The organism is Collinsella bouchesdurhonensis, from assembly GCF_900155365.1.
Lineage (GTDB): Bacteria > Actinomycetota > Coriobacteriia > Coriobacteriales > Coriobacteriaceae > Collinsella > Collinsella bouchesdurhonensis.
In genome coordinates this window covers 173,015-288,357 of record NZ_LT699739.1, presented here as the reverse complement: position 1 = coordinate 288,357, position 115,343 = coordinate 173,015, and the positions used below count along the sequence as shown (strand labels likewise).

Here is a 115,343-nt window from a genome sequence, read left to right as displayed (position 1 = left end):
CGGTGCCGTTGTTTCCATTCTCGGCGTATTTGGAGACCTCATCGAATCGCGCATTAAACGCGGCGTGGGCGTAAAGGACTCCGGAAATCTTATCCCCGGTCATGGCGGAATGCTCGATCGCTCCGATTCCCTTATTTTCGGGTGCATCACGGCCTACTTGCTCCTTGTCGCCGGGGGAGTATTGTAATGGCGATGCCACGCTCTGCTCAAGATGCCGAACGAAAACGCATTGTCATACTGGGCTGCACAGGGTCTATCGGACGGCAGACGCTTGATGTTTGCCGGCAGCATGCAGATAAACTTGAAGTCGTAGCACTTTCTGCTCATAGCAACACCAAAGAGCTCGTTGCGGCTGCTCGTGAGTTTGGTGTCAAACGCATAGCCGTAACCGACCCTCAAAGCGTTCACGACCCTATACTTGAAGATCTTCCGCGGGATGTGCGGCTCTATACGGGCGCTCGTTCTGCAGTGGACATCTGCCTTTTCGACGATGTTGACGAGGTCCTCGTTGCAATTGTTGGCGTAGCCGGCCTTTCGGCTAGCGCTGCAGTTTTAGCGTGCGGAAAACAGCTGGCTCTTGCAAACAAAGAATCGCTCGTTGTCGGAGGCGATCTTTTGATGCCCATGGCGCGACCGGGCATGCTGCTTCCCGTCGATTCCGAACACGCTGCGATCTTCCAGTGCTATCAGGGAGAAAATCCCAAGGAAGCACACTGCATCTGGCTTACCTGCTCCGGCGGTCCCTTTTTTGGAAAGAGCCGCTCGGAGCTTTCGCACGTTACGGTAAAGCAGGCTCTCGCTCATCCGGCATGGAACATGGGCGCTAAGATTTCCATCGATTCCGCAACGCTCATGAACAAGGGCCTTGAGCGAATCGAAGCCCTTCACCTTTTCCATGTCGACATAGACTTCGTCAACGTCGTGATTCACCGCGAAGCAAAAATCCACTCGATGGTCGAATACGTTGACGGTTCGGTTATAGCGCACCTTGGTGCGTCCGACATGCGTATTCCCATTCAATATGCGCTCTCATATCCTGCTCGTTGGGAAAGCCCATCTCCGCGCCTCGACTTTAGGCAACTTGCATCTCTTTCCTTTGGGGAGCCCGACACCGATACATTCAGGTGCCTCAAGCTTGCTGATATTGCGGGACGTGAAGGCGGAACGCTTCCTTGCGTACTCAATGCCGCAAACGAGGTTGCCGTCGATGCTTTTCTTCATAATCGATGCTCGTTCACTGATATCGATGCCATCGTAGAATATGCGATGGACCAACATGACAACAGCCCTGTGTACTCGCTCGATCAGCTTTCGGATACCGATGCTTGGGCGCGCACCCAAGCACGTTGTGCGCTCGACCGTATTTCGCGTTGATAATCGGAGCCTTCATGTCAAATCTCCCGTCATTTATTGCCCCAATCTTTTGGGGCCTGTTACTCCTATCGGTTCTCGTGTTCATCCATGAGGGAGGACATTTTCTTGCTGCGCGTGCGTGCGGCGTTAGAGTGAGCGAATTCTTTCTTGGCCTTCCTTGTCGCTTTCGTTTGGCGCACCGCTCGCGTCGTTGCGGAACACTTTTTGGCATCACGCCTCTTCTTATAGGAGGGTATGCTGCCATCTGCGGCATGGAGCATGACGACTCGCCTTGCGCTCCAAGTGTTTTAAGTGAAATCAACCGTTGCGGACAAGCCTCAATTCAAGAAATTGCCGAGGCCCTCGATATTGATTCTGAGGAGGCCCTCAATGCCTGCATCATGCTTATGGGCTGGGGGTCCATTGCTCCAGTTTACGCAGAAGGCGACGGTCGTTCTCGCGCCTATTATCCAGAAACCTATGCCACGGTGTCTCGTGACCGCATGGGCAACACCGTTTTGGACGGAAGGGCATTTGACAAAGACCACGCAACGACTGAGGGAGAACCCTGGTCGGGCGACATCGACGGCCAAGAGCTCTTTAAACAAGAGAAAAGCCGCACCTATGATGGCGTCTCGTTTCCTCGCAGAGCCTTCATTCTTTTAGCGGGAATCCTTGTAAATATCATTGCAGGAATGTTGCTGCTCATGAGCGTTTACTCGCTTATCGGATTCACGGTACCTCAGGATATCAATCGCATCGGAGAGGTCGTCGAAAGCTCTCCTGCAGCAGAAGCGGGGATTGTTGCTGGCGATCGCATCATGCAAATCGATTCTGTCAACGTGGATACCTGGACAGACCTCGTCACCTGTTTGCAGGAACATGAGCAAAACGATTCAAAATCTTCCATTTCCATCGTTTATGAACATAAGGGGAAGCGGCATACGGCCGATGTGATGCTCGACAACGGAAAGCTCGGCATCTATGCTGCTACCGAGCATATCAAGTTCAATATCATCGACTCGGCCCGGCTCTCGCTCGCATATGTCGCTCAAACCGCAGCCGGTGTCGCTCAGCTTCTGATTCCGACAAAAACAATGCAGGTGCTCGATCAGTCGACGTCAATTGTCGGCATCTCAATCATGTCTGCTCAAGCCGCAGCGGCAGGTCTTGCCACGTTCTTGACGTTTTCCGGCTTGATTTCCCTCTCCCTTGGCTTGATGAACCTACTTCCTATTCCGCCGCTCGATGGTGGAAAACTCGTTATAGAGATTGTTCAGCGCATCAGGTGCAAGGAAGTTTCGGTTCGTGTCCAGACGATTGTCTCCTATGGGGGCATAGCTGTGTTCGCCTTGCTATTCATTTACATGCTGCGAGCCGATATCCTTCGATTCTTCTAAGGAGCACATATGGCTGATTCTATTCCACGCAACTTGACGCGCCCTGTGCACGTAGGCAACGTCACCATAGGCGGGGGAGCGCCCGTCGTTGTTCAATCCATGACCTGTACCCCTACGGTTGACTTGGGTGCCACCCTGGAACAAGTCACTAAACTCGCCGAGGCGGGGTGCGATGTAGTGCGCGTTTCGGTCCCAACCAAAGAGGCGCTGGGGAGCTTTCGCGATATCTGTAGAGAGAGTCCCGTTCCAATCGTGGCCGACATTCATTTTGATTATCGCCTTGCCTTTGGGGCGCTCGATGCGGGCGCTGCAAAACTGCGAATCAATCCCGGCAATATCGGTTCCTGGGAGAAAGTCGATGCAATTATCGACAAAGCGGGATCGATGGGCGCGGCGATTCGTATCGGCGTAAATGCCGGTTCTATCGAAAAGGATCTTTTGGAGCGTACCGACCTTACACAAAGCGAAAAACTGGTCTCCTCGGCGATGCGATTCGTCGAGCATTTTGAATCGCGTGGATTCGAAAACATCGTTCTCTCCGCTAAGGCCCACAGCGTGAACACAACGATAGATACCTATCGCAAGCTGTCGCACGAACTGCCTCAGATCCCCCTTCATCTAGGAGTAACGGAGGCAGGCGGCATACGTCAGGGAACTATTAAAAGTTCCATTGCGCTAGGCACTCTACTTGCCGAAGGCATAGGCGACACCATGCGCGTCTCCCTTACAGCAGATCCCATTGAGGAGGTTCCTGTCGCATGGGGTATCCTTTCGGCCCTTGGTTTGCGCCGCCGTGGTCCCGAGATGATTTCGTGTCCCACCTGTGCTCGCTGCCAGGTCAATCTCATCGACATCGCAAGCGAGGTCGAACGTCGCTTGTCTTCCTGTGCAAAACCCGTTTCGGTGGCGGTCATGGGATGCGCCGTCAACGGGCCGGGCGAAGCCAGCGATGCCGACGTGGGTGTGGCGTGCGGCAAAGGATGCGCCCTTTTGTTCAAGCAGGGCGAGATTATCCGCAAAATTCCCGAAGATGCCATCGTCGATGAACTATTGAATGAAATCTCTAAGCTGTAATACCCTGTGCGGTATGATTAGTTGTTAACTTAACCTATTAGTTTGAGGAGTTCCCGTGGCCACCACTAAGCGCGCGATGAAAATGTCCAGGCTTTACGCACCTACGCTCAAGGAAGACCCTGCGGAGGCCGAGCTTGCAAGCCATCGTCTGCTTCTTCGTGCCGGCATGATTCGCAAGGAAGCAGCCGGTCTTTACACCTATCTTCCCCTTGCCTGGCGAGCTATTCGTAAAATCGAGGACATCGTTCGCGACGAGATGGACAGCCATGATGCTCAGGAGCTCATGATGCCTATCATGGTCGACGCTGAGTTCTGGCGTGAAAGTGGTCGAATTGACGCTTACGGAAAGGAGCTCGTGCGCTTTGATGACCGTCACGGCCGTGAGTTCGTCCTTGGACCCACGCACGAGGAGACGATCACTGCGCTTGTCCGCAACGAGCTGCGCAGCTATAAGCAGCTTCCCGTCAACCTCTATCACATTCAAGATAAATTCCGCGATGAGTTCCGCCCCCGCTATGGCCTTATGCGCGGACGCGAATTCATCATGAAGGATGCCTATTCCTTCTCCGCAACGCAAGAAAGCCTGCAAGAAGAATACGACAAGATGAAGGAGGCGTACGCCAACATCTGCGTACGCTGCGGCGTCCACGCCCTTCCCGTCGTTGCCGACTCGGGAGAAATTGGCGGTGACACCTCGGTCGAATTCATGGCACTCGCCGATGCGGGCGAGGCAAGTCTCGTCTACTGCGATGACTGCGGATTTGCTGCCGATGATGAAGCGGCAAGCACCAAGGTCTCTGTCACAGAGGGCCCTGGCAACGGAACGCTCGAGAAGGTCGAGACCCCGGGCCTCGGAACTATCGAAGCTGTTGCCGAGTTCTTTGGCTTCCCCAAAAACGGCACGCGTAAATCTCTTGCTCTTATTGACTCTGAAGGCAAGCCCGTCGTCGCAATCGTCCCCGGTGACCATGAGCTCAATGAATGCAAAGCCGAGCATGTCTTTGGCAAGGGCTATCGCATGATGACCGATGAGGAACTCGAGAAATTTGGTCTTTTCAAGGGCTTTATCGGTCCGGTACATCTCCCCGCGGGCATCAAGCTCGTCTGCGATTCCAGCCTTAAAGAATCCAAGAGCTGGGCTTGTGGCGCCAATGAGGTTGATTACCACTTTACGGGTGCATGTCCCGACCGTGACTTCAAGGTGGACGAGTGGGCAGACCTTGTTACCGTTCTCGCTGGCGACCCATGTCCGCATTGCGGAAAGCCCCTCTCTGCCGCTCGCGGTATCGAGGTTTCTCAGGTGTTCCAACTTGGAACCAAGTATTCCGAGGCTATGGGTGCCACCTTTATGGACGAGGACGGAAAGGAAAAGCCGCTCATCATGGGTTGCTACGGCGTAGGCGTTTCCCGCACGCTTGCGGCCATTGTCGAGCAGCACAATGATGAGAACGGCATTATCTGGCCTGTCTCTGTTGCCCCCTATGAGGTTTCCGTTATCCCTCTCGATCCCAAGAAAGAGGATTGCGCCAAAGCAACCGACAGGCTCGTTCAAGAGCTGCTCGACGCCGGCCTGGACGTCGTTGTCGACGATCGCGATGAGCGTCCCGGGTTCAAATTTGCCGACAACGACCTCATGGGCTTCCCGTATCAGATCGTTATTGGCAAGCGTGGCCTTAAGAACGGCACCTTCGAGCTAAAAGATCGTGCAACGGGGGAGCGCGAGGATATTTCTATCGATGAAGCCGCCACAATTGTGGCAGCGCGCGTTCGCGAGGCAAAGCAGGCGCTCTCTTAGTCTGGAGCTAGACATGAACGAATTTGACGGTATTTCACCTATTCAAAACAGCGCCATGGAGGGCAAGCCCATCTCCATACGCTTATACAATTTCATCATCGCTGCCTTGATCTTCATTGGTTTTTGCGTCATGGGAGCGGGCTGCTATATCACCCGCGACATTCATTTTCTCATGTATTTGAGCTCGCATGCCTTTTCGGTCATGGGCATCACTTTCCTTGGCACGATTGGTGGCTTGATTTTGATGAGTGTGGCACAGAGTCGGCAAAGTGTTCCTATGTCGCTCGGTGGCTTTATTCTCTTCATTACGACGTTTGGATTTATTTCCTCGATTGGGGTTATGGCAGCCGATTTGCCCGCGATCAACACCGCTTTCACGGCAACAGCGGCCATTACCGTCATTTTCGGAGCACTCGGCGTTCTCTTCCCGCGCTTCTTCGCAAAGATCTCGGGAGTTCTTTGTGGAGCTCTTCTGGCTGTAGTCCTGGTCGAGATCGTTTTGATGTTTATGGGAATCGACCAGACCGCAACTGATTACGTCATTGTGGCACTTTTTGCCTGCTTTATCGGGTGGGACACGTACTGTGCCACGCAAGTGCCGCCCACAGTCCCAAATGCCGTACTTATGGCAAGCAACCTATTTGTCGACATCATGAATGTCTTCCTGCGTATCCTGAGCATCATCAATCGATCGAACAATTAGATGCTAGATAATTCGAAAATGGTTAAAAGTTTTTCTTGCATCATTGTCTCGGTTCTCGTATAGTTATTTCCGCACCGATTGGGGGCGTAGCTCAGCTGGGAGAGCGCTTGACTGGCAGTCAAGAGGTCAGGGGTTCGATTCCCCTCGTCTCCACCACTTGCACTTTACAGCCTTTGGGAAACCAAAGGCTGTTTTGCTATACGGGCTCTTGGCGCAACGGTTAGCGCAGGGGACTCATAATCCCTGGGTTCTGGGTTCGAATCCCGGAGGGCCCACCAGGAAAACAGCAGGCCAGACCATGTGTCTGGCCTTTTGCATAAAGAAGGGCCATCCCGCTATGCCCCACTGGGCACAGCGATACGTGGCACGATATCTCGCCTAAATGAGTCAACCGGATCCAAAGTTTTTAAAAAAGTGTTGGACAAAGCGAGCTGTCATGGTATTATCAATTTCGCTGAAAAGCACACGGGCGATTGGCTCAGGGGTAGAGCATATCCTTCACACGGATGGGGTCACAAGTTCGAATCTTGTATCGCCCACCATCGCAATCTAAGGCTAGGACATACGTCCTGGCCTTTTTCTTTTGCGCCTGATATGCGCATAATTAGACCCAATTGACCCATGTGCTATGATTCTGACGGCTCAAGCACGATACATTTCGTTTTCTAGATTCAAAATCGGACGTGCTCTCAAACTAATTTCTACGACGTCATTCAGCGAGGCTTCATGATTCTGCTTGCCGATAAAATCGAAAAAAGCTTTGGTGCGCGCGTTTTGCTCAACGGCGCTTCGTTTCAAATCAATGCAGGGGAACGCTATGCGCTCGTAGGGCCCAATGGTGCCGGTAAAACAACGCTGCTCAAGATAATCATGGGTATTGATTCTTGTGACGGGGGCACAATCCAGTTCGCCAAGGACACCCAAGTAGGCTATCTGGAGCAGGAAACGAATCTAGCCTCCGATACCTCCATCATTCAAGAAGTCGTTGCTTCTGCTCAAGAGATTCGCAAGATGGGGGAGCGCGCCCAGGAATTGCAGGGCATGATTGCCGAGCTTTCCGAGAAAGGGGAGGATGTCTCCTCACTTCTAGACGAATACGGTCGCGTTCAGGATCGTTTTGAACATCTTGGCGGCTACGAGCTTGAAAGCAATGCGAAGAAGATTCTTTCGGGACTCGGTTTTCACCCTGAAGATTTTACAAGGGCATGCTCCGAGTTTTCCGGCGGCTGGCAAATGCGCATCGCACTCGCTAAGCTTTTTCTCCGCCATCCCGATCTTCTCTTGCTCGACGAGCCTACAAACCACCTTGACCTCGAAAGCGTTCAATGGCTTCGCGGCTTTATCTCCAGCTATGAAGGTGCGGTCCTCATCGTAAGCCACGACCGCGCATTCATGGATGCTTGCGTCGACCACGTTGCTGCCCTCGAGAACCGTCGTATTACCACGTATACCGGCAATTACAGCTCTTACCTCAAGCAGCGCGAGGACAACCTTGAGCAGATGCGTGCAAAGCGTGCCGCTCAAGAGCGCGATATCGCCCATATGCAGGTCTTCGTCGATAAATTTCGATATAAACCCACCAAAGCAGCTCAGGCTCAGGAGCGCATCAGGAAGATCGAGCAGATCAAAAGCGAACTCGTCATTTTGCCTGAAGGCCACAAACACATCGACTTCAAATTTCCCGATCCACCGCGTTCGGGAGATATGGTCGTCTCGCTCGAAAACGCCTCGAAGTCCTATGAGGACAAAACTATCTACGAAAACCTCGACGTTAAGCTTTATCGCGGCGACCATGTGGCGCTCGTGGGTCCTAACGGCGCGGGCAAGTCTACGTTGATGAAAATGCTTGCAGGGATTGAGCCTCTTTCGAGCGGAACGCGCGACCTGGGCACAAACGTCGGCATTGCGTATTACGCCCAGCATGCCCTCGAGGGGATGAACGAAAACAATTCGGTCCTCCAAGAAATCGACACCGTCACCCCAAAATGGACCGTACCGCAGCAGCGCAGCCTGCTCGGCGCCTTCCTCTTTAGCGATAACGATGCAATCGAAAAGAAGGTCCGCGTGCTTTCTGGAGGCGAGAAAGCACGCCTTGCGCTCGCAAAGATGCTCGTTGCGCCCGAGGCGCTTCTGTGTCTCGACGAACCTACAAACCATCTCGACATCGACTCCGTCGATATGCTCGAAAATGCACTCAAGCGTTTTCCGGGTACCATCGTGCTCATCAGCCACGACGAGCACCTTGTGCGTGCCGTCGCGACTCGCATCATTGACATTCGCGATGGAAAAATGACCGTCTACGATGGTGATTATGATTACTACCTGTATAAACGCGATGAATTGGCTCAACGGGCTGCTTCCGCTTCAAGCAACACCCCCACGCCTGCCGCCCACGCAGACTCCGTCGTAGGACGAACGCTTCGCCGCTCCCATGTGCCGAGTGCAAGCACCGCGCCCGCACGTGAGGGTGGAAAAAAGACTAAGGAGCAACGTCGAGCCGAAGCCGAAGCGAGAATAGAGCTCAATCGGCGCCTCAAGAAGACCAAAACCCGGCTTGCAACCGTCGAAAAGCAGCTGGAGTCTCATCGCGCTCGCTATGATGAGTTGATGGAACTGATGGCTTCCGAAGAACTATATGCCGATCAAGAGAAATTTAATACGGCTCTCATGGAATATAACGGACTGAAAAAAGATATTCCGGCACTCGAGGATGAGTGGCTGGAGCTTTCCACCACCATCGAAGAGGAGACCTCGCGTGGACGCGCATAGAGCCGGAGCGATTGCCTGCACCATCTTAAGCTGGATAGCACGTCTTTGTGCCATAGCCCTGTGCATCCTGGCGATTATGCTGTGTTTTCCCAGCCTGGTTGCTCGTCTTCATCTAACCGGATTCATCCTGGATATCTCCAATGCGCTGCCTTCCCTCATCGCGGGGTATGGATTGATACCCTCTCCATTTGGCGGGGTGTTCCGTTTCGATTTTGCCCTGAGTGCGGCCTTGCTCTTCCTTATCGACTACGCTTTACAGCGTGCAATCTTTAAACTTCGCTAGAACGGATTGGAATGAATATCCAAACCCTGCTCATCGATGCCGTTGCTCTCATTGTCGGTATCGTGATACACGAAAGCGCGCATGCACTTGCCGCGTATGTGCTCGGCGATAAAACGGCTCGTTCGCGAGGTAGAGTCTCATTAAATCCCCTTGCCCACATCGATCCTTTTGGTACCGTCCTCCTGCCGCTGCTTATGCTTGCCGCCGGAGGACCTGTTTTCGCATTTGCAAAGCCTGTTCCCGTTTATTTGAATAACCTCAAGCATCCCAAGCGCGACGAACTGCTCGTGGCGCTTGCCGGACCACTTTCAAATGCGCTGCTAGCCCTTGCAGCAGCACTCATCGGGTACGTTTTACTACCCCTGCTCGCCGGGCAGGCCCCCATGAGCCTTCTGTACTCCCTATTCTCTTTCTTTATGACCTTTATCGTTGTCAACCTATCGTTGGCCTTCTTTAACCTAATCCCCCTACCCCCGCTGGACGGGTCCTCGATTCTAGTTCCCTTTTTAAAAGGAAAAGCCCTACGGGAGTACTACCGCATCCAACAATATGCGATGCCAATCTTGCTGGTTATCCTCTATCTTCTTCCCACCGTGCTGCACATTGACATCATTGGCATGTACTTTGACATTACTGTCTATCCTTTGGCGCAAGGACTCACTTCATTTATGGTGAGCGCGATATAGTAGACTAATAGTTCTTTAAGCACGTTGTAAGGTTGCCAACAGGATAGGGAGGCTTTGTGTCATATCGCGTTTCAACGCAGGTCTACTCAGGGCCTTTCGACCTTCTTCTTCAGCTGGTAAGCCGGCAAAAAGTCGATATCGGCTCCATTTCGATCACCGAAGTGACCAACCAGTACCTAGCAGAGGTCGACCGACTCGAAGCGCTCGACCTCGATGTCGCGAGTGATTTTTTGCTCGTAGCGGCAACACTTCTCGACATCAAAGCCGCTTCTCTTGTTCCAGATGATTCGGATTCTGCCCCGGTGCTCGATGAAGAAGAGATGGGGGAGTACGCGAATCTCGACGGCGATGCCCTGCGCAAGGTCCTCATTGCACGCCTCATTGCCTATAAGCAGTTTAAAAGCGCAGCAGCGGCGCTTGGGGCACGTATGGAAGCGGAAAGCCGCATGCATCCTCGAGTTGCGGGTCCTGATCCAGAATTCCTCAACCTGATGCCCGACTACCTCTCTGGCATCACGCTGCGTGGACTGGCGGTTATCTGCGCCGACCTTGATGGACGCAGGGAGACTTTTCTTCTCGAAGCAGAGCACGTGGCGCCTCACCGTATTCCACTCGAGCTCACCGTCGCCTCTGTTGATCGCGTAACCATATCGAAAGAGCACACCACATTCCAAGAACTTCTCGATGGTGACGCGACACCCGAACAGCTTGTGGCCACCTTTCTTGCTGTCCTCGAACTTGCAAAACGGGGTTCAGTCACCCTGAAGCAAGATGAACTATTTGGAACGATTGAAATCGATCGCGTTGAAGGCGCCCCCGCATACCATCCGGGAGATGCGCTGACGATTGAAGAGGGGGAGAACGATGAATGAACTAGAAGCACTTGATTCATCTTCATTAAAAGGCGCCCTCGAGGCTATGCTGCTTGTATCGAGCGATCCCGTGAGCGCACCGGCACTCGCTTCAATCCTTTCCATCACGCCGGGGGAGTGCGCGTCGCTTCTTGCCGAGCTTCAAGTTGAATACCAGGAAAAAAACCGTGGCATCCAGCTGCGCGAGGTTGCCGGCGGATGGCGCCTGTTCACCCATCCTGCATTCCATGAGCAAGTCGAGGCGCTTGTCCTTTCCTGGGACACACAGCGCCTTTCACAAGCTGCATTGGAAACGCTTGCCGTCATTGCCTACCACCAGCCCGTGACGCGCGAGATGGTCAAGGGCATTCGCGGCGTCAACTCCGATGGCGTTATATCCTCCCTTGTCGATAAGGGTCTTGTTCGAGAGCTTGGGCGTGACCCCCAACATGGTCAAGCGATTATCTATGGAACCACCAGCGCGTTTCTTGAGAAATTTGGCCTGCGCAGCACAAAAGACCTTCCAGATCTTGAGCAGTTTGCACCCGATGAGCAGTCGCGCCAGTTTATTCGCGAGCGTCTCTCCGGAAGATCTATCCAGTCGACGCTCGAGGAGACCGACGATGATCTTGAAGAAGAACGCGAACTCATCGATCTGGAAGAAGACAATGCTGACGGCTTAATGACCGAGAACACGACGGATGAGGTTGACGATGCGTAGCCTTACAGAAGATGAACGCCTTGTCCCCATGCGCCTGCAGCGTTTTCTGGCGCGCGCGGGCGTAGCAAGCCGTCGCGGTTCCGAAGGCCTGATGACTGCTGGCAGAGTTACCGTCAACGGAGAAGTGAAAACAGAAATGGGCACTAAAATCGACCCTCTTGTCGATCGAGTGGAGGTCGACGGTCGCCCCGTGTCGCTTATTGTTGGCGCTACGTACCTCGTGCTCAATAAGCCTTCGGGCTATGTTACGACCATGAGCGACCCCCAGGGTCGCCCATGCATTGCAGACCTCGTTCCCACCGATCGCTATCCCAGTCTGTATCCCGTAGGAAGGCTCGATAAGGACACAACCGGATTTCTCCTCTTCACGACCGATGGGGATTTGGGCCAAGCGCTTTTGCATCCTTCTCATCATGTCGACAAAACCTATATAGCGTTAGTCGACGGTATCCTTCGCGATACAGAGCTTGAACCACTCAGACACGGAATCACGCTAGACGACGGACCATGTCAGCCCGCTATCTGCCGGATTCTTTCGCAGCGAGAGGCGATAGAGGTGGCGCCCGCGGGCATTCCATCTTATACGACCGCCGTTGAGGTAATTATCCACGAAGGACGAAAGAACCAAGTCAAGCGTATGCTTTCTGCAATTCATCACCCGGTGATCAAACTCCATCGCTCGACCTTTGGGCCGCTCAGCCTCAATCGTGTCGACCGCGGCTCTTGGAGGCTGCTCGACCACGACGAAATCGACCTTCTTCTACATGCTGCAAAACACTAACCAACCTGATAGAAAGGCCTCTTGGAAACTATCATGATTATCGCAATCGACGGACCCGCCGGATCGGGCAAATCGACCATCGCCAACCTCATCGCCGATCGATTGAAGTTCGATAAGCTCGATACGGGAGCAATGTATCGTACCGTTGCGTTTGTCTGCGCTTCTTCTGGAATCGACCTCGATGACGAAAAGGCGGTGACCGCCTGTGCAAACGATCTGACCATCACATTCGATACCATCGATGGCATGCAGCATGTCTTCGCCGATGGTAAAGACGTTTCTCGCGAAATCCGCACTCCAGAGACCGATCGTATCGTTTCCAAAGTTTCAGCCTATCCGGATGTGCGAAAGGCGCTTCTTCGATGCCAGCGCCATTTTGCCGCAACCCGCAACGTTGTCGCAGAGGGTCGCGATATCGGCACCGTCGTGTTCCCGCAAGCGGAGGTCAAGGTCTTTTTGACCGCCGACCCGCGCGAGCGCGCTCGTCGTCGCGTACTCCAGCGTCTTGGGGACACTCAGCTCGATCAAACAGAAATCGACGCACTTGTCGAAAAAACCCTCGCCGATATCGAGCGTCGCGATGACCTCGACTCTCATCGTGCGGTTGCACCCTTGCGTGCCGCCGACGATGCCTACCACATCGACTCTTCATCCCAGAGCATCGAAGCCGTGTGCGATAAGATTTGCGCACTCGTTAAGCAGGTGAGCTAATATGCATCACTTTACGTCAACCTACGAGGACTATTACGGCCATGGAATGCGCGAGTACCCCGTGGGACTCAGGGCAATGTACAGCATAGTTCTTGCGATCTTGTTTGCCTTTTCCAAGATTATGTGGCGTTGGGACTTTGAGGACGCCGACAAGCTCTTCGATTCCAATAGCGAACGCGGTACCGTGATCATTTGCAATCACACCTCCATGGCGGAGGTTATTGCCATCGTTGCCCATATTTGGGCAAAAGGCCATCGCGTACGCCCCATTTTTAAATCCGAGTTCAACAAGACCAAAATCGTTAAATGGGCCTTTTCGCGTGTGGGGGGCATTCCCGTTGCACGCGGCACCGCCGACCTCAAGTCTCTTCGCTATGCCCAGCACGCCTTGCAACGCGGTGAAGACATCTTGATTTTCCCCGAGGGAACACGCATTCGAACCGATGATCAACCGGTGGTTGTACACGGTGGCTTTGCCATCATTGCAAGCATGGGCAAGGCAACAATCTCCCCGATGGCTGTATGCGGATTCAGGGATTTGACTCCCAAAGGCTCAAAGATTACGAAGCCGCTCAAGTGCTGGATGAAGGCGGGAGAAAAGCTAAGCTTTGATGATGCTCCCAACGATCTCAAACGCAAAGAAAAAAGCACTTGGATCGAAAACGAGGCCGTGAATCGTATGTACGCGCTTCGAGATGAGCTTCAAGCCGAGCATCCCGGGAGGAAATAATGACCTCGCCCTCGATTCGAGTTGCACAGCATGCAGGCGTTTGCTTTGGAGTGAAGCGCGCGCTCGAAGAAGCCTCTAAGGTTCTCGCCGAGCAAGATGGCTCAATTCACACTCTCGGTGAACTGATTCACAATCCACGCGTTGTCCAAGATCTTGAGCAGCAAGGTGCACATGTTGCCCACTCGGTTGACGAAGTTAAAGATGGAACCTTGATTATCCGCGCGCACGGAGTTGCGCCTCAAGTCAAGCAAGCCGCCAAAGACGCAGGACTGCACGTTGTCGACGCCACGTGCCCCTTTGTTAAGCGCGTGCAAGACCATGCGCGATCGCTTTATAGGGGTGGTTACCAAGTTGTCATCGTGGGCGAGGCAGGTCATCCCGAAGTCGAAGGAATTCTTGGCTGCACCGATGGCAAGGCTTGCATTGTCAGTTCCGCCCAAGAGGTTGAATTCCTTGATATCTCCTCGCGTGTGGGGGTTGTCGTACAGACTACGCAGACCAGTAAAAATCTTCGCGAGGTAGTTGACGCCTTGCTCCTTCGCGCTCGCGAGGTTCGCGTTTTCGATACCATCTGCAGCGCGACGAACGAACGCCAGGAGGCAGCGCGCGCTCTTGCAGCCACATGTGATCTCATGCTTGTCATAGGTGGGCGCAATTCGGGCAACACGCGACGTTTGTTCCAGATATGTCACGACGTGTGCCCCTGCACCTACCACATAGAAGACGCTCGGGAAATCGACCCAAAATGGGTCGCTTGCGCTAGCAATATCGGCATCACCGCGGGCGCTTCAACTCCACAAGGACAAATTGACGATGTTCTATCAACCTTAAAGCAGATTACTTCCTAACATGGATCAAACCATTACAGATTATGCCCATACGGTTGCAAACTACGGACGCTCACGCGATCCGCAGCCCGGACAGGGCGCACTGGTAACTACTGTGCGCGAGGATTCTCCGGCCTACGACGTGGGGATTGAGCCGGGAATGCGCGTCATATCCGTCAATGGCAAGCCGCTTACCGATATGATCGTCTGGCTTTGGGAGTCGGACGAAGAGACTGTGGCCCTCGAAGTCTTCGATCCAAGCGATGGGTCCCTCACCCCCGTTGAGCTCGAACGATTCCCGGGCGAGGACTGGGGCTTGCAGTTTGATGGGCCGATCTTTGACGAAATGCGCACATGCGTAAATGCCTGCGTCTTTTGTTTCATGACAATGCTTCCCAAAGGAGGGCGCGATACACTCTACATTCGCGACGACGATTACCGTCTGAGCTTCCTCCAAGGCAATTTTGTCACGCTCACCAATATGAGCGATGAAGACGTGCAAAACGTTATCGAGCATGACATGAGTCCCATGAACGTCTCCATTCATGCTATAGACCCCGACGTGCGCCGCAAACTCATGGGCAAAAACGCCGGACGCGGCATCGAGGTCCTCGAATCGCTCATGGATGCAGGCATCGAGATTCACGCTCAGATCGTTTTATGTCCCGGGCTCAACGATGGGGAAGAGCTCGCGCGCACGCTTCGCTATTGCGAGGAACATGAGCAAATAACGAGTTTGGGAATCGTCCCCCTTGGGTTCACCAAGCATCAAAATCGCTTTACCACCTCGTATTCCGACGATCCCGTATCTGCGCGCGATGTTATCGAGATGGTAAGGCCGTATCAGGATAGAGCCTTTGAACGTTTTGGGCGCCACACCTTTCAAATGTCGGACGAGTTTTATCTTGATGCAAGGATAGACCCACCTGCAGCTGACTTCTACGACGGCTATCCGCAATACTACGACGGTATTGGCATGATACGTAGCTATCTAGACGATACCGACCAGATACTCGCGTGCGATTCCGAGCGTCTTCGTGCAATTCGCCATGCCCTGGATGACGCAGGCGCCACCGTGATGGTTGCTTCTGGAACGGCTGCACGCAACGTAGTTTCCCGGTTTGTCGAAAAAAGCCCCCTAGGCGGTAAGGTTTTGGGCATCGAGAATCGCTATTTTGGGGGCAATGTCGATGTCACCGGCCTTATTTGCGCTCAAGACCTACTTGAGCAGACCCCAGACGATCTCTCAAACGTTCTGTTCTTTATGCCTAGCGTCATGTTCAACGCTGATGCCATGACGCTTGACGAGTATCATCAAGACCAGTTAACCCGCGAGCTCGAATCGCGGGGAGCACAGGTTTTCGTCGTCTCCACGATGCCGAAAGACCTGCTGCAAGCACTTAACAAAGCACTCGACCTTTAATCCAGGTCCCGTCTGCAAGGAGATACATATGAAGCCCATCGTTGCGGTCGTCGGTCGTCCGAATGTCGGTAAATCCACCCTCGTCAATCGCATCGCCCAAACCTCTGACGCCATCGTCCACGAAAGCCGTGGCGTTACACGAGACCGCTCCTATTACGACGCCGATTGGTCCGGTCATGAGTTCACGCTCGTAGACACAGGCGGCATCGAGCCCATGAAAAGCGAGGATATCTTCTCTGCCTCGATTCGCGACCAAGCTCTTGCCGCCGCAGAAGAAGCCGACGTCATCCTCTTCGTTGTCGATGGCTCCGTCGGCGTTACCGAAGAAGACGAGAGCGTTGCGCGCATGATCAAGCGCGCAAAGAAGCCCACCTTCTTGCTCGTCAACAAGCTCGACAATCCCGATCGCGAACAGGAGCGACTCTGGGAGTTCTATTCGCTGGGCGTAGGTGACCCCATCGCGGTTTCCGCTCTGCACGGCCATGGAACAGGCGACCTTCTCGATGATGTCGTCGCGCTGCTTCCCGAATCGTATGAGGAAGAAAAGATCGATGACGGCATTCTCTCCGTCGCCATCATCGGTAGGCCCAATGCCGGCAAGTCCTCCTTGTTCAACAAGATTCTTGGTTCCGATCGCTCCATTGTGTCCAACGTCGCCGGCACCACGCGCGATGCCATCGATACCGTCATCGAGCGCGGAGACAAGAAGTATCGTCTTGTAGACACTGCTGGCATTCGTAAAAAGAGCACCGTGTACGAGAATATCGAATACTACTCGATGGTCCGCGGGCTTCGCGCAATCGACCGTGCCGATGTCGCCCTGCTCGTTATCGACTCTTCCACCGGTATGACCGAGCAGGACCAGAAGGTCGCCAATCTCGCCATCGAGCGCGGCTGCGCCATCGTTGTCCTGCTCAACAAATGGGACCTTTTGCCCGACGACCATGCGCGCGAACAGATGATGGAGACGGTCGAACGTCGCATGGGTATGGCAAAATGGGCAAATTACCTGCGAATCTCTGCCCTCACTGGCCGCTCGGTCGAAAAGATCTGGGCTCTTGTCGATTCTGCCGCACAAAATCGTTCGGCACGCATCTCGACTTCTAAGCTCAATCAGCTCTTGACCGATATGCGTGAGTTCGGCCACACCATTGTCGACGGCAAGCGTCGCCTGCGCATGCACTACGTAACTCAAACAGGAACCAATCCGCCCGCCTTTACGTTCTTCGTCAACCACACCGATCTGATCAACGATAGCTATCGCCGCTATATTGAGAACCGTATGCGCGCGACCTTTGATTTCAAGGGTACTCCCATTCGTTTGCGATTCCGCAAGAAGGATCAAAAAGAGATGGGGAAGGAAGATAAGTAATGCAAAGCTTTTCTTTGGAGTCTTGCTTGCCAATCACCCTTGTTTGCGTTGTCATGTCCTTTCTTGTCTGTGGCATCCCCTTTGGTCTGATCATCGGCAAGCTATCCGGCAACGGCGATATCCGAAATGCCGGATCGGGCAACATCGGCACTACGAACGCACTTCGCGTTGCAGGACCTAAAGTAGCCGCCGCAACGCTGCTTTTCGATATGCTCAAAGGCGTGCTAGGAGTCTGCGTCTCTCGTATCGTCATTGCACATGTAGCCTTTGAGGGCAACGTCGCCATGCTCGCTCCCGGCGCTCCGGCCGATTGGGTGCTGGCTCTTGTTGCCCTCACCTGCCTGTGTGGACACGTTTTTTCTCCTTACCTTCATTTTCACGGGGGCAAGGGTATTGCCGTGGGTGTCGGTGTCCTCTTTGGATGGTATTGGCCACTCGCACTTATTCACCTTGGCATCTTTATCGTTCTCGTAGCGATTACAAAATTTGTCTCGGTTGGTTCCATAGCAACTGCGGCGTTGGTTCCCGTTACGGTGAGCATCGCATTCCCTTATTCCTCTATTCCCTGTAAGCTATTGATGGCTGTCATGGGCGTCATCGTTGTATGGGCTCATCGAAGCAATATCAAAAAACTACTGGCTGGAAAAGAATCAAAGCTTTCCTTTACAAAGCGCGTTTCGAAAATGGATGATGCATCATGAAAATCACCCTGATCGGCTCCGGCTCCTGGGGAACCGCGATTGCTGGTCGAGCAGCGTTTAATGGCAACGACGTCATCATGTGGTCACATAGCGAAGAATGCGCTCGGGGCATCAACGAACAAGGGGTCAATCCTCGTTACCTCACTCATTACGAACTTCCCAAAAACGTTAGCGCTACAACCGATATCGTGAAAGCACTTGAATGTGCCGACGGCATTATTTTTGCCGTGCCCTCCACGCACCTTCGTGAAATCGCGAATCAAGCGGCTCCTTATATCTGCGAAACCACACCGATCCTTTGTCTCACCAAGGGAATCGAGTCGACAACCGGCCTGCTTATGAATGAGGTCATCGGCGACGAATGCGGGCACCCAGAGCGCATTGCAGCACTCTCTGGCCCCAACCACGCAGAAGAGGTATGCCAAGGGCAGCTTTCTGCCGCCGTTATCGCCGCCGAAGACAACGACGTCGCCAGTTTTTTTAAAGGGATCCTTTTAGCACCAGAATTCCGAATCTACCTTTCCGGAGACGTTATTGGCGTTGAGATGTGCGGAGCGGTTAAGAACATCATCGCCATTGTGTGCGGTATTGCCTCGGGTGCTGGATTCGGCGACAACACCCTCGCGCTTATCATGACCCGCGGACTGGCCGAGATCAGCCGTCTTGTTCATGCCCGCGGCGGCGAGGCCCTTACCTGTATGGGTCTTGCCGGAATGGGCGACCTTGTAGCAACTTGCACATCGCCACATTCGCGAAACCGTTCCTTTGGCCATGCTTTCTCCCAAGGCACCAGCCTGGAGCAGTATCAAAACCAAACGCATATGGTCGTCGAGGGCGCTCACGCAGCAAAAAGTGCAACCGAACTCGCCCACACCCTCGGTGTCGACGCTCCGCTTACGTTTGCCCTCAATGATGCCCTTTGGCATGGACAAAGCATGCAGGAGGTCCTGACCAATCTCGTCGATCGCGTTCCCACTGAAGAGTTCTACGGAATCATCGAATAGAAAAGGTGCAACAATGCGCAACGTTAAAATCTCGCCTTCAATTCTCTCCGCCGACCTTGGCAATCTTGCGGGGGATTTGGAGAAAATCTCAAACGCCGATTTCATTCATATCGATGTCATGGATGGCCACTTTACTCCAAATCTTACCTTTGGACCCGAGGTCGTACGTGTTGCCAAGCGCGTAAGCAACGTGCCGCTCGACGTGCACATGATGGTCTCGAATCCCGAAGAATCCATTGACTGGTATGCCGACGCCGGCGCCGACCTCATTACGGTTCACTACGAGGCTGCGACGCACTTGCATCGAATCGTATCGCGCCTCCATGACAAGGGCGTTCAAGCCGGCGTTGTTTTGAATCCCGCAACACCTGTTTGCCTTCTCGAGAGCATCATCGATGATCTTGATATGGTTCTGCTTATGAGCGTGAATCCCGGATTCGGCGGTCAAAAGTATATTGAGGCAACGTATGCCAAGCTTCGCGAGCTCACTGCCTTGTGCAAACGCCACGGTGTCGACCCAATGATTGAGGTCGATGGCGGTGTTGGCATGGGCAATATCGAACAGAACGTTGCCGCCGGCGCCAACGTTCTTGTTGCTGGCTCCGCCGTCTTTGGATCGCATGATCCCGCTCAGGCTGTTTTCGACCTTCGCGAGGCCGGCACTCGAGGCATCGCGAAACAAAACGCCTAGAGATAGACCGACCATGTCCTTCGCCCATACCGAAATAGTGAATCTAGATTACGCCGCATCGACCCCTCTTCGCCTCTCCGCCATCGATGCTCAGCGCGAATATGACAATGGCCCGCTTGCCGGAGTCAACCCCAATTCACTTCACTCTCTAGGTCGAGCGGCGGCACAAAAGCTCGAGGGATGCCGCCGCTCGCTCGCTCAAACGCTTGGACGATCTGTTCGCCCAAGCGAAGTCATCTTTACTGGCGGAGGCACCGAAGCCAACGCAATGGCCCTTCTTGGTATAGCCGAGGGAGCCAGACAGTCAAATAAGCAGCGCACGCGCGTTCTCATCTCGGCGATCGAACACGATTCGATGCTCGACAACATTCCTCTGCTTCATGCCGCAGGCTTTACCACCGATTTGATTTTGCCCAACAGCCATGGAGTTATCGAAGCGAAAACCCTCGCCAGCATGATGGACGATTCGGTTGCCCTCGTTTCGGTAATGCTCGCCAACAACGAAACGGGAGCAGTTCAGCCTATCGCCGACCTTGCAGCCTGCGCTCATGAACATGGGGCCTATTTTCATACAGATGCTATTCAGGGTTTTCTTCACGTCCCACTTGATATCGATAGCCTCGGTATCGACGCCCTTTCCCTCGCTGGTCATAAAATCGGTGGCCCCGTGGGAGTGGGTGCGCTGTATTTAAAGACGCGTACGCCCTTTCAACCTCGCATCTTTGGAGGAGGTCAGGAAGCAGGTAGGCGTCCGGGGACACAAGACTTGCGTCAAATAATCGCGTTGACAGCAGCTGCCTCGGAGGTATATCCAAATGTGGCACATGACTTCGCTCGCCTTACCGAACTTTCCAACGCTCTTTATGACCGCCTGGTGAAGCATCCGCTTATCCGTGCAACAATAGGCGAGTATCGCAAAGTCGACCATCTCCCCGGCATTGTTTCCATCACCGTCGATAATTTCGACTCAGAAGACCTCATTTTGCAGCTTGATGCCCGTGGTTTTGAAGTGTCTGCTGGCTCAGCCTGCACAAGTGGCAATCAAGATGCCAGCCATGTTTTGCTCGCAATGGGTATTCCGCGCAATCGCGCACTGGGCTCCCTGCGCATTTCTTTTGACGACCGAATCGACCCCGCCTCGCTCGATCGGTTCTGCTCGTGTCTTTTCGAACTTATCGGAGAACCTCATGCTGGTTGCTAGCCTTCTAGACGCTCTTTTCAAAGCGTTTCCGCTCGATACCGCCGAGCCTTGGGATCACGTCGGACTGTCCGTTGGAGACCCCTCGTCTACAATCACGGGCGTGACGTGTGCCCTCGATGCCACTCTCGACAATGTTCGCTCCGCTCACAAATTGGGCTCGAATGTCCTGCTTACGCATCATCCTGTCTATATCAAAGCTCCGGATGCATTTAAGCCTGCCGAAAGCCTTACCCCCAGCTCCTCCTCCGTTGTTTACGAAGCCGCTCGCCTCGGTGTGTCGGTAATTTCGATGCATACCAATCTCGATCGCTCGGCAGCAGCCCGAACGCTCCTGCCCGAACTCATGGACTTCACCGCGTCTTCTTCGCTTGAATTTATGCAACAGCCCGATCTTCTTGGCCTGGGAGCAGTCGCGGACATTGCAGAAACCAACCTCGCCGAACTCGCCTCCTGTGCTTCTCGCGTCTTCCATACACAGCCGCGTGTGTGGGGCGAACCGTCCCATCGCATCTCAAGAGTGGCTTTTCTCGGTGGATCACTTGGCGATTTCGGAGAATTGGCGCTCAGGGCAAACGTGGATGCAATTATCTGCGGGGAGGCAGGCTATCATATCTGTCAGGACCTCTCAATACGTGGCCTTGACGTACTGCTGCTTGGCCATGACCGCTCAGAAGAGCCATTCGTGGAAATCTTGGCAAAAGCCGCACAAGAAGCAGGGGTCACGCCCACTTCCATAGCTACAATTACTCATTCAGCACAATGGTGGACGGCAAAGTAATAATCATTAAGGAGAACCTCATGAGCGTTGGCTCGACACTTTTGGAATTGCAGGAAATCGATCTTACGCTCATGCGCGACAAAGAGCAGCTTCAGAATCTGGCCGAAATCGCAGAGTTAGCGCGACGCCGCAAACTCTATATCAAGCTTAAGGGCGACGTGACAAAATACTTTGCCCAGCGCAAAGATGTTGAAATCGATTTGCAGGAGCTCGACAGTCGCGAGCAGGCACTTCACGACGGAATTGAGAAAGCTCGCCGCGAAGTCGACATGGACGACTACCGTCAAGTCCAGCAGCTTGAGATTACGCTTTCCGACTTTGCCAAAAAGCTTGATCGAGTTGAGTTTGAGCGCACCGAAGCCCGCCAGAAGCTCAGCACTATCCAGGCTGACGAGGCTACTCTTAAGCAGAATCTCAAGAAGATCGAAGACGCCATTGTCGCGCTAACCAAGCAGGCACGTACGCATGCTGTCGATATTCAAAGCGCCATCGATAAGAACGAGCGCAAGCGTACTCAACTCTTTGAAAGCCTTGACCCGGCGCTCGGCAATGCCTATAAGGACGCCTCAAAACGCTTTGGCCATTTAGCTGTTGAGAAACTCGAGGGCAACGTCCCGAGCATCTGCCGTATGACCCTACAGTCTTCGAGCATGAGCGACCTGAAGCATGCCAACGAGGTCACCGAGTGCCCTTACTGCCACCGCCTGATGGTCATCCTTCCCGAGGAGTAGGCTATGGGTGTCTGTGGATCCAGCGAAGAAAAGACCGTCCTTCTCTGCGTCACCGGCTGCATTGCAGCATATAAGTCCTGCGAGATCTTGCGCCTTCTGCAAAAAGCGGGATACCGCGTAAAAGTGCTTATGACAGAGCACGCAACTCAATTTGTGGGTCCCACAACGTTTCGTGCTCTGACTCATGAGAAAGTGGCTATAGGACTCTTCGATGACCCGGAAGACCCCATTCACCACATATCGCTTGCTCAGGAAGCCGATGTCGTCCTTGTCGCACCGGCAACGGCAAATTGTATCGCCAAAATGGCACATGGCATCGCAGACGATCTCATGTCTACAACTTTGCTCGCGACAAAAGCGCCGATTCTCATCGCCCCAGCAATGAATTCGGGAATGTGGAGCGCCGCGGCTACGCAAGAAAATGTAGAGGTGCTTAAAAGTAGGGGAGTGCACTTTGTTCAGCCGGACTCCGGCTATCTTGCATGCGGCGACATTGGTTCTGGGCGCTTGCCAACGCCTGAAGCCATCGCCGACGCTACCTGCTCGCTGCTTCAAGGCTCTACTGACCTCGTTGGTGAGCATGTCCTCATAACGGCAGGTCCAACTCACGAGCCCATCGATCCGGTTCGATACATTGCAAATCGCTCGAGTGGGAAAATGGGTCTCGAACTCGCTCGTGCCGCTCGCGATCGCGGGGCAAACGTGACGCTTATCGCCGGGCCCATCGAGCTTCCCATTCCAGCGGGAATCGAAACCATCCATGTTCAAACGGCTTCGCAGATGTACAGCGCAGCTGTGAAGGCTTTTGGACGCTCCACCATCGCCATTCTTGCAGCCGCCGTTGCCGATTACACCCCTTCTGCGCCGTCCGACCATAAGCTCAAGAAAGCAGTCGATCCAATCGACTCGATTCCGCTTATCCAAACCCAAGATATCCTTGCAGAACTATCCTCTAATAAAGAGGATCGCATTGTCATTGGATTTGCGGCAGAAACAAACGATGTCATGGATTACGCCGTGGCCAAACTCAAGCGCAAGGGGTGCGACGCTATTGTCGCCAATGACGTTTCGCGTTCGGATGCTGGCTTTGGCTCTTCAAACAACCGCGCGTGGTGGGTTACTTCGAGCACAGTTGACGATCTTGGATTGCTTGAAAAGGGAGCCCTTGCAGAAGAAATCCTCTCCCGCAGCCTTTTGTTCAAAACTAATTTAAAATAATACTTGCATCTTTAATTCGCTTTGAGTAAAGTATTCTTCGTTGCGCAAGACGCAACGACATATCGGGACGTGGCGCAGCTTGGTAGCGCACTTGACTGGGGGTCAAGGGGTCGCTGGTTCGAATCCAGTCGTCCCGACCAGCATGTATTGCAGGTCAGAGTTTTTACTCTGACCTGTTTTTTTATCCTTAAACGTGGTTGCCTCAGGGAGTTACGCTCGGCAACTAGGTCGTATCTTTCCACCCATGCGTATTTCCGATACCATGGTTAATCGGCCATTTCGCGGGTATTATGCAAACGTGAAAGTATGCACTCAAAGGAGCCTTGTGGGTCTGAAAAAGAAAATCAAAAAGGAGCTCATCGGTACATCCGATTATCCTTCTAATAAGATTTTTACTATCTCCAATTTCATTACTGCAATTCGCCTCATACTCACTCTCGTTTTTCTTTACTTGTTTATCAATAACGAGAATCGCTATGTCGCGCTTGTAATCTACGCCATCGCCGCCTCAACCGATTGGCTTGATGGCCAGATTGCACGTATGACCAAAACGGTTAGCTGGCTTGGCAAGATGATGGATCCTGTCGTCGACAGGGCCCTGCTTTTCACCGGCGTTTTGGGACTTGTGGCTCGCGGTGAACTACCACTCTGGGTTTGCGTTGTCATTATCGGTCGTGATGTGTACCTCGCCTGCGGCAATTTCATCGTCCGACGCTACCATCGCCGTCCCATCGATGTCGTATATACCGGAAAAATCGCCACGGCGCTGCTCATGACGGGCTTCAGCCTCATGCTTCTAGGCCTTCCTGTACTAGATGGCTTCGATTTACTTCCCGCCGCGCTTACGCAGTTCCCGGGCCTTAACGGATCTTCCGTACCCATGGGCATCTATTTTGTCTACGGCGGCGTTTGCTTCTCGCTTATCACTGCCGCTATCTACACGATTAAAGGCGGCATCGCCATTAGACAAGCCAAGCTTCATCCCGAAAATGAGGATGATGATTTCCTTAATCCAGAAATTGATGATAGCGATGAGGACGTTACTTCTGGAGCGTATACCGAATAAGTAGGGTAGAATAAACTCGTTATCTTCGTCTTATTAGCTTGATATATGGGGGTTCTCATGGCCACTGTAGACTCCACACATAATTCCGTTCCTTCCGGGGATGCAACCTGCGTTTTTCGCATGCCCATGAACGATATGACTGCTCCCGACCTTATGAAGGCGCAGGTTATCTCTAAGCCCGTTTTGACGATTATCAAAGGGCCGCAGACGGGCAATACGTTTGAGCTTGAAGGCGCACTCACGACCGTTGGTCGCGATCCCGCAAACAGCATTTTCTTAAACGACATGACTGTCTCGCGTTCTCACGCAAAAATCAAGCACGATGCCTCTGGGGTCTCTATCGAGGACCTTGGTTCGCTCAATGGCACCTGGGTCGATGGGGCCATCGTAAGCAATGCACCGCTTCATGATGGCTCTTCTATTCAAATTGGCACGTTTACCCTTATCTATCACGAAAGCCAGCCGGAGCGCATCGAGACCGGTGAGTAGCTTGGCTGAGCGAAGCTACCTCAGCATCGGTCAGGTTGTGAACTATCTGCGCGGTGCATATCCCGATCTTTCAAACTCAAAGATTCGCTTTCTGGAAGACGAAGGGCTTATTACGCCTCACAGGACACCTAAGGGCTATCGACAGTACTCCAAGGAGGATGTCGATCGCCTTGAGGTTATTTTGCACTTGCAAAAAACCAGGTATATGCCGCTAACCGTTATCAAGCAAAAACTCGATAGCGCAAACGATCTTTCCACCCTGGCCTTTGAGGTGGGGTTGCTCTCCGACCTTCCCATGAAGACGGAGCCCAAGGAAACCAAGCAGAAGCTTCATCCCATCGAAGACATTCCCGATATCCTCGGAGTCGAGATTTCGTTCATACGCGCGCTCGCTGAAAACGATTTGATTCGCATTATCAAGAGTCCTCAAAATCGAGATCTTGTTGATGGGCGAGATTTTGAAATTATTCGCTATTGCGCCGAGCTCAATCGCTTCCATATCGAACCGCGCAATCTTCGTCAGTATGTTTCTGCCGCAAATCGAGAATCCACCATGTTTGAGCAGGTCCTTATCGGAATGCTTGGAATGGATGATTCCGATGAAGGCCGCGAAGCAAAGCTTGAACGGGCCTTTAACAAGCTCCACGATTTGACCGATGGCGTTCGCACCGCGCTTCTCAAAAACCGTGTGTTCGAGTCCCTCAATGCCGTTGTCGAAGATGCTGACGTCAACGTGATAGATGATGAGCTTACTCGCGCCGCTGCTGCAGCCACAGAAAAGAATGACAAACCCACGAGTACTACTGTAAACAAAAGCACAAAACGGGGGTAAACAATGGATGTAAAAGAGCTCGAGTCCTATATTGTCGATATACCCGACTATCCTGAGCCAGGAGTTATCTTTAAAGACATCACGCCGCTTTTTGCCGACCCCAAGCCGTTCAGGACGATGGTCGATGCATTCGTCTCTCACTACAAAGACGAGGGGATTACAAAGGTAGTCGGTCCGGAGGCGCGCGGTTTTATGATTGGCACCCCCGTTGCTCTAGAGTTGGGCGCTGGCTTTATTCCCGCTCGTAAGCCCGGCAAACTTCCTCGCGCCACCGTTTCGGCTTCTTATGAACTTGAATATGGTACGGACACGCTCGAGATTCACGCTGATGCCATTCAGCCGGAAGATCGCGTCTTGATTATCGACGATCTTATCGCAACTGGCGGTACAGCAGCAGCTACGGGCAGGCTAATCCAGGATATGGGCGCCACGCTTGTAGGCTACGCGAGCATTCTTGAATTATGCTTCCTCAATCCGCGCAAAAAGCTTGCCGAGTCGGGCGACCACGATCTTTTTTCGCTGATTAAGGTTGATTAGCGAGCACCCACTCCACTGTTTTCAAAGCCTGCAAATTGGAGATAGGCCATAAGCAACGCTTTTGATGCAAAAGCCTGAGCTGCAGCACGTACAAGAAGCTCTTCGCGACTGATTTCACCTGTCTCGCGAAGAGCGCGTTCCAACGATTGAACATCGGTGGCCGAAAACGTCATATCAACGATGTGATTGATTTCGGCCACCATGTGGTCATACGCCTCTTGCGGCGAGCTAACAACCGATTGGATTTTAAAGAGCTGTTCAATTGCCGATATGCTCAAAAATTGTTTAAGTATACAGATGAGAAGCAATCGAGAAATCTGCTCGCGACCATACTGCTTTTTAACAGGCGGGCTAACGAGATGCATCTTAACGTAGTTGTTAATCATTGAAGGGGTCAGCCACTCGGAACTCGAGCATCGATCGAGCGGCTTTAGTATCAAAGTGATATACGAGATAACCTGATCGCGATAGAGCGGTACGTTTGGAAGCTCATCATATGTAGGAAGCTTGGACGATCTGATTTCATCCATCTCCGCCGAATCCATAAAGCAATCAAACGGCGGCCGTTGTATAAGCTGGCCAGCATCAATAGCAGGGGAGTTGTCAGACATCGGGATAAGTGATGTCAGCTGCGCCTTTGTTTTGTCCATTGAACCACCTCGCTATGGCTATACGTATAATCGCTCCATCTAGTATTGTATACTAGATGGGAATCCTAACGGTATGCATTGCAAAGGAGAAGTAGATGAGCTGGGCTATCGTTGCCGATTCAAGCTGCAATCTTCGCTCAATCGAAGCTTCCGATCACTCAACAGAATACTCAACAGTTCCCCTTGTTATTCATGTAGGGGGAGTGGATTATGTTGACGACGAAAACCTGGATGTTCATGAGCTCAATCGAATCATAGCCGAGGAGCCAGAAGCTTCCTCAAGCTCTTGCCCGAGCGCAGGTGTTTGGGCAGAACAATTTCGCAAGTTTGACAACGTAATTGCAGTTACGATTTCTGCTAACCTCTCGGGGAGCTATGAAGCTGCCTCCATGGCACGAAATATAGTCCTTGACGAGTATGCACGCGAACATAAGGGCGTCATTTCGGGCAAGAACATTCATCTGGTAGATTCTCGTGCGGCAGGTGGCAAACTCGAAGTGCTGGTAACCGAATTAAGTAGGTACCTAAATGATAACGACCCCACGTTTGAACAAGCCGTTGCCTTTATTGACAATATTGAAGAGAAATCACAGGTGCTTTTTTCGCTGTCGCGCTATGAAAACCTCACTAAAAACGGGCGCATGCCTCGATTAGCAGGAGCCCTTGCAAGCAGGCTGAACATCCGCGTGCTTGGCACCGCAAGCCATGAGGGGACAATCAAGATCGTTGGCCCCGCACGCGGCGAAAAGAAAATGGCTAAGAAAATCATCGCTTCCATGGAAGGCGATGGATTCTCCGGCGGTCTTGTCTTTATCGATCATGTTGAAAATGAGCCGGCTGCACTACAGCTCAAACAAACCATACTCGAGCGATGGCCCGAATCCGAAATTCATATCCTTCCATGCAGAGCGTTATGCTCGTATTACGCAGAGAATCAAGGTTTGATTATTGGATACACCTGGGCATAAGAAAGCCAAGCTTAACCTTTTATGCAGTGCGGCAGTAATTTGATTTGCTGCCGCACTCTTTTTAACTCTCACATCTACTTTACATAAGATATATTATCTACGTTTTAGGTAGAAGCACATGCATGCATGGATTATTGGAATGCAGCAGATAAAAATCGATCCATCCAACCGCTACGCAATGTGATTACAGACGAAGCGACGTAGACTGAATGCCAAACTGGATTTGCTTCGTAAGCAATATAAGGACACTTCCACGTACAGGGATGAAGAAAACTAGAACGACCGATCTGTTGCAATCAGTATTGCAGAAAAGAACGCCCCCAGGGCAGCAAAGAATTCTAGCAAAAATAAGGAAAATTTAATACTTAGGTACCTAAATTAAAGCTAGATAATTATAGGCAGAAGTTGCCGCAATAGCACCATCAGAAACTGCTGTGACAACCTGCCTAAGGGACTTTACGCGCATATCGCCGGCGCAGAAGAGCCCTGGAGTCTTTGTAGACATATCTTCTTTGGTAATAACCCCACCGTCATCCGCTATATCAACGTACTCATTAACGAGACCGGCAACAGGATCAAATCCCGTAAAGACAAACACACCAAATGACCCAGGATCATGACGCTCTTCGGTTGGCTGCTGTGTCAAAACATTCTTCAAGACAATGGTAGTTGGAAGCGCATCGCCGGCAAGCGAATCAACCAATGTGTTGAAACGAACATCGATATTTGCCGTTGCTTGAATCTTATTCACAATACCCTTGGGGGCACGGAACCGATCGCGGCGCACAAGCATGATGACACGTGAGGCGATGCGAGCCAGGAATAGAGCTTCATCGCAAGCTGCCTTACCACCACCGATTACGTAAACAAGTTTTCCTCGATAAAACATACCGTCACATGTCGCGCAATAGGACACTCCCCTTCCCGTAAAGGTATCCTCACCCGTAAATCCCGCCTTACGAGCTTTAGCACCCAGAGCGCAGACAACAGCACGTGCGCCGACCTCGCTGGATCCGATGTTTAGCAAAAATGAACCGTCAGGTTTGCGATGTAGCGAATCGACAAAATGCTGCTCCTGCTCGACACCGGCATCCAAAGCATGTTGATACAGAGCAGAACCAAGTTCAAAACCGCTGATATCGGGAAGACCGGGGTAGTTATCGACGATATCAGTCTGAGCAATCTGGCCGCCAGGTAAACCCGGTTCGAAAATAACGGTTTTCAACCCAGCGCGAGCGCCATACAAGGCCGCGGAAGATCCAGCAGGGCCTCCGCCAATGACCGCCAAATCACACTCTTTCGAAACCATGGCTCATCCTTTCATGCGTGCTAACAACATGCGTGTTTCGCATTACACGGTAATACTACCCATCAATTCATGTTTATCTCTCGAGCTTGCGCATCAAATCAATTCTCATCGTAGAATAGAGTCCATGTCGACAAGGAGTCCTTATGAGCGTTGAGCAGAACCCTGCCTCAACAATTGAATCAAATTCTCAACCCGTCATCACCGTCATGCACGCATCGGTTGGCTCTGGACACAAGGCAGCAGCGAATGCCGTTGCCCAAGCCATCGATAAGTTGCGCGGCACCCATGATATTCCAGAGAACGTCAGAGTCGACGTTCTGGATGTTCTCGACTATGGTCGCATTAAATTTGACGGCAATAAAACAGCAGCCTCTTTTACCGGGGCCACAAGACCAATTTACGACATCACCTGGCGCTACACGCTTACAGGACGTCTTCTATGGGGCGGCGGTACCGGTTGGTCTCGCGTGATGTTTCCCTCGTTTAACGATTATGTTCGCGAAAATAAACCGCTTGCAATTATTGCGACCCATATCACAGCCGCAAACGTTGCCTGCGGTGCACGATTGATTACCGGTATCGAGTACCCTCTGGTCTGTATCCCCACCGATTATGAAATCGAGGGCTGGTGGCCTCATAAAGAAACCGACTTATTCTGCGTTGCAACCGAATTCATGGCAGAAACTCTCAGACCGCGCCATGTTGAAGAGTCCAAAATCAAGATCACAGGTATCCCCGTACGCGACGGTTTCGATGATCCTTGCGACATCGAGCAGATAAAAAAATCCTTTGGACTCCCCCACGACAAAAAAATTGTATTAGTTATGGCTGGCGCCTCACTTCCGCAGCCCTATGTTCGATTTAGGGCTGCTATCGAGCAAACTATTCCCTATCTACGCCGATTCAATCGCATGCACTTTGTTTTTCTCCCTGGCAAAGATGAAGAATATTCAATGCACCTGAAGTCGGTTTTTAATGGCATGGGGCTCGACAACGTGTCGGTTCTCGATTACGTTGAAGACATGGCATCCCTCATGAAAGCATCGAATGTTGCCGTTCTAAAATCTGGCGGACTCGCTGTTACAGAATGCCTTTGCGCAAAGCTACCTATGCTCTTGCTTGGTAAATCATATGGCCAAGAAAAAGCAAACACCACCATGCTCACGTCGTTTGGTGCAAGTCTGCATGCCACTACCTTTCGAGAGCTTATCACCACACTCAATCATCTCCATGAAAATCCGGCCGCGCTTAAAGCGCTGCTTGTTAATGCAAATGCACTTCGAAAGCCGCACGCTGCCGAAGACATCGTTATCGAAACCATGAAACGAGTTGGCGTGCCCGTAAAACGAACACGCCATTTTGCTGAATTCTATATTGGTGATAAACCGGCGCACATCCGATAGCACGAGGAGCGATCGCGTCTAGGCAACTCCACTGGAGCCAAAACCACCCGCACCACGATCGGTCTCGTCTAATTCATCAACCTCGTGCAAGCAAACGGTTGGAACTTCCTGGATTACAAGCTGAGCGATTCGCTCGCCCTTTTCAAGGTGAATAGGTTCTTTTGCATCAAGGTTGATAAGAATGACCTTGAGTTCACCGCGGTAGTGAGCATCAATGAGACCAGGAGTATTAACGATAGACAGCCCGCGCTTAAGAGCAAGGCCGCTTCGAGGTTGAACAAAACCCGCATACCCATCGGGCAAAGCGATAGCAAGACCCGTAGAGACAAGACGACGCTCAAAGGGAGCCAGATCAACACTCTCATTGCAGCGCAAATCGAGACCAGCATCACCGGAATAAGCATATTCCGGAAGGCTTACAGCGGGATCCAAGCGCTTAATAGAAACATCAACACGAGACATACGGGCAATCACCTCAAATTTTGAAGTTCTTTAAAGAACTCATCGACATCTTTAAAGTCACGATACACGGAAGCGAAGCGTATGTAGGCCACTTTATCGAGTTTTTCAAGACGCTTAAGGACCATATCGCCAATTTCATGAGAGCTAACAGCGGTAAGCGTGCTGCTGCGCAGCTCACGCTCTATATCGTCGATAAGACCGTTAAGAGCGGCAAGATCGATATCACGTTTTGACGTAGCTCTCATAAGACCCACTAGAAGCTTATTTCTATCGAAAGGCTGAGTGGAACCATCGCTTTTTATGACTTCGATGGGGTCTTCGCAACGCTCGAATGTTGTAAATCGAAAACCGCAGCCGCGGCATTCGCGACGGCGCTTAATAGCATTGGTCGCTTCTTGGGTACGCGAGTCTACAACACGAGTATCGGCATTACCGCACTTTGGACAACGCATGGGAACCTCCGAATCTAGTAAAAATCAGAATACCCCATGCAATAAGAAATCCCTATTGAAAGGAAGCGGGAACCAGAAGGTCCATACCAATAGAGAGTTCAGAAGAAGTAAGGCCATTCCAAGAGCGAATCAGCGCAACGGTATCAGAAGTACTCAAGTGCGAAACAGGATGTTCCTCAGCGATATCCCAAAGCGTATCGCCCGATTGAACAGAGATGACAGCCCGCGAAGCATTCGCAGAAGCGGTATCAAAAGCACGCTGGGAAGCAGCAGAAGTAAAGAAGGTAAAAGAAAGCGCGATTATAGCGATGACAACAACGAAAAACAAACCAGCTTTTGGACGCGCATTTGCTACTGGAGCCTTCTGGGTAAAGGTGCACGCATGATTGAAAGAACGAGAATTACCATCAATAACTTGGAATGAAGGATGCATGTTATACGACTTAAGCGCCAAGTTACCGTATGTCATGGAATTATTCATCTCTACACCTCTCTTGTTCGTTCCAAGAAGAGTTATATATCCTTGCGCGGACAAAGGTACTAGCGCAAGAACGAATGTTCGTATATTATTATCTACGAACAGTTGTTCCAGTCAATAGAAATTCGAACATTTGTTTGGGTTTGAGGAGTAAGTATGGCACGCAAGATCACCAAGCGCCAACAGCAAATCTACGATTTCATCCGCTCCTACCAGACGGAGAAGGGCTATCCGCCCAGTGTTCGCGAAATGGCAGCAGCTGTTGGCCTCTCCTCCCCTTCAACCGTACATGCACATCTCTCCGCTCTGGAGGCCCATGGCCTCATCAAGCGAGATAAAACCAAGCCTCGCGCTCTGGAGGTATTTGAGCAGGAGGGCAATCCCGATAATAACCTCGACATCTCACAGGAATCTCCTGTACCCGAGATGCGAGGTGTTGTCTCCCTTCCACTTGTTGGCCGCGTGGCCGCAGGCATGCCGATATTGGCAGAACAAAATATCGAAGATACCTTTACCATCCCAACCGAAATCGCCTCAGACTCAAGCTCCTTTATTCTTGAAGTCCATGGCAACTCGATGATCAACGTCGGCATCTACAACGGTGATTACATTATTGTTCGCGAACAACCCAGCGCAATGAATGGCGACATAGTCGTTGCTATGATCGATGGCTCTGCAACAGTCAAAACATTCTATAAAGAACGCGGCAGAGTTCGTCTTCAGCCGGAAAACGATGCAATGGAGCCCATCTTCGCTGACAACCCAACCATTCTTGGCAAGGTTGTCGCCCTCATGCGTCGTCTGTAACGCCAATGGAAAAAACGCTCAGTTCCCAAGGCAGAATCCATATCATTGACGACATCCGAGGATTAACCATCATCTCTATGGTGTCTTTTCATATCTGCTATGACTTGGCCTATCTCTACGCCTTGCCCATGAACTGGTTCACCTTAGGCTCTTTTCAAGATATCTGGCGATGCTCCATCAGCTGGACTTTTCTATTTCTTGCTGGATGGTCCACGTCTTTTTCGAGAAATAACCTAAAGCGAGGCCTTCTATATTCCGCTATGGCTCTTCTTGTATGGATAGCCACAAGTGTTGCCAGCGTCGACACGCCCGTTACCTATGGAATTTTATTCTGCATGGGTGCCTCGACGCTTCTTTTTGCGTGCTTCGAAAAAATCAAAACGCCCCATCCGCTGCTCATAACGATAGTAGCTCTTGCAGCTTTTTTCCTTACATATCAAATTCCACGAGTAACCTATCCGATAGAACATCTCGCCTGGCTTGGCTTTCCCTCCCCCACTTTTATGTCAGGGGACTATTATCCATTGATACCGTATTTCTTTATGTATACGGTAGGAGCAGGATGCGCTCGTCTATTTGATGAAAGGGCAAAAGAATACCCTTCGTGGGCAACAAGGAGATGGAGCCGGCTCCTAGAATGGATTGGTACAAAAAGCCTGCTGATCTACCTCATCCATCAACCCCTTGCACTATTGGCCCTGGAGCTAATCTTCGGTAGCTAACGGGAGACTCTCGCACTCTGCCTTGCCTGCGGGTCCCTGTTCATACTGACGCAAAAGGCCAGCTAGCTTAGAAGGAACCTTTGCTGTGATAAGCATGCCTTCAGGAATAAACTCTTCATTCAAGATCACTCCCTGCTCATGGATTTGAGCGCGCAGCGACGCATTTGCATAGGGCAGCATCACCGTGAGCAACTGATCGGAAGCAGAGGCACGAAGAGCTAAGGTATCAATAAGGGAATCTATACCATAGCCAGTATAGGCAGAGCAAAATACCTGATCTGGATAGCGCGATTCGAGAGCGTGGACATAGGACGCTTCAAAACGGTCACATTTATTATTCACCGTAACGGAAAGCTGTTCACCGGCGCCGATTTCATCGAGCACTCGATTAACCGCTTCTAGATGCAAATCAGCATCCTCATCGGAATAGTCAACGATTTTTAGAATTAGATCTGCTTCAAGAACCTCAGCAAGCGTCGATTTAAACGCCTCGACGAGGCCATGGGGCAGTTTTTGGATAAATCCGACCGTATCGGTAATGGTAACAACGCGACCGCCGGGAAGACTATAGGAGCGAGTGGTTGGATCGAGCGTTGCAAATAACTTATCTTCTGAAAGAACACCCGCATCAGTCAATGCATTAAGCAACGTCGACTTTCCAGCATTCGTATAGCCCGCAAGTGCAACCCTAAACGCAGTAGACTCTTTCCTGCTTTTGGTCTGAACAGAACGGCGCTTTTCTAAACCATTAAGCTCGCGCCTCAAAGAGACAATCTTGTTGCGAATCAAGCGCCTGTCAACCTCAAGCTGACTTTCACCCTGGCCAAAGCGGCTTCCAATGCCACCACGAGTCTGCTCTTTGGCAAGATGGGACCACATGCCCCTAAGTCGGGGTAAAAGATACTGAAGCTGCGCGAGTTGAACTTGGATACGCCCCTCACGCGTTTTAGCATGCAGGCCGAAAATATCCAAAATCAAAGCCGTGCGGTCGATAATCTTAGTAGGCTCACCAATCGTTTTCTCCAGATGACTTTGCTGAGCAGGCGTCAAATCATCATCGAAAATAACCGTATTGACATCAAGAGCAGCGACAAGCCGACGGACCTCTTCGACCTTACCAGATCCAATAAAAGATTTCGGAATGGGCTTATCGAGCCGCTGGACAACGCGACCAACAGTGAGAGCGCCAGCAGTATGAGCAAGCCGCTCAAGCTCATCGAGCGAGCGGTCTACCGGCCAGGCGCCATTTCGAAAATCAACCCCAACAAGTAAAACACGTTCAGGTTCGAGCTCTGTAGACAAAAAAGAAAATCGACTCACGCGGCACCCTCAATAAGCCTCTGCACCTCATCGGCAGTATCTGACGCGGAAAGGCCATCAACCTCAATCCAATGGTAACGCGTGTCGCGCCTAAACCATGAAAGTTGGCGCTTCGCATATCTACGCGAACCACGCTTGATCAGCTCAATTGCCTCATCAAGCGACAATTCGCCATTGAGATACTGAAGAATCTCCTTATAGCCGATGGCCTGGGAGGCAGTGGAATCGCGCTGCAGCCCCATCTCCAAGAGATGCTTAACCTCATCAACAAGACCGAGCTCAATCATCACATCAACACGCGTGTCGATGCGTCGATAAAGCTCCTCGCGATTCATGGAAAGACAGAAGCGCATAGAGGGATAGCATTCCTTAGGCGTCGAAAATCCGACTTTCTGATCGGCATAGCACAAGCCGTCATCAGCCATTTCAAGGGCGCGAATGACACGACGAACATTATGCGGATGTATGACCTCGGCACTTTTGGGATCGCGCTGCGCAAGAAGCCGATGCATATAGTCGTAGCCCATTGAACTGGCAAGTTCTTGATAGGCAAGGCGGCGCTCGTCTTCAAACTCCCCTGATGGAAAACGCATGTCATCGAGGGCGGCATTAATATACAGTCCTGTACCACCGCACATCAGCGCTACATCCCCCCTTTGCTGTTTCTCATCAATGAGCGCACGAGCATCGTGTTGGTACAGCGCTGCGGAATAGGCAGTGGTGGGGGAAACAATGTCGACAAGCCTAAGCGGAACGGGTCGTTCGTCAACGGGCGTCTTTGCAGTACCGATATCCATCCCCGTATAGACCTGCATAGCATCCGCCGAAAGGACCTCAGTATCCCAGCGCTGCGCAAGACAGTCGGCAGTAGCACTTTTTCCCACAGCGGTGGGACCGGCAATTACAATAACGTGAGCCAGCAAGGAATCGAGACTCATCGCGGATCGCCGGTCACCGTGCCGGAAAGATACCAAGTGCGCGCGACATCGACATCAACATCAACGATTTTGCCCACAAGCTGATCAATTGAATAACCAGCAGGAATAGGCGCGTGAACCGTTTGGTTTTTTGCACTCTTCCCCATCAAGATGGATGCGTTCTTCTTCGAGGTGCCCTCAATGAGTGCAGGCACCACACGATGAAGATCGTGCTGGTTGAACTCGTTCGCCGTGGTTTCGACAACATGAACGAGTCGATTGAATCGCTCCAGAATAACCTCGCGCGGCGTAGGATCATCGATCTCGGCTGCCGGCGTTCCAGGGCGCTTGGAATAGATGAACGTATATGCCTGAGCGTAACGAACGGTCTCGGCCAAGGAGAGGGTCTGCTCAAAATCTTCCTCGGTCTCGCCCGGGAAGCCCACAATGATATCAGTCGAAAGAGCAATGTCGGGAATACGGTCCCGCACGCGCTCAATCAGGTCAAGATAAGACTCACGTGTATAGCGCCTGTTCATGAGCTTGAGAATTCGAGACGAACCAGACTGCACAGCAAGATGGAGCTGCGGCATAACGGCAGGAACCTCTGCCATGGCATCGATAGTCTCAGGCAACAGATCCTTGGGATGAGAAGAAGTGAAGAAGATACGCTCGATGCCCGTATCGCCAACACGGCGAAGCAGCTCAGCAAAACGAGGCGAACCGAACAGATCACGACCATAAGAGTTAACGTTTTGTCCCAAAAGGGTCACTTCACGCACGCCCATGCGAGATAGAGCGGTTACTTCGTCCACAATCTCATCGAATGGACGGCTCTTTTCGCGACCACGCACGTAGGGCACAATGCAATATGAGCAAAAATTATTACAGCCCGTCATGATGGGAACCCAGGCATGATAAGAGGTGGCACGATGCCAGGGCATCGTAGTCGCTGGGTTCTCTTCATGCTCCTCACAGCGAACATGATGGTTGCCATCGTCAAAGGCCTGGGCTATCAAATCGCCAACATGAGCGATACTATGCGTGCCAAAGACAACGTCAACGTTATCCAGATTGGTTAAAAGACCTTCCCCATCACGCTGGGCAATGCAGCCGCCAACGGCAATTACGCGCTTTCCGGACGGAGGAGCAGGTAGGCTCTTGCAAGACAGGCATTGCCCGTAAAGCCTCGTATCGGCAGCCTCGCGAACACAGCAGGTCATAAAAACAACAATGTCGGCTTCCTCGGGGGTGGCAACCTCCAAACAGCCACAAGAGTCCAACAGACCGCTCACACGCTCAGAGTCGTGCATATTCATCTGGCAACCAAACGTCTTGATCAGATACGTTTTGCCGTTAAGTTGTGAAAGAGACATGACCTACCCTACTTGTTGCACATCGTCGACATAGCCATCCATGTCAGAAGCGTGCACGGAGACATGATGTACGTAAACAGAAAGACGAATCGCCGTACGGGACTCGCCATTGATAAGAATATCTGAGAACACAGGCGCACATGAAATATCAAAACCGGTGGGAATAAGGAATCCACGCGCGATTGCGATAGCTTTAATCGCCTGATTAACCGCTCCGGCGCCAACGCACTGCATATTGACGGGAACTCCGTCTTTTACCATTCCGGCAATGGCGCCGGCAACTGATGCGGGGGAAGACTTGCTTGAGACCTTCAAGAATTCCATTGCTACGTTTCTCCTGCTAAGGTGGCATGTTTTGAGTATGAAATGACTTTAACGCATGAGCCGAAAGGCCACAAGGGCTATTCGCCCTTTTCAATGGGGAATGAAACCGTGATCCTATCTTTCATAACGCGAATCTTGGGATCGCCCGCCATATTGAGATAGTAACGTTGCGCCAAATCCTCAAAGCATCGCTCAACGTCACGCGAGAATCGAGAAAGATCATCTGGAGCGATTTTGAGTCCACGTCGGTCTTTTACTAGGTCGACTTCGTTTAAACGCGGCGCATTACCGTCGCGTTCGCGCAACAAACGCGACAAGGCGCTTCGAAGCGGTGCAATCGCACCAGAAAGAATGCGGTGAGCCGTTCGCTCGGAAATATCAATGCCGATTGTTTCTGCAATACGCATAAACTCTGCAGCATCCGCAGCAAACCCCAAACGCGTTGTAACGGGAAGGGTCGACTCATTATCTAAAAAGAGAAGCCGAGACGCATCGAGCTCACCACGAGCATGAGAATAAAGCGTGGCAGCGATTTCTGTGGGGCTGCCAATAAAGACATCGCACCCATGCATTTCTTCGAGCGAAAAATCGCAGACGGTCCGCAAGATATTATGAGGTCCGCGAGCACAACGATATGCACCCGTTTCGTCTTTTGAGGCGATAGGCCACGAAGATTGATCAGCGCGTTCATTAAGAACGTTCGTGTTGACTAGAACCTTAAAAGAAGAGCCGAGGTCCTTGCCTGAAGCAACGACCTCGACGTCGTCAACATTCTGCCGAATGGAAAACAGGGCCATGCCGCGCCCATGAACACCCCAGCGGTCCATCTTCATCGATTCGAGCTTTGAGGTGACGCGAGCATCGAAAATACGATCACGCATATCTTCGGGCACACCGCAGCCGTTGTCGAGAAACAGAAGAGAGCGCATCCCCTCTTCCTTAAACGTTGCTACATAGATTCTCGTAGCACCCGCATCACGCGCATTGCGAAGCATCTCGATAACGATGTCTTCAACATGCTGAATATCATGCTTGGCTTGACGGCGCTCGGCCTCAGAAACGCGAAGACGAACGAACCCCTCACCCAGGTTTTCCTCGACGCGAAGGTTACCCTCACCAGACATCGAGGCAATAAATGAAATGAGTTCGTTCGTATCGCTCATGTTATTTCGCAATATCTACAGCGCGGCTCTCGCGAATCACCACGACGCGCACCTGACCGGGATATTCCATTTCCTCCTCGATCTGATGGGCGATATCATGAGCAAGAACCGTGGACTGTGCGTCGGAAATCTTGTCAGGCTGAACCATGACGTGAACCTCACGGCCGGCCTGCATGGCATACGTACGCTCAACGCCTTCATGAGCGTTAGCGATCTCCTCGAGCTTCTCAAGACGCTTAATGTAGTTTTCGGCAGACTCGCGACGAGCACCGGGGCGAGATGCAGAAACAGCGTCGGCAGCCTGCACCAGCACAGCGAGAACCGAGTTAGGCTCAACGTCGGCATGGTGAGCCTCAATGGCGTGAACGATGGCGGGCTTTTCGCCATAACGGCGGGCAAGATCAGCACCGATCACAGCGTGGGGACCCTCGACATCATGATCGATTGCCTTGCCAAGGTCGTGCAGAAGGCCTGCGCGCTTGGCGGCATAAGGGTCAACGCCAAGCTCGGACGCCATGATTGAGCACATGTCGGAAACCTCGAGCGAATGCTGAAGGACGTTTTGACCAAACGAAGTACGATAGCGCAGGGCACCGAGCGTCTTGATGAGCTCAGGGTGCAGATCGTGGATGCCGGCATCAAAAGCAGCCTGCTCGCCAGCCTCGCGCACACGCTGCTGAACCAGATCTGCGGCCTTGTTGTACATCTCCTCGATACGCGCAGGATGGATACGACCATCTGCAATCAAATTCTCGAGAGCGACACGAGCGGTCTCGCGTCGAACCGGATCAAAGCTCGAAAGAACGACGGTCTCAGGAGTGTCATCGATAACAAGATTGACACCAGAAACCTGCTCAAACGTACGGATGTTACGACCCTCGCGACCGATAATCCTACCCTTAAGATCATCGGAAGGAATGTGCACCGAAGTAACGGTGACCTCCGCCGTATGGTCGGCAGCGCAACGCTGGATAGCAAGGGAGATAATCTCCTGAGCGGTCTTGTGACATTCTGCGCGGACCTGCTGCTCGGACTCACGGATAATGGTTGCCGCCTCATGGGTAACCTCACCGCGAACCTTGTCGAGAAGCTCACGATGCGCATCGTCGCGCGTCAACTCGGAGATACGCTCAAGCTCGGTTGTTTGCTTGGCAACCAAATCATCAAGCTCACGAGAGCGCTTTTCAATTTGACCAGCCTGGCTCGAGAGTTGATGCTCGCGCTTATCAAGAGCGTCATTACGGCGATCGAGAGACTCCTCGCGCTGCATCACGCGGTTCTCAAGCGTGCGAAGCTCGCGCTTGCGCTGCTTTTCTTCGTTTTCCGCTGCCTGCTTATGCTGAATAATCTCCTCTTTAGCCTCGAGGAGAGCCTCTTTCTTCAGCGTCTCTGCCGTGCGCTTCGCATCGCTGATGACGGTTTTTGCCTCTTCGTGAGCAGACTGAATCTTTGAGTCCGCCTCTCGAAGGCTTCCGTTTTTAGCGCTGCGCATGGCGACCGTGGCAATTACCGCACCGATAACAAGGCAAGCGATGCCAACGATAACCTCCATGCCCATTTCAACTCCTTCAATTAACTTTTCTACATAAGGAAAGGCACTGCCCGAAGAGCAGCGCCGACATTTGCTAGGGAGAATCCACCCAGTATGAATTATGAAAATTGCCATATACAATCTCATCAAAGATGAGTGAGCATCACATAACAAATGACCATATAATCCTACGTTTTCACGTGGATTATGTCAACGTGACCCGACGTAAAACTAGTAAAGGACGCATCGATCGGCATCGCTTAGGAAGCGCTCTCCCCCTCCAGTCTTACAGACGTCGCAGCTCGCGCAACCTGATACGAAAACCCACGTGAAACAAGGAACCGAGTGAGCTTTTCTTGCGGGCGGACATCGGGAACACGCTTTTTTTCGAGAGTTTCTAGAGCGCGTTGGAAATCTTCGTCCTCGTCAAAAAAAGCCTCGGGATATCCTTCAATATCGTTGACATCTATCTGGCGTCGTCGGAGTTCAAGCTCAATCTTGCGCCTCCCCCACCCGCGGGCAATTCGCTGCTGAATGAATGTGGTCGTGAAACGCATGTCATCCAGATATCGTTTATCACGTGCAACACGAAGAGCGCGATCGATCTCGATAGCACGATAACCGTAGGCCCTCAGCTTGCTATCGAGCTCACCTGATGAATAGTCCCTTCGAGAAAGCATGTCGGTGAGCTGAGCAAAGCAGACGCGATATTCAAGTTCATGAATCGCGTCAAAGGCATCCTCCTCGGGAAGGGGAAGCGAAAACGCATCTTTAATCAAGAGCCTGCCAACGCGCTCGGGCACGACGATTTCACGACAGGCACCGTTATCCAATGAAAGGGAAACCGAAGCCATGGGCTTTTTTGAGCTAAAAGCCGCGAGACGCTTTTTCTCCTTCCGATCGGGCAAGACGGTATCAATTCCGATAACTTCTGACACCTTGGGATCCCTGGGCTATTCCACATCGAGGGCGGAAGAACCCGCATTTGCATCGCCAACAATGCCCTCGCCCAATTCCGAAGGGTCAACGGCCTCACCAGTGGGCTCATCATCGAATTCGAGGCCACAGGCAACGCGAACTTTATGCTCAATCTCCTCAGACAGGGCAGGATTCTTACGCAAGAAATCCTTTGCCGCCTCACGGCCCTGACCCAAACGGTCGGCTTCATAGGCATACCAGGCGCCGGACTTTCTCACGATGCCGTACTCAACGCCCATATCGAGAATCGAGCCCTCTTTGGAGATGCCCGTACCGTACATGATGTCAAACTCTGCAGACTTAAAAGGAGCCGCAACCTTATTCTTTACAATCTTGGTGCGAACGCGGTTACCGATAATCTCGTTACCATCTTTGATGCTATCGATGCGTCGAATATCGATACGAACGGAAGAGAAGAACTTCAGGGCTCGGCCGCCCGTCGTTGTTTCGGGGTTACCGAACATAACACCGATCTTCTCACGAAGCTGATTGATGAAAATGCAGGTCGTATTAGATTTAGCAAGCGAGCCGGCGAGCTTGCGAAGTGCCTGACTCATTAAGCGAGCCTGAAGGCCTACGGAAGAATCGCCGATCTCGCCTTCGATTTCCGCACGGGGGACAAGAGCTGCTACGGAGTCGATAACGACGACGTCGATAGCGCCGGAGCGAACGAGCATATCGCAGATTTCGAGAGCCTGCTCACCGGTATCAGGCTGAGAAATCAAGACTTCGTCGATATCGACTCCAATACGGGCGGCATAGGTGGGGTCCAAAGCGTGCTCGGCATCGATGAATGCAACGACACCGCCGGCAGCTTGAGCCTCTGCAAGAATCTCAAGAGAAAGGGTGGTCTTACCAGAAGACTCGGGACCATAAATCTCTACGATACGGCCGCGAGGAACACCGCCAATGCCCAAGGCCGCATCCAATGCAAGTGAACCCGTCGGAATGGCCTCCACCTCGAGCTGGGGACCCCCATCGCCATAGCGCATAATAGAACCAGTCCCGAACTTCTTTTCGATCTCGGCCTTTGTAACCTCGACCATCTTATCGCGCTCGACTCCATAGGTACGCTCATGCACGGTGCGTACGGGACCAGAATTCTTTGCCATGGGGACTCCTTACTGCATTTTTTGCCGTTAATGACTATATCCGAACAGCTGTTCGTGGTCAAGCCACTCTACAACGCATACTAGGAGCTGGCATTCCCCATCTTTTCCGCAATCTCCAACAAATATGCCGCGAAAAATCCCTAATCTCAAACAGAATTCTTACAGACGCCCCAAAAGCTTCTCATAACAGCAAAAACACCAGCTAAATTGGCTAATTTAAAGATACGAAAAGGGGAATAGCAATACGACGCCACATACGTGACGCCGCATTATTCTCATATGCAATGCAAAATCTGACGAAAGAAACAAATAGCTATCGTTCAAGCGCATCAACCAGCATGCGCAGAGCCTCTAAGCAGGCCCGAAAACGAACCTCTTGACGATTGCCGGAAAAGACGAAACGCTTGGAAGATACGGCCTGGGGGGAGCAAAGACCAATATAAACGGTGCCCACCGGATTCGTATCCGTGCCGCCGCCAGGACCGGCATAGCCTGTGAGACTTACGGCATAATCAGAGCTAAAAAGCGAACGGGCCCCCGAAGCCATCTGCTGGGCAACCTCAAAAGAAACCTCTGTGACCTCTTGAATCGTCTTTTCGGAAACCGAAAGCAGGTGCTCTTTAATCTGATTGGTATACGTTACCGCGCCGCCCAAAAGCACAGCAGAGGCACCAGGGACGGAAGCGATATTCGAAGACACCATACCGGCCGTCAGGGATTCGGCACAACAGAGCGTGACGCCGCGCTCTGTGGCTAAACGAACAAGACGAAGCGCAACATCATCGATATCAAGCTGAAGTTGTTCCAGAGCAATTGAGGCGCACACGGCGCACCAGGTCCCCTCTAAACGCGAAAAACGACCTTGCGACAATTCCAAAAATACTGCAGGCCGGAAACCACAGTCAAAAAGACCGCGATAACCATGAGCGCCTGCGAAAAGATCAAAAGCATGGATGCAAAGGAGACACCGTAGGCAAACAGCACGAAGGAAAGGAGGTATCCGCACAACGACACCATAGTAGTGGCAGTCTTCCACTTGCCGAGCTTATCTGCGGCGACAACCACTCCATTGGCGCTCGCGACCATTCGAAGTGCGCTCACGAGAAACTCGCGCAGCAGAATAATAAAAACGAACCAGATATTCACTGTATTTTGCTGCAGCAAAATGAGCAATGCGGAGAAAACCAGCAGCTTATCTGCAATGGGGTCAAGAAACTTGCCAAAATCGGTAATCTCGTTGCGAGAGCGAGCAAGATAGCCATCCACCTTGTCGGTAAGACTCAAAAGCATGTAGAGCACGAACGCAGCAAGGGATAGAGCCGGATCGAAATCCAAGGCTCCGTGATGCGAAAGCAGCGCGAGAGCCATAAAAAGCGGAATAAAGAGAATTCGAACGCACGTGATGACATTTGCCGGCGTCCAAATGCTGTTCAGTTGCTTGTTAGATGCATCGGCCATGATATTTCTACTCAACTACCTCTCCAACGAGCTCATAACAGAAGCTATCGACAAAACGGACGTTCAAAACATCGCCAACAGTGGCATCGGTGATATCCAAATGGACAGCGCCATCGCAATCGGGGGCTTGGAACCATGCGTGTCCGATAAGCTCGGGGCCATCCTCGCCCTCTTCGACACCATCGACGATAACCAGCGAAGTCTCGCCCACATGAGATGCAGTAGCGGCAAATCCAAGAGATTCAGCAAGGTCGATTGCGCGCTGGGTACGCTCCACCTTCGTGGTCTCGTCAATTTGATCGGGCATCTCGCACGCGCGTGTTCCCTCCTCGGGAGAATACGGGAAAACGCTCGTGTAATCAAAGCCAACGCGATCCATAAAATCAAGCATCGCGTCAACCTCGTCCTCGGTCTCACCGGGGAATGCCGTGAGATACGTGGTCCTAATGACCATATCGGGAATCTCACGACGCAGGCGCGCAAAGAGCGCCTCGAGCTCTTCTTCAGAACCAGAACGATTCATGGCAGAAAGAACGCGCTCACAGCAGTGCTGAACAGGAATATCAATATAGGGCAGCACTTCAGGCGTATCGCGAATCGTCGCGATTAGCTCATCGGTCATACCTTCGGGCTGAAGATAGAGGACACGAATCCAAACGGACTCCGGACGAACCGCCTCTGCAAGCTCAATTAAAAGCTCGGCAAGGGTATGGGGTCCTTCGACCGTCTGATCGAAATCCTCACCCCAAATGCCTGTATCCTGGCCGATGAGGACAAGCTCACGAACGCCACCGGCGACAAGCGACTTGGCTTCCTCGAGAATCGATACAGCCGAGCGCGAATGGTAGCGTCCTCGAATATAGGGAATGGCGCAAAAGCTGCAGAAACGGTCGCAGCCATCGGAAATCTTAAGGTAAGCAACGGTTCCTTCCACCGTACGCTTAATGGAAGGAAGCATAGCCGTACCCGAGCGAACCGTTCCGGTCACCTCATCGACAACCGCAACGATGCCATCCTCCTCATCGGTGCGAACAAATGCCGCTACCTCGGGAAGCTCGTTGGGAAGATCGCTTCCGTAACGTGATGGGACGCAGCCGCACATTACGATAGGCGCATTGCGGATACCATCGGAGACTTCCTCCGCTAGCTGCAGCGTCGTCTCGATGCTCTCGGATGTTGCAGAAGCAAGAAATGAGCACGTGTTGATAATGACAACGTCGGCAGATTGCGCATCCGTTGCCTCACCGTATCCGGCAGCACTCAGCAGCGAACGCATACGGTCGGTATCGACTTCGTTTTTGGCGCAACCCAACGTCACATAAAGAACGGACGTATCAAAAGACTCAGTAGACAAGAAAACCCCTCTTAGCGGTCATTAGCGATAATTGGTGAACTGCAAAGGCTGACCATAGTCCTGATCACGAAGGAAAGCAATGACTTCTTGCAGGGCGTCTTTCGAGGCAGAGGTCACACGCAACTTATCGGCATCGATAACGACTTTGACCTTAAGTTTGCGATCCTTAATGTCCTTGTTGATCTTCTTGGCCGTAGGCTGATCGATGCCTTCGACGATATGACCGAGAACACGCACCGAACCGCCCGAAGCCGTCTGGGGAGCATCCCACGAAATGCTCTTCAGGTCGATGCCACGCTTAATGAGTTTCGAGTTGAGCACGTCGGTAATCTGACGGGCAACAAAATCGGCGGGAGCGACGATCGTAAAGAGCTTATCGCCCTTCGACAAATCGATAGTGGCGCCGGAATCCTTAAGGTCATAACGCTGCGTGATCTCGCGGGCACATTGCTGATAAGCGTTATCCACTTCCTGCATATTTACTTCGGAAACAACATCGAAGCTCGAATCTTTAGCCATTGTTCAACCTTTCAATCAGATGCTAGTTAGAGGTATCAGAATCGGAGGAGGAGTCGTCGGAATCGGAAGACGTGGTCTCATCGGTTGCGGCAGAAGGCGAGGGGGTTTGAGAAACCGTGATAGTCACACGGCCAACACCGGAAGTCTTGCTGTCCCAACGGACCTTATCGCCATTTTCGGTAACCTGAACATCGCTCGGGTTATCGACGGTAATTTCAATCGACTTAGTGGGAGTGTATTCCGCCTCGTAGGGACCAACGGGAGTATCGGCATATTGAGAAACGCCGTCGACCTTGACCTCAATCCAAGAGGTCTTCCCCTTTGCAAGAGAAATCTTGACGACCTTTTGCTCGACGACACCCGATGCACTGCCAGTTTTGTCATCATCGGCCGCATCTGAGGATGCATTGTCACCAGAAGAATCGGTGTCGGAACCCTTCGAATCGGAATCTGCGGCATCGACCTTCTTCTTGGTGGAAGAAGCAGAAGACGCAGAACCTGCATCGACCGAAGCCGCCGGAAGCGAAGACACCGGCTGATCCGACCGCGATGTACATCCGCGAATCAAAGAAACCAGCAGCACGATAATAAGCAGGGCCGCAACACCAAGGACCGCCATCAACATGCGGGGATTGGACATCAGCACCTCAAGTGGAGATGAAGGACGCCTCTCGTACCCTCGGCGCTGCCCGCGTCCGTAACCAGAACGCGAGGAAGAAGCAGTGGAGGAGTAGCCGCGACGACCATTTGAGGCCGCCCCCCTCCCCTGGCCCCGTTGATTGAGCGAGCGAGGGTCACGGTTGCGCCCCGTCGGACGCCGTGAGTCGGAGCGCTGTCCACGAGAACGAGAGGAATGAGAGGTGCGATATCCAGAACGGGAATTGACGGGCATGCGAGCCGTTACCGAAGGATCAGATGAATAGCCATCGCGCTCTCCATAACCAGCTGCGTTCGAAGGCGGAAGAGCGCGTCTGCGGCGGCTGTTTCCGCCCACGCGAAGAGATTGATGCCCCGTTGTGGTATCGGAAACATACCCTGCTTGCGGCGGGCGCTGTCCAAAACGCGAAGACGAAGAAGAAGGCGCGGGGGAACCATCGACAACCATAAAACGCGTGGATACGGGGTTGCTTCTTGTGGAAACAAGCGCAGGGGGCTCATGATATGAGCCTGCACGACCCTCGTCGGAATTCTCAAAAATATAGAGTTCGTCAAAATAAGCGTTCACAACGTCACGGGGATTGAGGCCCAAATAACGTGCATAACTCGAAATCATGCCCTGGGCATATCCGCGCGGCGGCATGGAGGTAAAGTCCCCGTTCTCAAAAAACTCGATGATTTGAGGACGAATCTTGATTGTATTGGCAACCTGTTGAATGGAGAGACCCAACGAGCGGCGACGTTCGCGAAGCATCCCTCCAAATCGACTCGACATTAGAAGCCCTCCAAATCAGTGTCCATGCTCATACGAGCTTCGACCGATTCAAGTTCGGCAAGACCTTCCTCGTCAAGAAGGACCTCGCGCGGTTTAGACCCATCGGGGGGACCGACAACGCCTTTTTCTTCAAGCATATCCATAATACGACCCGCGCGCGCATACCCGACCTTAAGCCTGCGCTGCAATCCCGAGGTGGAGCCAAGCTGAGACTCGACGACGATATGCGCCGCCTCCCAGATAAGCGGATCGTCGTCAGAGGGCTCATGGGAAGCTCCGCCCACCACGGTCGCCGGTGTTACAGCAGAGAGAATCTCCTCATGATAGTCGGCCTCGCCCTGGCTTTTAACGAATTCAACAACCTGGTTGATCTCGTCATCGGATACAAAGCATCCCTGGATACGTTTTGGCTTGCCCCAATCGACCTTAGAAAAAAGCATGTCGCCATAACCGGTAAGTTTCTCGGCGCCCGTCTGATCGATAATGACGCGTGAGTCGATACCGGTTGCCACGTTAAAGGCAATTCGGTTCGTGATATTAGCCTTGATCAGACCGGTAACGACATTAGACGAGGGGCGCTGCGTAGCAACGATAAGGTGGATACCGGCAGCGCGTCCAAGCTGAGCAATGCGAACAATGGAAGCCTCAACATCTTTTCCAGCAACCATCATGAGGTCGGAGAGCTCGTCGATGATGATAACGAGATACGGCATCTTGGCAGGCGGATTGTCGTAGTGCTCGAACTCGCCCGCAGCCTGCTTCTCATTAAAGGTAGAGATCTTGCGAACACCGATGCGCTCAAAGACCTTAAGGCGGCGCTCCATCTCAGAAACCGCCCATTGAAGAGCACTCGCAGCCTGCTTGGGCTCGGTCACAACAGGGACATACAGATGCGGCAAACCGTTATAGCCCGCAAGCTCAACGCGCTTAGGATCGACCATGATTAAGCGAACATCCTCGGGAAACGTCCGCATAAGAAGGCTCATGACGATGGAGTTGATCATGACCGACTTACCCGAGCCAGTGGTGCCTGCGATAAGCAGATGCGGCATCTTGGCCAAATCTGCCACGATAGGAGCACCCTCAGCATCGCGGCCAATAGCGAGCTCAAGCGGTCCGCCCGTAACATAAGGCAAGACATCGCCCAAATTGACATTTTGACGCGTGCGGTTGGGAATCTCGATTCCGACAAGCGACGTACCCGGAATAGGAGCGAAAATACGCACAGCAGTGGATGCAAGGGAAAGCGCGATGTCGTCTTCCAGATTGGAAATTCGGCTCACGCGCTCGCCCTCACCGGGCTGCACCTTAAAGGTCGTGACCGTCGGTCCGGAAATCCAGCCAACAACACGCGAATGAAGACCAAACTCGCCCAACGTCGACTGAAGCGCCGCCGCAGTCTGCTCAAGCTCCTTCGCCGAGGAAGCAGAGGTGGCAGACGCCGGGTTATGCCGAAGTATAGACACCGAAGGAAGCTGACGCTCGCCATCAGTACCGGCAGAAACAGTAGTCCCCTGGCTTGCTGCAGCAGAAAGCGATGGCTTTGAAGCAGCTTTTGCGGCCGGCATGTCCGATGGGACCTCTTCGACAGGGCCAGATGGCGCAGAAGGAGCATGGGAGCCAGAAGTGCCCGCAGCCATCAAGAAATCGGGTATGGGTTTGCTGCCTTCGGGGGTCACAACAGTGGCAACGGAAGCTGCGGACAGCTCGGCAGCCGTGACGCTCTGCTCAGAGGGCTCATCAGACTTAGGGGAATCGGCGAGCTTGGCAGCAGCGTCCGAAATAACATCGACCGTCGTCATGGGGACAATCGGCGGCACGGGAGCAGGAGGCATGGCATCGACCTCGTCGGTGACATCGACAAAACGCTCTTTCACGGGAATGAGCGTCGTTTGGGCGCGCTCGGCAGCGAGCTGTTCAGACAGGTCGACAAAAGGATCTTCATCCGCATCATCAGGCTCGCCCGAAAGCAACGTCGTCTTAGCACGATCGCCTAGGAAGGTTGTTTCCGCCGCTCCAGCTGCATCAAAAAGCTTCGAGGCAGAAGCAGACTCACTTGCAGCAGCCACGCCCCCGAGATTGGCCGCAGCCTGGGAAGCACGCTGTGCCGCAGCAGCATCACCCCAGGGGGTCTCGTTAGCGTCAACGTGCTTGCGCTGAACAAACTCCTGCGCACGCTCGGAAGCACCGCGCACGAGCGAGCTAATCGAAAAGCCCAGGATAACAAAGCCCAACATCAAAACACCGACAAGCACAACATAGCCGATGGTCTTTCCCACCGACATCTGCAGCGCGCTTGCCACAAACGCACCGACATAACCACCCGAGGATGCCAAGACGTCCGGCTCAAACATGCCTGCCGTGGAAAGTGAGGTATGCGGCACAGCTAGGGAAAGCATGGAGATGACAGAGACGAAGATCAAGACAAGACCGACGCACGTCCTCGCGGGAACAACCGCACGATCGCGCAAAAAGACAAGAGCAGATGCAGCCAAAAGGGCAAGCGGCAGCACATATGCACCCAGGCCAAAGCCCAGGTGATAGAACGCTGCAACAGCCTGCGTGACAGGAGCCGTTGCAGGAGTCACCACAGCGATAAACGAAGCGATGGCGACAATTGCCAAGATAACGCCCGCAATATCGCGATTTGCGCCATCGCCTGCAAGGGGCTCAGCCTCAACATAGACCTCTTCGCGCTGCTCATTTGCGCGAAGTGAAGCCTTCTTCGAAGCATTGCCCTTCGCCGTATTTGTCTTGCTGCCGGAACGAGCCAACCTAGACCTCCATGACAACCGGAATGATCATCGGACGGGTCTTGGTGCGGTTCCAAATGAAGTTGGAGATGGAGTCTCGGACAGCCTTACGAAGCGCGTCGGTACCGCTGCTCGTAAAGTTGAACGAACCCTTCTCGACCATCTTCAAAATGGCGTCGGTGGCATCGGCGGTAAATTCGTCATCAATCGTGAACGAAACGCCACGAGCGGAAAGCTCGACGCCCTCGATCCTCTTATGTTTTTGAGACATGGTCGCAACGATGGTGACCATACCGTCGTTAGCAAGCTTTTGGCGGTCGCGAAGGACAATCGGATCGGTATCGCCGATACGAAGACCGTCGACGTATACAACGCCAGACTCGACAGAACGGCCGCGCTTTACCTTGCCGTCACGCATCTCGAGCGTATCGCCATTATCCATGATGAAAATGCGCTCCTCGGGGATACCCATTTTCCTAGCGAGACCGGCATGGGCGCGCAGGTGAACAGCCTCACCGTGGACAGGCATGAAATAGCTAGGATGCGTCATGGCAAGCATGAGCTTGAGCTCCTCCTGGCTACCGTGGCCGGAGACGTGAACCAGGCGACGAGACTTGTCGTAAACATCGCAGCCGAGCTTGGCCAAGCTATTGATGACCTGCTGAACGGCCTTCTCGTTGCCGGGAACGGGAGTAGCCGAGATGATAACGGTATCTCCCTCATGAATAGAAAGCGTCTTATGCTCGCCGTTCGCCATGCGCGAAAGAGCGGAAAGCGGCTCTCCCTGAGAACCGGTGCACATAACGAGGACCTGACGATCGGGTACGCCAGAGAGCTCATAGGCGTCGATGAGGTCTTTCTCCTCAATATCGAGATAGCCAAGCTCACGAGCAACGCGCGTGTTCGTAAGCATTGAGCGCCCCGTCACCACGATCTTTCGGCGACAGGCGCGAGCAGCGTTGCAGATCTGCTGCAAACGATGGATATGGCTGGAGAAGGAAGCCACGAATACGCGGCCCTTGGCGTTTTTAATAACCTCGTAGAGGGAGGGTCCGACTTCGGCCTCAGACTTCGTGAATCCAGGAACGGTGGCGTTGGTCGAGTCCGAAAGAAGCAGGTCGATACCGCTTTTGGCAAAACGGGTAATAGCGCCGTAATTGGGCCTGACACCGTCGATAGGCGTCTGATCGAGCTTAAAGTCTCCTGTATGAAGCACTGTACCCTGCGGAGTTTTGATAAAGACGCCAAGAGCACCCGGAATCGAGTGGGTCATAGAGAAGAAATCGATTGTCATGCACCCGAGCGTGATATGAGAGCCATCGTTCACCTCACGGAACTTAGGAGCGCGAATGCGGAACTCGGAAAGCTTGCCCTCCACAAAGCCCAAAGTAAGCTTGCTGGAGAAAATAGGAACCTTATTGTTTAGGTCTTGCAGCAAATAGGGCAAGGAGCCGGTGTGGTCCTCATGGCCATGGGTGATGATGATGCCACGAAGCTTATCCTCGTTTTCGAGGACGTAGGTATAGTCGGGAAGAACAAGGTCGATACCGGGCTGAGAATCGTCGGGGAACATCAAGCCCGCATCGACAAGAACCATGTCCGAACCGCACTCGAAAACGGTCATGTTCTTGCCGATACCGTCAAGGCCGCCCAAGGGAATGATCTTGAGCGGAGCTGCATTCTTTTTTGTTGTCGTCATGTGTTTTGCGAAATCCTTTCTTCGAAAACGAAATAAAAACTCGACAGCAATGCCGTCGTACCTTGCAGATAAAAACGAAATGAGAAATAAAGAGACGAAGTCGGCATTCCAGTATACCAACAAGCAGCCGCTTTCGTGCCTCATACACCACATTGCTATATGAACTGTTCAACAAAAAAGGCATCCGCACGTGGCGGATGCCTTGAATAAATCAGAGAGAAAGTTAACTACTCAGCCTCATGATGACGGCGCGGGGTGCGGCCCTGGCCATGGTCGCCGGGAGCGCGATGGCTGCGTCCGCCTTCACGGTCACGACGCTGGCGCGCAGGGCGATCAGTGCGCTCGCGACGCTCGGCATGCGAAGGCGCAGAACCCTCGGGAGCCTCGGGCTTATCGATGCGATCGAGAGAAATCTTGCCGCGCTCATCAACCTCGAGCACACGGACCTTGACCTCGTCGCCCACGTTGAGAACATCCTCAACCTTATCGACGCGGCCCTGGGCGACACGAGAGATGTGAAGCAGGCCGTCTTTGCCCGGAAGCAGGGAAACAAAGGCGCCAAACGGCTGGATGGAGACAACGCGACCAGTGTACTCCTCACCGGGCTCGGGAACCTTGATGATGAGCTTGATACGCTCGACAGCGGCATCGACGGAGTCGCCCGTACCGCCGACATAAACGGTACCGTCCTCCTGGATGTCCACGGAGGCGCCGGTCTCATCCTGAATGCCGCGAATGACCTTGCCGCCGCTACCGATGACGTCGCGGATCTTATCGACAGGAACCTGCAGGGAAGCGATACGAGGAGCGGTGGGGCGAGTCTCATGGCGAGGCTCGGGGATAACCTGGAGCATCTTATCGAGAATGAACGCACGACCCTCCTTGGCCTGCTCGAGAGCACGACGCAGGATGTCGAAGGTCAAGCCAGTGGCCTTGTTGTCCATCTGAAGAGCCGTGATGCCGCGCTCGGTACCGGTCACCTTAAAGTCCATGTCGCCGAGGAAGTCCTCGATGCCCTGGATATCGGAGAGGACAACGGTCTTGCCCTCCTCCTGGATCAGACCCATAGCGATACCGGAAACGGGGCGCTTCAAGGGCACGCCACCGTCCATAAGGGCAAGGCAGCTGCCGCAGGTGGAAGCCATGGAAGAAGAACCGTTGGATTCCATGACCTCGGAGACCACGCGAATAGCGTAGGGGAACTCGTTCTCGTCGGGCAAAACGGGAAGCAAAGCGCGCTCGGCAAGGTTGCCGTGACCGATCTCGCGACGCTTGGGGCTACCGATGCGACCGGTCTCGCCCGTACAGAAGGGCGGGAAGTTGTAGTGATGCATGTAGCGCTTGCCCTCGACGGGCTCGATGGTATCGAGACGCTGACCCTCGTTGAGCATGCCAAGGGAAAGCACGGAGAGAACCTGGGTCTGACCGCGCTGGAACAGGCCGGAGCCATGGACGAGGGGCAGGTAGTTGTCCTTGACCATGATGGGACGGATCTCATCGGCAGCACGACCGTCGACGCGCTCACCGGTCTCGACGACCATCGTGCGCATAGCCTGCTTCTCAAGCTTCTTGAGGTTGACGGGAATCTCGCGCTCCCACTCGACCTGCTCTTCCTCGGTGAACTCGGCAACGATGGCCTGTTTCACCGCGTCGACCTTGGCCATACGGGAGAGCTTGTCGGCATCGCACAGAGCAGCGGCCATCTCGTCGTAGTGAGCAAAGATGCGATCGTGCACCTCGGCAACGGGCTCGTCGAGCGGATACTCCTTCTTGACGATGGCGCCGTTGACGCGCTCATACTCCTCGATAAACTGAAGCTGAGCATCGCAGAAAGCACCGAGGGCTTCCTGGCCAAACTGCATGGCGGCCAGCATGTCCTCCTCGGTAACCTCCTCGGCTCCGGCCTCGACCATGGAGATGAAGTCGCGGGTGCCGCCGAGCTCAAGATCAAGATCGGAATTCTCGCGCTCCTCATAGGTGGGATTGACCAAGAACTCGCCGGTCTCGCGATTGCGGCCAATGCGCACGCAGGCAAGCGGGCCCTCGAAGGGCACGCCGCCGAGCGAAAGGGCCAAAGAGGCGCCCATCACGCAGATAACGTCGCAGGGGTTGGACTGATCGGCCACAAGAGAGGTCGCGACAACCTGGACCTCGTTGCGGAAACCATCGGGGAAGCTCGGGCGCAGAGGGCGGTCGATCATGCGGGCGGTAAGCGTAGCCTTCTCGCTGGGACGACCCTCGCGCTTGAGGTAGCCGCCCGGAATGCGGCCGGCAGCGTACATCTTCTCGTTGAAATCGACGGTGAGCGGGAAGAAGTCGTAGTTCTTGCGCTCCTTGGACACCACCGCCGTAAGCAACACGGTAGTGTCGCCCTGCTTGATGAGGGCAGCACCAGTCGCCTGCTTGGCGAGCTCGCCCGCTTCGAAGGTGTACGTCTTGCCATACAGCTCAAACGTCTTAGATACCAATGCCATTATTTCTCCTTCATCTCCGTAAGCCACGTTGCCCACGGGACAATCATGTCGAACCCCTATGGTTCAACAGCGTAAGAGCCGACTTGTGCCGGCTCCTCACACAAAAAGGAGCGCACCGGAAGGTACGCTCCTCACATGCACAACCCTACTGGATGTTGTCGCGAATACCGAGCTCCTTGATGAGGGCACGATACTCGAAGATGTCGTTCTTCTTGATATAGGAGAGAAGACGACGGCGACGGCCGACGAGCATGAGCAGACCACGACGGGTGTGGAAGTCCTTCTGGTGGCTCTTCATGTGCTCGGTGAGCTCCTTGATGCGCTCGGTGAGGATGGCAACCTGGACCTTGGGGTTACCAGTGTCGACGGGGGTGTTGCCGAACTGAGCGGTGAGCTCGGCCTTGCGCTCCTTGGAAACAGTCATGTTTCACCTTTCGTTTACGGCTTTGCAATCAAAGCCTCGATTCGCCCCGGGCTGGGAAGCCGCCGGTGATGCGTGCATCCAAGATCGGGGTACCAACAGGTCGATATAGTAGCACAGCCGCGGTCCTTCGCACAAACTGCACATGTACTTCCCTACCTGCCCAAAGCGAACTCAAGCGCACGAAGGCGACAATCGAGGTGCGTAGCCGCCCATAGGTGAGCAAATGAAAGAAGCATCGACGCCGTCGAGGCATCGATATCGACTTTGGCCAGTTCGTCGAAACGCAAGGCAATGAGCGAGCGCAGCCAGTTAACGGCCGCGGCGTCGACAGGCTCCGCCGCAGGAACGCTCGCCGCGCACGAGGCGCACAGGAGTCCACCCGCAAGCGGTGAGAAGTAGGAAAGTGCAGGGTCACCGCAAGATACGCACGCCGAAAAATCAGGTCGATAGCCGATATGCGACAGGAGTTTGAATACGTACGCCGCTAGCAAAAGATCGAGATGGACCTCATCGAGCTGCGGCGAACCCAAAAGCTCCAAAGCGCGCTGAGTAATGGGAAAGATATATCGATCCTCGGCGTCCTCAAATGAGCAGCGCTTGGCGACTTCTACCACCGCACTCGCCGCCATAAGCCGTGCGTAGTCGGGACCCGCCCCCAAAGGCGCTTCCAGCAACTCGGCCTGAGAGATGATATCCAACGAGCGGCCACGGGCAAGCAAAAGGTCAACGGTGCAAAAAAGCTCAGAACGTGCAGCCAGCCGTCCGCCCGGTTTACGAGCCCCCTTTGCAACTGCCTGAAGCTGCCGACCATCAGAAGCAAGGAGCGTCAGGATAAGGTCACACTCTTTGAGTTTCACCTTATCGAGGACGATTGCAGATACACGATATGTCTTTCCGCCCGCCAAGAACTACTCGTCAGCCGCATATCCGAAGCGACGAATCTGCGCAGCATCATCACGCCAGCCCGCCTTGACCTTGACGTCCAACTCCAAGAACACCTTGGAATCAAAAAGTCGCTCCAAATCCAAACGAGCATCGGTTCCGATACGCTTGATCATCTCGCCCTTATGGCCGATGATGATGCCTTTTTGTCCATCGCGTTCGACAAAGATGGTGGCATGAATGCGCACGACTTTCTTTGTACGCTCAAAATAATCGCAGATAACGCCTACAGAATGCGGAATTTCTTCGCGCGTGTGAAGCAGCACCTTCTCGCGCACGAACTCGGCAACCTGAACTTCATCGGTGGTATCGGTTCCCATTCCCTCCGGGAACCACATGGGTCCCTCGGGAAGATAGGAGCATAGCAAGTCAACGAACTCATCAACATTGAAGCGCTCGTTGGCCGAGGTTACGATGACGTCTTCGAAGTCAACCTCCTCGCGGGCCGCATCGATTTGAGCCATGACCTGAGCCTGATCGGCGCGATCGGCCTTAGTGATAACGAGCACCTTGTGAGCAGAAGACTGCTTGACCTTTTCCGCAACCCAGGCATCTCCGCGCCCAAATGGCTTAGTGGCATCAAGGGTGAAACACACGACGTCGACATCATTGAGCTCGGACAAGGCGCTGCGATTGAGCTCGGAGCCCAAACCGTCTTTAGGCTTGTGGATACCGGGGGTATCCACAAAGACAAGCTGATAGCCCGGACGATTGACGACGGCACGCATGCGTCGGCGGGTCGTTTGAGCCACCGGCGAGGTGATGGCTACCTTTTGACCATAGCACGCGTTCATCAGAGTCGATTTGCCCGCATTCGGACGACCAACCAGCGCGACAAAACCACTTCGGAAGCCTTGCGCGCGATCCGCAGCAGGAGCTTCCTCGGTGTCGATACCATCAAAACCAGCACCCTGCGCGAGCAGGGCATCGAGTTCGTCGTCGCTCAGGTCCTCAAAGGGATCGAACTCTTCAATATCAGACATGAGAACTCCTAAATCAGGTGTAGGGCGTGAGCGAACACGAGAATGCCCACAACGGCAGCGGTAATCGACAACACATACACCGAAGCCGCGGCGATATCCTTGGCGCGTTTTGCCAAAGGATGCATCTCGCTCGTGGCAAGATCGACAACGGCCTCGATAGCGGTATTGCACAGCTCCGCATGAATAACAAGTCCGCAGCAAATAGCGATAATACACCACGAGGCAAGGTCAAGGCCGATAACAAGGCCCGCGATGACGGTTAAGGCGCCAACGAGCAGCATCACGTTGATGTTGCGCTCCGTGCGCACCGCAGTAATAAACCCCTCGATGGCGTACCCAAATGAACGGACAAACGACGGATGGTCCTTGGAAGAACCGGGGATCATGGGTGCTCCTTAATCGTGAGTATGGCGAGTAATGGGGCCAACCTCTATTGAGGCGGGGTCATCGCCGCGTGCCGCAGCCAAAAGACGCAATAGTTCGTCCTCACGCGCCTCCATCGCCTCAGCTTCATCGTCTTCGATGTGGTCGTAGCCAAGAAGATGCAACATGCCATGCACGAGCATGAGGCGGCACTCATCTTGAGCCGAGTTGCCAAATTCCGGGGCCTGGCGTGCTATCACCTGGGGTGCCAAGATGATATCACCGAGCTCGAGCGCCTCATCAAGAGGAATATCCTCGTCAAAGGCGGAATCGCATTCAAACGACAACACATCCGTGGTCTTATCTATGCCGCGCCATTGATGATTGAGACCGTGCATCTCCTCTTCGTCGACAAAGGAAAGGGATATCTCGACCTCGCGGGCGACTCCCTCCGCCTCGAGAACAAAATGAACGATGTATTCGATCTCGGCAGTATCGAGCAGCTGCTCGAGCTTTGCATCGTTACTGATGAGCACGCCCATGAGCATTCCCCTTTCCGTGTCGCCCGCCCTCGACGGCGCGTTTTTGTTCATAAGAGTCATATGCCTCGACGATGCGCCCCACAAGCGAGTGACGCACGACATCGGCGCTGTCCAGGTGAATGAAAGAAATCTGTTCAAGATCACCCAAAATGTCTTGGATATGAGAAAGGCCATCGGGGCGCCCGATAAGGTCGCGCTGCGAGGCGTCTCCCGTAATAACGAACGTCGAATTGAAACCCAGGCGAGTCAAGAACATCTTCATCTGCTCGGGCGTAGTATTTTGTGCCTCATCCAGGACAACGAAAGCGTCGTTGAGCGTACGCCCACGCATATACGCCAAAGGGGCGATCTCGATAACGCCTCGCTCCACCAGTTGGGATGCGCGCTCGGAATCCATCATATCGAGCAGTGCATCAAAGAGCGGACGCACATAAGGATCAACCTTGTCTTCAAGCGTGCCAGGCAAAAAGCCGAGGTTCTCGCCGGCTTCGACAACTGGTCGGGTTAGGACGATTCGGCCCACATCGTGGCGCTGAAGTGCGGCGATAGCCATAGCCATGGCAAGGTATGTCTTGCCAGTGCCCGCCGGCCCAATGCAAAAAGTCATGGCATGGGAACGTATGGCTTCGATGTAGCGTTTCTGCCCCACCGTCTTTGGGCGAATGCATTTGCCGCGATAGGTCAGGACAACGTCTTGAGCCATGCCCGATGCGTCCCCGCCTCGCTTGAGAAGCGAATCAAGAAGGCGCACAGAATCCTCGACATTAGGAGCATCACCAAGGGCGGCAAGCTCAAATAGATGCTCAAATAGCTTGACGAGCGCCTCACAGCAGCGCGCTGGACCCGTTATAGAAATGGTCGCGCCGCGTACGGTAATCTCAGCCCGAGCACGCTTCTCAAGAGCACGGATCAAGCTGTCTTGCGGACCGGTGATGAGACCGGCGTCGATTCCCTCGGGCACCGTTACGCGCACTTGAGTCGAATTCAAGAAGCTCCCCCTTCCCGAGCGTCATCAAACCAGATGGGCATGAAGCATCCCAGAGTCGTCCAGCGAGTCAATGCAAACATGGACCAGCGATCCCTCTTGCGCCGCGTCCGCATCATCCACAACAACGCGATGGAACGACCCCAGTGTACCGCGATTGCCATATTCGAGCACAGCGCGCTCGGTCGTGGAGATGCGCCGTACGGCGTCGCGTTGCGAAGACCGCTGCACAAGCTCGCGAACGCGTGCAGAACGAGCAGCTGCAACCTGTGGATCAATCTGATCGGAATACGTTGCAGCGGGCGTACCCGGGCGTGCGCTATAGCGAAAAACATGAAGCCGGGCAAAGCCGATCTTCTCGATAACCTCGAGTGTGGCATCGAATTCCTCATCGGTTTCACCTGGAAATCCCACGATCAAATCACCCGAAAGGGCGATTTCGGGAACGTAACGGCGAATCTTAGCAATGAGAGCCAGCAGGTCTTCGGCAGAATAGGGTCTGCCCATACGACGAAGCGTCTCGGAGCAACCGGATTGAATGGGCAGATGCAAAAACGGGGCTACACGGTCGGGCGACTCCCCCATGCGCTTAAGCAGAGCTTCGGAAACGTCCATCGGCTCGATGGAAGAAAGGCGAACCTGCTGCACAGAGGTCTCACGCAAAATGCGATCGAGCAGCTCGTCGATCTCGACGTGCGCATCTCCCGAACCCTCCGCGTCGTAAGCGCCGAGATTCACACCCGTAAGAACCACCTCGGGGATATTAGCCTGGACCGCATCGTCGATCTGTTTCAAAACAGCCGAAACGGGAACAGAACGCTCGGGACCGCGCGCTTTCCAGACAATGCAATATGTGCATCGGTGGTTGCATCCGTCCTGGATCTTGATGCCCCAACGCGAACGACCAAGCATATCGGCAAGATCGCGGGGGGCCGGTCCTTGAGATGTGCAGGCCAAAAGACGTGCATCATACGAAAGGAGCTCACGCGCGCGGTCGACAACAGCAACCTTGGAAGGCTCTGCGGTGACTCGCGACGAGATGTCGGTAAGGACATCAGGATGCAAGTTAACCACGCAACCCGTAACGATAACAAGAGGCTCATTCGGAAGTGAGAGCGTATGACGAACCGCCTTGCGCGTCTTCGCCTCGGCCTCCCCCGTCACAGCACAGGTGTTGATAATAACAAGCTGCGCATCCTCGGGGTCAACAAGGCAAAAACCCGCACGGGCCAAATCCGCGCTGATATGGTCGCTTTCAACACGGTTGACACGACAACCGAGGTTAATTACAGAAACAAACGGTGCAGCCACGTACTTCCTCGCTAGTCGATGATGTCGTCGATGGCGTCACGAATTCGATCGCCCACGGACCGCGGAGCTTCGAACTCATCGCCCACGGCACGAGCATACTTCTCAAGAGCTTCACGAGCCTCACGGTTGAGCTTCTTAGGCACGGTAATAACAACGCGAGCGTACAGAGAGCCGCGCGCGCCGTCGCCGGAGCGCGGCATGCCAAACTCGGCGGCCTTAACCATCTCGCCATACTGAGTGCCAGCAGGAACGGTCACGGTCACGGTCTCATCGGGCATGATTCCCGTCACCTGGACTTTGCAACCCAGTGCCGCCTGCGCGATTGAAACGGCGACATCGCAGTACAGGTCGTCGCCGCGGCGTACGAAGCGCTCATGCTCCTCAACCTGAATGGTAACGATAAGGTCGCCGGAAGGCGCCCCGCGAAGACCCGCCTCGCCGTAGCCCTTAACGCGGAGTTGACGGCCGGTGGAAACGCCCGCAGGGACATCGATATCGAGTTTTTCGTGCGTGGGAACCCTGCCCTGACCCATGCAGACATCGCAGGGATGATCGATGATGCTGCCCTCGCCATGGCAATCCGGGCAAGGAGAGGAAGACTGAACATAGCCAAAAAGGGAACGCTGGGCCTTGGTCACATAGCCCGAGCCGCCGCAACGTGTACAGGTGACAAGCTTGCCGCCGTCGATAGCACCGGTGCCGTTACAATCCTCGCATGTAGCGAGTCGCTCGTAGTTAATGGTCTTCGTGCAGCCACGGGCGGCCTCTTCAAGCGTTACAGAAAGAGCGATGGCCATATCGCGACCGTTCTTTCGAACACTTGCACCGCGTCCGGAGCGTGCATTGCCCCCAAAGAAGGACGAGAAGATATCGTCGCCCATCCCGCCAAAGATATCGCTGATGTCAACGAAGCCAGAACCCATGGGGCCATCTGCTGTGCCGTATTGGTCATAGTTCGCGCGCTTCTGCTCATCAGAAAGAACGGAGTACGCCTCGTTAAGCTCTTTGAATTTCTCTTCGGCCTCAGGATCGTCCGAGACGTCGGGATGAACGAGGCGAGCCTTCTTGAGGAACGCTTTCTTGATAGTTCGCTGATCGGCATCCTTATCGACACCGAGTACCTCGTAGTAGTCCCTGCTCTCCGACACGACTTATATCCTCCCCAAACCATTACAAACACAGGGCGCATCCGCGCCAACGCAAACGTCTATACCCATATCATGCAGGCCCAAAACACTCAGGTGAGCCAAGCGCACAGCTAACGAATGCCCGTCATCATCGATGCCCCGCAACGTGTGAAGCCAACGGACATGATAGCGAACAAAAGTCCGTTAACAAATCCATTGACAAGCTGCGTGCCACCCCGCTTCCACCAAAGACCGCTGCGATGCGTGATGCCATCGGAGACAACAAGAACCACGCCAAAGATCAGCGGCAAAACGAGCACGCTAAAATAGGCAAACACGCCGGTTAACGCCGAGAGAACCAAAAATGGCAAGACGACGCCCGCGATATAAAAACCAATGGCCGCCTTGCCCTCAAGGCGCTCCGCCGAAACGCGCGCGCGGCCAACGAGGTCGCCGCCGCTCGCTCCGTTGGTGCCGGCATGACCCATCTGGGAGACGCGAATAAGGTCGCCGTCATGAGTGCCGGCAGGAAACTCAATAACGGCCTCGGTCACAACGGGTGTACGCCCCGTGCCCGCGCAGTCCGGACAAGGATCGGAAATGACCTTGCCGGAGCCGCCGCACTCGGGGCATACGATCCTAAAGGTGCCGCCGCCAAAGAGAAAGGTCATATCGGTCTCGATGGCACCCGAACCCCCGCAACTAGGGCAGGTGTGCGAATGCTCAGAGGATACAGAGCCCATCCCCGAGCAGCGCGTGCACGGTTCATATCTGCGATATTTGACCGCGCGGCGGGCGCCGTTTTTCGCCTGCTCGGCGCTAAGGTCAACATCCACCACAACGTCGGCACCCGTCTCGGGATTAAATGCCGAGGAACCTCGGCGGGGGCCATAGCCCGCTCCATCAAATGGGAAGCCAAAGGGGAACCCGCCCATGCCGCCTGCATAGCCGCCCCGATACGGAGATGCGGAAGGCCCCTGCGCGCCCGCGAAGGGGTTACCCGATCTCATAGCATCGTATCGAGCGCGCTTCTGCTCGTCGGACAAAACCGCATAAGCCTCGGAGACCTCTTTGAATTTCTCCTCGGCGTCGGGCTCTTTGTTGATATCGGGATGAAGCTTGCGCGCTTTGAGCTGAAAAGCCTTTTGAATTTCTTTCGCCGTGGCGTCTTTGGATACGCCCAGGATGGCGTAATAGTCTTTTTCGTTCATCGTAGCCATAGAGGGCTACCTTTCTAGCCGAGTCCAGCCTTACCGCAGATGAACGCTATTGTAGCGAACCATCATGCCAAATTCCAAAAGAGCCCAAAGAGCTCATTGCCCTCAAGCCACCCTTGTTGTGTGGGGGCAAGCGCACCAGGGAAAAGGTCCACGCCCCCGCTCGAGGCATCAACGTAGTTTTCCCCGTCAGGCGCCCCCCATGTCGCCAAACCGAGTTCTATCGCCCGCGCGCACGTATCCGCCACAATTTGTTTCCCAAAGACAGCAGAAGCCCGAAGAAGCAGCTCTTGAGGTATACCACGAGTCATTCGGCATGCAAGCATCAAGTCCTCGGCCATGGCCTCCCGAATGCCAAGCTGCTCAATCTCAAAGTTAGAAGCAGCATCATCCGTTTGAAGCACACGAATGCGAGCTGCGCCGTCGCGAGGCGCAAGATCGGAAAATAACGATGAAGACATCCGAAACGTATCACGAGAAAGCATGCTAGCAGCCGAGCGACCAAGCCCCAGATACTCAATGCCGGTCCAATATGCGATGTTGTGCCTGCAAGCATGCCCTGGCAAGGCATAACTTGCAACCTCATAGGGGGCAAAACCCGCCTCCACAAGAAAACGCCTCGCGAGCTCCATCTCGTCTGCCTGTTCATCCTCATCGGGAAGAACCAGCCTACCCGAATCCACCTTCAAGGCAAGGGGTGTACCGTCTTCGACAGTCAAAGGATAGATTGAGACATGGCAAGGTCCGGCTTCGATCAAGCCAGCCACGCTCTTTGCCCAGCTGTCTTGAGTCTGGAGAGGAAGTCCACACATCAAATCGCATGAGACATCGAGTCCCGCATCTTTCGCATAGCAAATCGCATCGAGCGCCTGCGCTGCGCTATGGATACGGCCAACGGCCTTGAGCTCCTCCTCCTGCAGGCTTTGGACGCCCAAAGAGATACGCGTTACGCCGGCACGTGCGAGTTGTAATGCAAGCGAGCTCGTGAATGACTCGGGGTTTGCCTCACAGGTAAACTCCTCGGGCGCACACCATTGCATCACCGAACGCACCAGTTCGACCAAACGCATTCCTAAAAGCGAAGGCGTGCCTCCACCTATGTAGACGGTGCGAACGCCATCGAGCAAACCCGCGGTACCAAAAGCATCGACGCGATTTGTGAGCCGATCAAGATAGCAAGCTTGCGCCGCGCGAGCATCATCGAGGCTGCATGCAGCCACCGAGTCGAAATCGCAATAGGCACATTTCGATTGGCAGAAGGGAATGTGCAGATAAAAGGCCTCAATCGCCATGGTTTACATCTCAAAGAGCGCAGGCACGGCCTGTCCCTCAGCCTTGAGGGCGGCACAAACGCGCACGTCTTTCTCAATAAGATCGACCAGCTGCATGAAGTCCTCAAACGTCTGGCAGCGAACAACCCGCCCGCGCCATGCGGCGGCGTGCGCCATCCCTTTGAGATACCACGTTGCAAAGGTGCGGGCACGGGCCATATGGGCATCGTGTGCATGGAGAAGACGAAGGTGCTCGCGCAGCGCATCAAGACGCTCCAGCTCCGTATGAGGCTGCACGGGATTACCTTGAAGCATATTCATGGCATCTTCGAACACCCATGGATTGCCATAGGTACCGCGCGCAATGAATACGCCACTTGCCGCAGTCGTCGTCAGCATGCGAACGGCGTCCTCAGCAGAAAAGACGTCGCCCGAACCGACAACGGGAATATCGATGCGCGACGCCACATCGTCGATAATCGACCAGTCGGCATCGCCGGTATACAGCTGCGTCGCAAACCTACCGTGAACGGCAACACCGGAAACTCCAGCTTGCTCCAAGCGTGCCGCGAAATCGGGAGCAACGCGCTCGCCGGCGGCATACCCGATACGCATCTTGCAAGTCACGGGAACATGCGCCCTGCCTACAGCGGCAGCCGCAATCTGGGCCGCAAGCTCAGGATCTCTCATAAGCGCAGAGCCCTCGCCCTTGGTAACGACCTTTCGAGCAGGACACGCCATATTGATGTCGATGGAGGAGAGTTTCTCCCCCACCCGTTCCTCAACAGCCTCGACGGCAGATGCGAACTGCTCGGGCTTGGAGCCAAAAAGCTGTACGCAAATCTGGGGCTCCTCCGCCGCCGGCAACACAAGATCCCAAGTCTTTTCGCTCTTGTAAGCAAGGCCCGCGACGCTCACCATCTCGGAAAAGGCCAATTTTGCACCATGGCGACGGCACATGATGCGATATGCAGCATCGGTCACGCCCGCCATGGGCGCAAGCAAAAACGGCTGCTCGCGATAATAGAGACGCATGCGCTCCGATGCGGAAGAAACCGTCTTCAATTATTCGTCCACCTTGAGAATCGCCAGGAATGCTTCTTGCGGGACCTCGACAGAGCCGATGGCCTTCATGCGCTTCTTGCCCTCTTTTTGCTTCTCGAGCAGTTTGCGCTTACGCGAGATGTCGCCGCCGTAGCACTTGGCAAGAACGTCCTTGCGGCGCGCCTTGACCGTCGAACGAGCAATAACCTTGTTGCCGATAGCGCCTTGGATGGGAACCTCGAAGAGCTGACGCGGGATAATCTCCTTGAGCTTATCGCACAGCCCACGAGCAAGACCGTATGCCTTGTCCTTATGGACAATAAAGGAGAGCGCGTCCACCTCGTCGCCCGAAAGCAAGATATCAAGCTTGACAAGGTCGCTCACGCGGTACTCCGAGAACTCGTAATCAAGCGAGGCATACCCCTTGGTACGGCTCTTAAGCTGATCGAAGAAATCAAGAATGAGCTCTGCGAGCGGCATGTCGAAATGCATCTCAACCGATTTGCTCGTCAGATGGATCATATCGGTCGTGATGCCGCGATGCTCGATAGCAAGCTGCATGACCGCACCGGTGTACTCGGGCGGGCAGATGATCTTGGCGTGCAAGAACGGCTCCTCGATATGATCGATGCGCGTGACATCGGGAAGATCTTGCGGACTGCGAACGTCCAGCATCTCGCCATCGGTCTTAAAGACGTGATAGTCCACACTGGGGCTCGTGGCGATGAGCTCAAGGGCAAACTCTCGCTCGAGTCTCTCCTTGACAACCTCCATATGCAGCAAACCCAAGAAACCAACACGGAAACCAAAACCAAGTGCCACGGAGGTCTCCGGCTCCCAGATAAGCGAGGGATCGTTAACGTGCAGTTTCTCGAGCGCGTCGCGAAGATTCTCGTAATCCTTGTTGTCGATAGGGAAGATGCCGGTGTAGACCATAGGCTTGGCCTCGCGGTAACCAGGCAAGGGAGCGTCGCAAGAGCGGTCTCGAGCCGTCAGGGTATCGCCCACATGAACAGCCTCGGGGTCCTTTAGGCCCGTGACGACAAAGCCGACCTCGCCCACGGACAGCGAATCGACGGGGACCTCGGCAGGGCACTTTACGCCCACTCCATCCACCATGAAGGGGACATCTGCCTGCATCATCACAAGCTGATCACCCTTTGAGATCGAGCCGTCAAAAACGCGTACCGTAGCGACGACGCCACGATACTCATCGAAATAGGAATCAAGGATAAGGGCCTTGAGCGGAGCTTGGAGATCGCCCTTTGGAGGCGAGATCAGAAAAACGATAGCCTCAAGCAAGTCGTGGATGCCCTCGCCGGTCTTGCCCGAAACGCACACGGCGTCATCGGCGGGAATGGCGAGCTCATCTTCAATCTCGGTCTTTACCTCATCGGGATGGGCGCTGGGCAGATCGATCTTGTTGATTGCAGGAACAATGTCGAGATCGGCGTTCATGGCAAGCGAGGCGTTGGAGACCGTTTGGGCCTCAACACCTTGCGTGGCGTCCACAACGAGCACCGCGCCTTCGCACGCCGCAAGGGAGCGCGAGACCTCGTACGTAAAGTCAACGTGGCCGGGTGTGTCGATCAAATTGAACTGATAGGTCTCCCCGTCGTCGGCGGTATAGTCGACACGAACGGCATTGCTCTTAATGGTGATGCCACGTTCACGCTCGATATCCATCGAGTCGAGAAGCTGCGCCTCCATGTCACGCTCATCGACCGTATTCGTCAGCTCGAGAATGCGGTCCGAAATCGTCGACTTACCGTGATCGATATGCGCGACGATGGAGAAATTTCTGATATGTGAAGTATTTTGAGTATCCATGCGGGATATCATACCCGAACCATAGGGAGCAAAACACCTAGGCGCTCATGCATATATCGTGAGAAACACGGCTATTCCATAGCATTCGCGCTTCTCATGCAGCATTTCCCGTGCTATACTTCCCGCTTGTGACCTCAACAACCGTGTCTCAGAGGCCGGATAGAAGGCGGAAGAGAAACCGAAAGGAAATCCAGAAGTGGCAAACATCAAGTCTCAGAAGAAGCGCATCCGCACCAATGAGATCGCTCGCGTTCGCAACAAGGCGATTCGTTCCGAGCTGAAGACCCTGACCAAGCACGTTCAGGCTGCTGTCGAGGCTGGCGACAAGGCCGCTGCCTCCGCCGCTTGCACCCGCGCTTCCCGCGCCCTCGACAAGGCTGTCGCCAAGGGCGTCATCCACAAGAACCAGGCTGCTAACCGCAAGTCCGGTCTCCAGAACCTGGTCAACGGTCTTAACTAACCTACAGGTTGCACATATTCGTGCGCTATACGGGTCCGCAGCAATGTGGGCTCGTTCTTTATAAAACCCGCGAAACGTGACGATCACGCTTCGCGGGTTTTTCTAGCTTCGTTCGATGAGCGATATGATCCAAAGGCGCAGGGCAAGCTCGGAATCTGCAGACCCCTTGAGTGCCGCTTCGACATCAACGGCAGTACGCAAGGCGCAAACGAGCTCTTCCATACTGTACTTGCGCGCCCAGCCAACATGGTTTCGAACCTGCCAGCCCTGAAGGCCCAAAACCTGGGCAAGGTTCCTGCCCTCCCCGCGAGCATCAAGCGCTTTGGCACAGATAAGCTCGCGCAGACGCGTAACCAAAAGCGAAAAAAGTCGAACCTCGCTGCGCGGCGGCTGAAGCTGATAGAGCTCAAGCGCCCGCTTCATATCGCGCGCCGAAACCGCGTTGAGTAAGTCCCATGGCTTGACCTCGGCAGTTCGAGCGACCAGCGCCTCGATATCGGAGCGCGAGATGCTCTCCCCCTCCAACATGGCAGAAAGCCGCTTGAGCTCATTGTCGAGCATGCGGGAATTCTCGCCAACTCTGCTCACCAGTTCCTCGGCGGCCATGATGTCGATCGTCTTGCCGTAAGCCCGAGCCATAGAGACAACTTGCTGCGGAACCTCTCGACCCTTTTTGGGCGCGCAATCAACAAGAGCTTTGGGCCCAAGCTTTGCGACCGCCTTATAAAGACGCGTGCTTTTTGCAAGGGTGTTGGCCACAATCAGGCAAACGGTAGTGGGCGAAGGATTCTCAAAATAAGAGACCAAAGGCTCACTTACCGCCTTGGGCAACTTGTCGCAACCATTGAGAATAACAAGACGAAAATCAGACCCCATGGGAAAGGTGTTTAGAGAGGCGATGATGTCGGCAATCTGCGGATCATGTGTCATATCGCGCTCGTCGAGATTGAATGCGGCCATGCCGCTCTTCTCCAAGCGCGCTTTCATGCGGGCCACGGCGCGAGAGCGCTTGAGCTCATCGGCACCGACAATCAGATAGCCGCAAAGCAGTGGAGCCTCCGCCACAATACCTCCTTTATATCATCGTTATGCTGTGCCTATTCTAACGCGGCGCCCCTTGAGCCAGAGCAATGCACACGTATTCCCCGTGCGTCAGGAAAAAACGAAACCGAGCCATCGTCTATCGTGCAGTAAAAGCGGGCACCGTAGTTTTGAAGTGCAGCGACGCACTCATCCGCAGGATGACCGTAGCTGTTACGAGCCCCCGCCGATGCTATCGCAACCTCCGGATCGAGCACTTCAAGCAACGACATGTCAACCGATTTAGCAGAGCCGTGATGCCCTAACTTCAGGATATCGATATCGCCTACTGCAGGCGCATATTCATGCTCCTGATCAACCTCGGAGTCTCCCGTTAACAACATGCTGAGATGTGCCGAACCTTCGACATATCGCGCAAGCAGTACAAGGGAGTCCTCGTTATCGTCCCCGTCAACCGTCTCGCAGGGCCACATTACGGTGCAGACAAACCTACCCACATGGATAGTATCGCCTCGTTCAACCTCAACGAGATTCAAACCGCTATCTTCAATCTCGGAAGGCGCCTGCTGGACAGCCCCTTGAGCCACGATGACCTCTCCCACAGAATATCGTTTTGCAATATCGCATAGCCCTCCGTAGTGATCTTTATCCCAATGCGTTACCAAGACGGCGTCTAAAGAAAGGACGCGCTCGGAAGCCAACGCTTCAAGCACGGTATCGTCTACCCCCGCATCGATCAAAACGCAGCGGTCCCCATCACGAATGAGGATGGAATCGGCCTGGCCAACATCAAGAACGGTGATTTGCGGTGGAGCAAAGCGCCCCCAATAGAGGAGGTCGATGCCCACAAGCGCAACCACAAGCGAAAACAATACGAGGACAATTCGTCCGCTTGGCCGAGGCCACGACCAATAAAGCAAAACAGCGCAAGTTAGCGGTACAAGCCAGGCATAAGGTAGTGGAGAAACATACAGGCTCGCAAAGGGGACCGCAGCCAAGGCGCCAACAAAAAAGAGAATGACCCGTGAGCACAAATGAAGAAGCAATGCCAGAAAAGCCGATATGCCAGGAATCCAAAGGACCGTCGCCGCAACGACCCCTAAAACCAAAAGAAGTGAAATAAGAGGCGCGATAATCACATTCGCCACCGGGGCTAAGAGGGATATTTGACCGAATACCAACGTCGTCAAGGGAAGCGTCGCGATCTGGGCCGTCAGCGTAATGCCCATGCCCTCGGCAATAAACGATGGAAGCCGCAGCACGTGCAAAGCATAGGAGACGTAGCGTCCGAATATCAAAATCGACGCGACACTCAACGCCGATAATTGAAATCCCAAATCGAATACGAAATTTGGCCAGATGACCAACATGACGATCAGCGTTAAAGAAAGCGATGAGAGGGCGTGTGAGCGGCGACCGGATCCCATCGAAACATTTGTACAGCCAACCATGCAAACCGAACGAATCGTCGATGGCGCCGCACCGGTAAGCAATGTGTAAAAGCAACAGGCTCCAAGCATAAGGACACGCGATTTACGCGAATCAAGACCACACCGCCAAAGCACGTTTTGTACAAGACACGCAACAATCGCCAGATGGCTTCCCGAAACAGCAATCAGATGAGATAGGCCGCATGCAGCAAAATCTTCCCGAATCGACCCGCGATTCAGCTCGGTCGTATAGCCGCAAAGAACACCAGCGATCAAGGAGCCCTCTTCAGTAGAATCCGGATTCAGACGATTCAAAAGAAAACGTCGTGCCCGCTGGACAACATCGTTGGACACCTCATGCTCTGCCGGATAACACTTGTGCAGCGATAGACGTGCCACCTCACCTTTAAAAAACCGAGAACGCGCCCAATCGGAATCGCCAAGAGCAGCAAAGTTGCCAACAGCGCAAAACCGATCGCCGCGCATTTGGCTCTTCTCTCCCGTCGCACGCACGCGAAAGGTCGTGCCTGATCCGTCTTTTCGTTTTGCCACTGCAGTATAGGAAAAACCGTACTCCCCTGGATTAGAATCGCCGATAACCTCAAAGACATAGGAGCTTGCCGTCCCTTTGACCTCTTCAATCTGAGTGGCCATACCATTCGACCACAGGCACACCGACCAAACGAGCGCAATTAAGCACAGACAAGCAAGACGCAATGCCTTCAATAGGCTTGCAGCCTTGCAATGACGCATAACACGGGTGCACATCAGACACGCAATGCAAACCAAAGAAACAACAACCGGCAGGATAAAAGAAAAGCCGCACCATCTTCCCGCTCTAGCTCGTTCCCAAGCATTCTCGAGCATTACCATCGATATAACGATGGAACCTAGCGCGCACCAAAAAAGCGGCGGTATAAAGGGGCGAGGAGGAAACTCGGGCATGCGCTTCACACGCATATCGCGTCCTTGATCTTCGCAAACTTCTTATCACCAATGCCCGAGACGCGCATCAGGTCTTCTGTGGTAGCAAAAAGGCCGTTTTCCTCACGGTCGGCGATAATCGCCTCAGCCGTCGATGGGCCAACCCCATTCAGCGTTTGAAGCTCTTCTGACGAGGCGGTATTGATATTGATCAGAGATTTTGCCGTAGATGCATCCGAAGAAACCTGCGCATCTCCAACAGCCGGAGAGCCTTCCCGAGCCGCCTCTCCTTGGCGAGGAACCGTTATCTTCATTCCATCGGATAGAAGTGAGGCACGATTGAGGGCAGAAGTGTCGGCATCTTCTGACAATCCCCCCGCCGCCTGAATGGCGTCGTCAACCCGAGAGCCTTCCTTAAGTTCATATACTCCGGGATTCAAAACGGCGCCCGAAACATCGACAATAAGCGCGGCGCTCTCCGAAGAAGAATCCGGAGAGGGAGATGCCTTTGACTCAGCGGATGGCAATGGCACGGCCTCGTCACTCGAGCGCTCAATTAAAGCATCGCGATCTCCGCGAGCGGCAGCGGTCCCACAAAAAAGTGCAATAAGAAAACCAAGCAAGACAAGCAGCGCAAGCAAAAGATAGCGCGGCCTTTGACGAGCAAGCGCAAATGCCCTCGCGAGCAAAGCCTTGTTATGAACATGTTGAGCCACGAAACATCCCCCTCCTCTCTACCCATATTTGCAAAGGAAGAGAAAAGGGGGATGGGCAACATCAAATACCGAAGCGCAACCTTACAAGAATCTCAATGAAATCTAACAGGCCTGCTCAGCGGGGGCAAGACTGGTATGGATCTGTGAAAGCTCCTTGGGACGACGGTAACATGAGGTCTTGAAGTCGATATATTCGACATGCTTGACCAGATGCTCAATCATCGCCTCATGGTCAAACATGTCCCAGGCTTCATGCACGGCATCCAAGCGTGCATGGGTCTCGGGACGCTTGGGCATAAACAGCGTGCAACAATCCGGAGCAGACTGCGTGGAAATATCAAACGTACCGATGGATTGGGCGCGCTCGATAATCTCTTGCTTGTCGGAACCGATAAGCGGGCGAAAAACAGGAATATCCACAACCTCGTTGACCGCCATAATGTTCTCGAGCGTTTGCGAGGCAACCTGACCCAGGGACTCTCCGGTGACAATTGCCTTTGCTCCCTCAATTTGAGCGATACGTTCTGCCACAGAATACATGATACGTCGGTACATGATCACGCGCAGGGCGTTAGGACAGGCGATCGAAATCTCGCGCTGACAATCGCCAAACGGAACAACGTAGACGCGACCGATTTGAACCTCGGGTCCAAGTGCACGAACAATATCCTGAACCAGATACTCACTGGTATCGGCAGTCTGCGGACGGCCGGAGAAATGAACAGGCACCGGCACGGCACCGCGACGAGCAAGCATCCAGGTAGAAACAGGAGAATCGATACCAGAAGAAAGAAGCGTAACAACCTTACCGGCACTCCCCTGAGGAAGACCGCCACAGCCGCGTTCGCTCTTTGCGTACACGTACACACTTCCTTGCACCACGAGTACGTGAACCGTGGCATCGGGATCATGCATCTGCACTTTTTTATCGGGAAAAGCCTCACAGAGCACCTCCCCCACCTGACGATTAAGGTCGATTGACGTCAGGGGGTAATCCGTGTTGGAGCGCCTTGCCGCGACTTTAAACGTTTGAAACTCACCAAACTCGCCAAGAGCCTTAACGGCCGCATCGCAATACTCCGCAGGCTCACGGTTAGTATGGAACGCCAGCGATACACGAGCAACACCGGGGACACGAAGCATGTGGTCAAATGCCTCTTCTGCCTGACCCGCCCCGGAAAACGTGACGAGAATATGCCCAGAAATTCGAACGATGGTCGAGACTGAAAAGGCGGCCAAGGCCGCCTTCAGGTTATCCATGAGGATACGTTCGAAATGGGCGCGATTCTTGCCTTTAAGCCCTATCTCGTGATAGTGCACCAGACATACGCGACTTGCCATCGGCTACTCCGAGACCTTATGACCCATAGCGGTTTCAAAACGGTCGTGATCGTAGGAGATGTTACCGTTTTCAATCTCTTCCATAGCCATAGAAATCGTGTCCTTGCCGGACATGGCGATAGTGATATCGTCGACATCCTGGACGGCAAGCACGCGATTGTGCTGGCCGCGCAGCATGCTATTGATATCGCATGCGCGCTTAGAAGCGAGAGCGGCGAGCAGGAAACGGTTCTCGTCGGTCTTCTCAAGCAGATCGTCAATACGAGGCTTAACAACAGACATGATGGCCTCAATTCCTTTCGTGCTGTTGGATGACATTCAGCAACTCGGCTGTCGCATCGTCCAAATCGTCGTTGACCACAACGTCATCGTAGCGGTCGCTCAGTTCAATCTCGTGGCTGGCATTGGCAAGGCGAAGCGAGAGGGACTCCTCCGTCTCGGTGCCGCGATTGCGCAGGCGCTCGGCCAAAACCTCAAGAGAAGGTGGCATGATAAAAATCAAAACAGCTTCGGGGAAACGTTCCTTGACCTGGAAGGCTCCCTGAACATCAATCTCGATAATGAGGGAATTTCCCGCATCGAGATTCTTTTTGACCTCAGAAGCAGGAGTGCCGTACATATGCCCATGGACATTTGCCCATTCGACAAATTCATCGGCATCGATGCGATGGCGAAAGTCTTCCTCGGATAAGAAGTGATAATTAACCCCATCGACCTCGCCGGGACGAGGCTCTCTTGTGGTAGCGGAAACCGTCAGGCCCAGGTTAGGGTGAAGGTCGCGCACCCGGGCGACCAACGTTCCCTTTCCTGCACCTGACGGTCCGGAAATCACAAAAAGCTTGGGCGTGAAAGCACTCACTTACTTGGTGAGCTGCTCAAGCAGCTGCTCGCGCTGACGAACGCCGAGACCCTGAACGCGACGAGTGGCGGAAATGCCAAGCTCCTCCATGATCTTTGCAGCCTTAGCCTTGCCATAGCCGGGAAGGGACTCGATGAGGGTGGAAACCTTCATGCGGGAAGCGATGGGATCATCGGAGTTGAGCACGGACTCGAGGGAGACGTCACCCTTCTTAATCTTCTCACGAAGCTCTGCACGCGCATGGCGGGCAGCAGCAGCCTTCTCGAGAGCGGCCTTGCGCTGTTCATCAGTGAGCTGAGGGAGCGGCATTCGAACCTCCAAATAGGATTGGTTTTATGAACGATAGTAGCGTTTTGCAGGGAAAATGCCTGTCAAACGGCTTTTGCAGGAACTTACTTTAGACGAACGGGGCATAAAGTACAAGCAGGCAAATAAAAACATGCAGCTTATGGACGTTATTCCATAGAACGCACGCGCACTGCCTGCATATTTAATGCCCCGTATTCGCCCTGTGCCCTATTCGACCTTCTCAACCAGCTCGGAAACAATAGCCTCGTAGGCAGCAAGGGGGTCGGAAGCTGCAGTGATGGGCCTGCCAACAACAATATGGCTGGCACCGGCGCTGATCGCGTCGGACGGCGTAGCGACGCGGCTTTGATCGCCCAAATCGGCGCCCGCAGGGCGCACGCCCGGAGTGACGACGAGCGCATCGGGCCCAAGAAGCTCACGCATGTGTGCGGCCTCGCGCGGAGAGCAAACGACGCCGTCGATGCCGGAGGCCTGCGCCAGACGTGCAAGACGATCCGCTTGCTCGGCCACGGGATGGTCAACACCGATCTCGGCCAGGCAATCCTGATCCATGCTTGTAAGAACGGTGATGGCAACCAAGCGCGGACGATCACCGCGAACAGTCGCAGCTTGCTCGGCACCCTCACGGCAAGCGCGCAACATAGCGGAAGCGCCGGAGCCATGGACGGATAGCAAGTCGGCGCCGGCAAGAGCCGCAGAGCGCGCAGCACCCTCGACCTGATGCGGAATGTCATAAAACTTGAGGTCCAAGAAGACCTTGAACCCAAGGGACTTGAACTCCTCGACGATGGCAGGACCCTCGGCGTAGTACAGCGTCATGCCAATCTTGATCCACGATGCCTTACCGGCAAGGGCATGTCCAAGCTCCAACGCTCGATCGCGGTCGCAATCGAGGGCAATAATCACGCGATCGCGTGCGTCTGCGTCTAGCATTCGAATGCACCCACCAGCTCGTTAATATCGGATACGCCCTGGGACTCCGCCCACTGCTCGAGCTCGCCTGCGATGCGCAGGGAGGCCGTCGGATCGACGAAGTTTGCCATGCCAACAGAAACGCAAGTAGCACCCGCAAGGATAAACTCAGCGGCATCCTCGCCGGTCATAACGCCACCGACGCCGTTGATGGGCAGGTCGACCACCTGGGCAACCTCCCACACCATTCGGACCGCGATGGGATGACAAAGGGGACCCGAAAGGCCGCCCTTAGGCTTTGCGACCCTGGACCTACGAGTATTGACATCAATAGCCATACCCTGGATGGAGTTGATGATGGAAAGGCCATCGGCACCCTCAGCCTCGAGAGCGCGCGCTACATCGACAACGTTGGCCGGAGCCATCTTTACGAAGAGGGGGCGATCGGTAACCTTACGGCAGGCACGCATGACCTCGCCCGCACCCTCGGGAGTAGAACCGCAGGCAGCGCCGCCGGCAGCGATATTGGGGCAGCTGACGTTGATCTCAAAGCCCGCAGCCCAAGGGCACAGCTCATCAAAGAGTTCGAGTGCGCGCACGTACTCGGGAGTAGAGTGGCCACACACCTGGCAGATAACCTGGCAGCCATCTTTGCTCAGCTGGTCGAGCCAAGGACCGGACTCCTCGGCAAACGCGCGAACGCCGGGGTTTTGCAGACCGACGGAGTTGATCATGCCACCACGGACCTCAGCCATACGCGGAGCGGGGTTGCCAGGCCAGGGCTCGGCAGCGCAACCCTTGGTGGTGATGGCTCCGAGCTTGGAAACATCGAAGAAATTTTGGAACTGCCAGCCGTAACCAAAAGTGCCGGCTGCGGTGTTAATGGGGTTTTGCATCTTAACGCCGCCGAAATCGACAGCCATGTTAACGCTCATTTAGAAGACCACCACCTTGGAGGCATCAAAGACGGGGCCGCACATGCAGGCGCCCTTCATGCCATCGACCGTTTCGACATTGCAGGTATTGCAGGCACCAAAGCCGCAGCTCATCATGCGCTCAAGGGAGACCTCACAGTAGACGCCGGCATCGGCAGCTGCCTGCGCGACCTTCTTCATCATGGGAGCAGGGCCGCAAGAGGCGACATAGTCGTAGCCGCCCTTGGCAAGAAGCGCCGCAGCGGGATCGGTGCAAAAACCGCAAGCGCCAGCAGTGCCGTCATCGGTGGAGATGCTCACAGACTTGGCACCAAGCGCACGAAGCTCGTCGACGCCCACGATCTTGGAGGCGCTAGCCGCACCAAGACAAACGTCAAAAGCCACGCCCATCCGGGAAAGGATGGTCGCGGCGCCCAGAATGGGGGGAACGCCGATGCCGCCGGCAACGAGCAGCGCACGGGCCGCGCCCTCGGGAACGCGCCAGCCATGGCCACCAGGGCCCAAGAGGTTGGAGGTGGAGCCGGGCTCCATAAGAGAAAGGTTGCGCGTGCCCTCCCCTACAACGGCATACCAGATCTCAACGGTTCCGGCCTCAGGGTCTGCCTTGGCGTAGCTCAACGGTACGCGAAGCAGATTTGCCGAGACGCCGGGGACGGCGATGTTGACGAACTGACCAGGCTCGAGCATTGTAGCGAGCTTGGGAGCCGAAATGACGATCGAGTAGATGCCGTCGGCGATCTTGTCGTTCGAAACGACCTCGAAGTCATGGATTCGGGCAGGAGATGGTGTGGGCATGGACACTCCAATCCTCTCACAGACGCATTGGATCGAAATAAAAATGGGCGGCATCCCATCAAGGGCGCCGCCCATGTGACGAAAGCAATCTTAGCAGACTGCGCCGCCAGCGAGGGTCTGCTTGCCGCCAACAAACACGTCGGTAGCACGTCCGGTAAGCTCAACGCCGGTAAAGCCGGAATTAGCAGCCTTGGACTCAAAGCCGTCCTCGCCCACAGTCCAGGTGAGCTCAGGATCGAACACGGTAATATCGGCAACGGAGCCAGGACGGATGGAGACGGGATCTAGGCCCAGAATGCGGCGAGGCGCGATGCTCATGGCCTCGACCAGGCGATCATAGCCCATCTTGCCGGTACGCACCATGTTGGTGAGGACAAGTGCAAGGGAGGTCTCCAGACCGGTCATGCCAAAGGGAGCGAGCTCAAACTCACGCGACTTCTCCCATGCAGCATGGGGAGCGTGATCGGTAACAATGACGTCGACCGTGCCGTCGATAACGCCCTGGCGAATCGCCTCGGCATCTGCCTGGGTTCGCAGCGGAGGATTGACCTTGAGAGAGGTGTTATAGGTCTCGTCAAGATCATCCTCGGACAAGAACATGTGATGCGGGGTCGCCTCGCAGGTAACCTCGATGCCCTCTTCCTTGGCGCGACGAACAAGCTCAAGGCCGTAAGCGGTGGAAATGTGCTGGATATGCAGCTTGGCACCGGTAAGCTTAGCGAGCTCGATGTCGCGGGCGATTTGAATCTCCTCACCCTGTGCAGGCCAGCCAAGCAGGCCCAGACGCGTGGAAACGGCACCCTCGTTGATTTGGCCGTCGCCCACAAGGTCCTCGTCCTGGCAGTGGCTCATAAAGACCTTGCCGAACATCTTGCCGTAATCCATGCAGCGGCGCATCATGCCAGAACCCTGGACACCGCGGCCGTCATCGGTAAAGGCAACGACACCGTGAGCGACCATGTCGCCCATCTCGGAAAGAGCCTCGCCCTTGAGGCCACGCGAGCAAGCGCCCGAAGGGAAGACGCGGCAATGGCCGACAGCGGCAGCGCGAGCCTTCACATACTCGATAACAGAGCCGTTATCGGCAACAGGATCGGTGTTGGGCATGGAGCAAACGCCCGTGAAGCCACCCTTGGCAGCGGCGCGGGTACCGCTCTCGATATCCTCTTTGTGCTCATAGCCGGGCTCGCGAAGATGGACATGCATATCGACAAGACCAGGAACAAGATACTTGCCCGACATATCGAGGACGGCGGCGTCCCCGGCTTCGAGGTTGGATGCGACAGCAGCGATCTTGTCGCCCTCGATCAAGACGTCGCAGACTTCGTCAAGGCCGGCAGCAGGGTCGACCACATGGGCGGATTTAAGCAGAAAGGCCATTATCGGAACCTCCAAGCAGCAAGTACAGGGCAGCCATACGCACGCAGATACCGGAGTAGACCTGCTCCAGGATCACCGAGCGCGACGGGTTATCGGCCATATAGGAATCGAGCTCGACGCCGCGATTGATAGGACCGGGGTGGCAGACGATCGCATCGGGCTTCATCAGCGGCTCGCGAAAACGCGTAAGACCAAACAGATTGTGGTACTCGCGAATGCTGGGGAACGGCGAGCCCTCGAGACGCTCCTGCTGCACGCGCAGCATGTAGACAACGTCAAGCTCGGGAAGAACGTCATCGAGCGAAGAGGAAACGTGATCGATGCCCAAAACCTCCGGCGCGGGCGGAAGAAGGGTGCCCGGAGCGATGGCGTACGTCTCGCAGCCCATGATCTTCAGCGCGGGAAGCAGGGAGCCGCAAACACGGGAGTGGTTGATGTCGCCCACCAGGCCGACCTTCAGGCCCTCGAAGCTGCCCTTGTGCTCCCAGATGGTGTAAAGGTCAAGCAGAGCCTGGGTGGGGTGATTGTGCTTGCCGTCGCCAGCGCAGATAACGCTTGCGGGTGTATTCTGGCTCACGATGTAAGGAGCGCCCGCGTGCTTGTCGCGCACGACGATGCAATCGATCTTGTATGCGTTGAGCGTCTCGACGGTATCGATCAGGCTCTCGCCCTTGACCGTCGAGGTGGAAGATCCACCAAAGTTCAGGCTGTCGGCCGAAAGGCGCTTCTCAGCAAGCTCAAAAGAGCTGCGCGTGCGCGTAGAGGGCTCGTTGAACATGTTGACGATGGTCTTGCCCTTAAGGGTCGGGACCTTCTTGATGGCACGCTCATTCACAGCCGAGAACGCCTTTGCGGTCTCGAGAATCGTCATGATATCGACATCGGAATACTCAGTGATGTCGATGAGGTGTTTATGGTTGAAGGACATTCGCTACTCCCCTCCCAGCGGAGCTGAACCGACGCGGTCGCCCGGCTTAACATCGAAGATCTCGACCGCGGTATGCGAGTCGGGCCCCTTCAGATACAGACGTACGTTCTCCTCATGGGACGAGGGGACGTTCTTACCAACAAAATCCGGAGAGATGGGCAGCTCGCGATGGCCACGATCAACAAGGACAGCCAACTCGATACGAGAGGGGCGACCCAAGTCCATCAGCGCGTCAAGAGCCGAGCGGATGGTTCGACCGGTGTAGAGGATGTCGTCGACAAGCACGATGCGCTTATCGTTGACATCGAAGGGGATGTCGGTCGCGTGAACCTCAGGAGAGAAATGCGTGAGGTAATCGTCGCGATAGAAGCTGATGTCGAGGCGTCCCAGAGGAACCTTGACGCCCTCGATCTCCTCAATCTGGCGTGCAAGCTCCTTTGCCAGCAAGTCGCCACGGGTAACGATGCCAACGAGTGCGAGGTCTTCGCATCCTTCGTTGCGCTCGACGATCTCATGCGCGATGCGTTTGATAGCACGCGAGACGGCGACTTCGTCCATGATGATCGCTTTGGGTGAAGACTGTTCCATCGATCTCCTTCCCGATTCATGCGTACAGGGCGCATAAAAAAATAGATGCCGACCACCAAGGCGAACGGCATCTCGAAAGACAGATGAACACTCAATGAGGTTGTCTCCATGCGAGTATCTCGTACGCGCTTAATGGTCGTATTCAGTCTAGACTGCCCCGCACGCTTGTCAAGCGAACATATACGAAACCACCAACGCAACGGCAAACGGTCCCCCTCTTCAAGGGGGCGGCGTCAGATTGAGCCGAATTCGACACAACACCGAATAAAGTGGATACCGAAAAAAATTTTAAAATAGTTCTTGCATCCTCAAAACTTTCCCCTATACTAAATTTTGTTGCTCAGCAGCACACACCATTCCTCGATAGCTCAATGGTAGAGCACGCGGCTGTTAACCGCGCTGTTGTAGGTTCGAGTCCTACTCGAGGAGCCAGAAACTTCAAGCCCGCCTTTTGAGGTGGGCTTTTTTATTATCCCCCGATTTTCAAACTCAAAACAGGAGCGATATCACCCTAGATGTCGCTCCTGTTTATCATAAAAAAGCCCCGTCATAAGACAGGGCTTTGAAATTTAGGACTCAATATAGTCCTTGAGTTTGCTCGAACGGCTGGGATGGCGCAACTTGGCCAACGTCTTGGACTCGATCTGACGAATACGCTCACGCGTAACGCCAAATTCGCGACCAACTTCCTCGAGCGTACGAGGATGACCGTCAACAAGGCCAAAGCGAAGCTCAATAACCTTGCGCTCACGATCGGCCAAACTATCGAGGACCTGCGTGAGCTGCTCCTGAAGCATCGAGAAACTCGCCGCATCGGGCGGAACGACCGCCTGGGAGTCCTCGATGAAGTCGCCTAGCTGAGAATCCTCTTCCTCACCGATAGGAGTCTCGAGGGAAACGGGCTCCTGGCTGATCTTTTGGATCTCGCGTACACGGTCAGCGCTCATGTCCATCTCGGCGCCGATCTCTTCCGGGGTCGGGTCGCGACCAAGGTCCTGCAAAAGCTGACGCTGCACGCGGACAAGCTTATTGATGGTCTCGACCATGTGGACCGGGATGCGAATGGTACGAGCCTGATCTGCAATGGCACGGGTGATAGCCTGGCGAATCCACCACGTGGCATACGTGGAGAACTTAAAGCCCTTCTCATAGTCGAACTTCTCGACCGCGCGAATCAAGCCAAGGTTGCCCTCCTGAATCAAATCGAGGAAGAGCATGCCACGGCCAACGTAGCGCTTGGCGATAGAGACAACCAGGCGCAAGTTTGCGCTGATGAGTGCCTGCTTGGCCTCAAGGCCCACGTTCTCGACACGTGTAAGACGGCGCATCTCGGCGCGCGTGAGCTCAATCTCGCCATTCTCGGCAGCCTCAAGCTTGTTCGACGCCTCAAGACCAGCCTCGATCTTCATAGCCAAGTCGACCTCATCGGCAGCGGTGAGCAGGTCAACCTTACCGATCTCTTTAAGATACATGCGCACCGGGTCGCCGGTGAGCATGACGGTCGAAGCGTCAACGCCACGCGTGCGAGAGCGAGAACGGCTCGTACGCGAACGCGATTTCTTTTTAGGCTTGGCGGCAGCCATCTCGGCATCAGCGCGCTTGGCCACCCTGATGTCATGGTCCTCGTTGTCCTCGTCATCCAGATCGTCATCAAGGTCATCGGTACCGGCGCTAAGGTCATCGTCATCGGCACCAATCACAACGTCGTCATCTGCGGACACAACGTTGATACCCTGTTCACGGAGAATGCCATAGACGGCGTTGAGCTGCTCTTCACTGACGCTGATATCCTTGAGCATTCCCTGGACATCGTCTTCGGTAACACTACCGTTCTCAGCACCCTTGAGAAGAAGCGTGGCGATTTGAGATTTGATCTCGTTCCCCATGCTCTCAGTCTTATTTGGCACAGATTCTCCCTTCATAGCACACAGGACACATTACTTTAGCACAGGCTTGTATACCCCATGTGGGATAATTCAACCTGCTCAACACAACTTCACGCATTAGACGCGGCGCTTGGTTGATTCAGTTGCTCTGAAAGCGTCCGAAATGGGTCAGCAACGCCCTCGACGGCAGAGGCAAGCTCGCGAACGCGGGCGGCATCCTGCGTTGCCTGAATTGCTAGCTCTCGACGCGTCGCGGCGTCCATGCCCGAATCCGAACGCAAGCGCGCCTGTGCCGTTCGCATGCGGCGGCGCAACGTGTTGAGCTCAAGCGTATCGAGCAAAAACACGATGTTCGTCTCGGTTGGGTGCTCGCTGGTCACGCCAATGGTACCGGCGCTCACAAGAGAAGCCGCATCCTCGCAAACGGCACGAGCCGCATCCATGACCTCAGCGGGTCCGGCACCTTCCGGTGTTGCGAGAACGGCCCAAGCGATCGCCTCATGACGCGAATCGACCCAGTCGATCTCGCAGATTCTATCCCCATACGGCCTAAAGCTATCCAGATGACTCGTCATAAGACAAAGCAGCTCACGCTCCCCCGCAAGCGAGCGACGCTCAAGGTCCGTATAAATCGGGGCCGCGGCAGCTGGCGCCGCAGGGGCGACGGAAGACCCGGCAAAAGGAGCAGACATCGCACCCTGGGCCTCTGCAGGGAGATAGTCATAGGGCTCATAGGGCTCTTCGTCGACAGGAGGGATGCCGGGGGCAAAATCGACAGCGGGCACCGGCTCTCGGCCAGCACGCGGCATAGATCTTGAGGCGTTTTGCTGATAGCGTTCCCGAGCGGCTTCACGCTGCTGAGCCCGCTCTTCCTCACGGGCAACGTCATTGAACACACGCTTGGAAGCCGTGCGCACCATATCGACATCGACACCCAGAAGATCGGCAATACGCACAAAATACGTGTCGATCATATAGCTTGCACGCAGCGGATAGATCAAACGACACGCATCCTCGAGGGCGCGTGCACGCCCCGCAGGAGTAGAAGCGTCGGCACGCTGTTCGAGTTTGCGAAACACAAAGTCAAGCAACGGTTCGGACTCGTCGAGCAGCTGACGCAAAGCAGAACCGCCTTTAGCGTTAACGTAGTCGTTCGGGTCCATATTGTCGGGCAAAATTACGCAGCGCAAATCAATAGAGCCCGTCTCGACAAACTGGATGGCGCGCTCGGCTGCCTTCTGACCCGCATTGTCGCCGTCGAACAGGTAAATAATCTTCTTGGCAAAACGCGTAAGCGTCTTGACGTGATGCTCTGTGAGCGCTGTGCCCAATGTAGCGACGACATTTTTAATGCCGCCTTCCCAGCAGGCGATGGCATCGGTGTAGCCCTCGACCACAATGGCCTCGTTTGCGGCAACGATATGCTCTTTTGCCCAGTTAAAACCATAAAGATTTCGCTTCTTATGAAAAAGCGGGGTCTCGGACGTATTGAGATACTTGGGCTCCCCCGCCCCCATGATGCGCCCACCAAAGGCAATGCATTTTCCCTGTTCATCAAAGATGGGAAACATGTCGCGATCGTAGAAGCGATCGGCAAGGCCTCCGCGGCGGTCGATGGCAACATTCGCATCGATCATCTCGCGAGGCGAAAAACCCTGGGAGCGCAGATGGTTGACGAGTGCGCCACGGCCCGGAGCAAAACCGAGTCGATAGCGCTGACACACATCCGAGCCCAAACCGCGGCTCGCAAAATACTCGCGTCCGCGACCGTCCTTGCCGCGCATGAGCATCGTATGGTAAAAGTCGCACGTCGCCTCGCACACTTCGACAAGACGTGCGCGCTTCGTACCGCGACGCGTAAAGGACGCTTCTTCCTGAAGCTCGATGCCCGCGCGCTCCGCAAGATAGCGAATGGACTCGGGAAACGAAAGGTTCTCGCGCTTCATGATGTAGGTAAAGCAGTCTCCGCCCTCACCGCAGCCAAAGCAGTGCCACACCTGCGTCGCTGGGATGATATGAAACGAGGGGGTTTTCTCGCCATGGAAGGGGCAACAGCCCCAAAACTCATGGCCGCGGGGACGAAGCTCCACGGTCTCCTGAACGAGCGCAACCAAATCGGTCGCTGCACGAACGCGATTTTTATCTTCATCACTGATCATGCGCGAAGATCGTACCTCCCCTCACCATAGAGATCGCGAACATCTTGAATATTGCCCTCGACCGTCGCGATAAGCTCATCGAGCGAATCGAACGGACGGGAGCGGCGCAACTGTTTAGAGAACGAGAGGGCGATGTCTCGTTCATAGATATCGGCCGAAAAACCGACAATATTGGCTTCGAGCTTTGCCGAGCCCGGGACACCCTTGAACGTCGGCGGCAAACCAACGTTGATAGCCGCAGGCCATGCCTCCTCGCCAAGACAGGCAAAGCCGGCATAGACCCCTTCTTGAGGAGCGAGAATGCTCGGATCAATCACAACATTGGCCGTAGGAAAGCCCATCTTGTGCCCCTCGCCGCGACCGCGAGCGACACGCCCGCGCACCGCATACGTACGACCAAGCTCTGCCGCAGCCATCTCCATGGAGCCAGAGGCAATAAGCGAGCGAATACGCGTCGCGCTCACAGCGTCGCCGTCTTCGCGCACCAGCTCGTGCCCAAATACTTCAATTCCACGACTGCACGCCCAGTCACGAATGACATTCACATCAGAAGCTCCACGATGTCCCAAGCGAAAGTTCGAACCCACATGGACTGAACGAATATCGAGAACCGGAAGGAGAACGCGCGTAAAAAAGGCATCGTGGTCCAAAGACGCGAGGGCGGAGTCAAAGGGAACCACACAGACGGCATCGACACCCGACGAGGCGAGCAGACGAAGTCGGTCGGCGACGAGCGTCAGCTTGGGCGCAGGGGCAGCAGACACTACGGTATCGGGATCGGGATCGAAGGTTACCGCGATAGCAGCGACTCCGCGCTCATGTGCATCGGCAACCATCTGATCAATAAGATGCCGATGCCCACGATGCACGCCGTCAAACGCACCGATAGCGACCGCGCATGCGCAGCGTGAAAGAGCGGCGGCGTCCTCGAGGGCATAGATAGGTGCCGAAGCTTTACCGAGCATGAAGTCGCGCCTTAACGAAAATGCATCGGGATGACTCATGACACACCTTCGATACCCTGCGGAAATACGTCGCGCATAACATAACGTCGCTGCTCTAAGCAGGCAATTGCGCGCATCTGCCCTTCGACCACAAGGGCACAAGGAGACCCCTCGGGTAGACATTCACTAAAAGAGCCAGCGTCGATGGTCTGACCGTTAAGAATGCGAGCGAGCGCTTCGGACGGCAAATCGACTCTACCCAAGCCCAGCGAGGAGACAGGATCGATGGCATGCGCACGAAGAGCATCTACACTCACATTTTCAAGCTCAATTGCATGAGCCAGGGAAATGGAGCCCGAGGCGCTACGTCGCAGCGAGACGATATGAGCCGCACTTTGAGCGGCACGCCCGATATCGCGTGCAAGCGAGCGAATATAGGTGCCCTTACTCACTGTACAGGCGATATTCCAAACCACCTGCTCCCCGTCAACCAGAACCGAGAGGAGCTGAAGCTCGAAAATCTCGACAGGACGGGCGGGAAGATCCACGTTCTCTCCTGCACGCGCACGCTTGTAGGCGCGAACGCCGTTGACGGAAATCGCCGAGAATGCCGGGGGAACCTGCATCTGAGGCCCCACAAACGAATCCAAGACGCCACGGGCATACGCCTCGTCCTTGAGTTTAGCGTCAACAGGTGCCGTGCGCGTGACCTCGCCCTCGGAGTCATCGGTATTGGTTTCGCTTCCAAAGGAAACAGAAGCAATATAGCTTTTGCGATCGAGCGTAAGCATGCCAAGCAGACGCGTCGCCTGCCCAACACCAAGCACCATGACACCGGTGGCCAACGGGTCAAGCGTGCCCGCATGGCCCACACGACGAACCCCCAAGGCCCGCCTCACGCGCGAAACGACATCGTGAGACGTGCACCCGAGGGGCTTGTCGACGGCAAATAAAAGATTGATATCAGAAGGAATGCGCTTAACCATGCATCACCTTTACGCATCGAGCGTGTGAACGAGTTCGATCAGCTCGGGAAGAAGGGCGTCCAACGCCTCCTCCACCGTGCCATAGAAAGTAAATCCGGCAGCAGCCGCGTGGCCACCGCCATCGTGCCGAGCGGCGATTTGCGAGACATCGAGCGAGCATTTTGAACGCAAGTTGCCGCGAATCTCGCCCTCCCCCACTTCACGCAGGAACAAGCAGACAATAGACCCGTCGATGGACCTCACGACGTCAACCAAGCCATCACACTCATCGGGAGAAACGCCATGCTTGGCAAGATCGGAAGCAAGCGCATAGCTATAGGTGATGCGCCCCTCCGCTGCAGCCTCGATGCGGCCCATGACGACGCTTTCCAGATGCAGGTACTCCAGGCGCTGGCTCTGATAGACGCGAAGGGCTACAAGAGCGGGGTCGGCACCAGCATGGACCAGTCGCGAAGCGCAGGTAAACGCCTCGCAATTGGCATTTTGGTACTGAAAGCGCCCAGTGTCGGTAACAAGGCCCGTAAGCAGGCAGTTTGCCACATCGGGATCAACCGGATAGCCGGCAAAGATCAAGAAATCATCGATGATAACAGCGCAGGCAGCAGCCTCGGGACGACGCACTACAACGTCAGCGAATTCCGAGCGGGCGGGATGATGGTCGATCGTGACCACATACTCCGAGCGCATCGCAATCGCAGCCGCATCGCCCAAACGCTCGATCGTCGGAACATCCACCGAGATGAACAGGTCGGGATTGAGCGGATAGGAAGACGCCGGGGTCATGTCGGTCGCTCCCGGCAAGAAGCGATAAACGCGCGGAACGGGCGCCTCGGTGGGCAGAAGACATGAAATAGCCTTCTGCGGATAGCGCCGGCGCAAGGATTGACCAAGCGCCAGCGTTGAACCGATGGCGTCGCCGTCGGGATTGACATGACCGCAGATGACGATCGTCTCGGCATCTTCGATTTTTTCGACAACGCTGTCCCACACGAAGGAGGGCTCGGGAGCGTCCAAGCCCTCTTCGCCGCAGGAGCAGGAGATGCTACTCATGGTCGGTATCGCCCTCCAGCGAAACGAAATCCACGATGGGGTAGCCTTCCTCATCTTTCTCGATCGACATAGTCTCGGGCACGACCTTGAGCGCCTCGGCGATAGCCTCGGCCTGATCGGTGGAACGGTCAATCTTGAAATCGAGCTGGGGAACCACACGCCAATCGAGTGCGCGAGACAACAGCTTACGAATCTTGCCCTTAGCGCTATCCAGCGCCTCGAGCACCTCATCGTAGCGATCGGCTTCACATGACACGTAAACGCGCGCGAAGGAGCGGTCCAGGCTGACCTCGCAACCCGTAAGGGTAACAAGGTCAAGACGCGGATCGGAGATCTCGAACAGCAAGATGGTGCCGAGCTTTTCGCGCAGTTGCTCGCCAGTACGGCGAGTGGCGGCGTTTTGCTTCACGATACCCTCTGTTTCCTACTCGGTACGGGCAACCTGATCGATGCGGTAACCCTCGATCTGGTCGCCGGGCTTGATGTCCTGGAAGTTCTCGAGGCCGATACCGCCCTCAGTACCGCTGCGAAGGCTCTTGGCCTCGTCCTTGTAGTGGCGCATCGAAGCGATCTGACCGTTGAAGACAACGATACCGTCGCGTACGAGGCGCACGGAGTCGGTCGCGGCGATCTCGCCCTCTTCGACGCGGACACCGGCGGCAATGCCAACCTTGGGCACCTTAAAGGTGTCGACAACGGTGGCAAGGCCGGTAGAAACCTCAACCTCGGTCGGCTTGAGCATGCCGATACGAGCGGCGTCGAGGTCCTCAAGCGCCTTGTAGATAACATCGTAGCAGCGAATCTCGACGCCCTGATGCTCGGCGGCAGAACGGGCCTTGCCATCGGGACGCACGCCAAAGCCAATGATAATGGCGTTGGAGGCATCGGCGAGGACGACGTCGGTCTCGTTGATGGCACCGACGGCGGCGTGAATCGTGTTGATGCGAACCTCGGACTGGTCCATCTTGTCCAGCGAGTCCTTGAGGGCCTCGATGGAACCCTGGACGTCGGCCTTGATGATGAGGTTGAGTTCCTTGACCTCGGCATCGGCCATGGTGTCGAAGAGGTTTTCGAGCGTAACGTGCTTAACGTGGCTCTGCTCCTCGATACGCGCCTTAAGCGAACGCTGCTCGGCAAGCGCGCGGGCCTCGCGCTCATCCTCGAACACACGGAATTCGTCGCCCGCGTTCGGGACGGACTGAAGACCAAGGATCTCGACAGCGTCGGAGGGACCTGCCTCGGTGACGGGACGACCCTTGGGGTCGAGCATGGCGCGCACGCGGCCATAGGTAAGACCGGCCACGAGCGTGTCGCCCACGTGCAGGGTACCGCGGGTCACGAGCACGGTGGCAACAGAGCCGCGGCCCTTGTCGAGTTTGGCCTCCAGCACATTGCCCGAAGCGAAGGTGTCGGGGTTGGCCTTAAGCTCGAGGACGTCGGCCTGGAGAATGACGGTTTCGAGAAGCTCGTCGATACCGATCTTCTTCTTGGCCGAGATGTTGACGAACATGTTCTGTCCGCCCCACTCCTCGGGGATGATGCCGTACTCGGTGAGCTCCTGGCGAACCTTATCGGGGTTCGCACCGGGCTTATCAATCTTGTTGACGGCAACGACAATGGGTACGCCAGCGGCCTTCGCATGGTTGATGGACTCGATGGTCTGAGGCATAACGCCGTCGTCGGCAGCAACAATCAAGATGACGATGTCGGTAACCTTGGCACCACGGGCACGCATTGCCGTAAAGGTGGCGTGGCCCGGGGTATCGATGAAGGTGATCTTGCGACCGTTGATAAAGACCTGGGAAGCACCGATGGCCTGCGTGATGCCACCGGCCTCGCCAGCGGCGACACCGGTGTTACGAATGGCGTCGAGCAGCGACGTCTTGCCGTGGTCGACGTGACCCATGACGGTAACCACGGGGGCACGGCTCTTAAGGTCTGCCGGGTCATCATAGAACGAGAAGGTGTTCTCCTCCTCCGGAGTGATGATCTTGACCTGACGGCCCAGGTCGTCAGCCACGAGCTCGACAAGGTCGTCGCTCATGGTCTGCGTCATGGTAAGCGGAGTGCCCAACAGGAACAGGCGCTTGATGATGTCATTGGCGGGGACCTCGAGGGCCTCGGCGAGCTCGGCTACGGTTACGCCCTGGGAGACGCGGACGGCGTCAAGCTCCTCGGGATTGATACCCTGAGCCAAAGCCTCCTCGATCTTCTTCTCCTCCTGGACGCGAGCTGCCTCGCGCTCACGCTTTTCCTTGCGCTTCTTACGGCGACCGGTAGACTCACGCGAAGCCTCCTCGACGGCGGCACGTGCCTCCTCGAGAACCTTCTCGCGGCTGTATTCCTCGGCCTCGCGAGCCATGCGGGAGTAGCGGTCCTCCTCGCCAGCTGCGTGACCCTTGTGCTGCTTCTTGCCCTTGCCCTGCTTATCGGGGTTGGGGAAGTCCATACCGGCAGGCATGGAGGGAGTGCTTGAACGACGGGAGCTGCGAGCGGGAGCATCCTCGGACTTCTGGGGAGCACGGCGACCGCCACGACGGTTGTTGTCGCGGTTGCCACGACGATCCTCGCGGGCCTCCTCCTTCTTGGCGCTCTCCTGCTTCTTCTCCTTCAAGACCTCTTCCTGAGCGGCGATCTGGTCCAGAAGGGAACGGAAACGAGAACCGGAATCACTTGCGGGAACGGCGCGACGCTTCGCCTCGAGCTCTGCCTCGCGGCGCTCGGCCTCGGCCTTCTCGCGGGCAATGCGTTCGGCCTCGGCGGCAGCGGCGCGGGCAGCCTCCTCGGCAGCGCGCGCAGCCTCAGAAATCTTGCGCTCTTCCTCGCGGCGGGCCTCGGCGGCAATGCGCTCGCGCTCGGCCTCCTCGGCGGCACGCTTGGCCTCCTCGGCAGCAGCCTCCTCCTCGGCGCGCTTCTCGGCCTCGATCTCGGCAGCACGGGCCTCAAGAATCGGAGCGAGCTTCTTGCGCACCATGGATACATATGCGTCCTCAAGGGCAGACGATGCGCCCTTGGCGGGAATCTTCATCTCCGCGAGATGCCCCAGCATCTCTTTGGAGGTCATTCCAAATTCTTTGGCGAGGGTTGAAACACGAACCTTTGCCATAAACACCTACCTTTCGGGCGCGCAGGGCGCCCATGATCTTGCGGGTTCCTTTCAGACAAGCGGCTGGGCGCGAACGCGCCTTCCCGCTAGATCAGATCCTCGGCTTCCGAGATGTAATCGGACTCGCCCTCACCCATGTTCACGGGATCGTGCACGCCGCAGAAACGCGAACCGGGACGAGCCTGGTTACGGCAGCGGATGCCGTCCTCGTTAACATACGCACAGCGCTCGGGCTCATCGTCGGACAACAGGTCGTCTGCCGGCTGCTCCTCGATAACGGGAACGTTCTTCAAGATATCGGCTGCGAGCGTCTCGTTCTTGATGTCAATGTGCCAGCCAGTCAGGCGGGCAGCGAGACGTGCGTTTTGGCCCTCTTTGCCAATAGCGAGAGAAAGCTGGTCGTCGGGAACGATGACGCCGGCGTAGTTCTTCTCCTCGTCAATCAGCACGCGGGTGACCTTGGCCGGGGACAATGCGTTGGCAACGTAGACGGCGGGATCGGCATTCCACAAAATGACGTCCACGCGCTCACCGCGAAGCTCACCCACGACAGCGCGCACGCGGCTGCCCTTGGGGCCAACGCAGGCGCCCACGGGATCCAGACGATCGTCCAGCGAGTGGACGGCGACCTTGGATCGCTGGCCCGGCTCGCGGGCGATGGACTTGACCTCAACGGTGCCCTCGTAGATCTCGGGCACCTCCTGCTCGAAGAGACGCTTGATGAGGGCCGGGTGCGTACGGGAGATGACGATGGGCGGACGGCTGTGTTCGCCGCGCACGGGCGGCACGGTGGAGTTGGGATCGCGCACGTCGATGATGACGGCCTTCAGACGCTGGTTGTGCAGGTAGCGCTCACCCATGGGGCGCTCATTGCGCTCATCCTCGTAACGGTGAAGGTCGAAGTGCGGAAGCTCGGCCTCGACGCCCTCGCGAATCTTGACAATCGTGAAGTCGGGCGTGGACTGCAGCACGGTACCGGTGATGATATCGCCAATACGGCCAGAGAACTCCTCGTAGATCTGCTCACGAGCAGAATTGCGCACAATGGCGTTGATCTCCGCCTTGGCGTGCTGGGCTGCGATGCGAGAGGTGTCCTTCGGCGTGACGTCAATCTCCTCGAAACGGGTGTAATTGCCCTCTTCGTCCATGGAGTCGTCGTCGGGGATCAGCTTGTACACATAGATCTTGCCGGTGGAACGGTCGATGGTGACCTTCGCGCCCCAATCCAGGTGAAGAATCTCAGCGTAACTCTTAGCGAGCGACTGCTCCAGACGATCGATGAGGTAAAGCTGATCGATATGCCTCTCCTGGCACAGGGCCATGAGGGCTTCCATCATCTCGGATGCTGCCATATCTATTTACCGCCCTTCTCTTTCTTGAAGTCGAAGGTCGGCTTCAAGGTACATTTCTTCACGTCGTCAAAGGAGATGCTCGTCTGCTCCCCATCCTCGGTCTCAAGGGTGACAGAAGCCTCGTCGGCCGCAGCGATGATGCCCTTATATCGACGCTGGCCCTCGGTTGCAATGGTCGAAAGCTCGCAGCGCTCACCAATGAACTTCTGGAAGTCCGAAGGACGACGCAGGGGACGAGCCATGCCCGGGGAAGAGACCTCAAGCGTATAGCTGCTCGAAATGGGATCCAAACCCTCGACAACATCACTTACCCAGCTGCTCTGCGCGGTCACCTCATCGAGCGAAATGGACTCGCCATCGAGATTATCGATCCTCACGCGGACACACGGCGCCTTGGTGGCACCTACGACCTCGACGTCGACGATATCGACACCGTGGTCGGCGGCTACTGCCTCGAGCGCATCGATGATGCTCTGCTCTACCTTGGTCTTGACCATGCAACACCTCCTCATACAAAAAAGAAGCGGGGTCGAAACCCCACTTCTCACGGCTTAACTTCAATTGCTACGCAAGTATAGCAAACCTGCAGCTAGATGCAAAGAAATCAAGTGATACCAACGTTGGCGGCACCGATTTGCATCACATTATTTGCACAAATCGCTATTTAACCACCAGGTTCACAAGCTTTCCGGGAACGCAAATGGCCTTGACGACCGTCTTGCCCTCAAGCCACTTGGAGGCAACGCTTTCGGCGGCCGCCCGCATCTGCTCGGGCGTGGCACCGGTCGGAACCTTTGCGTGCGCGCGCATCTTGCCGAGCACCTGGACTGCAATCTCCACCTCGTCCTCAACGGCCTCGCTCAAATCGAACTCCGGCCAAGGAGCGGTGTAGACGCTGCCCTCGTTGTGCAGGGCCTCGTGCCACAGCTCGTCTCCCCAGAAGGGGCATACAGGAGCCAAAACCGACACGATGTCGGTGGCAACAAGCCTGCACAGAGCAGCGTTGCGCTCGCCAACAACCACGGCATTGAGATAGGTGCTGGCGGCATTGACGAGCTCCATCACGGCAGAAATTGCCGTGTTGAACTGCTGACGGTCGAAGTCCTGGGTGCAGCGGGCAATCGTGCGATGACGCTCGCGATAGAGCTTCATGTCGGCATCGGAGAACACGGACGTGTCGAGCACAGCGTTCGCGTCGCCATCGTTTGCAAGCCGCCACACGATGTTCCAGGCGCGCTTGATAAAGCGATTGGCGCCCGCCACGGCCTTGGGATCCCAGTCGAAGTCTTTCTCGGGCGGAGCGATGAAGAGAATCGCCAAGCGCATGGTATCGGCACCATAGGGCTCGATCACGCTCGAAGGAGGTACGACGTTGCCCTTTGACTTGGACATGGTGTCGCCGTTCTCGTCCTTGACCATGCCCTGGCACAGCAGGTTGGTGAAAGGCTCATCCACGTCGAGCAGACCCATATCGCGCAGCGCCTTGGTGAAGAAGCGGCTGTAGAGCAGGTGCAGGATAGCGTGCTCGATACCGCCAATATAGTTATCGACCGGCATCCAATGGTTCGCGGCATCCTTGCTAAACGGGAGCTCGGTGTTGTGCGGGTCGGTGTAGCGCAGATAGTACCAGCTAGAACACGTAAAGGTATCCATGGTATCCGTCTCACGACGAGCGGGGGCACCGCACACCGGGCAGGTGGTCTCGTAGAAATCACGGCACTCGGCAAGCGTCTCGCCGGCACCGAGGTCGAGATTCTCGGGCAGCGTCACCGGCAGCTGGTCCTCGGGAACAGGAACGATACCGCAATGCTCGCAGTGAATGGCAGGAATGGGATTGCCCCAGTAGCGTTGACGCGAGATGAGCCAGTCGCGCAGGCGATACTGCACGGAGCGCTTACCGGTGCCGGCAGCCTCGAGGTCGGCGACGATAGCCGCTTCGCCCTCAGAGTGCTTGCCGCCTACCATGCCGGTGTACTTACCGGACTGGACAAGCGTGCCCTCGCAGGTGAGGGCCTCATCCCAGTCAACCGAGGTGACAACCGTGGACTTCTCGTCCTTGAGCTGATCATACAGGGGATCATCATCGGAGAGGATGATGGGCACGATGGGAAGATCGTACTTCTTGGCAAACTCAAAGTCGCGCTGGTCGCCGCAGGGAACGGCCATAACGGCACCGGTGCCGTAGTCGGAAATGATGTAGTCGGCAACCCAGACCGGTACCTTGGCACCGGAAACAGGGTTCACAACATAGCGGCCCGTAAAGGCACCATGCTTTTCCAAGGTACCCTGAGCGCGCTCGACGGCGGAGATGTGCTTGGCACCCTCTACGACCTCGCGCACAGCGTCCTCGTACTCGGTACCCTCGACCATCTCCATCAGGCCCTTGTACTCGGGCGCAAGCAGGAAGAACGTATTGCCAAACAGAGTATCGGCACGCGTGGTGAAGACGGTGATCTTGCCCTCGTCGCCCTCGATGGGGTTGCCCGCGGCATCGCAAAGGGTGAAGTCCACTTCAGCGCCCTCGGAGCGGCCGATCCAGTTGGCCTGCATCTGCTTGACGCGCTCGGGCCAGCCGGGAAGCTTCTCCAGGTCGTCGAGGAGCTCCTGTGCGTACGCGGTGATCTTGATGTACCACTGCTCGAGGTCGCGCTTTTCCACCTCGGAGTCGCAACGCCAGCAACGGCCCTCGGTCACCTGTTCGTTAGCAAGCACCGTCTCGCACTTGGGGCACCAATTGACCGGGTTCTTCTTGCGATAGACCAGTCCGCGTTCCCACAGCTTCTCGAAAATCCACTGGCCCCAGCGATAGTAATCGGGGCTGCAGGTCTTGACCAAGCGATCCATGTCATAGGAAAAGCCCATGCGCTTCATCGTGGCGAGTGCCTGATCCATATTCTTATAGGTCCAAGCCGCAGCCTGGGTATTGTGCTTGATAGCGGCGTTCTCGGCGGGCAGGCCAAAGGCGTCAAAACCAATGGGATGCAGCACATCAAAGCCACGCATGCGAGCCTGGCGCGCCATGGCGTCGCCAATGGTGTAGTTGCGCGCATGGCCCATGTGAAGGTCGCCAGAGGGGTACGGGAACATCTCGAGCACGTACTTCTTGGGCTTAGCCGGATCGGTATCGACGGCAAAAAGGTTCTCGTCGTCCCAGGCCTTCACCCATTTTTCCTCAATGGTTTTCGCATCGTAGGCAGGAATCTCTTCCTTATGATCTGTGCAGTCGCACATATCGGCTCCTTTTAACTTGATTGGGGTCGGTCGGCCAGGCTTTACTCACCGCTGCGGACAGTCCTGCTCGCACGAAGGCCACATTAAGTGACCTTCGGCTCGTGCGGAACTTGCAGCGAGCAAAGCCTAGCCGACCGACCCTAGGGTTAACTTGGTTGATGATAGCAAATACAACAAGCGAGATGCCTGCGACTTGCAGGCATCTCGCTTTATCTCAATAACGTGGCGAAAATTCAGCCTTTGCTTGAAACCCATTCAAAACAGACGGGCTTCTCGGTACCGCAGATGCACCAATTGAAGGTGCGCTTAGCGGTAGCTCACCGTCTGCTGGGTGTCCTTAACCACGACGTCGTGGGCGCCGCCCTCGACGATAGAGGTGGAGGACACCAAGGTCAGGCGGGCTTTCTCCTGCAGCTCGGGGATGGAAAGCGCACCGCAGTTGCACATCGTGGACTTGACCTTGTAGAGCGTACCGTTGACGCCGTCCTTAAGAGAGCCAGCGTAGGGCACATAAGAGTCGACACCCTCGACAAAGCTGAGCTTTGCGGCGCCGCCCAGGTCATAGCGCTGCCAGTTGCGGGCGCGCGCAGAGCCCTCGCCCCAGTACTCCTTCATGTACTGGCCGTTGACGTTCACGCGGTCGGTCGGGCTCTCGTCAAAGCGAGCGAAGTAACGGCCGAGCATCATGAAGTCGGCACCCATTGCGAGCGCAAGCGTCATGTGGTAGTCGTAAACGATGCCGCCGTCGGAGCACACGGGCACGTAGACGCCGGTCTCCTCGAAGTACTCGTCGCGAGCACGGCAAACATCAATCAGAGCGGTGGCCTGGCCACGACCGATGCCCTTGGTCTCGCGGGTAATGCAGATGGAACCGCCACCGATACCGACCTTGATGAAGTCGGCACCGCAGTCGGCCAGGAAGCGGAAGCCCTCGGCGTCGACAACGTTACCGGCGCCCACCTTGACATCCTCGCCGTAGTTGGCGCGGACCCACTCGATGGTGCGCTTCTGCCACTCAGAGAAGCCCTCGGAAGAGTCGATGCACAAGACATCGGCACCGGCCTCGACCAGCAGGGGCACGCGCTCGGCATAATCGCGGGTATTGATGCCGGCGCCAACCATGTAGCGCTTGTTGGCATCAAGCAGCTCGTTGGGGTTGGTCTTGTGGCTGTCATAGTCCTTGCGGAACACGATGCCGATCAGGTGATCGTAATCATCGACGACGGGAAGAGCGTTGAGCTTGTTCTCCCAGATAACGTCGTTTGCCTTCTTAAGGGTGATGTTCTTGTCGCCCACGATGAGCTTCTCGCGCGGGGTCATGAAGGTCTCGACCAAAGCGGAGTGATCGTCACGGGAAGGACGGTAATCGCGGCTGGTCACGATACCCAGAAGCTTACCGCGAGGGGTGCCGTCGTCGGTGACGGGCATGGTGGAGTGACCCGTCTTATCTTTGAGAGCCATGACCTCGGACATGGTCATCTTGGGAGTGAGCGTGGAATCGGACTCGACGAAGCCGGCCTTGTGATCCTTAACGGCCTTGACCATGGCAGCCTCGGACTCGGGGGTCTGAGAACCATAGATAAAGGACATGCCGCCCTCGGTGGCCAGGGCAACGCCCATGTCCACGCCGGAAACGGACTGCATGATGGCCGAAACCATGGGGATGTTAAGGGTAATTGCGGGCTTCTCGCCGCGCTTGAAACGCGTCAGCGGCGTCTTGAGAGAAACGTTGTTGGGGATGCATTCCGATGAGGAATAGCCAGGTACGAGCAGATACTCAGAAAAAGTGTGGGACTCACCGGGAAAGAACGTTGCCATGTTTCTCCTTCTAACATCGCCGACGACTAGCTGCAAGCCCCGTGGACCCAGCCCTACCGTCGCGCCCTATATATAGCGCTGTTATCTTAACGCGCAATGCCTTAACAAAACAGCTTTTTGCCTAAAGTCCACGGAGTCTTCGACACCGGAGATGAAACTTGGTACGCAGGCTAAATGGCGCATCCAGGCAGCCACTATCCCTTTGCAGAAATTAGATGAGCAGCGCTTTAAGACCGATGCAAACCAGCACCGCGCCGCCCGCCGCCTGAGCATGGACGCCAAAACGCTCTCCAAGCTTTTTGCCCAGCACAAGCACCGCAAGGCAGCATCCAAAGGTCGTGGCACCGATCATCGAGCTGTACAGGACAATGCTCTTACCCGTTGCGGCAAACGAAACGCCAACGATCAAGGCATCGATGGAGGTGGCGATGGATTCGACAAAGAGCCCACACCAGGTAAGGTGCGAGGATGCGGCTTCACCTGGGCTGTGCATCTCCTGCAACGCTTCTCGAATCATCTTGCCGCCCACGATGCCGAGGATAACAAACGAAACGATACCGGCATAGGCATCGATATACGAAGCCATAAGCATACCGCCAAAGTAGCCAAACACGGGCATGGCCATCTGGAAGACGGCGAATGCAAGCGGCATGGCAATCTTTTTTACCTTCGGCATATGAGGTTCTGCCAGCAAGTTGGCCAGCGTGACCGCCATGGCATCCATGGCAAGCGCCACACCTAAAAAGACGCTCTCAACAATATCGGCGCTATCAAAGAGCATTGCCGCCCCTCCCCAGAAGCAAACGATGAGCGCAAAAGTATACACCGCACGGTGACGCTGCCTGATTACCTAACTCAAACCTTGCGAAGAGCGTTATCAACCTGATCGATAAGCTCGAACACGTTACCTTCACCCATGTTGAAAAGAAGATATGAGCCGCTCTCCCCTTTCAAAAGAGTCACTGTCGTGCCACCCAAAAGAAGTAACTGTTCCGCCTCGGTGCCGCCAAGAAGCTGAAAAACTCGAAGTGAACTGCTTTCGCCAGAAAGTCCAATGGAGACAAGAAAGCCAAAACCATGACGAAGCAGGCTTGCTGCGGAAGCATGGTCGGGATGCGAAGCTAGCCCCGGATACCAGCAGGAATCGATTAGCGGATTCGCCGCGGCGTACTCGGCAAAGGCACGAGCGAAGTCAAACCGCTTCTGAAGACTTTGTTGATACGAAGAGCTGTACGCGCGCTCAAGAGCATCCCGACAGGCGGCAGAGTTATCTCCTTCTGGCACGAGCGAACGGAATGCCTGTTCGGCATACGAATCGAGAACACGGCCTCGCTTTCCCGAGCGTGCTACACAAACCGCATAGACCCCGGCGCGCAAACGCTCAACGCAAACCGATGCGCCGGCATCGAGCGGATCACAACCAAATGAAGTAGGACTGGAGATATCGAGCACCAAAGAGGCATGCGCCTCATGCGCGGCAGCAGCCAACGAACGCACATCGGGCACCCGAAGATGCTCGCCATGCACGGCATCTTCAAGGAAAAAGAGCGGCGGTTCGCCCCCCAAAGAAAACGCAGGCTTGCATATCTCAGGAACTTCTCCGTTTGCAAAGACACCAGCAACGGCGCCCTCCCTCAAGATGCCAACCTTCCGCAGCGCCTCCAAGGAGCTTGCCGCCTCGCACACCCGCGCGGCGCGGGCATGCAGCCGATTTGCATAATGTTCCAGCGCAGTCAAAAAACTCCCCTATCGACCTATACACAAAACGCCCGGCGGAATCAATCCGCCGGGCGCATCAATTACATCATTCGTCCGCCAAGGCAGAATCGCACAAAAGCACTATGCGCGCGTGCGAATCTCCTCGGTAACCTTGGCGATAAACTCGTCGACCGTGGAGGGAACCGTCTCGTTGGAGCGATCGCGGACGGAAATGTTGCCGGCCTCGGCCTCTTTCTCGCCCAGGATGAGCATATAAGGAACGCGATCGATACCGCGAGCCTCACGGATCTTGTAGCCGATCTTCTCGTCGCGGTTATCGACCTTCACGCGAATACCGGCGGCATCGAGCTTAGCTGCGACCTCGTTGGCGTAGGCGCGGCTCTTCTCGGAGACAGGAAGGACATCCACCTGCACCGGAGCAAGCCACGTGGGGAACTTGCCCGCATAGTGCTCGATCAAAATGCCAATAAAGCGCTCGATGGAGCCAAAGCACACGCGATGCAGCATGATGGGGCGCTTCTTGGAACCATCGGCATCGGTGTACTCGAGGTTGAAGTTGATAGGCATCTGGAAGTCCAGCTGCACGGTACCGCACTGCCAGGTACGACCGAGCGAATCCTCCAGATGGAAGTCGATCTTGGGGCCGTAGAAGGCGCCGTCGCCCTCGTTGACCTCGTAGTCCTTGCCAAGCTGCTCGAGGGCATCGCGCAGGCCCTGCTCGGCACGCTCCCAGTCCTCATCCGAGCCCATGGAGTCATCGGGGCGCGTGGAGAGCTCCAGGTGATACTTAAAGCCAAACTTCTGGTACACGGAGTCAATCAGATTCACGACGCCCACGATCTCGTCGGTGAGCTGGTCGGGACGCACGAACAGGTGCGCATCGTCCTGGTTGAAGCAGCGAACGCGGAACAGGCCATGCAAAGCACCGCGCAGCTCATGACGATGGACAAGGCCAATCTCGCCCGCACGAATGGGCAGCTCGCGATAAGAGTGCGGCTTAGCAGCGTACACAAGCACGCCACCCGGGCAGTTCATGGGCTTGATGCAGTACTCCTCGTCATCGATGAGGGTGGAGTACATGTTGTCCTTGTAGTGATCCCAGTGACCGGAGGTCTTCCAAAGCTGCTTGTTCATGATAAGCGGCGTGGAAATCTCGACGTAGCCGGCATCGTGATGGATCTCGCGCCAGTAATCGAGCAGGGTATTCTTAAGGACCATGCCGTTGGGCAGGAAGAACGGGAAGCCCGGTGCCTCGTCGCGCATCATGAAGAGGTCCATCTCGGCGCCGATCTTACGATGGTCGCGCTTCTTGGCCTCCTCGAGCAGGCGCATGTGCTCGTCAAGCTCCTCCTTGGTGGCAAAGGCAACGCCGTTCACGCGCGTGAGCATCTTGTTGTCCTTGTTGTTTTTCCAATAGGCACCGGAAACGCCGGTGAGCTTGAAGGCCTTGAGCGCCTTGGTATAGCAGACGTGGGGACCGACGCACATGTCGATGTACTCGCCCTGCTGGTAGAAGGTGATGCGAGCGTCCTCATCGAGGTCGCCGATGTGCTCGACCTTATACTTCTCGCCGCGCTCCTCCATAAGGGCGATAGCCTCGGCGCGGGGCAGCTCGTACACGCTAAACTTGAGGTTCTCCTTCACGATCTTTTTCATCTCGTCCTCGATGGCGGGGAAATCGTTCTCGGAGATCTTCTGGCCATCGGGCAAATCGATATCGTAGTAGAAGCCGTTGTCGGTAGCAGGACCATAGGCAAAATCGGCCTCGGGATAGAGGCGCTTGATAGCCTGGGCCATGACATGGGCAGCAGAGTGACGAACAACGTGCGTTACTTCGTCCTCGGGCAGCTCGGCCAGCGTTCCATCGTTATAGAGGGCCTTCATACGATTGTTCCTTCCGTATCGAGTAATCGCTCACGTTACGCAAGCAATGATTATACAAGTGCCCGCCGCTCCGTGTTGGAGCGGCGGGCAAACACTGGCGCACTTATACAACCGGCAAGCGGCGCGTGCGCTATTGAATGTGAGTTCGGCAGTAGGGGCACACCTTCCAGTGGGCATCGAGGGGACGATGGCAGCTGGGGCAGACGTTGCGCACCTGGGTGTTGCACACGGGGCACACCACAAAGTCCTTCTCGATGGGGCTGCCGCACTTGGGGCAGCTGCCGTACTGGGCAAGCTGGCGCTCGCGCAGCGCCATATCGAGTTCTTGCTCCTCGCGGTCTGCAATATAAGAGTTGGGACGCAGCACCAGATAAGCGATAAGACCCACGAACGGGATAAGAGAAACGATGCCCCAGGCCCAAAAGGCGTTAACGCCACGGCGCTTGGCATCGATAAACACATACACCACGGAAAGGATGTACAGAGCGGCGATAAAACCAACGAACAGATAGATCGCCATCATGAGTTGCGGCGACATGAGCTCTTGGATGTACTTAGACATGCGAGTTACCTTTCGAATCCTCCAGCGAGCAGGAAGGTCATAATTGCTTTGCTATTCTACTCCCCCTCTCGCCAATCTCCTAATACAGACACGCTATTGACATAGATACCGGGAAAATATCTGCAAGAATCTCTAGCGATGCGTCAGCGGTCCGTATGCCCAAACGACGATTTTAATAGCCTACATGGGGTACCATGGAAAGCAGAATTCGGCGTCAGGGAATCGAGGCCTCATGCAACGCTATGACATCGCAATCATCGGCGGCGGTATCGTTGGATGCTGCATCGCTCGCCAGCTTGCCCGCTACGATGTGAATGTCGCCGTGGTCGAAGCCGCAAACGATATTGCATGCGGCAGCAGCAAGGCAAACGGAGGGCTGGTCCACGGCGGATACGACCCCAAGCCCGAATCTATGAAAGCCAAGGTCAATGCACGTGGATGCGAACTCTATTCCCAATGGTCGCAAGAACTCGGCTTTGCTTTCGAGCGTCCAGGGTCCATGGTTCTTGCATTTAATGACGAAGATAGGCGCACGCTCGATCGCCTGCGCGCGCAGGGCATGAAAAACGGGGTAAGCGGTCTTGCGATCGTTGATCCCAAACGCATCCACGAGCTCGAGCCCCGCGCAAGCGAGATGGCGGTTGCCGCCCTTTGGTGTCCGCAGACGGGCTATGTCGACCCCTTTGACGTTGCGATCAGCGCTGCAGAAAACGCCGCAGCGAATGGGGTCGATTTCCTACGCACTCACAAGGTCACGCAAATCGCGGCGAAAAATGATGGATTCGAGGTCGAGACGAGCGCCGGAAGTCTCTGGGCGCAACGTATCGTCAACGCCGCAGGTAACGGTTGCGCCGAAATCTCGCGCATGGCAGGTGCCGAGAAATTCAATCTCGTATGGAGACAAGGCAATATCCTCGTGCTCGACCGCGAGGTACACCCGTACATGCCGCTCTACCCCACTCCCACTCCCGTGAGCAAGGGCGTGATCGTTACCGGAACCGTTCACGGCAACACGGTTGTCACCGCCACCGCCGCCATCCGCGAGCCAGGCGATACCGACACCTATGCAGATGATATGCAAAAGCTGCTGGACGGAGCGCAAAAACTCGTTCCCTCGCTCGATACGCGCCGTGTAATCCGCGCCTTTGCCGGAGGACGCGCCGTCATCGATGGTCTCAACGACTTCCTCATCCGCCGATCCGCACTCGTGCCCGGTTTTATTCAAGTCGCAGGCATCCAGTCGCCCGGCGTGGCAAGCGCGCCCGCCATTGCACAGAAGGTCGAGGGGCTGCTGCGCGAAGACGGAGCTGTGCTGCATGAGCGCTCAGACTATCAGCCCCTCCGTCGGCCGCCAGTCGACTTTGACCAGCTGGATATCGACGCGCAAGACGAGCTCATCCAAAAAGACCATTTCTGGGGCAAGATAGTTTGCCGCTGCGAAACCGTGCCCGAGGCAGAAGTCATCGCAGCCATCCATCGCACACCCGGGGCGGTTTCGGTCGAAGGCGTTAAGCGCCGTTGCCGCGCGGGGATGGGACGCTGCCAAAGCGGTTTTTGCCAAAGCCGCGTCGTCGAGATTCTTGCTCGCGAGCTCAATTGCACACCGGAGGATGTGCTGCTCGAAGACGCTGGTTCGCAGATTGTGAGCGGTCCCGTAAAGTAATTGCCCATCCAAGCATCACGATGCAGTAAACCTGATTGGAGTTTTCTCATGGCACAGGTGAATATGGAGCGCGTCGAGCGCGTGCTAAAGAATCTTGAAGCATCGCATGCCGATGCCCAGATATTGATTAATGATCCGTGGTCGATCTATTACCTTACGGGATTTTATGCCGATATGTTCGAGCGCTTTTGCGGTGTGCTACTTGCGCGCGGCAAAGAGCCCGTCATCATGGTCAACGCTTTGCATCAGCTACCAGAGTATGAAAACGCGCGCGTTGCCTACCATACCGATACCGATGTTGTTGCCAAAGCCATCGCGCAAGAAATCGATCCCGCAAAGCCGCTCGGAATCGATGAAGTCATGCGTTCAGGCTTTTTGATGCCCCTGATCGAGCGCCATGCCGCATGCGAATTCTTCCTGGGAAGTTCTGCCGTCACCGCCGCGCGGGCCATCAAGGACGAGGAAGAGCAAAACCTGATGCGTATCTCTTCCGCTGCAAACGACGCTGTGATAGCCGACGCCATCCAGCTTGTGCACGAAGGTGTAACGGAGCGCGAGATAGCCGATCAGATGCTCGAGCTCTATCGCAACCACGGCTGCGACGCGTTCTCGTTTCCTCCCATCGTGAGCTTTGGCGCCAATGCGGGCGACCCGCATCATGAACCCGATGACACCGTGCTCAAGCGAGGCGATGTGGTGCTGTTCGATATCGGTGGACGCTACCGCAATTACTGTTCGGACATGACGCGCACGTTCTTTTGGGGAGAGCCCGACGAGGAGACGGCACACATCTATGACGTGGTACGCCGCGCAAACGAAGCCGCCGAGGCGCTCATTGCCCCCGGTGTGCGGTTCTGCGACCTCGATCGTGCTGCACGCGACGTTATTGAGCAGGCAGGCTACGGAGAGTATTTCACGCACCGCCTGGGTCACTCGATTGGCCTGCAAGACCACGAGCCGGGCGACGTCTCGCTTGCCAATACCGATACGGTGCAGCCAGGCATGACGTTTTCCATCGAGCCGGGCATCTATCTTCCCGGCCGCACCGGCGTGCGCATCGAAGACCTAGCCCTCGTCACCGAACACGGCGTCGAGATTCTCAACAGCTACTCTCACGCCCCCATCACCCTCCGTGACAGCTAGTCGATATGTGACAAAAAGACGACAGGTTTAATCTGTCACATTCTGCCATTTGCCGAAAGCTGATAAAAAAGGACCGCCGATACAATCGACGGTCCTTTTGACGTTTATGTAAGCACTCACCTTAGAGGAAGCGATACTGGACAGTACCCACGCCCACGGAGAGGAAACCAAGCGCACGGGCCACTGCAGGCTGCATGTCGATCACACGGCCATGGACATACGGGCCACGGTCATTGACCACAGCGATAACGGAACGTCCGCCATAGCTGATCTCGACATAGGTGCCGAGCGGCACGTTGAGCATGGCTACGCCCATCGAAGACTCGGTAACAATGGCACCAGACGCGGTCGTGCCACCCATAAAGCCATCGCCGATGCCGTAATACGAAGCGACGCCGGATTTCCAGCTGCTCGTGGACGTAGTGCCAGAAGAAGAACCGCCGGTACCGGAGGGCTGCTGAGTCGAAGAACCAGAGCCAGCGCTTCCAGCACTTCCGGCATTGCTGCCCTGGCTGCTACCGTTAGAGTTAGAGACGCTACCCTGCTGCTGCATCTGAGCGGTCGTAGCGGCCGCCTCCTCGGCGGCCTTGCGAGCTGCCTCAGCCTCAGCAGCATCCTCGCTCTGAGCGCGAGCTGCCATCTGGGCCTGAGCGGACTGAGCTGAAGTCAAGGCGTCGGAAGCTTTTTGCTGCTCCTGCTCGGCCTCATCCTTAGCGGAAGAAAGCTCTTCCATCTTTGCCTCAAGCTCCTCATGCATGGCATTGAGGCGCTCGAGCTCAGCGGTGTTGTCGTCCTGGATAGTGGTGAGGTACTTTCCCTGCGTGATAAGGTCGCCCAGAGAAGCGGAATTGAGCAGCATCGACATGACATTGGGAGATGCAACGTGCAGCTTATAGAGATTCGCCGCAGCATCGGATGCCTTCTGCTGCTGCTCGGGCAGCTTGTTCTGCTCGAAATCCAGAATCTCATCAGCCATTTCGCTGATCTGCTCGTTGAGCTCGTTAACCCTATCGGTTGCCTGCTGATACGTGGTGGCAGCGGAATTGACCTGCTGGGTCAAGGCTGCAAGCTCGGTCTCGGTCTGTGCAGTGGCAGCGTATGCGCTACACGGAGCCACACCCAGGCAGCTTCCCCCCACGAGCACAGCCGTCAGACCGGCAACGCACGCGATGCGCGCAAAGCCGCTCTTGCGGGAAGTGGAGGTTGCCGAATTCACATACATAAGAGAAGTACCGCCTCAATCGTCGTTATCTCATTGAGATAACAGTATAGCGATACGACTCAACTTCAACCTGAGCTTCAAGGTTCTATACAGATGCACCATATCTCAACCTCAACTTTAAGGTTAATTTGACTTGAGGTTGAACCTTAAAGAACAATTTGCCCGCGCGCAGGCAAACGCGAAAGGCTAGCCACGCATGATGCCCGCAACCTCGCCGGCAAGGGTAATGGTGCCGGCAGCCACAAAGGCCTCCCCCGCCGCGGCCAAACGCTCCACCGCATCCGATACGGACGGCACGACTTCTATCAGATCGGAGGAGGGACGGCCAAGCTCCTCAAGCTTATCGAGAACAAGTTGAGCCAAGTCCTGGGCGGAAATCGCGCGATCGCTCATCGTCTGTGTCACAACAATGCGCGGAAACGCAGGAACCAAAACATCGACAATACCGCTCACGTCTTTATCGGCAAGGGCCGCGGTAAGCAACAGAGGGCGCAGCGCCGCATCGGGATTGATCTCGTCAAGCGAGGAGACAAAATTCTCGCAGCTCTGCGGGTTATGACAAGCGTCGATAAGAATCAGCGGCTCGTTTTGCAGCACGTCAAAGCGACCAGGCGTAGGACATGCGGCAAGCGAAGCGTCCAACGCCTCCGCGTCGAGGGCACGGCCCAAATACTCCTCCGCAACAAAAATGGCACACGATGCATTTTGCGCCTGGTAGAGAGGCTTATAGAGGGAACATTCATAACGGGCTCGTGAAGTCTCGCAGGCAAAATCGAGCGTGTCGCCCAAATGCGCCGGACGCTTCAAAATCTCATGCGAGGACACGACGGGTGAAACCTCGCACTCACGGCAACGATCCTCCATAACCCGCCACACACTGGGCTCATGCACGCCCTCGCCCAAGATGACGGAGCGTCCCGGCTTGATAACAGCAGCCTTCTCTCCTGCGATCTCGGCAAGCGTGTTACCCAGGATGCGCATGTGATCGAGACCAATGCCGGTGATGGCAACAACATGTGGGTCGGTAGCGCTCGTGGCATCCCAGCGGCCACCCATGCCCACCTCGAGCACGGCAACGTCGACACCTTCGAGAGCGTAAACAGTCAAAGCTGCCACCGTGAGCAGGTCAAAGGGTGTAATGGTAAAAATATTCTCCCCCGCCGCGGCGCGTCGCTCGTTAACGCGTCGGCCAGCCTCATATGCAGCCGAAATACCCTGCGCGAAGAGCTCATCCGAGATGGGGGCGCCGTCGATTTCCATGCGCTCGGGGTAACGGACGAGCTGCGGAGAGGTATAGAGCGCGCAACGTAGGCCCTCACCACGAAGAATCGCTGCGGTAAAGCGGGTCGTAGAGGTCTTGCCGTTGGTGCCTGCAATCTGGATGCAATCAAAGTGAGCATCCGGTCGTTCAAGCTCATCGAGCATCTCGACGACCGTTTCCAGCAGCGGGCCTGCATCGCTCGAAATCACGCCGGTATCGCAGGCAAGCGAAACAGCCTTCTCAAACGAGAAAACAGGGTAGGAAAACGGAACCGTATACATAGGGTGCAAGACCTTTCGTTGACGATGAATAAAGAGCGCGCCAGCCAAGCCAGCGCGCTCTCAATTACCCAAAACGTGACACGTAGAAGACAGGTTTATTCTGTCACATTTTCACATCGAGTCCCCACATGTGGACGAGCGATGAAAATGTGACGAATTAAACCTGTCGACTTTTTGTCACATTTGCTATTCGAAGTCGGCGAGCTGGGACTGGAGAGCGGTGATGGTCTCCTTGAGCTCGGCGGCACGGTCGCGCTTCTTTTGTACGACCTCAGGGGCAGCCTTAGCCACAAAGCCCTCGTTGGCAAGCGTACGCTCGGCAGCGGTGAGCTCCTTGGTGGCAGAAGCAATCTCCTTCTCCATGCGAGCACGCTCGGCAGCCAGGTCGACCTTGCCCTCGAGCACGATGAAGACCTCGACGCCGCCGTCAACCACGCCGATAGAGGCAGCCGGTTTGGCAGCATCCTCACCTGCAACCGTAAGCTCCAGGTTGCCCAGGCTTGCGGCAAGGTCGGTCATGGTCGAGAAACGCTGCTGATCCTCGACGCCCATGCGAGCAAGGGCAACCAGCTGCTCCTTGGGGCTCAGACGATAGCGAGCACGCGTAGAGCGGGCAGCAGAGACAACGGAGCGAAGCAGCTCGAAGGAACGCTCGGCGTCCTCGTCGATAAACTTCTCGTACTTCGCGGGCTCGGGCCAAGCAGCGATCATCAAAGCCTCGGCGCGCTCGAGCGCACCGTCCTTCTCGTCGAGCACAGAGGCGGGCATGGTATCCCAAATGGCCTCGGTCACAAACGGCATAAGCGGATGCATCAGGCGCAAGGACGTATCGAGCACGAACATGAGGTTGCGCTGAGCCTGCAGGCGGGTGGAATCGTCCTTGAGACGCGCCTTGGTTACCTCGACGTACCAGTCGCAGACCTCGTTCCAGAAGAAGGTCTGAACGCCACGCGCCATGTCGCCAAAGGTGTAGTTCTCGATACCCTCGGTAACCATCTTCACGGCCTTGGCCAGGCGACTGAACATCCAGGCATCGGCTGCGGTCTCTGCCACAGGCTCGCCGGGCGTGTAGCCCTCCATGTTCATAAGCAAAAAGCGGCTTGCGTTCCAGATCTTGGTCACAAAGCTCTTTGCCTGATCGGTACGGGGGCTGTCAATGAGCTGCTTAGTCTTCTTATCGATATTGGCGTCGAACTTCACGTCCTGATTGGTGGTGCACAGCGTGAGCAGGTTGAAGCGCATGGCGTCGGCGCCGTACATACCGATGAGGTCCATGGGGTCCACGCCGTTGCCCTTGGATTTAGACATGCGGCTACCGTCCTTGGCAAGGATGGTGGGATAGATCACCACGTCCTTAAAGGGGACCTCGTCCAGGAAGTACAGCGAGCTCATGATCATGCGAGCAACCCACAAGGCGATGATGTCGCGTGCGGTGACGAGCGCCGTAGTGGGATGATGGCCCTCAAGCTGCTCGGGCTTTTGCGGCCAACCCTGGGTGGCAAAGGTCCACAGCTGAGAAGAGAACCAGGTATCGAGCACGTTCTCGTCCTGATGCACATGGTGTCCGCCACACTTGGGGCACACGTCGGTATCCTCGAGCAGGGCATCTTCCCAACCGCAGTCCTCGCAGTAGAAGACAGGGATGCGATGGCCCCACCACAGCTGGCGGGAGATGCACCAGTCTTTAAGGTTCTCCATCCAGGTGGTGTAGGTCTGCGTCCAGCGCGCGGGGTGGAACGTCACCTTGCCGGAGTTGACGGCATCGAGTGCCGGCCCCTTGAGCTTATCGACAGCGACGAACCACTGCTCGGAAAGCCAGGGCTCAAGCGCAGCGTCGCAACGATAGCAATGCATAACGGAGTGGTCGAGATCCTCAACGTGATTGAGCAGGCCGTGCTCCTCAAACCATGCGACAACGGCCTCACGGCACTCATCGCGGTTCATGCCCGAGAACTCGCCGTAGCCCTCGACGACCACCGCATGCTCGTCAAAGATATTGATCTGCGGCAGGTTGTGAGCCTGACCCATAGCATAGTCGTTGGGGTCGTGCGCAGGAGTGACCTTGACGAAGCCGGAACCGAAGTTCGCGTCCACGTGATAATCGGAGAAGATGGGGATCTCGCGGTCGACGATAGGCAGCTTGACGGTCTTGCCCACAAAGGCGGCCTTCTCGGGATCCTTGGGAGAGACGGCCACGCCGGTATCGCCCAGCATGGTCTCGGGACGCGTGGTGGCAACAACAATGTAATCCTGGCCATTCACCGGCTCGGAGAGCGGGTAGCGCAGGTGCCACAGATGGCCGTGCTCGTCATGGTATTCGGCCTCGTCGTCCGAGATAGCGGTGGTGCAGTTGGGGCACCAGTTGACGATGCGCTTACCGCGATAGATCAAGCCGTTGTGATACCAATCGCAAAACACGCGGCGCACAGCCTCGGCATAATCGGCATCCATGGTAAAACGCTCGTTGTCAAAGTCGACCGAGCAGCCCATGCGCTTGATCTGCTCGACGATGATGCCGCCGTACTCATGGGTCCAATCCCAGCAGGCGTCGATAAACTTGTCGCGACCGATCTCCAGGCGGCTGATGCCCTCGCTCTTGAGCTTCTTATCGACCTTGGTCTGCGTGGCGATACCCGCGTGATCGGTACCGAGCACCCAGCGCGTGGACTTACCGCGCATGCGCGCCATACGGATGATGGCATCCTGGATAGAGTCATCGGTAGCGTGACCCATGTGGAGCTTACCGGTGACATTGGGGGGCGGAATGGTGACGGTGCAGTCGCCCACGCCAGCGCGACGCTTGTAGTAGCCGCCATCGAGCCACTTTTGCAAGATCTTGGGCTCGTTCTCAGACGGGTCGTAAACCTTTGGCATTTCTTCAGTCATATCTCGCTCCCCTTCTCGGGGAGAAATCCCGTTTTCCTTTCGCTCGGTCAAGTCCCGCTCGCTCGAAGGCGCCACCGGCGCCTTCGGCTTGTGCGGAATCTACGAAAGGCAAACGGGATTTCTCCCGGGCATCAAGTACTTCGTAGCAATAAAAAATGAGCGCGCCACACGTGGCGCCCATAGAAGAATACCACACGTCAACGACGCAAAAGCAGCGGTACGTACGGCAACAAAAAACGGGTTCAAAAGGGCGAACCTCTTGAACCCGTTGATGCACGTGAGTCACGGCGAGCTGCCTTGCAAACGCTTACGCTGCGATGATGCGGCGCGGCTGCTCTTCACCGCGCACGGCGGCGGGAGTCACCACGACCTTGGCAACATTCTCCTCGCTGGGGAGGTCGAACATCGTCTGCTGTAGCAGGTCCTCGCAGATAGAGCGAAGGCCGCGAGCACCCGTCTTGCGTGCGAGCGCCAGCTTGGCGATCTCGCGCAAGGCCTCGGGCTCAAACTCGAGCTCACAGCCCTCCAAGCGGAACATGCGACGGTACTGCTTGACGATGGCGTTCTTGGGCTCGGTAAGAATCGAGATCAAGTCGTCCTCGGAAAGCGCGCAAGTCTGCGTGATCACCGGCGTACGGCCGATAAACTCAGGAATCATGCCAAAGGCGTTGAGGTCCTCGGGCAGCACCTGATGAAGCAGGGTGTTCTCGTCGGTGGAAGAGGGGCCGGCGATCTCGGAGTTAAAGCCAACGCCCTTGTTGCCCACGCGGTCAGAAATGATCTTATCCAGGCCCACAAAGGCGCCACCGCAGATAAACAGGATGTTTGTGGTGTCAATCTGCAAAAGCTCCTGCTGGGGATGCTTGCGGCCACCCGTAGGCGGAACGCTCGCAACGGTGCCCTCAAGAATCTTGAGAAGCGCCTGCTGCACGCCCTCGCCCGAAACGTCACGCGTGATGGAAAGGTTTTCGGCCTTGCGAGCGATCTTATCGATCTCGTCCACGTAGATAATGCCAATCTGCGCACGCTCGATATCGCCATCAGCGGCAGTGATGAGCTTAAGCAGGATGTTCTCCACGTCCTCGCCCACATAGCCGGCCTCGGTAAGAGCAGTGGCGTCGGCAATGGCGAAGGGAACCTCAAGAATGCGTGCGAGCGTCTGAGCAAGCAGGGTCTTACCGGTACCGGTAGGACCAAGCAGCAAGATGTTGCTCTTTGCAAGCTCGACGGTGTCCACGTCATCCGCAGCATCGACCGCATGCTTGCCCAACGGAGCGTCGTCGGTCGCACTCTCAGATGCAGCCTCGCCCTCAAGTACGCGGCGATAGTGGTTGTATACCGCCACGGACATGGCGCGCTTGGCATCTTCCTGGCCCATCACATAAGCGGAGAGCTCATCGTAAATCTCGTGCGGGGTGGGCACGCGCTTGATGAGACTCGAGGCGACCGGGGTCTCATAGCCCTCGTCCTCAACCTCAAACTCCTGCTCGAGCTCGGAAAGGTCGGGCATGCCCTGGGCCATAAAGTCCTGGGCAAGCGACTCCTCGAGAATCTCGGAGCAGGCAGCTACGCACTCATCGCAGATAAAGATATTGCTGGGCCCGCGAACGAGCTTACGCACCTGGTCTTGGGTCTTGCCGCAAAACGAGCAATGGATAGGAGCGAAATTGTCCTGATCCGGCGTCGTATTCTTTGCCATCGTTAGTTAGTTCCCTTCGCGGCCTCGGCGCGGGAAGAAACGATGCGGTCGATCAGACCATACTCAAGAGCCTCATCGGCGGTGAGGTAATGATCGCGCTCGGTATCGGCCTGGACCTTCTCGAAAGGCTGGCCAGAGGTATCGGCCAAGATCTTGTTGAGCTTGGCACGAGTGGCCTTGATCTGCTGTGCAGCGATCTCAATCTCGGTCTGCTGGCCCTGGGCGCCACCGCTGGGTTGGTGAATCATCACGAGCGAGTTGGGCAGGCAGAAGCGCTTACCCGGAGCACCGCAAGAAAGCAGGACAGCGGCCATGGAAGCAGCCATGCCCACGCAAATAGTGGAAACCTGCGGCTTGATGAAGTTCATGGTGTCGAGGATAGCCAGACCGGCCGTGACCTCGCCGCCAGGCGAATTGATGTAGATCGAGATGTCCTTCTCGGCATCCTGGCTCTCCAGGTGAAGCAGCTGGGCAATCACCAGGTTGGCAGAAACGGAGTTGATCTCTTCACCCAAAAAGATGATGCGATCGTTCAACAGGCGCGAATAGATGTCGTAGCTGCGCTCACCGCGCGGCGTCTGCTCGATAACATAGGGCACGAGCGAAGACTGAATGTGCTGCATGGCAACTCCTTTCATACATACTCGATAGAAACATACGGTGCCCCGGATGCGCCGGAGCGCAGAATCGAAGCACCGTACAGAAATACCGGCTCGCCGGTATCATAGCCTATTTTTAGGAGCGAGAGTTACTCAGCGTCCTTCTTGGCGTACTCGTCAACCTCGGTAACCTTGGCGTTCTCGACCAACCAGTCAACAGCCTTGGAACGACGGATGGAGTCGCGCACGGCAGGCATACGGCCGTCGGCCACGAACTGAGCCTTGGAAGCCTCGACGTCCTCGACGCCAGCGTCGACAAACTCCTTGTCGACATCCTCGTCGGAGACCTCGATCTCCAGGTGGCGGGCAAGAGCGTCGAGAGCCAGGGACTCACGGGCAACATCGTTGGCCTGACGATGCAGGTCGGCGATGAAGGCCTCGGAAGTGAGGCCGGAAGCCTGCAGCCAGCCGTCGAGGGTCATGCCGCGAGAAGAGAGGTTCTGCAGGAAGGTCTGACCAAGCTCGGAGAAGACGGACTGCTCATAATCCTCGTCGACCTTCTCGAGCTCCAGGCGCTCGGACAGAGCGGCCACGGCGCGATTCTCCTTGAGGCCGGGAAGCTTGGAGGTCTTGTCGCCCTCGAGCTCTTCCTTAACGCCGTCACGCATGGCAGCGATGGTGTCGAAGCCAAAGTTCTCCTTCACGAACTCATCGGTGAGCTCGGGAAGCTTGCGCTCCTTGACGTTATTGATGGTGACCTCGATGGTGACCTCCTCGGCGTTATCGCCCATGGGGGTCCAGGAGATCTCCTTGGACTCGTCCTTCTTCATGCCCACGAGACCCTCGTTGACCTCGGTCGGGAAGTTCTCGGAACCAACGACGAACATGCGGTTCTCGCCAGCAAAGCGGGTAGCGCCCTTGATGTCCTTGACGGCAGCGGTGACATAGTCGTCGTTCTGGACGGGACGGTCGACCTCCTCGAAGGTGGCGTGATAGCCCATGAGCATTTCGATCTGAGCGTCGATCTCGCCCTCGGTGACCTCCGCGGGAGGCATCTCGATCTCGACAGGCTCATAGGAGTTGAGCTCGACGGACTGACGCAGGGAGAAGGTCACGGTGTAGGTGTAGTCCTCGTGATCCTTGACGAGGTCGAGCTCCTTGTAATCGCCCTCCTTGAGGGGAACGATATCCAGCTCGTTGAGAACGGCAGGCTCGTTAGCAGCGAGGATGTCGTTGGTGGCCTGAGCGAGGGTGGCCTCCTTGCCCAGCATGTTATCGATGACGGGACGCGGGGCGCGGCCAGCGCGGAAGCCCGGGAAGCGGTACTTGTTGGCAGCGTCCTTGTAAGCCTTCTTGATGGCGGCATCTACATCGGCGGCCGGGATGGTGACCGTAGCGGTAAGCTTGGCGTCTTGCACGTCAGAAGCGGTGATGTTCAACGTTCCTCCTATAAAACCTGCTCGGCAAACGTCGGGTGCCGATAGCCCTTGGTAACAAAGTTCGTGCGATTGGTGCGGGCGAAAGGACTCGAACCTTCACGGGAATCCCACCAGAACCTAAATCTGGCGCGTCTACCAATTCCGCCACGCCCGCATAAAGACGCACAGCCTAAGCATGATAGCAGATAGCACGCCACTTTGGTGAGCAAAGCTTCAGCGAACGTAGGCAACACGAGGGATACACGATATGGGGGTCGATTACTCCCCTGCGCGGATGTCCAGATGGCGCTTTTGCAGCGCCTCGCGCGCGAGCCGTTGGCCCTCGATAGACTGGTCGAGCTGACGCTGATAGTACGTAAGACCCGCATCGATCAGATGATAGTAGCCCACCTCTGCCTGCACGTAGAGGCCGAGCGCGCGCTCGGGATCGGGCCCCATCACGCCATCGATACCGCGCATGAGGTAATCGGCCATATGGTGCGCCGCACGGGCGGCAAGGGGGCTCTCGCCGGCAAGCTCGTACGCCTTTGAATAGAGCTGCCACGCAATGCGGTCGCTCTTGCGCACGCCCTTACCCGAGGCATAGAGGTCGCCGAGTTTCCAATAGGCCTCGGGGTTGGTGTCGGTGAGCGCCGCGCGAGCAAAGCACTCATAGGCACGCGTGTAATCCCTCTCGCACCCACGGCCGTAGTAATAGATGTAGCCCAGGTTGATCATGCTTTGCGTGTCGCCGCGATCGGAGCCCAGCTCGTAGAGTTCAACCGCATGGGTGTAATCCTCCGCACTCCCCCGCCCGCTCGTATTGTGATAGAGATTTGCCAGGTTGCAGCAACAACCGGCATCGCCGCTGGCCACGCCGTGCTCATACAGGCGCTTGACGATGCGCGCAAAAGCACCCTTGGCATCCATCTCGCGCGCAAGGAGGGCCTGGTCGAGGTAGAGGTCCTGGAGCATCTCTTCAAAGTAGCCGCTATGGGCGTTGTCGCAGGCACTGGCAAGAACGTTGTAAGCTTTCTCGCTCATCTCCCCTGCGTAGGCAGAATCCTCGTATTCCACGTCGAAATTAGGCAGGGTTGCGAATTCCTGAGCATCGATCTTCTTGAGCTCCATGACGGACCTTCTTTCTCAAACGGCATGCGGCCGATGCCGGCTGCATTGCCATTGAGTGTACGCGGTCGTGTGGACATGGGATGGGGGACATGACGCGTGCAAGATAAAACGAATGCAAATGCCCGCAGCATCCACGCATGCAGATCGCCTTTCCACAACGAGCAGTAAGGATGTCCGCATCTCATGCGACAATTAACAATGCAAATCAACATGTTTCTAGAGGTGAACTATGACAGTAAAAATACGAAGAATTGAACAGGTTCCCACAAAGAAAGTCATTCTTGAGTCAATCGCACAAAACAACGCAGACAGAAATGACGACCTTATCGATTTAATTAAACTGCTTGACTCAATCGAAGGCCCCTACTCGCTACTTCTTGACGCGGCTTGGGGCGATGGCAAAACGTTCTTCGTGAAATCGCTTGTAGAGGTGCTCAGAGCTCTCAATAAAAATAACAATAGAGACCAAGAAACCCTCTCAGCTCTTAAAGGGGTAACCGACAAGCTAAATGATGTAAAAACACCATACCTGCCCTTTTATTTCAACGCATGGGAAAACGACTTCGCAGAAGACCCGATAAGCGCCCTGTTTGCAAACTTGGCGGTCACGTTCAACGAAACGGGGCTCACGAAAGAACACCCAGCCCGAAAGTGTATAGCATCCATCATTGATGCTTCTCTGTCTGTTGCGAACTTACCTCCAGTTGCATCTGAGCTAACAAAAATGATTGCGGGAGAGAGCCTCATTGCGGCTTATGAGAAACATCTTCAGCTACGGGAACGTATCGACGAACTCGCCGAAAAAAGTAAATTAGAAATAGCAGACAAGCTTGTCATCATCATCGATGAGCTTGACCGCTGCCGACCAGATTTCGCGGTGCGATTGCTTGAACAAACGAAAGCGCTCTTCCAAAATGAAAACATCATCATTATCATCTCGGCAGACTCTCTTCAACTCGCCCACGCCATCGGAGGTCTATATGGCCCCGGATTTGATTCGCAGCACTTCGTAGAGCGCTTCTTCGATCAACGTCTAACGCTCCCACCTGTTGATGTATACAAGGTTGCAACGGGCAAGCCCCTCCAAGACACCATGCATAACTATGATTTGATGACTCAAGAGCTGCTCAATACGCGCAATCTTACAATCAGGGATTATTTTCGGATCCACTCGAAGCTTGAGGCGGGTCGAGCCTATTGTGACGTGCCCGACGACGAATCGCTATTCTCAACGGTGGCCAAGTGTCTCCTAGTCCCTACGCTCATTTTCATAGAACGAGACGACACCGAGCTGTTCAGATCAATTACCCACGGCATTGATTATGATGCGCTTTACGAATATGGCTCCCGCTATACCACCTTCAACAATTGTCTTAGGCAGATCGTTGCCCTTGCAAAAACAGGTCAGCGATGGACCGAAGACTCCGAGATTTCAGAAGAGGACTGCCGCCAATATGTACACGACATGTGTGTATGGCTGTATTCAAGCAAACGCAATAGCCAGGAGCTCTTTGAGGCGCATAGCCGAATCGGCTCACCAATGGGAATCAACCGCTCCGTTTTTACCGCCCTTCGCTTCCCAAAAGAAAACTAATCGCTCCATCACGCAAACCGCCCATTACTTGTATCAAGTTATACCTTGATATATCCTCACAAACAATGATGTTTCGAAACGCTTAGGAGCGCCTATGGCCAAGCAGATCAAGTCCCGTGAGCGTGTCTCCGATCATGGCGAGGTCTTCACCAACGAACGCGAGGTCAACGCCATGCTCGACATGGTGGCTTCCGAGTGCGAACGCATCGAGAGCCGCTTCTTGGAGCCCGCTTGCGGCGATGGCAATTTCCTTGCCGAGGTACTCCGTCGCAAGCTTGCCGTTGTCAAAAAGAACTATGGCAAATCGGCACCCGACTACGAGCGTAATGCTTTCCTTGCGGTATCGAGCCTTTACGGCGTGGAGCTTTTGGCAGACAACGCCGCTGCCTGCCGCAAACGCCTTTTCGAAATCTTCGCGGCTGAATACAGCAAAACGTGCAAAAACCAGATCAACGTCGCGTTCCTCGATGCCATCCGCGCGGTCATCGAGAGGAACATCCTGTGCGGCAACGCCCTCTCTATGAAAATGGTTGATGCACAGCAAAACGATACCGATGAGCCAATTATCTTTTCGGAATGGACGTTCGCCATGGGGACCAAGGTCAAGCGTCGCGATTTTCGACTCGATGAGCTGCTCGAAGGTCAAAAACAGCAAATGTCCCTATTCGGTTCTTCGGGTAGCCCTACAACGGAATGGGAATATG

At 55.2% G+C, this 115,343-nt stretch carries 105 protein-coding genes and 6 tRNA genes (2 of these 111 running past the window's edge); 42 read left to right on the top strand and 69 right to left on the bottom strand.

Features of this window, described 5'->3' with window-relative positions:
• The 32 genes from BQ9843_RS03315 to BQ9843_RS03160 form a co-directional block, all read left to right on the top strand.
• Positions 1–187: the 3' portion of a phosphatidate cytidylyltransferase gene (locus tag BQ9843_RS03315; RefSeq protein ID WP_083647900.1), read on the top strand. It extends 692 nt beyond the left edge of the window; 187 of the gene's 879 nt are visible here — the last part of the coding sequence; the start codon falls outside the window, past its left edge; its stop codon occupies positions 185–187.
• Positions 187–1,374 carry a 1-deoxy-D-xylulose-5-phosphate reductoisomerase gene (dxr, locus tag BQ9843_RS03310; protein ID WP_075843874.1) on the top strand — a complete coding sequence of 396 codons (1,188 nt, stop codon included), beginning with the start codon at positions 187–189 and terminating at the stop codon, positions 1,372–1,374. The genes BQ9843_RS03315 and dxr overlap by 1 nt, the downstream gene beginning before the upstream one ends.
• 14 nt (positions 1,375–1,388) lie before the next feature.
• On the top strand, positions 1,389–2,753 hold the full coding sequence (locus BQ9843_RS03305; protein ID WP_075843873.1) for a M50 family metallopeptidase: 1,365 nt from the start codon (positions 1,389–1,391) through the stop codon (positions 2,751–2,753).
• A 9-nt stretch (positions 2,754–2,762) separates the two neighbouring features.
• Positions 2,763–3,827, top strand: a complete 1,065-nt coding sequence (gene ispG / locus BQ9843_RS03300) for a flavodoxin-dependent (E)-4-hydroxy-3-methylbut-2-enyl-diphosphate synthase (RefSeq protein WP_075843872.1) — start codon at positions 2,763–2,765, stop codon at positions 3,825–3,827.
• Positions 3,828–3,903: 76 nt separating this feature from the next.
• On the top strand, positions 3,904–5,622 hold the full coding sequence (locus BQ9843_RS03295; protein ID WP_075844109.1) for a proline--tRNA ligase: 1,719 nt from the start codon (positions 3,904–3,906) through the stop codon (positions 5,620–5,622).
• Complete coding sequence (locus BQ9843_RS03290) at positions 5,564–6,325, top strand: Bax inhibitor-1 family protein (protein ID WP_083647899.1); 762 nt, start codon at positions 5,564–5,566, stop codon at positions 6,323–6,325. Before BQ9843_RS03295 ends, BQ9843_RS03290 begins: the two co-directional genes overlap by 59 nt.
• 80 nt (positions 6,326–6,405) lie before the next feature.
• Positions 6,406–6,481: transfer RNA gene (locus tag BQ9843_RS03285), tRNA-Ala, on the top strand.
• 46 nt (positions 6,482–6,527) lie between these two features.
• Positions 6,528–6,603, top strand: a tRNA-Ile gene (locus BQ9843_RS03280).
• 189 nt (positions 6,604–6,792) lie between these two features.
• Positions 6,793–6,867 (top strand) — tRNA-Val (locus BQ9843_RS03275).
• Positions 6,868–7,051: 184 nt separating this feature from the next.
• The gene (locus BQ9843_RS03270; protein ID WP_075843870.1) at positions 7,052–9,094 is read left to right on the top strand and encodes an ABC-F family ATP-binding cassette domain-containing protein; all 2,043 of its coding nucleotides are present in this window, start codon (positions 7,052–7,054) and stop codon (positions 9,092–9,094) included.
• Positions 9,081–9,377 (top strand): hypothetical protein, encoded by a 297-nt coding sequence (locus BQ9843_RS03265; RefSeq protein WP_022387406.1) that lies wholly within the window; start codon positions 9,081–9,083, stop codon positions 9,375–9,377. Before BQ9843_RS03270 ends, BQ9843_RS03265 begins: the two co-directional genes overlap by 14 nt.
• A gap of 11 nt (positions 9,378–9,388) precedes the next feature.
• Positions 9,389–10,063 carry a site-2 protease family protein gene (locus BQ9843_RS03260; protein WP_075843869.1) on the top strand — a complete coding sequence of 225 codons (675 nt, stop codon included), beginning with the start codon at positions 9,389–9,391 and terminating at the stop codon, positions 10,061–10,063.
• 56 nt (positions 10,064–10,119) lie between these two features.
• Positions 10,120–10,935, top strand: coding sequence for a segregation and condensation protein A (locus BQ9843_RS03255; RefSeq protein WP_075843868.1), 816 nt, complete (start codon positions 10,120–10,122; stop codon positions 10,933–10,935).
• Positions 10,928–11,635 carry an SMC-Scp complex subunit ScpB gene (scpB, locus tag BQ9843_RS03250; RefSeq protein WP_075843867.1) on the top strand — a complete coding sequence of 236 codons (708 nt, stop codon included), beginning with the start codon at positions 10,928–10,930 and terminating at the stop codon, positions 11,633–11,635. Before BQ9843_RS03255 ends, scpB begins: the two co-directional genes overlap by 8 nt.
• Positions 11,628–12,416: a pseudouridine synthase gene (locus BQ9843_RS03245; protein WP_083647897.1), complete on the top strand. Its 789-nt coding sequence runs from the start codon at positions 11,628–11,630 to the stop codon at positions 12,414–12,416. Before scpB ends, BQ9843_RS03245 begins: the two co-directional genes overlap by 8 nt.
• A 33-nt stretch (positions 12,417–12,449) precedes the next feature.
• On the top strand, positions 12,450–13,127 hold the full coding sequence (gene cmk, locus BQ9843_RS03240) for a (d)CMP kinase (protein WP_075843865.1): 678 nt from the start codon (positions 12,450–12,452) through the stop codon (positions 13,125–13,127).
• 1 nt (position 13,128) lies between these two features.
• Positions 13,129–13,857, top strand: coding sequence for a lysophospholipid acyltransferase family protein (locus BQ9843_RS03235; RefSeq protein WP_075843864.1), 729 nt, complete (start codon positions 13,129–13,131; stop codon positions 13,855–13,857).
• Complete coding sequence (locus BQ9843_RS03230) at positions 13,857–14,705, top strand: 4-hydroxy-3-methylbut-2-enyl diphosphate reductase (RefSeq protein ID WP_075843863.1); 849 nt, start codon at positions 13,857–13,859, stop codon at positions 14,703–14,705. Before BQ9843_RS03235 ends, BQ9843_RS03230 begins: the two co-directional genes overlap by 1 nt.
• A gap of 1 nt (position 14,706) precedes the next feature.
• Positions 14,707–16,107: a DUF512 domain-containing protein gene (locus BQ9843_RS03225; RefSeq protein WP_075843862.1), complete on the top strand. Its 1,401-nt coding sequence runs from the start codon at positions 14,707–14,709 to the stop codon at positions 16,105–16,107.
• 28 nt (positions 16,108–16,135) lie between these two features.
• Complete coding sequence (gene der / locus BQ9843_RS03220) at positions 16,136–17,479, top strand: ribosome biogenesis GTPase Der (RefSeq protein WP_040220462.1); 1,344 nt, start codon at positions 16,136–16,138, stop codon at positions 17,477–17,479.
• A gap of 26 nt (positions 17,480–17,505) precedes the next feature.
• Positions 17,506–18,180: a glycerol-3-phosphate 1-O-acyltransferase PlsY gene (plsY, locus tag BQ9843_RS03215; protein ID WP_230205569.1), complete on the top strand. Its 675-nt coding sequence runs from the start codon at positions 17,506–17,508 to the stop codon at positions 18,178–18,180.
• Positions 18,177–19,184 (top strand): NAD(P)H-dependent glycerol-3-phosphate dehydrogenase, encoded by a 1,008-nt coding sequence (locus tag BQ9843_RS03210; RefSeq protein WP_040220460.1) that lies wholly within the window; start codon positions 18,177–18,179, stop codon positions 19,182–19,184. The genes plsY and BQ9843_RS03210 overlap by 4 nt, the downstream gene beginning before the upstream one ends.
• A 13-nt stretch (positions 19,185–19,197) precedes the next feature.
• Positions 19,198–19,875, top strand: coding sequence for a ribulose-phosphate 3-epimerase (gene rpe, locus BQ9843_RS03205; RefSeq protein ID WP_075843860.1), 678 nt, complete (start codon positions 19,198–19,200; stop codon positions 19,873–19,875).
• 13 nt (positions 19,876–19,888) lie between these two features.
• Positions 19,889–21,076: a cysteine desulfurase family protein gene (locus BQ9843_RS03200; protein ID WP_075843859.1), complete on the top strand. Its 1,188-nt coding sequence runs from the start codon at positions 19,889–19,891 to the stop codon at positions 21,074–21,076.
• The gene (locus BQ9843_RS03195; protein WP_075843858.1) at positions 21,063–21,854 is read left to right on the top strand and encodes a Nif3-like dinuclear metal center hexameric protein; all 792 of its coding nucleotides are present in this window, start codon (positions 21,063–21,065) and stop codon (positions 21,852–21,854) included. The genes BQ9843_RS03200 and BQ9843_RS03195 overlap by 14 nt, the downstream gene beginning before the upstream one ends.
• A gap of 20 nt (positions 21,855–21,874) precedes the next feature.
• Positions 21,875–22,585, top strand: coding sequence for a zinc ribbon domain-containing protein (locus tag BQ9843_RS03190; protein WP_075843857.1), 711 nt, complete (start codon positions 21,875–21,877; stop codon positions 22,583–22,585).
• A gap of 3 nt (positions 22,586–22,588) precedes the next feature.
• Positions 22,589–23,803 (top strand): bifunctional phosphopantothenoylcysteine decarboxylase/phosphopantothenate--cysteine ligase CoaBC, encoded by a 1,215-nt coding sequence (gene coaBC, locus BQ9843_RS03185; protein WP_075843856.1) that lies wholly within the window; start codon positions 22,589–22,591, stop codon positions 23,801–23,803.
• A 63-nt stretch (positions 23,804–23,866) separates the two neighbouring features.
• Positions 23,867–23,943, top strand: a tRNA-Pro gene (locus BQ9843_RS03180).
• Positions 23,944–24,128: 185 nt separating this feature from the next.
• Complete coding sequence (locus BQ9843_RS03175) at positions 24,129–24,869, top strand: CDP-alcohol phosphatidyltransferase family protein (RefSeq protein WP_075843855.1); 741 nt, start codon at positions 24,129–24,131, stop codon at positions 24,867–24,869.
• Positions 24,870–24,995: 126 nt separating this feature from the next.
• Positions 24,996–25,358, top strand: a complete 363-nt coding sequence (locus BQ9843_RS03170) for an FHA domain-containing protein (RefSeq protein WP_230205568.1) — start codon at positions 24,996–24,998, stop codon at positions 25,356–25,358.
• Position 25,359: 1 nt separating this feature from the next.
• Positions 25,360–26,190 carry a transcriptional regulator FtsR gene (ftsR, locus tag BQ9843_RS03165; RefSeq protein ID WP_040220448.1) on the top strand — a complete coding sequence of 277 codons (831 nt, stop codon included), beginning with the start codon at positions 25,360–25,362 and terminating at the stop codon, positions 26,188–26,190.
• 3 nt (positions 26,191–26,193) lie between these two features.
• Complete coding sequence (locus BQ9843_RS03160) at positions 26,194–26,727, top strand: adenine phosphoribosyltransferase (RefSeq protein ID WP_075843853.1); 534 nt, start codon at positions 26,194–26,196, stop codon at positions 26,725–26,727.
• Here BQ9843_RS03160 and BQ9843_RS03155 read toward each other — a convergent pair.
• Complete coding sequence (locus tag BQ9843_RS03155) at positions 26,724–27,377, bottom strand: DUF1836 domain-containing protein (protein ID WP_075843852.1); 654 nt, start codon at positions 27,375–27,377, stop codon at positions 26,724–26,726. The genes BQ9843_RS03160 and BQ9843_RS03155 overlap by 4 nt on opposite strands.
• A 95-nt stretch (positions 27,378–27,472) precedes the next feature.
• On the opposite strand from BQ9843_RS03155, the gene BQ9843_RS03150 reads away from it, so the two are divergent.
• Positions 27,473–28,345: a DegV family protein gene (locus tag BQ9843_RS03150; protein ID WP_075843851.1), complete on the top strand. Its 873-nt coding sequence runs from the start codon at positions 27,473–27,475 to the stop codon at positions 28,343–28,345.
• Positions 28,346–28,718: 373 nt separating this feature from the next.
• On the opposite strand, the gene BQ9843_RS03145 is transcribed toward BQ9843_RS03150, so the two are convergent.
• The gene (locus BQ9843_RS03145; protein WP_075843850.1) at positions 28,719–29,654 is read right to left on the bottom strand and encodes an NAD(P)/FAD-dependent oxidoreductase; all 936 of its coding nucleotides are present in this window, start codon (positions 29,652–29,654) and stop codon (positions 28,719–28,721) included.
• A 143-nt stretch (positions 29,655–29,797) separates the two neighbouring features.
• Between BQ9843_RS03145 and BQ9843_RS03140 the strand changes: the two genes are divergently transcribed.
• Entirely contained in the window at positions 29,798–31,057 is a 1,260-nt protein-coding gene (locus tag BQ9843_RS03140) for an MGDG synthase family glycosyltransferase (RefSeq protein WP_075843849.1), read from the top strand.
• 18 nt (positions 31,058–31,075) lie between these two features.
• On the opposite strand, the gene dut is transcribed toward BQ9843_RS03140, so the two are convergent.
• The 3 genes from dut to BQ9843_RS03125 are packed head-to-tail and all read right to left on the bottom strand — an operon-like array spanning position 31,076 to position 32,452.
• The gene (dut, locus tag BQ9843_RS03135; RefSeq protein WP_075843848.1) at positions 31,076–31,519 is read right to left on the bottom strand and encodes a dUTP diphosphatase; all 444 of its coding nucleotides are present in this window, start codon (positions 31,517–31,519) and stop codon (positions 31,076–31,078) included.
• An 8-nt stretch (positions 31,520–31,527) separates the two neighbouring features.
• Complete coding sequence (gene nrdR / locus BQ9843_RS03130) at positions 31,528–31,971, bottom strand: transcriptional regulator NrdR (protein ID WP_022387381.1); 444 nt, start codon at positions 31,969–31,971, stop codon at positions 31,528–31,530.
• Positions 31,972–32,023: 52 nt separating this feature from the next.
• Positions 32,024–32,452, bottom strand: coding sequence for a LysM peptidoglycan-binding domain-containing protein (locus BQ9843_RS03125; protein ID WP_075843847.1), 429 nt, complete (start codon positions 32,450–32,452; stop codon positions 32,024–32,026).
• 153 nt (positions 32,453–32,605) lie between these two features.
• Here BQ9843_RS03125 and lexA point away from each other — a divergent pair, with 153 nt between their 5' ends.
• Both lexA and BQ9843_RS03115 read left to right on the top strand, forming a co-directional pair.
• Complete coding sequence (gene lexA, locus BQ9843_RS03120; protein ID WP_022387379.1) at positions 32,606–33,256, top strand: transcriptional repressor LexA; 651 nt, start codon at positions 32,606–32,608, stop codon at positions 33,254–33,256.
• A 5-nt stretch (positions 33,257–33,261) separates the two neighbouring features.
• Positions 33,262–33,978: a heparan-alpha-glucosaminide N-acetyltransferase gene (locus BQ9843_RS03115; RefSeq protein ID WP_052445307.1), complete on the top strand. Its 717-nt coding sequence runs from the start codon at positions 33,262–33,264 to the stop codon at positions 33,976–33,978.
• Here BQ9843_RS03115 and hflX read toward each other — a convergent pair.
• From hflX to lepA, 28 genes are all read right to left on the bottom strand, one after another.
• Positions 33,961–35,298: a GTPase HflX gene (gene hflX, locus BQ9843_RS03110; RefSeq protein ID WP_075843846.1), complete on the bottom strand. Its 1,338-nt coding sequence runs from the start codon at positions 35,296–35,298 to the stop codon at positions 33,961–33,963. The genes BQ9843_RS03115 and hflX overlap by 18 nt on opposite strands.
• A complete protein-coding gene (gene miaA / locus BQ9843_RS03105; protein ID WP_230205566.1) occupies positions 35,295–36,236 on the bottom strand; it encodes a tRNA (adenosine(37)-N6)-dimethylallyltransferase MiaA in 942 nt (313 codons plus the stop codon). The genes hflX and miaA overlap by 4 nt, the downstream gene beginning before the upstream one ends.
• The gene (gene miaB / locus BQ9843_RS03100) at positions 36,233–37,591 is read right to left on the bottom strand and encodes a tRNA (N6-isopentenyl adenosine(37)-C2)-methylthiotransferase MiaB (protein WP_040220433.1); all 1,359 of its coding nucleotides are present in this window, start codon (positions 37,589–37,591) and stop codon (positions 36,233–36,235) included. The genes miaA and miaB overlap by 4 nt, the downstream gene beginning before the upstream one ends.
• 3 nt (positions 37,592–37,594) lie before the next feature.
• On the bottom strand, positions 37,595–37,915 hold the full coding sequence (locus BQ9843_RS03095; protein ID WP_022387374.1) for a stage V sporulation protein S: 321 nt from the start codon (positions 37,913–37,915) through the stop codon (positions 37,595–37,597).
• Positions 37,916–37,992: 77 nt separating this feature from the next.
• Positions 37,993–39,078 (bottom strand): ATP-binding protein, encoded by a 1,086-nt coding sequence (locus BQ9843_RS03090; protein WP_075843845.1) that lies wholly within the window; start codon positions 39,076–39,078, stop codon positions 37,993–37,995.
• 1 nt (position 39,079) lies between these two features.
• The gene (rny, locus tag BQ9843_RS03085) at positions 39,080–40,630 is read right to left on the bottom strand and encodes a ribonuclease Y (RefSeq protein ID WP_075844107.1); all 1,551 of its coding nucleotides are present in this window, start codon (positions 40,628–40,630) and stop codon (positions 39,080–39,082) included.
• A 239-nt stretch (positions 40,631–40,869) separates the two neighbouring features.
• Positions 40,870–41,463: a regulatory protein RecX gene (locus tag BQ9843_RS03080; RefSeq protein WP_083647927.1), complete on the bottom strand. Its 594-nt coding sequence runs from the start codon at positions 41,461–41,463 to the stop codon at positions 40,870–40,872.
• 99 nt (positions 41,464–41,562) lie between these two features.
• Positions 41,563–42,699: a recombinase RecA gene (recA, locus tag BQ9843_RS03075; RefSeq protein WP_075843844.1), complete on the bottom strand. Its 1,137-nt coding sequence runs from the start codon at positions 42,697–42,699 to the stop codon at positions 41,563–41,565.
• Between the two features lie 313 nt (positions 42,700–43,012).
• The gene (locus BQ9843_RS03070) at positions 43,013–43,525 is read right to left on the bottom strand and encodes a CinA family protein (RefSeq protein ID WP_230205564.1); all 513 of its coding nucleotides are present in this window, start codon (positions 43,523–43,525) and stop codon (positions 43,013–43,015) included.
• 17 nt (positions 43,526–43,542) lie between these two features.
• Complete coding sequence (pgsA, locus tag BQ9843_RS03065; RefSeq protein ID WP_374699844.1) at positions 43,543–44,067, bottom strand: CDP-diacylglycerol--glycerol-3-phosphate 3-phosphatidyltransferase; 525 nt, start codon at positions 44,065–44,067, stop codon at positions 43,543–43,545.
• Positions 44,068–44,164: 97 nt separating this feature from the next.
• On the bottom strand, positions 44,165–45,511 hold the full coding sequence (rimO, locus tag BQ9843_RS03060; RefSeq protein ID WP_075843843.1) for a 30S ribosomal protein S12 methylthiotransferase RimO: 1,347 nt from the start codon (positions 45,509–45,511) through the stop codon (positions 44,165–44,167).
• A 21-nt stretch (positions 45,512–45,532) separates the two neighbouring features.
• Positions 45,533–46,030 carry a YajQ family cyclic di-GMP-binding protein gene (locus tag BQ9843_RS03055; RefSeq protein WP_022387366.1) on the bottom strand — a complete coding sequence of 166 codons (498 nt, stop codon included), beginning with the start codon at positions 46,028–46,030 and terminating at the stop codon, positions 45,533–45,535.
• 22 nt (positions 46,031–46,052) lie between these two features.
• A complete protein-coding gene (locus tag BQ9843_RS03050; RefSeq protein WP_083647895.1) occupies positions 46,053–47,462 on the bottom strand; it encodes a helix-turn-helix domain-containing protein in 1,410 nt (469 codons plus the stop codon).
• Complete coding sequence (locus BQ9843_RS03045; RefSeq protein WP_075843841.1) at positions 47,462–50,236, bottom strand: FtsK/SpoIIIE family DNA translocase; 2,775 nt, start codon at positions 50,234–50,236, stop codon at positions 47,462–47,464. Before BQ9843_RS03045 ends, BQ9843_RS03050 begins: the two co-directional genes overlap by 1 nt.
• 1 nt (position 50,237) lies before the next feature.
• Positions 50,238–51,914: a ribonuclease J gene (locus tag BQ9843_RS03040; RefSeq protein WP_040220425.1), complete on the bottom strand. Its 1,677-nt coding sequence runs from the start codon at positions 51,912–51,914 to the stop codon at positions 50,238–50,240.
• A 227-nt stretch (positions 51,915–52,141) separates the two neighbouring features.
• A complete protein-coding gene (locus tag BQ9843_RS03035) occupies positions 52,142–54,388 on the bottom strand; it encodes a polyribonucleotide nucleotidyltransferase (RefSeq protein ID WP_075843840.1) in 2,247 nt (748 codons plus the stop codon).
• A gap of 145 nt (positions 54,389–54,533) precedes the next feature.
• A complete protein-coding gene (gene rpsO, locus BQ9843_RS03030; RefSeq protein ID WP_075843839.1) occupies positions 54,534–54,812 on the bottom strand; it encodes a 30S ribosomal protein S15 in 279 nt (92 codons plus the stop codon).
• 152 nt (positions 54,813–54,964) lie between these two features.
• On the bottom strand, positions 54,965–55,717 hold the full coding sequence (gene recO, locus BQ9843_RS03025; RefSeq protein WP_075843838.1) for a DNA repair protein RecO: 753 nt from the start codon (positions 55,715–55,717) through the stop codon (positions 54,965–54,967).
• Between the two features lie 3 nt (positions 55,718–55,720).
• Positions 55,721–56,737: a GTPase Era gene (era, locus tag BQ9843_RS03020; protein ID WP_075843837.1), complete on the bottom strand. Its 1,017-nt coding sequence runs from the start codon at positions 56,735–56,737 to the stop codon at positions 55,721–55,723.
• Between the two features lie 8 nt (positions 56,738–56,745).
• On the bottom strand, positions 56,746–57,123 hold the full coding sequence (locus tag BQ9843_RS03015) for a diacylglycerol kinase family protein (RefSeq protein ID WP_040220419.1): 378 nt from the start codon (positions 57,121–57,123) through the stop codon (positions 56,746–56,748).
• A gap of 9 nt (positions 57,124–57,132) precedes the next feature.
• Complete coding sequence (gene ybeY, locus BQ9843_RS03010; protein ID WP_075843836.1) at positions 57,133–57,642, bottom strand: rRNA maturation RNase YbeY; 510 nt, start codon at positions 57,640–57,642, stop codon at positions 57,133–57,135.
• Positions 57,623–58,630, bottom strand: a complete 1,008-nt coding sequence (locus BQ9843_RS03005; RefSeq protein ID WP_075843835.1) for a PhoH family protein — start codon at positions 58,628–58,630, stop codon at positions 57,623–57,625. Before BQ9843_RS03005 ends, ybeY begins: the two co-directional genes overlap by 20 nt.
• Positions 58,631–58,654: 24 nt before the next feature.
• Positions 58,655–59,938 carry a MiaB/RimO family radical SAM methylthiotransferase gene (locus BQ9843_RS03000; protein ID WP_075843834.1) on the bottom strand — a complete coding sequence of 428 codons (1,284 nt, stop codon included), beginning with the start codon at positions 59,936–59,938 and terminating at the stop codon, positions 58,655–58,657.
• A gap of 11 nt (positions 59,939–59,949) precedes the next feature.
• Positions 59,950–61,086: a molecular chaperone DnaJ gene (gene dnaJ / locus BQ9843_RS02995; RefSeq protein WP_075843833.1), complete on the bottom strand. Its 1,137-nt coding sequence runs from the start codon at positions 61,084–61,086 to the stop codon at positions 59,950–59,952.
• Positions 61,087–61,196: 110 nt separating this feature from the next.
• Complete coding sequence (locus tag BQ9843_RS02990) at positions 61,197–62,285, bottom strand: DnaJ domain-containing protein (protein ID WP_075843832.1); 1,089 nt, start codon at positions 62,283–62,285, stop codon at positions 61,197–61,199.
• Between the two features lie 62 nt (positions 62,286–62,347).
• Positions 62,348–63,574 carry a coproporphyrinogen-III oxidase family protein gene (locus BQ9843_RS02985; protein WP_075843831.1) on the bottom strand — a complete coding sequence of 409 codons (1,227 nt, stop codon included), beginning with the start codon at positions 63,572–63,574 and terminating at the stop codon, positions 62,348–62,350.
• A 3-nt stretch (positions 63,575–63,577) separates the two neighbouring features.
• Entirely contained in the window at positions 63,578–64,588 is a 1,011-nt protein-coding gene (dusB, locus tag BQ9843_RS02980) for a tRNA dihydrouridine synthase DusB (RefSeq protein WP_075844104.1), read from the bottom strand.
• A 30-nt stretch (positions 64,589–64,618) separates the two neighbouring features.
• Positions 64,619–66,427 carry a translation elongation factor 4 gene (gene lepA, locus BQ9843_RS02975; protein ID WP_075843830.1) on the bottom strand — a complete coding sequence of 603 codons (1,809 nt, stop codon included), beginning with the start codon at positions 66,425–66,427 and terminating at the stop codon, positions 64,619–64,621.
• A gap of 196 nt (positions 66,428–66,623) precedes the next feature.
• Between lepA and rpsT the strand changes: the two genes are divergently transcribed.
• Positions 66,624–66,887, top strand: coding sequence for a 30S ribosomal protein S20 (gene rpsT / locus BQ9843_RS02970; RefSeq protein WP_022387348.1), 264 nt, complete (start codon positions 66,624–66,626; stop codon positions 66,885–66,887).
• 102 nt (positions 66,888–66,989) lie between these two features.
• Here the strand turns inward: rpsT and holA are convergent, their stop codons facing one another.
• From holA to pyrR, 13 genes are all read right to left on the bottom strand, one after another.
• Positions 66,990–67,952: a DNA polymerase III subunit delta gene (gene holA / locus BQ9843_RS02965; RefSeq protein WP_075843829.1), complete on the bottom strand. Its 963-nt coding sequence runs from the start codon at positions 67,950–67,952 to the stop codon at positions 66,990–66,992.
• A gap of 32 nt (positions 67,953–67,984) precedes the next feature.
• The gene (locus BQ9843_RS02960; protein WP_075843828.1) at positions 67,985–70,318 is read right to left on the bottom strand and encodes a DNA internalization-related competence protein ComEC/Rec2; all 2,334 of its coding nucleotides are present in this window, start codon (positions 70,316–70,318) and stop codon (positions 67,985–67,987) included.
• Positions 70,309–70,998 (bottom strand): helix-hairpin-helix domain-containing protein, encoded by a 690-nt coding sequence (locus tag BQ9843_RS02955; RefSeq protein WP_083647894.1) that lies wholly within the window; start codon positions 70,996–70,998, stop codon positions 70,309–70,311. Before BQ9843_RS02955 ends, BQ9843_RS02960 begins: the two co-directional genes overlap by 10 nt.
• Positions 70,999–71,100: 102 nt before the next feature.
• Positions 71,101–72,339: a tRNA uracil 4-sulfurtransferase ThiI gene (thiI, locus tag BQ9843_RS02950; protein ID WP_075843827.1), complete on the bottom strand. Its 1,239-nt coding sequence runs from the start codon at positions 72,337–72,339 to the stop codon at positions 71,101–71,103.
• Positions 72,340–72,342: 3 nt separating this feature from the next.
• On the bottom strand, positions 72,343–72,621 hold the full coding sequence (locus BQ9843_RS02945; protein WP_022387343.1) for a DNA-directed RNA polymerase subunit omega: 279 nt from the start codon (positions 72,619–72,621) through the stop codon (positions 72,343–72,345).
• A 7-nt stretch (positions 72,622–72,628) separates the two neighbouring features.
• Positions 72,629–73,198, bottom strand: coding sequence for a guanylate kinase (gmk, locus tag BQ9843_RS02940; RefSeq protein WP_040220401.1), 570 nt, complete (start codon positions 73,196–73,198; stop codon positions 72,629–72,631).
• Positions 73,199–73,507: an integration host factor, actinobacterial type gene (mihF, locus tag BQ9843_RS02935; protein WP_022387341.1), complete on the bottom strand. Its 309-nt coding sequence runs from the start codon at positions 73,505–73,507 to the stop codon at positions 73,199–73,201. It abuts the gene before it with no gap.
• 207 nt (positions 73,508–73,714) lie between these two features.
• Positions 73,715–74,440 (bottom strand): orotidine-5'-phosphate decarboxylase, encoded by a 726-nt coding sequence (gene pyrF, locus BQ9843_RS02930; protein ID WP_022387340.1) that lies wholly within the window; start codon positions 74,438–74,440, stop codon positions 73,715–73,717.
• The gene (locus BQ9843_RS02925; RefSeq protein ID WP_075843826.1) at positions 74,434–75,354 is read right to left on the bottom strand and encodes a dihydroorotate dehydrogenase; all 921 of its coding nucleotides are present in this window, start codon (positions 75,352–75,354) and stop codon (positions 74,434–74,436) included. Before BQ9843_RS02925 ends, pyrF begins: the two co-directional genes overlap by 7 nt.
• On the bottom strand, positions 75,355–76,149 hold the full coding sequence (locus BQ9843_RS02920) for a dihydroorotate dehydrogenase electron transfer subunit (protein WP_230205562.1): 795 nt from the start codon (positions 76,147–76,149) through the stop codon (positions 75,355–75,357).
• Between the two features lie 90 nt (positions 76,150–76,239).
• On the bottom strand, positions 76,240–77,529 hold the full coding sequence (locus tag BQ9843_RS02915) for a dihydroorotase (protein ID WP_075843825.1): 1,290 nt from the start codon (positions 77,527–77,529) through the stop codon (positions 76,240–76,242).
• Positions 77,513–78,457: an aspartate carbamoyltransferase catalytic subunit gene (locus BQ9843_RS02910; RefSeq protein ID WP_040220393.1), complete on the bottom strand. Its 945-nt coding sequence runs from the start codon at positions 78,455–78,457 to the stop codon at positions 77,513–77,515. The genes BQ9843_RS02915 and BQ9843_RS02910 overlap by 17 nt, the downstream gene beginning before the upstream one ends.
• Before the next feature lie 3 nt (positions 78,458–78,460).
• Entirely contained in the window at positions 78,461–79,045 is a 585-nt protein-coding gene (gene pyrR, locus BQ9843_RS02905) for a bifunctional pyr operon transcriptional regulator/uracil phosphoribosyltransferase PyrR (RefSeq protein WP_022387335.1), read from the bottom strand.
• A gap of 357 nt (positions 79,046–79,402) precedes the next feature.
• Here pyrR and BQ9843_RS02900 point away from each other — a divergent pair.
• Positions 79,403–79,477 (top strand) — tRNA-Asn (locus tag BQ9843_RS02900).
• 137 nt (positions 79,478–79,614) lie between these two features.
• Here the strand turns inward: BQ9843_RS02900 and rpoD are convergent.
• The 15 genes from rpoD to BQ9843_RS02825 form a co-directional block, all read right to left on the bottom strand.
• A complete protein-coding gene (gene rpoD / locus BQ9843_RS02895; RefSeq protein ID WP_022387334.1) occupies positions 79,615–80,952 on the bottom strand; it encodes an RNA polymerase sigma factor RpoD in 1,338 nt (445 codons plus the stop codon).
• A gap of 89 nt (positions 80,953–81,041) precedes the next feature.
• Complete coding sequence (gene dnaG / locus BQ9843_RS02890; RefSeq protein WP_075843824.1) at positions 81,042–83,090, bottom strand: DNA primase; 2,049 nt, start codon at positions 83,088–83,090, stop codon at positions 81,042–81,044.
• Entirely contained in the window at positions 83,087–84,055 is a 969-nt protein-coding gene (gene ribF / locus BQ9843_RS02885) for a riboflavin biosynthesis protein RibF (protein ID WP_230205561.1), read from the bottom strand. The genes dnaG and ribF overlap by 4 nt, the downstream gene beginning before the upstream one ends.
• 35 nt (positions 84,056–84,090) lie before the next feature.
• Positions 84,091–85,020: a tRNA pseudouridine(55) synthase TruB gene (gene truB, locus BQ9843_RS02880; protein ID WP_075843823.1), complete on the bottom strand. Its 930-nt coding sequence runs from the start codon at positions 85,018–85,020 to the stop codon at positions 84,091–84,093.
• A 9-nt stretch (positions 85,021–85,029) separates the two neighbouring features.
• Positions 85,030–86,070: a DHH family phosphoesterase gene (locus BQ9843_RS02875; protein WP_075843822.1), complete on the bottom strand. Its 1,041-nt coding sequence runs from the start codon at positions 86,068–86,070 to the stop codon at positions 85,030–85,032.
• Complete coding sequence (rbfA, locus tag BQ9843_RS02870; protein WP_075843821.1) at positions 86,063–86,479, bottom strand: 30S ribosome-binding factor RbfA; 417 nt, start codon at positions 86,477–86,479, stop codon at positions 86,063–86,065. Before rbfA ends, BQ9843_RS02875 begins: the two co-directional genes overlap by 8 nt.
• A gap of 15 nt (positions 86,480–86,494) precedes the next feature.
• Entirely contained in the window at positions 86,495–89,176 is a 2,682-nt protein-coding gene (gene infB, locus BQ9843_RS02865; protein ID WP_075843820.1) for a translation initiation factor IF-2, read from the bottom strand.
• 86 nt (positions 89,177–89,262) lie between these two features.
• Positions 89,263–90,528, bottom strand: coding sequence for a transcription termination factor NusA (gene nusA / locus BQ9843_RS02860; protein WP_022386934.1), 1,266 nt, complete (start codon positions 90,526–90,528; stop codon positions 89,263–89,265).
• A gap of 2 nt (positions 90,529–90,530) precedes the next feature.
• Positions 90,531–91,025, bottom strand: coding sequence for a ribosome maturation factor RimP (locus tag BQ9843_RS02855; protein ID WP_022386935.1), 495 nt, complete (start codon positions 91,023–91,025; stop codon positions 90,531–90,533).
• A gap of 163 nt (positions 91,026–91,188) precedes the next feature.
• Positions 91,189–93,759, bottom strand: coding sequence for a leucine--tRNA ligase (leuS, locus tag BQ9843_RS02850; RefSeq protein ID WP_075843819.1), 2,571 nt, complete (start codon positions 93,757–93,759; stop codon positions 91,189–91,191).
• A gap of 306 nt (positions 93,760–94,065) precedes the next feature.
• On the bottom strand, positions 94,066–95,577 hold the full coding sequence (locus BQ9843_RS02845) for an IMP dehydrogenase (protein WP_040220381.1): 1,512 nt from the start codon (positions 95,575–95,577) through the stop codon (positions 94,066–94,068).
• A gap of 211 nt (positions 95,578–95,788) precedes the next feature.
• Positions 95,789–96,358: a manganese efflux pump MntP gene (locus BQ9843_RS02840; RefSeq protein WP_075843818.1), complete on the bottom strand. Its 570-nt coding sequence runs from the start codon at positions 96,356–96,358 to the stop codon at positions 95,789–95,791.
• Between the two features lie 74 nt (positions 96,359–96,432).
• Positions 96,433–97,314 carry a PLP-dependent aminotransferase family protein gene (locus BQ9843_RS02835; protein ID WP_075843817.1) on the bottom strand — a complete coding sequence of 294 codons (882 nt, stop codon included), beginning with the start codon at positions 97,312–97,314 and terminating at the stop codon, positions 96,433–96,435.
• Between the two features lie 102 nt (positions 97,315–97,416).
• Positions 97,417–99,180: a threonine--tRNA ligase gene (thrS, locus tag BQ9843_RS02830; RefSeq protein ID WP_075843816.1), complete on the bottom strand. Its 1,764-nt coding sequence runs from the start codon at positions 99,178–99,180 to the stop codon at positions 97,417–97,419.
• Between the two features lie 130 nt (positions 99,181–99,310).
• On the bottom strand, positions 99,311–99,742 hold the full coding sequence (locus BQ9843_RS02825; protein WP_022386941.1) for a double zinc ribbon domain-containing protein: 432 nt from the start codon (positions 99,740–99,742) through the stop codon (positions 99,311–99,313).
• Positions 99,743–99,974: 232 nt separating this feature from the next.
• On the opposite strand from BQ9843_RS02825, the gene BQ9843_RS02820 reads away from it, so the two are divergent.
• Together BQ9843_RS02820 and BQ9843_RS02815 are read left to right on the top strand one after the other, a co-directional pair.
• On the top strand, positions 99,975–101,405 hold the full coding sequence (locus tag BQ9843_RS02820; RefSeq protein ID WP_075843815.1) for an NAD(P)/FAD-dependent oxidoreductase: 1,431 nt from the start codon (positions 99,975–99,977) through the stop codon (positions 101,403–101,405).
• A 48-nt stretch (positions 101,406–101,453) separates the two neighbouring features.
• Entirely contained in the window at positions 101,454–102,548 is a 1,095-nt protein-coding gene (locus tag BQ9843_RS02815; RefSeq protein ID WP_075843814.1) for a M24 family metallopeptidase, read from the top strand.
• Positions 102,549–102,669: 121 nt separating this feature from the next.
• On the opposite strand, the gene BQ9843_RS02810 is transcribed toward BQ9843_RS02815, so the two are convergent.
• The 8 genes from BQ9843_RS02810 to BQ9843_RS02775 all read right to left on the bottom strand — a co-directional run bounded on the left by BQ9843_RS02810 (position 102,670) and on the right by BQ9843_RS02775 (position 113,045).
• The gene (locus tag BQ9843_RS02810; protein ID WP_230205560.1) at positions 102,670–103,764 is read right to left on the bottom strand and encodes a septal ring lytic transglycosylase RlpA family protein; all 1,095 of its coding nucleotides are present in this window, start codon (positions 103,762–103,764) and stop codon (positions 102,670–102,672) included.
• A gap of 192 nt (positions 103,765–103,956) precedes the next feature.
• Positions 103,957–105,312 (bottom strand): bifunctional folylpolyglutamate synthase/dihydrofolate synthase, encoded by a 1,356-nt coding sequence (locus tag BQ9843_RS02805; RefSeq protein ID WP_075843812.1) that lies wholly within the window; start codon positions 105,310–105,312, stop codon positions 103,957–103,959.
• A 186-nt stretch (positions 105,313–105,498) separates the two neighbouring features.
• Positions 105,499–108,198, bottom strand: a complete 2,700-nt coding sequence (locus BQ9843_RS02800; protein ID WP_075843811.1) for a valine--tRNA ligase — start codon at positions 108,196–108,198, stop codon at positions 105,499–105,501.
• Positions 108,199–108,505: 307 nt separating this feature from the next.
• Positions 108,506–109,897: an ATP-dependent Clp protease ATP-binding subunit ClpX gene (gene clpX / locus BQ9843_RS02795; protein ID WP_075843810.1), complete on the bottom strand. Its 1,392-nt coding sequence runs from the start codon at positions 109,895–109,897 to the stop codon at positions 108,506–108,508.
• 2 nt (positions 109,898–109,899) lie between these two features.
• Complete coding sequence (locus BQ9843_RS02790) at positions 109,900–110,520, bottom strand: ATP-dependent Clp protease proteolytic subunit (RefSeq protein WP_022386948.1); 621 nt, start codon at positions 110,518–110,520, stop codon at positions 109,900–109,902.
• A 125-nt stretch (positions 110,521–110,645) separates the two neighbouring features.
• Positions 110,646–111,935 carry a trigger factor gene (tig, locus tag BQ9843_RS02785; protein WP_075843809.1) on the bottom strand — a complete coding sequence of 430 codons (1,290 nt, stop codon included), beginning with the start codon at positions 111,933–111,935 and terminating at the stop codon, positions 110,646–110,648.
• 70 nt (positions 111,936–112,005) lie between these two features.
• Positions 112,006–112,089: transfer RNA gene (locus BQ9843_RS02780), tRNA-Leu, on the bottom strand.
• Between the two features lie 104 nt (positions 112,090–112,193).
• Positions 112,194–113,045 (bottom strand): tetratricopeptide repeat protein, encoded by an 852-nt coding sequence (locus BQ9843_RS02775; RefSeq protein ID WP_075843808.1) that lies wholly within the window; start codon positions 113,043–113,045, stop codon positions 112,194–112,196.
• A gap of 229 nt (positions 113,046–113,274) precedes the next feature.
• Here BQ9843_RS02775 and BQ9843_RS02770 point away from each other — a divergent pair, with 229 nt between their 5' ends.
• On the top strand, positions 113,275–114,639 hold the full coding sequence (locus tag BQ9843_RS02770; RefSeq protein WP_075843807.1) for a KAP family P-loop NTPase fold protein: 1,365 nt from the start codon (positions 113,275–113,277) through the stop codon (positions 114,637–114,639).
• A 94-nt stretch (positions 114,640–114,733) separates the two neighbouring features.
• Positions 114,734–115,343, top strand: the 5' portion of a protein-coding gene (locus BQ9843_RS02765) for a restriction endonuclease subunit M (protein ID WP_075843806.1). It continues 83 nt past the right edge of the window; 610 of the gene's 693 nt are visible here — the first part of the coding sequence; the start codon lies at positions 114,734–114,736; its stop codon lies beyond the right edge, outside the window.

Bases quoted from the DNA above. Each gene is read 5' to 3' on its own strand.
- dxr (WP_075843874.1), top strand. From the start codon at position 187: ATGGCGATGCCACGCTCTGCTCAAGATGCCGAACGAAAACGCATTGTC.
- BQ9843_RS03305 (WP_075843873.1), top strand. From the start codon at position 1,389: ATGTCAAATCTCCCGTCATTTATTGCCCCAATCTTTTGGGGCCTGTTA.
- ispG (WP_075843872.1), top strand. From the start codon at position 2,763: ATGGCTGATTCTATTCCACGCAACTTGACGCGCCCTGTGCACGTAGGC.
- BQ9843_RS03295 (WP_075844109.1), top strand. From the start codon at position 3,904: ATGAAAATGTCCAGGCTTTACGCACCTACGCTCAAGGAAGACCCTGCG.
- BQ9843_RS03290 (WP_083647899.1), top strand. From the start codon at position 5,564: ATGAAGCCGCCACAATTGTGGCAGCGCGCGTTCGCGAGGCAAAGCAGG.
- BQ9843_RS03270 (WP_075843870.1), top strand. From the start codon at position 7,052: ATGATTCTGCTTGCCGATAAAATCGAAAAAAGCTTTGGTGCGCGCGTT.
- BQ9843_RS03260 (WP_075843869.1), top strand. From the start codon at position 9,389: ATGAATATCCAAACCCTGCTCATCGATGCCGTTGCTCTCATTGTCGGT.
- scpB (WP_075843867.1), top strand. From the start codon at position 10,928: ATGAATGAACTAGAAGCACTTGATTCATCTTCATTAAAAGGCGCCCTC.
- BQ9843_RS03245 (WP_083647897.1), top strand. From the start codon at position 11,628: ATGCGTAGCCTTACAGAAGATGAACGCCTTGTCCCCATGCGCCTGCAG.
- cmk (WP_075843865.1), top strand. From the start codon at position 12,450: ATGATTATCGCAATCGACGGACCCGCCGGATCGGGCAAATCGACCATC.
- BQ9843_RS03235 (WP_075843864.1), top strand. From the start codon at position 13,129: ATGCATCACTTTACGTCAACCTACGAGGACTATTACGGCCATGGAATG.
- BQ9843_RS03230 (WP_075843863.1), top strand. From the start codon at position 13,857: ATGACCTCGCCCTCGATTCGAGTTGCACAGCATGCAGGCGTTTGCTTT.
- BQ9843_RS03225 (WP_075843862.1), top strand. From the start codon at position 14,707: ATGGATCAAACCATTACAGATTATGCCCATACGGTTGCAAACTACGGA.
- der (WP_040220462.1), top strand. From the start codon at position 16,136: ATGAAGCCCATCGTTGCGGTCGTCGGTCGTCCGAATGTCGGTAAATCC.
- BQ9843_RS03210 (WP_040220460.1), top strand. From the start codon at position 18,177: ATGAAAATCACCCTGATCGGCTCCGGCTCCTGGGGAACCGCGATTGCT.
- rpe (WP_075843860.1), top strand. From the start codon at position 19,198: ATGCGCAACGTTAAAATCTCGCCTTCAATTCTCTCCGCCGACCTTGGC.
- BQ9843_RS03200 (WP_075843859.1), top strand. From the start codon at position 19,889: ATGTCCTTCGCCCATACCGAAATAGTGAATCTAGATTACGCCGCATCG.
- BQ9843_RS03195 (WP_075843858.1), top strand. From the start codon at position 21,063: ATGCTGGTTGCTAGCCTTCTAGACGCTCTTTTCAAAGCGTTTCCGCTC.
- BQ9843_RS03190 (WP_075843857.1), top strand. From the start codon at position 21,875: ATGAGCGTTGGCTCGACACTTTTGGAATTGCAGGAAATCGATCTTACG.
- coaBC (WP_075843856.1), top strand. From the start codon at position 22,589: ATGGGTGTCTGTGGATCCAGCGAAGAAAAGACCGTCCTTCTCTGCGTC.
- BQ9843_RS03170 (WP_230205568.1), top strand. From the start codon at position 24,996: ATGAACGATATGACTGCTCCCGACCTTATGAAGGCGCAGGTTATCTCT.
- BQ9843_RS03160 (WP_075843853.1), top strand. From the start codon at position 26,194: ATGGATGTAAAAGAGCTCGAGTCCTATATTGTCGATATACCCGACTAT.
- BQ9843_RS03155 (WP_075843852.1), bottom strand. From the start codon at position 27,377: ATGGACAAAACAAAGGCGCAGCTGACATCACTTATCCCGATGTCTGAC.
- BQ9843_RS03150 (WP_075843851.1), top strand. From the start codon at position 27,473: ATGAGCTGGGCTATCGTTGCCGATTCAAGCTGCAATCTTCGCTCAATC.
- BQ9843_RS03145 (WP_075843850.1), bottom strand. From the start codon at position 29,654: ATGGTTTCGAAAGAGTGTGATTTGGCGGTCATTGGCGGAGGCCCTGCT.
- BQ9843_RS03140 (WP_075843849.1), top strand. From the start codon at position 29,798: ATGAGCGTTGAGCAGAACCCTGCCTCAACAATTGAATCAAATTCTCAA.
- dut (WP_075843848.1), bottom strand. From the start codon at position 31,519: ATGTCTCGTGTTGATGTTTCTATTAAGCGCTTGGATCCCGCTGTAAGC.
- nrdR (WP_022387381.1), bottom strand. From the start codon at position 31,971: ATGCGTTGTCCAAAGTGCGGTAATGCCGATACTCGTGTTGTAGACTCG.
- BQ9843_RS03125 (WP_075843847.1), bottom strand. From the start codon at position 32,452: ATGAATAATTCCATGACATACGGTAACTTGGCGCTTAAGTCGTATAAC.
- lexA (WP_022387379.1), top strand. From the start codon at position 32,606: ATGGCACGCAAGATCACCAAGCGCCAACAGCAAATCTACGATTTCATC.
- BQ9843_RS03115 (WP_052445307.1), top strand. From the start codon at position 33,262: ATGGAAAAAACGCTCAGTTCCCAAGGCAGAATCCATATCATTGACGAC.
- miaA (WP_230205566.1), bottom strand. From the start codon at position 36,236: ATGAGTCTCGATTCCTTGCTGGCTCACGTTATTGTAATTGCCGGTCCC.
- miaB (WP_040220433.1), bottom strand. From the start codon at position 37,591: ATGTCTCTTTCACAACTTAACGGCAAAACGTATCTGATCAAGACGTTT.
- BQ9843_RS03095 (WP_022387374.1), bottom strand. From the start codon at position 37,915: ATGGAATTCTTGAAGGTCTCAAGCAAGTCTTCCCCCGCATCAGTTGCC.
- BQ9843_RS03090 (WP_075843845.1), bottom strand. From the start codon at position 39,078: ATGAGCGATACGAACGAACTCATTTCATTTATTGCCTCGATGTCTGGT.
- rny (WP_075844107.1), bottom strand. From the start codon at position 40,630: ATGGAGGTTATCGTTGGCATCGCTTGCCTTGTTATCGGTGCGGTAATT.
- BQ9843_RS03080 (WP_083647927.1), bottom strand. From the start codon at position 41,463: ATGGCTTCGGTTTCCCTTTCATTGGATAACGGTGCCTGTCGTGAAATC.
- recA (WP_075843844.1), bottom strand. From the start codon at position 42,699: ATGGCAAAGAATTCTGGTCCCGTACGCACCGTGCATGAGCGTACCTAT.
- pgsA (WP_374699844.1), bottom strand. From the start codon at position 44,067: ATGGCTCTCGCGCTGCTTTCGCATCACGGAGCCTTGGATTTCGATCCG.
- BQ9843_RS03055 (WP_022387366.1), bottom strand. From the start codon at position 46,030: ATGGCTAAAGATTCGAGCTTCGATGTTGTTTCCGAAGTAAATATGCAG.
- BQ9843_RS03050 (WP_083647895.1), bottom strand. From the start codon at position 47,462: ATGTCGAGTCGATTTGGAGGGATGCTTCGCGAACGTCGCCGCTCGTTG.
- BQ9843_RS03040 (WP_040220425.1), bottom strand. From the start codon at position 51,914: ATGACGACAACAAAAAAGAATGCAGCTCCGCTCAAGATCATTCCCTTG.
- BQ9843_RS03035 (WP_075843840.1), bottom strand. From the start codon at position 54,388: ATGGCATTGGTATCTAAGACGTTTGAGCTGTATGGCAAGACGTACACC.
- rpsO (WP_075843839.1), bottom strand. From the start codon at position 54,812: ATGACTGTTTCCAAGGAGCGCAAGGCCGAGCTCACCGCTCAGTTCGGC.
- era (WP_075843837.1), bottom strand. From the start codon at position 56,737: ATGTCTGATATTGAAGAGTTCGATCCCTTTGAGGACCTGAGCGACGAC.
- BQ9843_RS03015 (WP_040220419.1), bottom strand. From the start codon at position 57,123: ATGATCCCCGGTTCTTCCAAGGACCATCCGTCGTTTGTCCGTTCATTT.
- ybeY (WP_075843836.1), bottom strand. From the start codon at position 57,642: ATGGGCGTGCTCATCAGTAACGATGCAAAGCTCGAGCAGCTGCTCGAT.
- BQ9843_RS02990 (WP_075843832.1), bottom strand. From the start codon at position 62,285: ATGGCTACGATGAACGAAAAAGACTATTACGCCATCCTGGGCGTATCC.
- BQ9843_RS02985 (WP_075843831.1), bottom strand. From the start codon at position 63,574: ATGGCGATTGAGGCCTTTTATCTGCACATTCCCTTCTGCCAATCGAAA.
- dusB (WP_075844104.1), bottom strand. From the start codon at position 64,588: ATGCGTCTCTATTATCGCGAGCAGCCGTTTTTGCTTGCGCCCATGGCG.
- lepA (WP_075843830.1), bottom strand. From the start codon at position 66,427: ATGGATACTCAAAATACTTCACATATCAGAAATTTCTCCATCGTCGCG.
- BQ9843_RS02960 (WP_075843828.1), bottom strand. From the start codon at position 70,318: ATGCGTGTGAAGCGCATGCCCGAGTTTCCTCCTCGCCCCTTTATACCG.
- thiI (WP_075843827.1), bottom strand. From the start codon at position 72,339: ATGGCAAGTCGCGTATGTCTGGTGCACTATCACGAGATAGGGCTTAAA.
- BQ9843_RS02945 (WP_022387343.1), bottom strand. From the start codon at position 72,621: ATGTCTGTTGTTAAGCCTCGTATTGACGATCTGCTTGAGAAGACCGAC.
- mihF (WP_022387341.1), bottom strand. From the start codon at position 73,507: ATGCCGCTCCCTCAGCTCACTGATGAACAGCGCAAGGCCGCTCTCGAG.
- pyrF (WP_022387340.1), bottom strand. From the start codon at position 74,440: ATGCTAGACGCAGACGCACGCGATCGCGTGATTATTGCCCTCGATTGC.
- BQ9843_RS02925 (WP_075843826.1), bottom strand. From the start codon at position 75,354: ATGAGCGTTAACATGGCTGTCGATTTCGGCGGCGTTAAGATGCAAAAC.
- BQ9843_RS02920 (WP_230205562.1), bottom strand. From the start codon at position 76,149: ATGCCCACACCATCTCCTGCCCGAATCCATGACTTCGAGGTCGTTTCG.
- BQ9843_RS02915 (WP_075843825.1), bottom strand. From the start codon at position 77,529: ATGGCCTTTCTGCTTAAATCCGCCCATGTGGTCGACCCTGCTGCCGGC.
- BQ9843_RS02910 (WP_040220393.1), bottom strand. From the start codon at position 78,457: ATGTCCTTCAACCATAAACACCTCATCGACATCACTGAGTATTCCGAT.
- pyrR (WP_022387335.1), bottom strand. From the start codon at position 79,045: ATGGAACAGTCTTCACCCAAAGCGATCATCATGGACGAAGTCGCCGTC.
- dnaG (WP_075843824.1), bottom strand. From the start codon at position 83,090: ATGATCAGTGATGAAGATAAAAATCGCGTTCGTGCAGCGACCGATTTG.
- ribF (WP_230205561.1), bottom strand. From the start codon at position 84,055: ATGCTCGGTAAAGCTTCGGCACCTATCTATGCCCTCGAGGACGCCGCC.
- truB (WP_075843823.1), bottom strand. From the start codon at position 85,020: ATGGTTAAGCGCATTCCTTCTGATATCAATCTTTTATTTGCCGTCGAC.
- BQ9843_RS02875 (WP_075843822.1), bottom strand. From the start codon at position 86,070: ATGAGTAGCATCTCCTGCTCCTGCGGCGAAGAGGGCTTGGACGCTCCC.
- infB (WP_075843820.1), bottom strand. From the start codon at position 89,176: ATGGCAAAGGTTCGTGTTTCAACCCTCGCCAAAGAATTTGGAATGACC.
- nusA (WP_022386934.1), bottom strand. From the start codon at position 90,528: ATGGCAGCATCCGAGATGATGGAAGCCCTCATGGCCCTGTGCCAGGAG.
- BQ9843_RS02855 (WP_022386935.1), bottom strand. From the start codon at position 91,025: ATGGTCAAGACCAAGGTAGAGCAGAGCATCATCGATGCGCTCGAGGCA.
- leuS (WP_075843819.1), bottom strand. From the start codon at position 93,759: ATGTGCGACTGCACAGATCATAAGGAAGAGATTCCTGCCTACGATGCG.
- BQ9843_RS02845 (WP_040220381.1), bottom strand. From the start codon at position 95,577: ATGGCAACGTTCTTTCCCGGTGAGTCCCACACTTTTTCTGAGTATCTG.
- BQ9843_RS02840 (WP_075843818.1), bottom strand. From the start codon at position 96,358: ATGCTCTTTGATAGCGCCGATATTGTTGAGAGCGTCTTTTTAGGTGTG.
- thrS (WP_075843816.1), bottom strand. From the start codon at position 99,180: ATGAAGGCCCTCTATAACGATGGAACGCTGGCCGAGCTGCCCGAGGAC.
- BQ9843_RS02825 (WP_022386941.1), bottom strand. From the start codon at position 99,742: ATGTCTAAGTACATCCAAGAGCTCATGTCGCCGCAACTCATGATGGCG.
- BQ9843_RS02820 (WP_075843815.1), top strand. From the start codon at position 99,975: ATGCAACGCTATGACATCGCAATCATCGGCGGCGGTATCGTTGGATGC.
- BQ9843_RS02815 (WP_075843814.1), top strand. From the start codon at position 101,454: ATGGCACAGGTGAATATGGAGCGCGTCGAGCGCGTGCTAAAGAATCTT.
- BQ9843_RS02805 (WP_075843812.1), bottom strand. From the start codon at position 105,312: ATGTATACGGTTCCGTTTTCCTACCCTGTTTTCTCGTTTGAGAAGGCT.
- BQ9843_RS02800 (WP_075843811.1), bottom strand. From the start codon at position 108,198: ATGACTGAAGAAATGCCAAAGGTTTACGACCCGTCTGAGAACGAGCCC.
- clpX (WP_075843810.1), bottom strand. From the start codon at position 109,897: ATGGCAAAGAATACGACGCCGGATCAGGACAATTTCGCTCCTATCCAT.
- BQ9843_RS02790 (WP_022386948.1), bottom strand. From the start codon at position 110,520: ATGCAGCACATTCAGTCTTCGCTCGTGCCCTATGTTATCGAGCAGACG.
- BQ9843_RS02775 (WP_075843808.1), bottom strand. From the start codon at position 113,045: ATGGAGCTCAAGAAGATCGATGCTCAGGAATTCGCAACCCTGCCTAAT.
- BQ9843_RS02770 (WP_075843807.1), top strand. From the start codon at position 113,275: ATGACAGTAAAAATACGAAGAATTGAACAGGTTCCCACAAAGAAAGTC.